Genomic DNA, 115,343 nt, shown 5'->3' on the forward strand with positions numbered 1-115,343 from the left:
GCAATGGCAAAAGCTAGCTTGACTGCGAGAGTGACGGCTCGAGCAGGTACGAAAGTAGGTCATAGTGATCCGGTGGTTCTGAATGGAAGGGCCATCGCTCAACGGATAAAAGGTACTCCGGGGATAACAGGCTGATACCGCCCAAGAGTTCATATCGACGGCGGTGTTTGGCACCTCGATGTCGGCTCATCACATCCTGGGGCTGAAGTAGGTCCCAAGGGTACGGCTGTTCGCCGTTTAAAGTGGTACGCGAGCTGGGTTTAGAACGTCGTGAGACAGTTCGGTCCCTATCTGCCATGGGCGTAGGAAAATTGAGAGGGTTTGCTTCTAGTACGAGAGGACCGAAGTGAACGCACCGCTGGTGTTCGGGTTGTGATGCCAATTGCATTGCCCGGTAGCTACGTGCGGAATAGATAAGTGCTGAAAGCATCTAAGCACGAAACTAGCCTCGAGATGAGTTTTCCCTGAAGAGATTCAGTAAGGTCCGTTTGAGACTAAGACGTAGATAGGTCAGGTGTGTAAGTGTAGTGATACATTGAGCTAACTGATACTAATGAACCGAGAGTCTTAACCTTACAACTCGGAGTTGTTTTGGGTTACGCAGAAGTTATTCCTAGATGAGAAAATCATCGAAAAGAGAATAGAGATTGAAAAAACAGTTTGTTCCGAATTGAGTGATTGTTGTTGATATGAGATAATGGACAGCAATTAAGAAAGAGAGAACAGAATATGTCTGGCGGTAATAGCGCGGTGGTCCCACCTGACCCCATGCCGAACTCAGAAGTGAAACGCCGTAGTGCCGATGGTAGTGTGGGTATTACCCATGTGAGAGTAGGGTGCCGCCAGACTTTTATATATAGAGCCCAGCAGTAATGCTGGGCTTTTTGCTTTCTACAGAAAATTATTTGCAGTGTATTTCTAGTTTATCCGATGTTTATTATACGTTTTAACAAATAGATTTTCACCGATGATATTAGTCGTAATTCATAAAGTTGTAATGATAAGATAGGTTATGATAATGAATGAAGAATGGAAACCTATCTACATATCAGAAAATTACATGCCAGCTCATCTGATTCTCTTATTTATGAAACTATGGGAGAGCCTGAATTACCTGTCACAAGACTGAACAAAAAATCAAAAATATTTAGTCACCTATGGCAATTTCAATATCTTCTCTGAAAATAACACGGTAATAAATATTGATATGCATGGTTTTAGAAAAAAGATGGTAGTTATTGGTAGAATAAATAGCTGGAAACTTGATAATTAGCTAGTGTAAATACCCCAAACTTAGTACACAATTCATGTATAAAATTAAGCTGCCTATTTATATTCAATTGGTGTCATGTTATTTAATGCCTCATGCGGTCTTTCGGTGTTATAAATCGTTAACCATTCTTCGGTTATTCTCCTTGCTTGCGCTAAGTTGTTAAAAAGATATAAATCGAGTACTTCAGTAGGATAGGTACGATTAAATCGTTTAATATAGCCATTTTGATAGGGGGGCTACCAGGCTTTAGTAAGTTTACTGCAATATCAATACCTAACGCCTCACGATTAAAATCATCGATGACATTGAATGTCCTAAAGCGACGTTGATTACGACTACTGTCACTCATAAAATCCATTGACCAACATTCACCTTGTTTATTAGGTACCAATAGCTTTTCTGGTATTCGTGGTGTAACTATCCCCTAAAATAGTACAGCAAAAAAGTAGAAAATTCTCTATGATAAAAGAAAAGGGGATTTAATTATGAAAAAAATGACTGAAGATCAAATTGTCGCTATTTTAAAAGAAGCTGAAGCGGGTATTCCGGTTAAAGAACTGTGCCGTAAATATGGCATGGGTAATTCAACTTTCTATAAATGGCGAGAAAAATACGGTGGAATGGAAACTTCGGATATCAAACGCTTAAAGGAGCTGGAGGCTGAAAACCGCAAGCTTAAGCAGATGTTTGCCGAACTGAGTTTAAAATCCCAGCTGCAGGAAGAAATCATAAAAAAGCTATAAGTGCCCACAAAGGCACGTAAAACGTGGGCACAGCAACTACAACAAAATTATTCGATTACTATTGCTATGAGTTGTGCCATTGTTGGCTTAAGTCGTTGTGCTTACTATTATCAACCTAAGTTACAGGATGATTCGGTGATGGTTTCGGTGTTGAATGCTATCACAGACCGGCATTTACGCTGGGGCTTTCCTAAATGCTTTAATCGTATCAAAAAGCTCAGCTATAAATGGAATCATAAACGGGTATATCGGGTGTATTGTGAATTAAAGCTTCATCTCAGAGTAAAGCGTAAAAAACGCATTCCTCCACGATGCCCAGAAAAGCCATTGGTGCCTAATAAACAAGGTGAATGTTGGTCAATGGATTTTATAAGTGACAGTAGCCGTAATCAGCGTCGCTTTAGGACATTCAATGTCATCGATGACTTTAATCGTGAGGCGTTAGGTATTGATATTGCAGTGAGCTTACCGGCAGGAAGGATTACCCGTTACTTAGATAAACTGGCCGAATATCATGGGTATCCATTAAAAATACGGGTCGATAATGGGCCAGAATTTACAGGAAAAACCTTTATAAACTGGGCTAAATCACATGATATAGCCATTGATTATATAGAATCAAAATGGCTATATTGAACGATTTAATAGTACTGAAGTACTCGATTTATATCTTTTTAACAACTTAGCACAGCAAGGAGAATAACCGAAGAATGGTTAACGATTTATAACACCGAAAGACCGCATGAGGCATTAAATAACATGACACCGATTGAATATAAAATAGGCAGCTTAATTTTATACGTGAGTTGTGTACTAAGTTTGGAGTATTTACAGTGGGGGGATACGTTTTTTACGCTTTACTCTGAGATGAAGCTTTAATTCACAATACACCCGATAAACACGCTTATGGTTCCATTGATAGCCGAGCTTTTTGATACGATTAAAGTATTTAGGAAAGCCCCAGCGTAAATGCTGGTCTGTGATAGCATTCAACACCGAAACCATCACCGAATCATCCTGTAACTTAGGTTGATAATAGTAAGCACAACGGCTTAAGCCAACGATAGCGCAGCTCATAGCAATAGTAACCGAATAATTTTGTTGTAGTTGCTGTGCCCACGTTTTACGTGCCTTTGTGGGCACTTATAGCTTTTTTATGATTTCTTCCTGAAGCTGGGATTTTAAGCTCAGTTCGGCAAACATCTGCTTAAGCTTGCGATTTTCAGCCTCCAACTCTTTTAAGCGTTTGATATCCTAAGTTTCCATACCACCGTATTTTTCCCGCCATTTATAGAAAGTTGAATTACCCATGCCATATTTACGGCACAGTTCCTTGACAGGAATACCAGCTTCAGCTTCTTTTTAAATAGCTACGATTCACAGAAAGTCCGATTGAAGCTTTTTATTCCCTTAACGAGTAAAAATGAATGTTATCAAATCATTAGTTGTACCAAGTTAAAGTTGAAAAGCCCATTGAAGATAAATTAAGACGGCAAGCTAAACGCGATAACAAAACCTATTAGGGTATAAACTTATAGTTTATTCTTTACAAGAATAAAACCGATTTGTCTTCCTTTTCCTTGTTCGGTAACAAATTTGCCAACTGCGCAAATCAGTTGTTCGTTGTAGTAAATCAGAGGGATTCGATTTCGCATCCATGGTGGAATATTATGCTCTTGCCATAGTTTTTTTATTGATCGTGAACCATGACGATTAACAATTCGAAATTTTCCTTGAGCATGGAATCGTACTGTGATTTTTTCATCTGCTTGTGGTAAGCGACAACATAAATCAGTTTGATAATTAACTTGTAATTCTCCAACATTATCTGGAAGTGTTAATGGCAACGCTAAATCCCAGTTTAGGATTTGCTGTTCAATATCTTGATATAATGCTAACAAATAGAGTTGATTTTGATAACGGCAAACTTGTTGATTATTAAAAATAAATTTAGGATTGGCATCTGCTTTTGCTAATGCAACGGTTTGCCAAATTAATGTTATTTGTTGGCGTGTTGGCATATTAATATGATTATGTTTAAACCACATGCGTAAAATTGCATTTCGTTTATACTCGGAATAGTCCATTAATGGCGTAATAGCCAGTTGATTTTGTTCGGTGACAACTTGCTTAAACTCTGCCAATAATAACTCATTGATTAACGTTTCTTGTTGTTGACATAATTCCGCACTGCGTGTAACCATTTGCGAAAAATGTGGCCAGCGTTGATTAAGAATTGGTAAGACTTTTAAGCGTAAAAAATTACGGTCGTAGTGATCATCTTGGTTGCTTTCATCTTCTATCCAATTGAGTTGATGTTTATTCGCATAGGTTTCAATTTGTGATCGTGATATTGTTAATAAAGGTCGAAGATGTTGTTGATTTTCCCTTGGCATTGCGGACAATCCCGCAGGTCCACTACCACGTTTTAATGCCAAGAAGAAAGTTTCACATTGATCATCAAGATGTTGAGCTGTACATAACGTTTCATCATCTTTTATATGGCGATATATAGCTTGGTAACGTGCATTTCTAGCTTGCTCTTCAATATTACCCGCTATGGGATCAAGTCTGACTTTTTCAATAATTATTGGAACTTGCCATGTTTGGCATTGTTGCCTGCAATGCGTTGCCCAGTTGTCAGCATTGCTACTCAAACCATGATGAATATAGATCGCTCTTAGTTCTAAATTTGGTAACAATTGTTTTTTAAGCTTAACAAGCACATGCATTAATACCGTTGAGTCAACACCACCACTATATGCAACCAGTAGCGCTTTGTGGTGTTTTATATTATGAAAAACTGTTTGTTTTATTATTTCGTCACACGTGATTTGGCTATGATTATTCATCTTCTACTTAATTATGCTAAACTAAACATTCGTAATGCATTGGCTTTATATAGATTTATTTTTTATAGCTTGATTCTGTCTAAACCAGTAGCAAGATCGGCAATTAAATCATCGGGATCTTCAAGCCCTATATGAACACGAATTAAAGTTCCTTTAAAATCAATACCAGATACAGGTCTAATTTTTGCTAGTTCTTCGGGTTGATTAGCTAAAATTAATGATTCAAAACCACCCCATGAATAAGCCATTGAGAAATAAGTTAAGTTGTCAATAAAATCAGATAATTGCTCGTCAGTTAATCGATCTTTGAGTACAAAAGAAAATAATCCACTTGCACCTGAAAAATCACGTTTAAAAAATTCATGCCCCTTACAACTTTCTAATGCTGGGTGATTGACGGTAGCAACTTTAGGATGGTGAGCTAACCATTTTGCTACTTTTATGCCATTTTCGTGGTGTTGCTTTAATCGTATAGCTAATGTTCGCAATCCTCGTGCGGCTATATAAGCGGTATCAGCATCGCACATTTGTCCCATTAAGTAAGAACGTTCGCGTAATTTTTCCCAACAACGCTGGTTAGCAACAGCGGTGCCTATCATGGCATCAGAATGACCGATTAGGTATTTAGTACCTGCTTGTATTGAGATATCAATATCATGATCTAATGCTTTAAATAATACCCCGGCGCTCCATGTATTATCGATCATAATAATAATTTCTGGATTGGCGCTGCGAATTGCTTTAACCATTGAAGGAATATCATGAATTTCCATCGTAATGGAACTTGGTGATTCTAAAAATACGACTTTGGTATTGGGTTTAATTTGATTTGTAATATTGTGACCCACTAATGGCGTAAAGTAATCTGTTTCAACACCAAAATTTTTTAAAATTTGCTGACAAAATTCTTGAGTAGGTTCGTAAGCGGCTTCAGACACTAATATATGATCGCCAGCTTGAACAAAAGCTAAAATAGCATTAGCGACGGCAGCTGCGCCACAAGGGTATAGATAGCAACCAGCTCCACCTTCGATTTCAACCATCGCATCTTGTAGCGCAAAATGAGTTAATGTACCACGGCGTCCATAAAATAATGCACCATTAGCACGGTTTTTGGTTGCTTCTTTTTTTGTTTCAATTGAATCAAAAACCAATGATGATGCACGTTGAATAACCGAATTAACAGCGCCTTGTGTATAACGCTTTTTACGTCCTGCATGAACTAATTTTGTTGGTAATGACATAATGATACACCCTTGCTACTATTTATTAAGGTTGATATTTTTATTAATTTTGATAACAGTTAGCATAGCATGCTGTTAGAATAGTAAAAAATAAATTTTATTAATATTTTCTTGCTAATTATGCTAATTATTCAACTTGCTTGCCTTAATGACGCTGACATTAATTTTTCACTGTTGCCTCAAACGCTTCTTGATGAAGCGAATAATTTAAGTGGTCAACGCAAAAAACAGTTTTTAGTTTGCCGTTCAATTTTGGCTCATTTGCTTAAACAATACTGCGATATTCCGATGTTACCTGTTATTAAGGTTGAAGATAATGGTCGTCCCTCTTTCTTAGAGCCACGCTTACCGGATTTTAATATTAGTCATAGCCAAGATTGGGTAGCAGTTGCGATTTCGTTAGTAGGTAAGGTTGGTTTAGATATCGAAGTAGCACGTCCACGAAAAAATTATTTGAAAGTAGCTAAAAATTTTTTTGCCGATGATGAATATCAATGGATGACTAAACAAGATGATACATTAAGAGCCTTTTGGCAACTATGGACATTAAAAGAGTCTGCATTAAAGCTTTATGCTAAAGGAGTTTGGCAAATTAAATCGGTTAACATTGACTTAAAACAGCAGATGATTATGGCGCCTTTTGCACAAGAGTTTTATTATCAATATCGTCAAGTGGACGATATGCACCTGTCGGTGAACTGCAATCAACCAATCTCTAAATTAATTTTGTTGTCTTAATACAATGTTTTTCCATTATTTATTATGGCGCGATAATGGCTTGTTATTTATTAAACCAGATAGATATCTTGAATTTTTTTTCTATTAGTTTTGTTTAATTGATATTCCTGTGATAACCAATTGTCAATTGTACCGTGCCGCATTTTAATTGTATCAAATGCTGCAGTTAGGTACTCTTTTTTGGCGGCAAAAATTAATTTGCGTTTTTCAAACTCATCAGGCGTCATTTTATGTTGATATTGACTTAATAGATTTTCACGATAATCTGACAATAGCTGTTCTGTTAGTAAATAATCTTGCATGACAGTTTCTTCACTAACACCCAAAGCAAACAATGTTAATGCAACGCCAACACCTGTACGATCTTTACCAACAGCACAATGTTGTACCAATGGTCTACCTTGTGAGTTTAGTAGGATTGAGGAAAGTTTTTGATATGCTGCGTTATTAAATGGTAGTAGCTGGTAAAGCTTAATCATAAAATCAAATGGAGCATTTTTTTTAAGTGTTTGGTGAGGATTGCCTAGATCACTTGTTAAACTTGCGGTGATCGTATTGCTCAAAGGGTTAGCTGGCACATTAATATAATGAGTATTTTGCCATAATTTATCTGGATTTCGCTCAATTTCATCAGGATCGCGATAGTCTAAAACGTAGTGCAGATTTAGCTGATTAGCTAAAAAAAATTGCTCTTGTTGTGTAATAAGCGAGAATGCGCCTGAGCGGTATAGTAGGCCCGATCGAATTTGACGTCCATCAATTGTTTTGATTCCACCTAAATCACGAAAATTAATCCCATTTTTTATCGGTACAACTGATGCCATAACCCGTCCTTATTTATTTTTAACTTTACTTGCTATATTAACATATTTCTGATTAGAATTAATTCATTGTTATGTTGTTTATCAATTTTTTGAGGTTTTTACTATGTTGATGTTATCTGTTTTACTAACTGATAAGCCTGCACCAAAACAGTGGGGAAAAGATGCATTTTTGAGTTTTTCTAACGAGGCGATTACTATTCACTATAAACCAGAACATCGTTTAGGGGCGATTCAACGTGCAGGTCGAAAGTTAGATAACCAAGGAATAAATTCGGTTAAATTAAGTGGCGAAAATTGGGATCTCGAAGCTTGTTGGCATTTTTGGTTAGGCTATCGTAATGCCAAAAAAAGTACAAAAGTAACTTGGCCAGAGCTCAACACCAAAGACAAACAAGAATTAAAACATCGTATAGAAATTATTGATTGGTGTCGGGATATTATTAATGAACAAGCCGAAACATTAAGTCCTGTTGAATTAGCCACACGATCAGCTAAGTTAATTAGCACTTACTCATCTGTTGTGACTTACAACATCATTTCAGGTGAAGCTTTAAAAGAGCAAAATTATATGGGTATTTATACGGTTGGAAAAGGTTCGGATCGGCCAGCGGCTTTGCTTGAACTTGATTATAACCCAACTCAAAACCCTAATTTACCGATAACGGCCTGTTTAGTTGGTAAAGGTATTACCTTCGATTCAGGAGGATATAGTTTAAAACCAAGTAATTTTATGGAGTCAATGCGCTCAGATATGGGGGGAGCTGCGTTAGTAACAAGTGCATTAGCATTAGCCATTGCGCGCGGTTTAAATCAACGTATTAAACTTTATCTATGTTGTGCGGATAATTTAGTGAGTGGCAATGCGTTTAAATTAGGCGATATTATTCGTTACCGTAACGGTAAAACGGTTGAAGTTAATAACACTGATGCAGAAGGGCGACTAGTTTTGGCTGATGGTTTAATTTGTGCTGATAATGACCAACCTCATTATATTATTGATTGTGCAACACTGACTGGAGCGGCTAAGATTGCGGTAGGGAATGATTATCAGTCATTACTTTCGTTTGATGATAACTTTGCTAACCAATTGTTAGCTAGTAGCAATACTGAACATGAAGCTTTTTGGCGATTACCATTAGACGAGTTTCACCGTTCGCAATTCCCATCACCATTTGCTGATATAGCAAATTCAGGTATACCTAATACTGCTGGGGCAAGTACTGCTGCGGCTTTCTTATCGCATTTTATTAAAAATTATCAAAAAAATTGGCTACATATTGATTGTTCTGCAACATTCCGTAAAAGTGCCACAGCTTTATGGACAACAGGGGCAACAGGTATTGGGGTGAGGACAATTGCTAATTTACTTAGTCATCTTAAATAAAACAAAAAACCACTTTTAAAAGTGGTTTTTTGTTAGCTAAGTACAATGGTTTAATCATTTTTAATAACAATTGCTTTTTTAATGTAAATAGGTTCAACCGGCACATTTTGATGTGGCCCCACGCGTTTAGTTGGGACACTGACAATTTTATCAACTATATCCATCCCTTTAGTTACTTTACCAAATACAGCATAACCATATTGTTCTGGTGATTTGTAATTAAGGAAATCATTGTTTACTACATTGATAAAAAACTGACTGGTTGCACTGTTTATTTCACTTGTTCTTGCCATTGCAATGGTACCACGATCATTTTTTAAACCATTGTCTGCTTCATTTTTAATTGGCTGGTTATTGTCTTTGAATTTTAGTTGATCATCAGCGCCACCACCTTGAATCATAAATCCAAGAATTACGCGGTGGAAAGTTAAATTTTCATAAAAACCACTATTAACATAATCAAGAAAGTTTTTAGTGGTAATTGGCGCATGTTCGCTGTCTAGTTCAATCTCAATATCGCCCATACTGGTTTGTAATAAGACTTGAGGAGTAGCTGAGGCGACAGTTGAAAAAATTGTTAGCAATAATGTTAAAATTAATAGTTTGATTTTTTTCATATAATAAAACCTCTTTCCATTTGAATTGGTTGATTATACCGAATATTAAGCTAATTTAAATAGCAATTATGCAAAATCGGATAATTTTTTGTGCTGTATATCGTATAACGATTTAATTATATTTAATTAAAAAATTGATTGGTCTATTTTATTGATGTTAACCTGATTTTAAACATTAATAAGATAAGGAGTTATAAAAAATGTTTTTTATAACTCCCTTTTTTATACTAACCGTTTTTATACTGAAACATAGTGTAACCTGAAACTTTTTTACAAAAAAACTGTTAAATTTTATGCGATGTATTTTGTGTGATATGCCTTTATTTCTATCTCATCATGGCATTTGTAGCCAATGTGTTCAAAATATACCTAAATTTAATAAAGTCTGCCATCAATGCTGTTTACCACATTCTTTATCGACTGATATATGTTATCGGTGTCGTGCAAAGAAACCTTATTGGGATGAACTTATTGCTGTTTCTGAGTATGTTAATCCTTTAAAAAAATTGATTCATCATCTAAAGTTCTACAACAAAATTGAATTGAGTACTGCATTGGCAAGATTGATGTTTTTGGCTTGGTATCAACGGCGAGAAATCGATGCGTTAATTAAGCCCGATTTGGTCACTTGTGTGCCATTGCATCATTTTCGTTATTGGTCTCGTGGTTTTAATCAAGCTGAGTTATTGGCAAAACCGATTGCAAGATGGTTAGATTGTGAATTTTATCCTTATTTACTATCTCGAAAGTCAAATATGAAAGATCAAAAAAAACTATCTCTTACAGAGCGAATCGCTAATGTTGAAAAGCTTTTTATGTGCCATCAAAATATTTCACATAAATCAGTAATGCTTATTGATGATATAGTTACAACAGGTAATACGATTAATGCAATTAGTCAGCAACTAAAAAAATGTGGAGCAAAGAGTGTTTATGTTGTTTGTTTATGCCGTACAGTATTGTAAAATCCTAAACAACCCCTATAATAACCAAGAAAGTTAGTCAACTATTATTATTAATATATTATAAATGATGTTAGGTTTGTTTATTACCTAACTACATTAAAGTGAGGGGTTATGTCTATTATCACTATTTCTGAATCAGCTCAACAGCACTTTAAAAAATTGCTTGCTAATCAAGCCGATGGAACACAAATTCGAGTATTTGTTATTAACCCTGGTACTCCAAGTGCGGAATGCGGTGTTTCGTATTGCCCTGCTGATACTATAGAAGATAGCGATATAGAAGAACGGTACGCTGATTTTTCAGTTTATATTGATGAAATTAGTGCGCCATTTTTAGAAGAAGCTGTCATTGATTATGTGACTGATGAATTAGGTTCGCAGTTAACATTAAAAGCACCAAATTCAAAAATGAAAAAAGTAGCTGATGATGCACCTCTTATTGAGCGTGTTAATTACGCAATTCAAGCACAGGTCAATCCGCAATTAGCTAGCCATGGTGGCCATGTTAGTTTAGTGGAGTTGACTGAAGATAATTATGTTGTTTTACAATTTGGTGGGGGGTGTAATGGTTGCTCAATGGTTGATTATACTTTGAAAGAAGGTATTGAGAAACAATTAATGGCAGAGTTTCCTGAACTCGCTGGTGTAAAAGATATTACTGAACACCAAGCTGGAGCTCATTCTTTTTGCTAATAATGGCAGAAAATAATTTTTATTTAAATCTTGCTTATTGCTGGGATTGAGTCATAATCGGATAACGTTTGCCATTTGACATTCTGATGGGGTTTTATGAATCAAGTTAGTATTATTTCAGATCTTATCGTTTGGATTGAAAAAAATTTGGAACAACCATTATCTATTGATCATGTTGCACAAAAATCAGGTTATTCAAAGTGGCATTTACAACGTATGTTTAAAGAGGTAACTGGTCAAGTTCTTGGTACTTATATTCGACATCGTCGTTTAACTTATGCTGCGCTTGCTTTACGCATGACAAGTAAGCCTATTTTAGATATTGCGATGCAATATCGTTTTGATTCTCAACAAACATTTACTCGTTCTTTTAAAAAACAATTCAATGAAACCCCAGCAAGTTACCGACGAGGAGATATTTGGGATCCTACAGGATTAACTCCTGCTATTGAGCTTAATAAAAATCGGTTTTTATTGCCTGAGCCAAAATTTGTTAATATGCCTCAAAAAACGTTTTGGGGTATCACCTTTAAAAATAATTGCAATTTGAGTCAATTATTAGATGAAGAAAATAAACTAAGATCACAATTCTTTTATAATTATATATCTCGCTGTGGCAATACATGTGAAAACTTGCCAGATAAAATTTATGCTTTTAGCCGTATATTGAAAAGCAAAGATAATGCTAATGAACAAGAGCTTTTTTATACAATTGCTTTAGATCAGAATAATAATTTAGAGCATATTGAGCAGATAGTTAATGAAGGAGGATTGTATCTTTGCTTTAGATATATTGGTTCTCCTGATGAGTTTGGCGATTTTATTTCACAAGTGCATTTAGCTGCTATGCCAGCATTAAAGGTACGCTTACGTTGCTCTAGTTGTGTAATTGAGATTCATCATAATCTTCGTGATGACTCTGTCGAATCGTTTAAGGATATTAAGCATATGGAGTGTGATTATTGTGTGCCGGTTGTTGCTGATAGTGACGTCAATATCCAATCAAGTTTATAGTTAATCATAGTTATAATATGATATAAAAATCTGCTATTAGATATTGACTAAATCATTTAATTATCCTAGTTTAATAAAACCTTTTCTAACCACTTTTTAAATTCTGGAGTTGCTTCTTTTAGGCTATTAGATCCTCTTGTTACTGTTGCAATACCAATTTTTAGTTGCTCTTTAAGTTGGCGTTGATTGATTGAACCATCAAGTAATGAATGTACGATTTTAACTCGAGTAATTAAAGCATCTCGCTCATCGGCAGTCATTAGTAATTTTAATATATCCAGTGAATAACCATCGTTAAATGCTTGGTGTAATAATTCAACTGTTTGTTGCCATTCGTTAGTTTTCATTATAATCACCATTAATATTGTTTATTAAATTCATTTGAACTAAGAAAATTGACATTTTTTTGCCCTAAGATTACTTGATAAATATAATCATATACCAATACGTTTTTGACGTAATTACGTGTTTCAGTAAACGGTATACTATCGATAAATGCTACTGCATCAAGTTTTCCGTTACTCTTTTTTAGCCAGCGCTTAACATTATTTGGACCAGCATTATAAGCGGCTGAAGATAATATACGATTTTTATCATTTTGTAGATAAGCAGTGTTTAAATAGGTAGTGCCTAACTGTATATTTGTTTGAGGATCAAACAATTGTGCTGATGAAATATAAGTTAATGAATTAACTTTTTTAGCTGTCTCTTTTGCTGTAGCTGGCATTAATTGCATTAATCCACTGGCGCCGACAGGTGATTTGACAGTAGTATCAAGTGCACTTTCTTGGCGAGAAATAGCTAAAGCATAAGATAAACCAATAGCTTTATCTTTTAATGCATTGTTATATAAATCTTCGTACATAATAGGCAAACGCTCTGTCCAGTTATTCCAGAGTTTGCCTGCAATGGTTGCTTGAATACTAAGATCCCCCCACCCTTTTTGTAAGGCATATTGAGATAATGCTAAATATTCATTCTTATTTTTTTGATTATTTAACATATATCGCCATTCGTAGCTTGATTCTGAAAGCATTCCTAAATAACGTAATTCGTTAATTCTTTTTACATAGGGTTGATTGTCGTATTTGCTTTTTAAGGTTGATATTTCTGATGGTGTAATCTTTGGTGATTGGTTATTGATCGAATAAGGTTGATTAAGAGTTTGTGCACTTATCATGCCATAAAACCCACGTTTGGTTGTGAGTGTTTGTAAAATTTTGTTAGCTTCACTTTTTTTATCATTATTTAATAAAACTCTAGCTTGCCAATATTGCCAGTCTTCTTTTAATTGATCTTCTGGTGATAGTTGTGCTATCCAATAAGCGATGTCTGTGAAGTTATAGTTATCGATAGCAAGGCGGATACGTTTTTCAACTAATGTTGTATCGTGGTATTTTTCAATATAGCTATCACGCCATTTAATTTGTTCATCTGTTGCAGAATTTTTAAAGTAGCTGTTAGCTAAACTCTTTTGTAATGCTACCTGCTCTGCTTTACTTAAAGTTTGCTGTTTAACTAATTTTGGTAATAATGCTGCAGCTAAATTCATATCAGCTTTTACTAAGCGAGGGAATGATGATAAGACAACTTTTTTAGTGAAAGAGCTAGCTTTAATATTTTTTGAAAAATCTTCTAATTTTTTAGGATTATTAAGAACAGCTAGTAAATTGATTTTTGTTGTTTTGTAGTTGTCATCAAGTAAATTAGCTAGGTGTTTGGCTAATTTTAAATTATTTGCATCAATAGCAAGTTCGATACGTAATAGTATTAAATTAGCTGTCCGTTTACCTGCTTGAGCCCAAGCGTCAAGTAATGGATCGCATGCAGAAGGAAGTTCTTTGCCTGTCATCCAAAGAGATTCAACAGAGCTAAAAGCAACCTCGTTATTTCCTTGTTGTAGTAATGCATATTGATAACGACAGTTAGAGAGTATGGAGTTATCTTTTGGGAACGAAACGATTGAATTCCAATCTTGACGATTGCTTAATTCGGTTAAATAAGATTGTGTCAATGAAGCTGTTAGCGGAAAATCATTATATTGATTGACAAAATTGCTTACCATTTGTGGTGAAACGATTTTAATATTACTCTGAAAAAACTGTACAGCAGCATAAGGATATAATGGGTAATCTTTTATGGTAGAGAGCAATGTTTGCTGTTCTTCAAAGTTAAGTGATTGATATGAATTAAGCCATTTTTGATAATTTTCTCGTCCTTTTAGAGAACTATCTGCGTAAATGTTACCTGTGGACAATAGGCTAATTATCAAAAAATAACGTAATAGTAATTTCATCCTTTAACTCCCATGTGAATTTAGTTTATTAGATTAGCATATTAAGCTATGATTCGTCGATAATGAACTGCGGTTTAATTCCTACTAAAACACTCAACTAAATACTTGACTAAATCGAAAGGATATATACAATATGCATACACACATATAAAGGAATGCTCAATGAAACTGACATCAAAAGGGCGATACGCGGTGACAGCAATGCTTGATGTTGCTTTACATGCAGATTCAGGACCGGTATCACTAGCTGATATTTCAGAACGTCAAGAAATTTCACTTTCTTATCTTGAACAATTGTTTGCTCGATTACGAAAAAATGGTTTGGTGCGCAGTGTTAGAGGCCCTGGTGGCGGTTATATACTGAGTCGTTCTATGGATCAAATTGCTATTAGTTCAATTGTTAAAGCTGTCGATGAAACAGTGCATGCGACAAAATGTCACGGGCAAGATGGATGTCAAGGCGGTGTTAGATGTTTAACCCATACACTGTGGAATGATTTAAGTGAACGAATTGAGGACTTTTTAACTAGCATTACATTGAGTGAATTGGTCAATAATAAAGAAGTTAAAGCTGTTGCTAGCCGACAAAGTAATATACAACACGTTCAAATTAATTAATAAAAATAGAATACAGAATTTCTCATTGGGAGTAATTAATGAAACTACCTATTTATATGGATTATGCAGCGACAACGCCTGTAGATCCTAGAGTTGCTGAAAAAATGATGCAGTATTTAACGCCAGACGGTATATTCGGTAACCCAGCATCTCGTTCCCACAAATTTGGCTGGCAAGCTGAAGAAGCCGTTGATATTGCCCGTAATCAAATTGCCGATCTTATTGGTGCTGATTCACGCGAAATTGTCTTTACGTCAGGGGCAACTGAAGCTGATAATTTAGCAATTAAAGGTGCCGCTCATTTTAATCAAGCCAAAGGTAAGCACATTATTACTTGTAAAACTGAGCACAAGGCTGTGCTTGATACTTGCCGCCAGCTTGAGCGAGAAGGTTATGAAGTAACTTATTTAACGCCAGAATCCGATGGGATCCTTGATCTTGATAAACTTGCAACGGCTATGCGTAGTGATACAACCGTTGTATCAATTATGCATGTCAACAATGAAACGGGTGTAATACAAGACATCGAAAAAATTGGTGAGATGTGCCGTGAAAGAGGCATTGTTTTTCATGTTGATGCAACCCAGTCTGTTGGTAAATTACCAATTGATGTAGCTAACTTAAAAGTTGATTTAATGTCATTTTCTGGTCATAAAATTTATGGGCCAAAAGGTATTGGTGGGCTTTATGTAAGGCGTAAACCGCGTGTTCGTATTGAAGCTCAAATGCATGGCGGTGGTCATGAACGAGGTATGCGCTCTGGTACTTTACCTGTGCATCAAATTGTGGGCATGGGTGAAGCGTATCATATAGCTAAACAAGAGATGGTTACTGAAATGCCTCGTTTATTGGCTTTAAAAAATCGTTTATGGGATGGTTTAAAAGACATTGAAGAGGTTTATTTAAATGGTTCTTTGGAGCACAGTGTGCCAAATATCTTAAATGTGAGTTTTGCTTACATTGAAGGTGAATCGTTGATGATGGCTTTAAAAGATTTAGCTGTTTCATCTGGTTCTGCATGCACATCTGCGAGTTTAGAGCCGTCTTATGTATTACGAGCATTAGGGCTTAATGATGAGCTGGCTCATAGTTCAATTCGATTTTCTATTGGTCGTTTTACCACAGAAGAAGAAATTGATTATGTCATTAAATTAATCAGAGAATCTATTGGGAAATTAAGGGATTTATCGCCTCTTTGGGAAATGTTTAAAGATGGCGTTGATTTAACAAAGATTAAATGGTCAGCACATTAAAATTGGGAGTAAATTATGGCATATAGTGAAAAAGTTGTTGATCATTACGAAAACCCACGTAATGTTGGTTCGTTTGATCAAAATGATCCTAATGTTGGTAGTGGTATGGTTGGCGCACCAGCGTGTGGTGATGTGATGCGTCTACAAATCAAAGTGAATGACAATGGTATTATTGAAGATGCTAAGTTTAAAACTTATGGTTGTGGTAGTGCAATTGCATCAAGTTCTTTGGTTACAGAATGGATAAAAGGTAAATCATTAGACGAAGCAGAAGCTATCAAAAATACGGATATTGCTAAAGAACTTGCTTTACCTCCGGTTAAAATTCACTGTTCAATTCTAGCGGAAGATGCAATTAAAGCTGCTATTGATGACTACAAAACCAAAAAAGGACAACGTTAATGGCAATCACATTGACTAATAGTGCAGCTGATCGTGTTCAAGCCTTTTTGGCTAATCGCGGAAAGGGTGTTGGGTTACGATTAGGTGTTAAAACATCTGGTTGTTCTGGTATGGCTTATGTTTTAGAGTTTGCCGATGTGATTAATGATGATGATAGTGTCTTTGAAGATAAACATGTCAAAGTTATCGTGGATAAAAAAAGCTTAGTTTATATTGATGGTACTGAACTTGATTTTGTTAAAGAAGGATTAAATGAAGGTTTCAAGTTTAATAATCCTAATACGAAGCACGAATGTGGCTGTGGCGAAAGCTTTAATGTGTAATCGGACACAATAATTATGGTTAATTACTTCGAGCTATTTAGTTTGCCAGCTCAATTGCCGGTGGATGTCGCTCAACTAACAACTCATTATCAGCAATTGCAAAAGCAATATCATCCAGATAATTTTGCTGTTGTAAACGATATTGATAAAGTGGCAATTGTTCAAAAGTCAGCAATCATTAATGATGGTTATCATACGTTAAAAAATCCAATTAAAGCCGCTGAGTATTTTTTATCTCTACAAGGTTTTGACGTAGCAACTGAACAAAGTATTATTCATGATACTGATTTTTTAATGGAGCAATTTGTTTTACGTGAAAGACTTGATGATATCGAAAGTAAAGATAATTTTGAATTATTAGATGATTTTTATGCTGAGATTGTTGCTCGTCAAAAGATAGTCTATAACGAATTATTACAATTTATTACTAATCAAGATTGGTCAAAAGCACTTAATCAGATCTATAAAATTCGCTATCTTGCCAGATTGATTGAACAAATCGAAAAGTTACAAGAAAAGCAATTTGATTTATAATTTAATATAAGTAACATATCGATAGAGATAGATTAAATGGTATTATTACAGATCAGCGAACCAGGACAAACTCCACTACCACATCATCGCCGCCTTGCTGTAGGAATTGATCTTGGTACAACTAATTCATTAGTAGCAACGGTACGAAGTGGACAAGCAGAGGTATTGCCTGATTTAGAAGGTAATCCGCTATTGCCATCCGTTGTGCATTATGGCGTCGATCATGATGATAACTCTGTTATCACGATTGGAAAAAATGCCAAAGATAATGCTGTGAATGATCCGCAAAATACAGTTAGCTCTATTAAGCGATTAATGGGGCGAAGTTTATCTGATATAGATTTATCACAATTTCCTTATACTTTTTCACAAACTGAAAATGGTGTTCCTTTATTAAATTTGCCTAATGAGCAAGTAAATCCAATACAAGTTTCATCAGAAATTTTGACAGCGTTAGCTGAGCGAGCAAAAGAGAGCTTACAAGGTGAAATTGATGGTGTGGTTATTACTGTGCCAGCTTATTTTGATGATGCACAACGGCAAGCAACAAAAGATGCTGCCAAATTAGCTGGCTTGCATGTATTGCGCCTACTTAATGAACCTACAGCCGCTGCGATTGCGTACGGTTTAGATTCAGGGAAGGAAGGTATAATCGCTGTTTATGATTTAGGTGGCGGTACTTTTGATATTTCTATTTTACGCTTAAATAAAGGTGTTTTTGAGGTTCTAGCAACTAGTGGTGACTCAGCTCTTGGTGGTGATGATTTTGATCGGCTACTTGCTGACTATATAAAAGAGAAATTAGGATTAACTAATAATATAGATCCTTATATTAATCAAAAAATCAGTAGCCAAGCTACCGAAATAAAGATTTTATTAAGTGAGCAAGATTTAGCTGTATTTTCTCTGGATAATCAATCTTTGACTATTACTCGCCAGCAATTTCAACAATTAATTGAGCCATTGGTTAAACGCACTTTAGCTGTTTGTCGCCGTGCATTGAAAGATGCCGAGATTAATGTGGATGAAGTAGTTGAAGTTGTTATGGTTGGCGGCTCTACTCGTGTGCCATTAGTGCGAGAATTAGTAGGGAATTATTTTAAAACTAATCCCTTGATATCTATCGATCCTGATAAAGTAGTTGCTATTGGTGCAGCTATTCAGGCCGATATTTTGGTTGGCAATAAACCCGATTCAGATATGTTATTGCTTGATGTGATCCCATTGTCGTTAGGCATTGAGATCATGGGTGAATTGGTCGAAAAAATTATTCCACGTAATAGTACAATTCCGTGTGCAAGAGCTCAAGAGTTTACAACTTTTAAAGATGGTCAAACCGCGATGATGGTTCATGTTTTACAAGGAGAACGTGAAAGTGTTGCTGATTGTCGATCTTTGGCTCGTTTTACTCTGCAAGGTATTCCAGCAATGCCTGCCGGTGGTGCGCACATTAGGGTGACTTTTCAAGTTGATGCTGATGGTTTATTAAGTGTAACAGCAATGGAAAAATCAACGGGTATTGAAGCTGCTATCCAAGTAAAACCTTCATATGGACTGACTGATAATGAAATTGCCGATATGATTCAAGATTCAATCAGTTACGCACAGCAAGATAAACAGATTCGAATACTTGCTGAACAAAAAGTTGAGGCAGCTAGAGTGCTTGAAAGCTTGCAAAGTGCTTTAGATAAAGATGCTGACTTATTAGATGAAAGTGAACTAAACCATATTTTAATTGCTAAGCATCAATTACAAGCTGTAAGTGAGTCAAATGACAGTTATGCAATTGAAAAACAAATTAAAATTGTTGATAAAGTAACACAAAATTTTGCAGCTAAGCGGATGGATAGGTCAATTCGACATGCGTTAACTGGCCATAACGTTGATGATATTTAACTAACGAGATTATTATGCCAAAAATTACTTTTTTACCGAATGCGGAGCTTTGTCCAGATGGAAAAACTGTCGATGCCCAAGAAGGCGAATCCATTTTAGAAGTGGCATTGCGCAATGATATTGAAATCGAGCATGCTTGTGAAATGTCATGTGCTTGTTCAACATGCCACTGTATTGTGCGTAAGGGATTTGATTCGCTTGAAGCAAGCGATGAACAAGAAGATGATATGTTAGATAAAGCCTGGGGAGTTGAACCGCATAGTCGTTTAAGCTGTCAAGCTCGTGTCACGAATGAAGATTTAGAGGTCGAAATCCCAAGATATAGCCTTAATCATGCTAAAGAAGATCATTAGTAAGTTATCATAATGATTATCCATTATGGGTTAATATAAAAATAATATTAAATCTGGTTATTTGATTGAAATTTGGTAATTGTAAATTAATAACCAGAAAAAGCTTCTCATCTTTAAACCCAAATATCTGTATTTATTTCTTGCCGTTAGTTAACTAACAGAGTATAATCGCCCCACTTTGTTTATTGCCTTTATGTAAACAAATGAGAAAAAGATATAATTGTTATAAAAAATAGCTAATTATATCGACAATACTCCCGATTTGGGGGTTACGAAAAAGAACGGATTACACTCTCCTGTCAATCGAAACAGGGTAAGAGGAGTAGTCTTTTGTTATAACTTTTAAATAATGGAGCTCTGGTCTCATGTCGAACCAAAGAATCCGTATCCGGTTAAAAGCGTTTGATCATCGTTTGATTGATCAATCAACTGCTGAAATTGTAGAAACTGCGAAGCGCACAGGTGCGCAAGTTCGTGGTCCTATTCCATTACCGACACGCAAAGAGCGTTTCACTGTATTGATTTCCCCACACGTTAATAAAGATGCGCGTGATCAGTACGAGATTCGCACTCATAAACGTCTAGTTGATATTGTTGAGCCAACTGAAAAAACAGTTGATGCTTTAATGCGTCTAGACCTTGCTGCCGGTGTTGATGTGCAGATCAGTTTAGGTTAGTCCTAAGCTGAATGATTGAGAGGTCGAAACAATGATTGGTTTAATCGGTCGTAAAGTAGGAATGACGCGTATCTTCACTGAAGATGGTGTTTCTATTCCTGTCACCGTAGTTGAAGTTCAAAGCAACCGCATTACTCAAGTTAAAACACTTGAGAATGATGGTTATCAAGCTATTCAGGTTACTACTGGCAGCAAAAAAGCAAGCCGTGTAAACAAACCTGAAGCAGGTCATTTCGCTAAGGCTGGCGTTGAAGCTGGTCGTGGTCTATGGGAATTCCGTTTTGAAGAAGGTGAATTTTCTGTAGGTCAAAGTATTAACGTTGATATCTTCGCTGACGTTAAGAAAGTTGATGTTACTGGGACATCTAAAGGTAAAGGTTTTGCTGGCGTTACTAAACGTTGGAATTTCCGTACTCAAGATGCTACTCATGGTAACTCTTTGGCACACCGTGGTCATGGTTCTATTGGTCAAAACCAAACTCCAGGTAAAGTGTTTAAAGGTCGTAAAATGGCAGGTCACCTAGGTAATGAACGTGTAACCGTTCAAAACTTAGATATTGTACGTGTTGATGCTGAACGTAATCTTTTATTAATTAAAGGTGCAGTTCCTGGCGCAATCAATAGTGACGTAATTGTTAAACCGGCAATCAAGGCTTAACGTCGAGGAGATAGAGATGGAATTAGTAGTAAAAGACGCGAAAGCGCTTTCTGTTTCCGAAACTACCTTCGGACGTGAGTTTAATGAAGCGTTAGTTCATCAAGTAGTTGTTGCTTATGCATCTGCTGCTCGTCAAGGTTCTCGCGCACAAAAAACTCGTGCAGAAATCGCTGGTTCAGGTAAAAAACCATGGCGTCAAAAAGGTACCGGTCGTGCTCGTTCAGGTTCAATTAAGAGCCCAATCTGGCGCAGTGGTGGTGTAACATTTGCAGCAAAACCACAAGATCATAGCCAAAAAGTTAACCGTAAAATGTATCGTGGTGCATTAAAGAGTATTTTCTCTGAATTAGTGCGTCAAGAACGTTTAGTTGTGGTTGAAACATTTACTGTTGAAGCACCTAAGACTAAATTATTAACTCAGAAATTAAACGATATGAATCTTAATGATGTTCTTATTATCGCTTCTGAAGTTGATGAAAATCTTTTCTTAGCAGCACGTAACTTACATAAAGTTGATGTGCGTGATGTGGCAGGTATTGATCCAGTTAGTTTGATTGCATTTGACAAAGTGGTTATCACAGTTGATGCCGTTAAACAAGTAGAGGAGATGTTAGCATGATTCGTGAAGAGCGTCTGCTTAAAGTCCTGCGAGCACCACATGTTTCTGAAAAAGCATCTATTTCAATGGAAAAAACAAATACATTAGTATTGAAAGTTGCTAAAGATGCTACTAAGAGAGAGATTAAAGCCGCAGTTGAACAACTATTTGAAGTTAAAGTAGATGACGTTAATACACTTGTTGTTAAAGGTAAAGTTAAACGTCGTGGTCAACAAATCGGTCGCCGTAGCGACTGGAAAAAAGCTTACGTTACTTTAGCAGAAGGTCAAAATTTAGACCTTGCTGGCGTCGCTGAGTAATTCGGAGGAGTAAGAACAATGGCAGTTGTTAAGTGTAAACCTACATCTCCGGGTCGTCGCCACGTTGTTAAAGTGGTTAACCCAGAGTTGCATAAAGGTAAACCTTATGCACCGTTGCTTGATTCAAAAAGCAAAACTGGTGGTCGCAATAATAATGGTCGTATCACTACCCGTCACATTGGTGGTGGTCATAAACAACATTATCGTATTGTTGACTTTAAGCGTAATAAAGATGGTATTCCAGCAGTTGTTGAACGTTTGGAATATGATCCAAACCGTAGTGCAAATATTGCATTGGTTTTATATAAAGACGGTGAACGCCGTTATATTTTAGCGCCTAAAGGCTTAAAAGCAGGTGATCAGATCCAATCTGGTGTTGATGCAGCAATTAAAACAGGTAACTGTTTACCAATGCGCAATATCCCAGTCGGTTCTACTGTGCATAATATTGAAATGAAACCAGGTAAAGGCGGACAAATTGCTCGCTCTGCTGGTAGTTATGTTCAAATCGTTGCGCGTGATGGTGCTTATGTAACATTACGTCTACGTTCAGGTGAAATGCGTAAAGTATTATCTGATTGTCGTGCCACTATTGGTGAAGTTGGTAATTCAGAGCATATGCTTCGTGTATTAGGTAAAGCGGGTGCAACGCGTTGGCGTGGTGTTCGTCCTACTGTTCGTGGTACAGCAATGAACCCGGTAGACCATCCACATGGTGGTGGTGAAGGTCGTAACTTTGGTAAACATCCTGTGTCTCCATGGGGTCAAAAAGCCAAAGGATTGAAAACGCGTAGCAACAAACGTACTGATAAGTATATTGTTCGCCGTCGCAATAAGAAATAATTAATATAGAGGATTAGCTATGCCACGTTCTCTCAAGAAGGGTCCTTTTATTGACCTACACTTGCTGAAGAAGGTAGAGAAAGCGGTGGAAAGCGGGGACAAGAAACCAATTCGTACTTGGTCCCGTCGTTCAACGATCTTTCCTAACATGATCGGTTTGACCATCGCTGTCCATAATGGTCGTCAGCACGTTCCAGTTTATGTTTCCGACGAAATGGTTGGTCATAAATTGGGTGAATTCGCGCCGACTCGTACTTATCGCGGCCATGCGGCTGATAAGAAAGCTAAGAAGAAATAAGTAGGAGAAAGAGATGGAAACAATTGCAAAGTACCGCCACGCTCGTTCTTCTGCACAAAAGGTTCGCTTAGTTGCAGATCTTGTTCGCGGTAAGAATGTGTCTCAGGCACTAGATATTTTAACGTACACCAATAAAAAAGCGGCTGTACTTGTTAAAAAAGTATTAGAGTCTGCTATTGCTAATGCAGAGCATAACGATGGTGCTGATATTGATGATCTAAAAGTTGCGAAGATTTTCGTAGATGAAGGCCCAACCATGAAGCGTATTATGCCTCGTGCGAAAGGTCGTGCAGATCGAATTTTGAAGCGTACGAGTCACATCACCGTGATCGTTTCAGATCGCTAGGCTGGAGAATAGCAATGGGTCAAAAAGTAAATCCAAATGGTATCCGATTAGGCATTGTCAAGCCTTGGACATCTACATGGTATTCGGGTACAAAGACATTCGCTGATAATTTAGAAAGTGATTTTAGAGTGCGTGAATTCTTAAATAAAGAATTATCTCAAGCGTCAATCTCTAAGATTGTTATCGACCGTTCAGCAGAAACTAACGTTCGTATTACTATTCACACTGCTCGTCCGGGTATTGTGATAGGTAAAAAAGGCGAGGACGTTGAAAAATTACGTAATGCCGTAGCTTCTATTGTCAATAAATATAAAGACAAAAGAGAAAAACGTGATGTAGCAGTACAAATTAATATTGCTGAAGTTCGTAAACCAGAACTTGATGCTAAATTAGTTGCTGATAGCATTACTTCTCAATTAGAACGCCGCGTTATGTTCCGTCGAGCTATGAAACGTGCGGTTCAAAATGCAATGAAGGCGGGTGCTAAAGGTATCAAAGTCGAAGTAAGTGGTCGTTTAGGCGGTGCTGAAATTGCTCGTAGCGAATGGTATCGTGAAGGTCGTGTACCTTTACATACATTACGGGCTGATATTGACTATGGTTTATCTGAAGCATTAACTACCTATGGTATTATTGGTGTTAAAGTGTGGATCTTCAAAGGTGAGATCCTTGGTGGTATGGCTGCCGTTGAACAAGCAGAAAAACAACCTGCTGCTCAACCGAAAAAGCAGCGAAAAGGCCGAAAACAATAAGGAGCGTCGCTGATGTTACAACCAAAGCGTACAAAATTCCGTAAAGTGCACAAGGGCCGCAATCGTGGTCTTGCTGTAAGTACTGATGTTAGTTTCGGTACATTCGGTCTTAAGGCTGTAGGTCGTGGTCGTTTGACTGCGCGCCAGATCGAAGCAGCACGTCGTGCAATGACTCGTGCAGTTAAGCGTCAAGGTAAAATTTGGATTCGAGTTTTCCCTGATAAACCAATTACCGAAAAACCACTTGCAGTGCGTATGGGTAAAGGTAAGGGTAACGTTGAATACTGGGTTGCTCAGATTCAACCAGGTAAAGTCCTTTATGAAATGGACGGTGTACCGGAAGAAGTTGCTCGTGAAGCATTTGCGTTGGCAGCTGCAAAACTGCCAATTAAAACCACCTTTGTGATTAAGACGGTGATGTAAATGAAAGCAAAAGAGCTACGCGAAAAAAGCGTTGAAGAGTTAAATACTGAACTTCTTAATTTATTACGTGAGCAATTTAACTTACGTATGCAATTAGCTGGAGGTCAGTTAACACAGACTCATATGTTAAAACAAGTGCGTCGTAATATTGCACGAGTTAAAACATTATTAACTGAAAAGGCGGGTGCGTAATATGACTACTGAAGTAAAAATTCGTACTCAGCAAGGTCGTGTTATTAGCGACAAAATGGATAAATCTATTACTGTAGCTATTGAACGTAAAGTGAAGCATCCGTTATATGGTAAGTTCATTAAACGTACGACTAAATTGCATGTACATGATGAAAACAACGAGTGTGGTATTGGTGATACTGTAGAGATTAAAGAGTGTCGTCCATTATCAAAAACCAAATCTTGGACTCTTGTTCGAATCGTTGAAAAAGCAGTTATTTAATCTTTTTTTGATTGAAAACTGTACATAATATAATAAACGGCTGAACGGCCGTTTATTTTATGCTATCCATTTTATTTGAGTGGTGTTATACTATGCGTCCTCACGTAAGTGGGTTTTTGGTTGTCTATTCTTATCCATGGTAGTTGAGATGGATGAAGGTAGATTAGACAATAATTAATTTATACGGAGCATTAAAATGATCCAAGAACAGACTAGGCTAGATGTTGCCGATAACTCTGGCGCACGTAGCGTAATGTGTATCAAGGTTCTCGGTGGATCGCACCGTCGTTATGCAGCAGTAGGCGATATCATCAAAGTTACCATTAAAGAAGCAATTCCTCGTGGTAAAGTTAAAAAAGGTGATGTACTTAAAGCTGTTGTTGTGCGCACTAGAAAAGGTGTTCGTCGCCCTGATGGATCTGTCATTCGTTTCGATCGCAATGCTTGTGTTATTTTAAATAATAACAGTGAGCAACCGATTGGTACGCGTATTTTTGGACCGGTCACTCGTGAACTTCGCTCTGAGAAGTTTATGAAGATCATTTCATTAGCACCAGAAGTACTGTAAGGAGCGGGTAATGGCAACGAAAATCCGTCGAGAAGATGAAGTTATCGTGTTAACTGGCAAAGATAAAGGTAAACGCGGTAAAGTTAAGAGTGTTTTGTCTACAGGCAAAGTGATTGTTGAAGGTATCAATTTGGTGAAAAAACATCAAAAACCAGTACCTGCATTAAATCAAGAAGGTGGAATTGTTGAAAAAGAAGCAGCTATCAATGTTTCTAATGTGGCAATTTTTAATCCAGCTACAGGCAAAGCAGATCGCGTAGGCTTTCGTATTGAAGACGGTAAAAAAGTCCGTTTTTATAAGTCTACTAATGAATTAATCAATTAAGTAATTTGGAGTGTACGATGGCGAAACTGCATGATTACTACAAAGCACAGGTAGTAAATAAACTGCAAGAACAGTTTGGCTACAAATCTGTCATGCAAGTCCCTCGGATCGAAAAGATCACCTTGAATATGGGTGTGGGTGAAGCAATTACTGATAAGAAATTATTAGATAATGCTGTTGCAGATTTAGCTGCAATCAGTGGTCAAAAACCACTAGTCACTAAAGCACGCAAATCAGTTGCTGGTTTTAAAATCCGTCAAGGGTATCCTATTGGTTGTAAAGTCACTTTACGTGGCGAACGTATGTGGGAATTTTTTGAGCGTCTAGTTTATATTGCCCTTCCTCGTACTCGAGATTTTCGTGGTTTAAGCGCAAAATCTTTTGATGGTCGTGGCAACTATAGCATGGGTGTTCGTGAGCAAATCGTTTTCCCTGAAATCGATTATGACAAAGTTGATCGTGTTCGTGGTTTAGATATTACTATCACCACTACTGCACAATCAGATGAAGAAGGCCGAGCTTTATTATCTGCCTTTAACTTCCCATTTCGTAAGTAAGGTAGGGCATAATGGCTAAACAATCAATGATTGAACGCGATAAGAAACGCGTAAAGCTAGCAGAAAAATATTTTGCAAAGCGTCAAGAATTAAAAGCGATTATCTCTGATCTTAATGCATCAGATGAAGATCGTTGGAATGCAGTGCTTAAATTGCAAACGCTTCCTCGTGATTCTAGTCCATCACGTCAACGTCGTCGTTGTCGTCAAACTGGTCGTCCTCATGGCGTCCTTCGTAAGTTTGGTTTAAGCCGTATTAAGGTTCGTGAGTCAGCCATGCGTGGTGAGATTCCTGGTCTTAAAAAGGCAAGTTGGTAATCAGGGGAGTGTTATAGATGAGCATGCAAGATCCTATAGCAGATATGTTGACCCGTATTCGTAATGGTCAATCTGCGAATAAAGTTGCAGTCACCATGCCTTCCTCTAAGCTAAAAGTGGCAATTGCCAATGTGCTAAAAGAAGAAGGTTATATTGGGGACTTTAAAGTTGTTGGTGACACTAAGCCGGAACTGGAAATTACTTTAAAATATTTCCAAGGTAAAGCTGTTGTAGAAAGTATCAAACGTGTTAGCCGTCCAGGTTTACGTATTTATAAACGTAAAGATGAATTGCCGAAAGTTATGGCTGGACTCGGTATCGCAGTTGTTTCTACTTCTAAAGGTGTTATGACTGATCGTGCAGCACGCCAAGCAGGTCTTGGTGGTGAAATTATCTGCTACGTAGCGTAAGGGAGAAAAGAATGTCTCGTGTTGCAAAAGCACCTGTCGTTGTTCCTGCTGGCGTAGAGGTAAAACTCAATGGTCAGGTAATTACGATTAAAGGTAAAAATGGCGAATTATCTCGCACAATAAATAATGCTGTTGTGATTAATCAAGAAGAAGGACAAATTAAATTTGCTCCTCGTGAGGGTTTTGCAGATGCTTGGGCTCAAGCTGGAACTGCGCGTGCTTTGATTAATTCAATGGTTATTGGTGTTACTGAAGGTTTTACTAAAAAACTTCAGCTAGTTGGTGTCGGTTATCGTGCACAAGTGAAAGGTAATACAATTAGTTTGTCTCTAGGATATTCACATCCAATTGAACATCAATTACCTGCAGGTGTAACAGCTGAATGTCCGTCTCAAACTGAAATCGTATTAAAAAGTACTGATAAACAGTTAATCGGGCAAGTAGCTGCTGATATCCGTGCTTATCGTCGTCCTGAACCTTATAAAGGTAAAGGTGTTCGTTACGCAGATGAAGTTGTGCGTACTAAAGAAGCTAAGAAAAAGTAAGGTAACACTATGGATAAGAAATCAGCTCGTATCCGTCGTGCAACTAAAGCGCGTCGCAAGATGCATGAACTACTTGCAACTCGCTTAGTAGTTCACCGCACTCCGCGTCATATTTATGCGCAGATTATCGCACCAAACGGATCAGAAGTACTGGCAGCCGCTTCTACATTAGAAAAAGCTATCAGTGAAAGTTTAAAATACACAGGAAACAAAGACGCTGCTGCAGCAGTTGGTAAAGCAATTGCTGAACGTGCGTTAGCAAAAGATATCAAAGAAGTTTCATTTGATCGTTCAGGTTTCCAATATCATGGTCGAGTTCAGGCGCTAGCAGATGCTGCTCGCGAAGCTGGCCTACAGTTCTAAGGTAGGAGTTAAAGATGTCAAACATCGAAAAACAAGCTGGTGAACTGCAGGAAAAACTAATCGCAGTTAACCGAGTTTCTAAAACCGTAAAAGGTGGTCGTATTTTTAGTTTTTCTGCACTAACAGTTGTTGGTGACGGTAATGGCCGCGTAGGTTTTGGATATGGTAAAGCACGTGAAGTGCCAGCAGCAATCCAAAAAGCAATGGAAAAAGCACGTCGCAATATGATTAATGTTGCTTTAAATAACGATACTTTACAGCATCCTGTTAAAGGTGCTCACACAGGATCTCGTGTTTATATGCAACCAGCATCCGAAGGTACTGGTATTATCGCCGGTGGTGCGATGCGTGCAGTTTTAGAAGTTGCTGGAGTTCGTAACGTTCTAGCTAAAGCATATGGTTCTACTAACCCAATTAATGTGGTTCGTGCAACTATTGATGGCTTAGAAAGTATGAAATCACCAGAAATGGTTGCTGCTAAACGTGGTAAAACCGTCGAAGAAATTTTGGGGTAATTAACCATGGCAAAAACAATTAAAATTACACAAACTCGTAGTTCTATAGGTCGTCTGCCTAAGCATAAAGCGACATTAGTAGGTCTAGGATTACGTCGTATTGGTCATACTGTTGAGCGTGAGGATACTCCTGCAATTCGTGGTATGGTAAACCAAGTTTATTACATGGTTAAAGTAGAGGAGTAATAGTAATGCGTTTAAATACTTTATCTCCTGCTGAAGGTTCAAAGCATGCACCAAAACGTCTGGGTCGAGGAATCGGTTCAGGATTAGGTAAAACTGGTACTCGTGGTATTAAAGGTCAAAAATCTCGTTCAGGTGGTGGCGTTCGTCGCGGCTTTGAAGGTGGTCAAATGCCTTTATATCGTCGTTTACCAAAATTTGGTTTTACCTCACGTAAAGCTCAAGTTACAGCTCAAGTTCGTCTTTCAGATTTGATGAAAGTCGAAGGTGATATTGTTGACCTAAATAGCTTAAAAGTTGCAAATGTGATTAATTCACATATTGAATATGCAAAAATCATGTTATCTGGAGAAGTAACTAAACCAGTAACTGTTCGTGGTATTCGAGTAACTAAAGGTGCTAAAGCTGCAATTGAAGCTGCTGGCGGAAAAATTGAGGAATAATTAGAAAGATGGCAAAGCAACCAGGATTAGATTTTCAAAGTACACGAGGCGGTAGTGGTGAGCTTAAAAGACGCTTGATGTTTGTGCTTTTAGCGCTTATTGTTTTTCGTCTTGGTTCTTATATTCCGGTTCCTGGTATTGATACTAAGGCGTTATCGGACTTACTAACACAAGCATCGTCAAATGGTATTGTGGGTATGTTCAATATGTTCTCTGGTGGTGCTTTAAGCCGTGCTTCAATTTTTGCATTAGGGATAATGCCTTATATTTCCGCATCAATTATTGTGCAGTTATTAACGGCAATTAGCCCTAAGTTAGCAGAATTGAAGAAAGAAGGTGAATCAGGTAGAAAAAAAATTAGTCAGTACACTCGTTATGGCACACTTGCTTTAGCAATAATACAGGCTGTTGGTATTTCAACTGGTTTACCAAATATTCCTGGTTATGAACATGTTGTGATTAATCCAGGATTTTCTTTCTATTTTATCGCATCGGTTAGCTTAGTTACTGGCACTATGTTTCTTATGTGGTTGGGCGAACAAATCACCGAACGAGGTGTAGGTAATGGTATTTCTATCATTATCTTTGCTGGTATCGTGGCAAGTCTTCCTCATGCTATTTATGAAACAATTGAACAAGCTCGCTCTGGTTCATTGCATCCGATTTTATTATTGGTTGTTGCTGCATTAGTGGTTGGTGTAACTTATTTTGTTGTATTTGTTGAACGTGGTCAGCGACGAATTGTTGTTAACTATGCGCAACGACAACAAGGTCGTCGTGTTTACGCAGCACAAAGCACACACTTACCATTAAAGATTAATATGGCGGGAGTTATTCCGGCGATATTTGCCTCGACAATTGCTATGTTACCATCAATGATGGCTTCTTGGTTCCAAGGAGATGGTGAAGGATGGAGATATTTTATTGTACTTATCGGTCAATACTTCAATCATGATCAACCGTTATACATAATCTTTTTTGCGGCGGCGATTATCTTCTTTTGTTTCTTCTATACAGCGTTGGTTTTTAACCCAAGAGAAACAGCAGATCAGCTAAAAAAATCTGGTGCATTTATTCCAGGTATCCGTCCAGGTGAACAAACATCTAAGTATATTGACAAGGTAATGACTCGTTTAACGCTAATTGGCGCAATCTACATTACTTTTGTATGTTTGGTTCCAATGTTTATGACAAGCGCAATGAAAGTTCCAGTTCAATTTGGTGGAACATCGTTATTAATTGTTGTTGTTGTAATCATGGATTTTATGGCACAAGTACAGACTTTAATGATGCCAAATCGTTATGAGTCAGTGTTAAAGAAAGCGAACCTTAAAGGCTATGGCCGATAAGTTAGCCAGAAGTTACGGAGAAAAAAATGAAAGTTCGTGCTTCAGTCAAGAAATTATGCAGGAATTGTAAAATCATTAAACGCAATGGCATCGTTCGTGTTATTTGCGTTGAAGGTAAACACAAACAACGTCAAGGTTAATTTATTTAGCTGGAAAGTTGAGCTTTTGCATATTTTTCTTGCCAAAGTATAGTAAAGCTGGCTAGAATAGCCAGCCTAGATTTATTTGTAAATTCACTGTTTGAGTATCCTGAAAACGGGCTTTTCAGTATAGTGAATTTGCTAAACATTAACAATAAAGGAGTGCATAGTGGCCCGTATAGCAGGCATTAACATTCCTGATCAACAACATGCTGTAATTGCTTTACAAGCGATTTATGGTATCGGAAATACTCGTGCTAAGACAATTTGTGCTGAAGCAGGTATTTCTGAACATGTTAAGATCAGAGAACTATCTGAAGATCAGATTGAAAAGTTACGTGAGCAAGTCGCTAAATTTACCGTTGAAGGCGATTTACGTCGTGAAGTAACTATGAGTATCAAGCGTTTATTAGACCTTGGTTGTTATCGTGGCATGCGTCACCGTCGTGGACTTCCTGTTCGTGGTCAGCGCACAAAGACTAACGCTCGTACCCGTAAGGGACCGCGTAAGCCAATCAAGAAATAATTGAGGTATAATTAAATGGCAAAGACACCTGTTCGTACACGTAAACGTGTAAAAAAGCAAGTTTCTGATGGTATAGCTCATATTCATGCATCATTCAACAATACAATCGTAACTATTACCGATCGTCAAGGTAATGCGTTAGGTTGGGCAACCGCTGGTGGTTCTGGTTTCCGTGGCTCTCGTAAATCAACACCTTTTGCAGCTCAAGTGGCCGCAGAACGTTGTGCTGAAGCCGTCAAAGATTACGGAATTAAGAATCTGGAAGTTATGGTTAAAGGACCTGGTCCTGGTCGTGAGTCAACAATTCGTGCATTAAATGCAGCGGGTTACCGCATCACTAACATTACTGATGTTACTCCGATTCCTCATAACGGTTGTCGTCCACCCAAAAAACGTCGTGTTTAATTTTTTAAACATTGAATGTTTAGGATTATTGGAGAAATAAAATGGCAAGATATTTGGGACCAAAACTCAAATTAAGTCGTCGTGAAGGTACAGATTTATTTCTTAAATCTGGCGTCCGAGCGATTGAGAGTAAATGTAAATTAGAACAAGCTCCTGGACAACATGGTGCGCGTAAACCGCGTTTATCAGATTATGGTGTTCAGTTACGTGAAAAACAAAAAGTTAGACGTATTTATGGAATTTTAGAACGCCAATTCCGTAATTACTACAAAAGCGCTGCTCGAATTAAAGGCAATACTGGTGAAAACCTACTTGGTCTTTTAGAACGTCGCTTAGATAACGTTGTTTATCGCATGGGATTTGGTGCAACTCGTGCTGAAGCCCGTCAATTAGTTAGTCATAAAGCTGTTCTTGTTAATGGTCGTGTTGTGAATATTGCATCTTATCAAGTTTCACCTGAAGATGTGATTAGTGTTCGCGAAAAATCAAAAAAACAAGCACGTATTAAAGCTGCTTTAGAGCTAGCTGAACAACGTGAAAAACCAACATGGTTAGAAGTTGATGCTAGCAAAATGGAAGGTGTATTTAAACGCTTACCAGAACGTTCAGATTTATCTGCTGATATCAACGAACATTTGATCGTCGAACTTTACTCTAAGTAAAGTTTAGCACTTAAGAGAGGACATAATGCAGGGTTCTGTAACAGAGTTTTTAAAACCTCACCTAGTTGATGTTGTTCAATACAGTCAAACACATGCTAAAGTGACTTTAGAGCCACTAGAACGTGGTTTTGGCCATACTTTAGGTAATGCACTACGCCGCATTTTATTATCATCTATGCCGGGATATGCAGTAACCGAAGTTGAAATTGACGGTGTTCTGCATGAGTACAGCACTAAAGAAGGCGTTCAAGAAGATGTACTTGATATTTTGCTTAACTTAAAAAAGTTAGCAGTACGTGTACATACGAAAGATGATGTTATGCTCACTTTAAACAAATCAGGTATTGGTGCAGTAACCGCATCTGATATCACTCATGATGGTGATGTTGAAATTGTTAATCCTGATTTAGTGATTTGTCATCTTACTGATGCCAATGCTTCAATTAGTATGCGTATTCGTGTACAACGAGGACGTGGTTATGTCCCTGCTTCTGCTCGCGTTAAGTCAGAAGATGAAGAACGACCAATCGGTCGTCTGTTAGTTGATGCATGTTATAGCCCTGTAGAGCGTATTGCATATTCTGTTGATGCTGCTCGTGTGGAACAACGTACTGATTTAGATAAACTTGTTATCGATATGGAAACTAATGGTACTATCGATCCTGAAGAATCTATTCGTCGTGCATCAACTATTTTGGCTGAACAACTTGAAGCTTTCGTTGATTTACGAGATGTACATCAACCAGAAGTTAAAGAAGATAAACCGGAATTTGATCCAATCCTTTTACGTCCAGTAGATGATTTGGAGTTAACTGTTCGGTCTGCTAATTGCTTAAAGGCAGAAGCAGTTCATTATATTGGTGATTTAGTACAACGTACCGAAGTTGAGTTACTTAAAACCCCTAATCTTGGTAAGAAATCACTTACTGAAATTAAGGACGTACTCGCATCTCGTGGTTTATCTTTAGGCATGCGTCTTGAGAACTGGCCACCAGCAAGTATTGTTGAAGACTAAGATAAAATTTATATAAGAAGGATAAAGTTATGCGCCATCGTAAAAGTGGTCGTCAACTGAACCGAAATAGCAGCCATCGTCAAGCAATGTTTCGTAACATGACAAGTTCACTTGTTGAACATGAAATCATTAAAACTACATTGCCTAAAGCAAAAGAGTTGCGTCGTGTTGTTGAACCGTTAATTACGTTAGCCAAAAGCGATAGCGTAGCTAATCGCCGTCTGGCTTTCGCTCGTATCCGTGATAAAGATACAGTTAAAAAATTATTTTCAGATTTAGGTCCACGTTTTGCTACCCGCCCTGGCGGTTATGTACGTATTTTAAAATGTGGTTTCCGTGATGGAGATAATGCTCCAATGGCTTATATTGAATTAGTTGATCGTCCTGCAGTAGAAGAAGCAGCATCAGCTGAATAATAATAAATCATTGTGTATTAAAACCGGCTATATGCCGGTTTTTTATTTATGTTTATTATATTTGAAAAACCCAAATTACTAACTTTATTTAAAATTAGTTAAAAACTAAAAGAGATCAAGACAAGATTATTAAATAAATAATTGTTAACAACAGTTATTTACCTCATAAATACAATTAATAGTGAGGTGGTGGTGTTTCTTCAGATAAATTAGCAATATTTGAAGCTTGTGTTGCTTGTAGTTTTTGAGACAATAACGTCAATTGCTCTTTTAATTTGCTAACATCAGCTTGAAGATTAGTTACCATTTGATTGAGTTCTTCAATGGTGATATCTTGAAAAGCTACTTTGGTTTCAAGTAATTCTAATTGCTGGTTCATAAAATAAATTCATATATAGACTAGTTAATTAAATTACATTGTAAGTAAAAATAGCTACGAAATCCATCCATGCTCTGCAAAAGAGACATATTCACCCTTACCTATAACAATATGATCTATGACTCGAATATCAACCAATTCACAAACTTCTTCTATTTTTTGTGTAAGATGGCGATCTGCCTGACTAGGTTTTGCCACACCCGAAGGATGATTATGTGCTAAAATTAATGCGGCAGCATTATATTGCAATGCTCGTCTGACGATCTCTCTTGGATGGACTTCAACGCAATTATAGGTACCGACAAACATATCTTCTGACGTTATGACGCGATTTTGATTATCTAAAAAAATGACCATAAAAATTTCACGATCTTTATTTGCCAATCGGCTAGCTAAATAGTGATATGTTAAAGATGACGATGTTAAAAAATTATCGGTAGTCATTTTAACTTTTAAATATCTATAAGAAAGTTCAACAACAGCTTTCAATTGTGTATATTTAGCTGTTCCCAATCCTTTCTTTTTGCAAAAATCACTATGGCTTGCATTAATTAAATTATAAAAAGAACCAAACTCATTTAACAGCTTTTGTGACAGTTCCAAAACAGGCAAATCTCGAGTACCAGTGCGTAAAAAGAGAGCAAGTAATTCTGCATCGCTGAGTGCTTCAACGCCAAATTTTAAAAGCTTCTCACGTGGCATTAAAACTATTGGTTGTGAAGGCATAGTTGCAGATCCTAATAATCGTAAAATATAGATTATTAAAGGAAAAATTAGCAAAGCAAAATGATAATTTAAAAAATTGGGAGCTGTTTCACAGCTTATTAAGCAAAACACGAAACAGGCGGTAAATAAAAAGCGCTATATAGCGCTTTCATATTGATGACAAACCTCGATATAATTCGGGGTTTATTTTTTTATTTAAATCATAAATAAGATTTTTAATTTGGATTTTATTAAATAAATATAAAAAATAGCCTAAAAAAACGTAACAAAAATAGCTTTATCGCTATTTTCTTGATATTTTGAGCCGTTGCGGTCAATAAACACTGCATTTGAACCTGCGCTCTTCCCCTAAATCGTGCATAGCGATGTCCGTGGTGTTGTTTAGCATCAGCAAAGCTGCGCTCTATGGTCTCTTTTCGCCGAGCATAGACTTTTTTACCCCACTGACTTAAACGAATCTCGTTGGCTTTCTCTTTATCTGCTTCCCAGATATGGCGTGTGATGACTTTCTGTGTATTTTTACTCTGTGTACATTGTGACAATAACGGACAGACTTTGTAGGTTGCTACATCACAATGATAATGACGATAACCCAATACCGGATATATCTGCTCTGCTAGCAGTAAATGGCAAATGGGAGCCGTAAAATAATCCTTTAGGCTTGCCTTCTTGATGCATAAAGCACTGTCCGGATCTGTTGTACTGGCTTTGACATCCTTGTATTTCTCTACCGTCGATGGCTTTAAGGCTTTTTTCCGTCTAATTCTCTTTCTGCGTTGATGGTTTGATTAAGCGCATCAATATATTGACTGGACTCAACAATACGCTGCTCATTACGTGCCTTGCCTTTATGGGTATTTGCTTTCAGGTGAGTACTGTCCGTATATAAAACCCGACCACTTATCAGCCCTTTGGCAATGGTCTGTTCAACAATATTATCAAAAATCTGTTGATAGATTTCACTGTCATTAAACCGACGTGACGATTTTGGCTGAGTGTTGAGGCGTCAATCACTTTTTCGGTTGATCCCATTCCCAGAAACCAGCGGTAAGCTAAATTGACCTGAATTTTCTGAACCAGACGACGTTCACTGGGGATACCGAAAGATACCCCAATAGCATGATTTTAAACAGTCTGACCGGATCTTCTGCCGGACGACCGTTATTAGGGCACTAAAGAGGTGCTACCGCTTCTCGAATAAATTTAAAATCAATGACTTTAGCTATTTTACGAACAAGATGATTTTGAGGGACAAGCGCATCTAGCGAGATTTGCTCTATTTTTTCTGGTGTCGCTGGAGTTGTTTTTTTAACATAGAAGAATTCCTCTTATAATGGACTCCTCTCTATTAGATCAAAGAACTCGCCAAAAAGCGAGTTCTTTGTCATCAATCTTAAGCGCTATATAGAGCTTTTAAAATTTAATTTGAATTAATCAAGGATTAGTGACAACCGCAGCTACCATGACCACCGCCACAGCAACCTGTGTTTTCATCATCTTCGTCTTCATGAGAATGACCACCGCAGCCACAACCGCCATGTCCGTGATCATGCTCACCGTGAATATGCCCGTGAGCAATTTCATCTTCAGTGGCTTCACGAATAGCTAATACTTTAACGTTAAATTGTAAATCTTGTCCAGCTAACATATGGTTTCCATCAATAGTGATGGTATCGCCATCGATAGCGGTGATTTCAACGGGTAAAGGACCATGCTCGGTATCAGCAAAAAATCGCATACCTACTTCAAGTTCATCTACGCCAACAAAAACATCACGGGCAACATTTTGTACAAGTGTATCATTAAAATCCCCGTAAGCATTAATTAGCTCAACGTCAAATTTGTCGCCAATTTGGTGACCATCTAATGCGTTCTCAAGATCTTGTAGTAAGTTACCTGCACCATGTAAATATTCTAATGGTGCTGTCGTAGTTGCTTCATCAACTAAAACACCATCTTTAGTGCGAACCTGGTATGCTAAACTGACTACTGTATTTTTTGCTATTTTCATTTTTTCTCCAACAAACTGTTATCGGCAAATTTTCATAGATTTTAACGGAAAAAATCTAATCTGTATGCTATTTTCTTATTTCTTTAAAAATTTTAAAGCAAATCGGCTGGTTAGATTTATAAACTTAGTTTGAGGCTGTTGCAAATGAGACCATACTAAATAGAATAAGTCCTTTCAAACTGTAAAAGGATTCAGCTTATGGCATTTACTCTTATATTTGTATCGTGATTTACTCAGTCTATTAAATTGTACTTATTGCGATTTTAGAGGAATCAAAACGTTAATAATTAAGTCAGAAAGGAATTATTTATTATTAATAAATTTAAGTGTAGAAAAACGCCGAGTTGTTTATACTTCATGCTAAAAATAACCTTCTGAAAGTTCATAAGGCGTTTTTCCCAAAATGGCTTTATGACGCTTAACCGTAAAAATTAATAAATTGCTTAAGCTTTTGTTGTTTATCTTTTGAATCGCTAAATATTTGCTGATTATGACACATTTCAATTCAAAGTGCGTACATGCTTTCAACTTTCCTATTTGTCTTCGGACAGGCTGGTTATGTAAATTTTTGATTAATACGATGGTTATTACATGTTTTGACAAATTGGTGTTCGCTTCAGCTTTGATATTCACGTCCGTTATCGGAATAAATACATTTAATAGTATAAAGGGCATAGAGCTAACACATCACAGTCAAAATTGTGATGAACTAAATTGAGATTTACCTGGGGTAAATGTCTGCAGCTCATGTGAAAAATTATCAATGCCGACAAATAAATATTCTCCTGGCTGTTGTTTGTTTCATTTTTAAGTAAAGGTAAACGTTTGGTATAGACATGCAATATTTCATCCGGATAGGTTTTGTTATCGCGTTTAGCTTATCGTATTAATTTATCTTCAGGCCTTTTAAGATTTAACCAGACGTTTAATACCATAACTGATGGTTTTATAACGTCCATTCTTACTGGTTAAAGGAACAACAAGCTTAAATTGGGCTTTTTTTACACGTTATAAATGGTTGGGACGTTTAGTCAAATCGGTAACGGTCATTTTTCTTTATGATATAGGCCGCCATATCTCTGGTTTGTGATAGGGCGTTAATTATGTATATTTATTACAATAATTTTTACAATTTAAGGAAATTCTTGTGTTTTGGTATAAACAAACCACGTAGTTTTTGACGAATTTACGGTTTTTACAAAAAACAATTTATTTTATTATATATTGCTTTATCATATTGCTTTTTATGTGAGGATTTTTTATTTTAAATGATGGTTAACTATTTATATCTAATAAAAAAATTAGGAAATATCTACAAGGGGAGGTAAAAACATGATAAAATGTAGCCTTAATTGGGCATCGGACCGAACAATTTGTTAATTGTTTTATATTAATATTTTTGCAAAACGCTTTATGTTTAGCGTTACCTTTTGAATTTAAATCCTTTCACTGTAAATCACACTTTGCTGCCAAAATAACGGTATTGGCCGCTAGCTTAAAACGGAAACTAACTAAACTAACATTATTCTTATTATTGCAATTGGCAATGGTGAATTCAGTCCATGCGATACTCACCGCAATTTCAAGCCACTTTATTGTTGGTAATGCGCCTGAGGTTGTCGCCTTAACCAGTGCAGATAAACAAGGTTTTACGGTGTATGGTATTTTTTATAGCGAAGCCAGCAACAATATAAAATCAGATGAAATTAAAGAATTGATGGTAACTTAACACTAAATGATTTTAAAGTAGCAAGTTATACATCAATAAACTTAGATAGAGTTAAAAACTATCGTGATATAGATGGTGATAATGCCGCTTCACAGCAACCATTTCAAGTCGGATTGACTAATTATTGGTGGTACGACAATAATGGCAAGCGGATAGCTGACGATGATATGAAAAAAGCGATAGGTTGTGGTAGTGGCTTATCAATACCGCTAAAATTGATAGTTCAGACAGAAGTCAAAGCGTATTCGACGTATGGTATTCCGAATGAAAGCAAACAGGTCACCTTAGCCAAAAGTTATCAAATTTCGCCAAAACCAGAATTATGTTATGCCAAACCTGACGCAATTAAAAAATTATCCATATAAACAATGGTTAAGCTTTGATCATGCTAATAAATATGGGCTTTAAAGTGAATCCGATTGAATCAGGCAGCAGAAAGTTTCCCATCACAGCATTTCCTGGCGCTAGATTTCAGTTGATTATGTCTGGTTCACAAACAGATTATCGTTATAGACTAGTCAGTAATCCAGGAGGAGGTGTTTCAATTGATCAAAATGGTATGGTAAAACTTAATAGTAAACCGTCAGGGAATGTCACAGCTAGGGCAATATTGATTCGCGATGAGCGAGTTAAATTTGATTATACCTTTAATCCAACAACGGTCTGGGCAAACCCTGTTAAAGATTTCTTTAATACTAGACGAATAGCTTTGCAGCAATGTGATATCAATAACCTATTGTCTTATAAAGTGTTAACTAATGCTCCCATTACTCATGGTTTAAATCACGGCATGGTTATAAATAATGGTTTTACTCGATCAATTGGAGAGAGACTTTTTCCAGAATGGGGATATACACTTCGTCAGTCTTATCCTGATTTAAACTGGGCTGATAGAGATAATGACCGCTATTGGACAAAAAACTATTATGATCAAAGTGATTATGGTAATGTGATTGATGTAAATGCGGGATATGGTCATGTTGGTGTTGATTGCGATTTGGGTGGCTGTTCATATTTTTTAGTTTGCCAATAATTGCAAGATATTTTTAACTAATAAAATTCATTGATTATGTTTATTATTAAACCTGGATATGAATATTTATGAAACATTAAATTTACAATAACATCATGGAGCTCTGCGTTGTTATTCCTTGATGGATTATTTTACGTGCTTATAACGAATCAACCTATATTTTAACGTAAATATTAGGGGGTAAATTAAAACTAAAATTTTACTGTGTTAAAGGGCTAAAAATAAATGGATTGTAATGTATGTATTTCCCTATGATAAGGTAAGTAAGCAACAGCAAGAAGTGGTGAAAATTGATTTTAACTATCTGCTTGCTGGTCGTTTTAGCATATTAGGTTATGTAAACACTTTCTAATACGAACAGGTAAGATAGACCGACTACTTTTAATTATTGATTAATAATATCCTCCTGCAATGTTGTAGGAGGATATTTTGAGTTTTAAATTATTTAAGTTCTAACTCATTCATCGCAGCGATGCTAAATCCACCGTCAACGTGAATGACTTCACCAGTAATACCTGATGCTAAATCAGAGCATAAAAATGCAGCTGAATTACCCACATCTTCAGTGGTAACAGTGCGACGGATTGGTGTTACTGATTCGCAGTGAGATAACATTTTTTTGAAATCTTTAATACCCGATGCAGCCAGTGTACGAATAGGGCCTGCTGAAATTGCATTAACACGGACACCTTCAGGCCCCATAGCATTTGCCATATAACGCACATTTGCTTCTAGTGAGGCTTTAGCAAGTCCCATTACATTATAGTTAGGGATTGCACGTTCCGCACCAAGATAAGAAAGTGTTACTAACGCTGAATTTGGGTTTAGCATTGAACGGCATGCCTTAGCCATAGCCACAAAGCTATAAGAGCTAATATCATGAGCAATAGCAAAACCTTCACGCGTGACAGCGTTAACATAATCGCCATCTAATTGATCACCTGGTGCAAAAGCAATGGCATGAACAAATCCATCAAACTTATCCCATGTTTTTGCAAGTTCTACAAATAGTTCAGTAATACTTTCATCATGAGCCACGTCGCAAGGTAGAGTGATTTTAGAACCAAAATCAGTGGCGAACTCTTCAACGCGTGTTTTTAATTTATCATTTTGGTAAGTAAAAGCGAGTTCAGCACCCTCACGGTGCATCGCTTGTGCAATACCATAAGCAATAGAACGATTACTTGCAACACCGGTAACCAGTATGCGTTTACCTGCTAAAAATCCCATAAATTATTCCTCTATTATTTTACTATATAGTCTAGGATGACGATGATTATATGTTTATAAGGTTAACTTCGCCACTATAAATTTATTTTTCATGGCTTCGTTTTTGTTTTAGCCTTATAGATAAAATATTGTTTATATCATCAATAATTGACTATAATAGTCAACTATTGATTTACTAAAACAGTGATAAGAAATTGAAAAATTTAATTTGCTACAAAACATTACCCATTTGGAATGTCGATACATTACCCGGATTGTTTCGTCAAAAGCATAATACTCAAGTTGGTACATGGGCTAAGTTAGAAATTTTAAAAGGAAGTATTGGTTTTGAAATGTTAACTGAACAAGGCGAAGTGATCACTAAGCATTGTTTTGATACTCAGCAGCAACCACCATTTATATTGCCACAGCAATGGCATCGTATAGCCGAAATATCAGATGACTTACAGTGCCAGTTAGCTTTTTATTGTTTGCCTGAGGATTATACTCAAAAAAAATACCAAATGACCAAAACCCACTCCGAGGTACTTAGTGCAACAAAGATTATCCAAACAGGACAGGCATTGGATTTAGGTTGTGGTTCAGGTCGTAATTCACTCTACTTGCAGTTACAAGGCTTTGATGTTACCGCCGTTGATAAGTCAGAACTCAGTATTGGAAACTTACAAAAAATCATCAATGATGATAACCTTAAGCACATTAATGCAATGGTTTATAATATCAATCAAGCAAATTTACAGGGCGAATATGATTTTATTCTTTCGACCGTTGTCATGATGTTTTTACAACCAGAAAGAATTCCAGCTATTATTGATAACATGCAAAAAATGACCAAATCAGGGGGATATAATTTAATTGTCAGCGCCATGTCTACGTCTGATTATCCTTGCTCTATTGGGTTTTCATTTACTTTTAAAGAAAACGAGTTGTACCAATATTACCAAAATTGGGAAATACTAAAATATAACGAAGATATTGGACAATTGCATAAAACAGATATACATGGAAACCGAATTAAATTAAGGTTTGCAACCTTATTGGCTAAAAAACGATAGTAATTACAGGATATATCATCCTGTAATTTTATATATTTGGATTAAAGTGTATTTAGTTTTTCGCCAACCGTAAACCAAGCCTTGCGTGAGTTTAACAAATCTTGGGAAGACATCGGTTTTTTCCCAGCAGGTTGTAAAAGTGTCATATTCAATGCGCCGTTGCTAGTTGCAATACAAATGCCATTTTTATTGGCTTGCAAAATTGTGCCAGCAGGCTGTTTTGAATCCATTTTTACCACATGGGCTTGCCATACTTTTACTGGTTCACCGTTAACCTCAAAATAACTCACTGGCCATGGGTTAAAAGCCCGAACGCAACGCTCAAGTTGCACGGCAGGCAAATTCCAATCAAGTTTAGCTTCTTGCTTTGACAGTTTTTCGGCATAGGTTACTTTCGTCTCATCTTGCTTTTCAGGTTGGATTTTTTCTTCAGTGATTAACTCTAATGTATCAAGCAGGCCTTGGGGACCGAGTTTTGCGAGTTTCTCATACAGCGATGCGCTAGTATCGGATTGCTCAATAGGACAGGTAAGCTTATAAAGCATATCACCCGTATCAAGGCCTGCATCCATCTGCATAATGGTAATTCCTGTTTCTTCATCGCCTGCCCAGCAAGCACGCTGAATAGGTGCTGCGCCACGCCAGCGTGGTAGTAATGAACCATGCACATTTAAGCAACCTAATCTAGGTATATCAAGTACAGCTTGTGGCAAAATAAGTCCATAAGCAACAACAACCATAATGTCAGCATTTAATTCAGCAATGATTTTTTGATTTTCTTTGGATTTAAGCGTTGCTGGTTGATAAACAGGAATATTATACTCAACAGCTAATTGTTTAACAGGGCTTGCTGTTAACTTATTACCTCGACCAGCAGGGCGATCTGGTTGCGTAAAAACAGCAATTACATTATGGTGTGAGTTAATCAGAGCTTTTAAATGAGTTGCAGCAAAATCGGGTGTACCAGCAAAAATAATATTTAAAGGTTTAGTTGCATGTGGCATAAGCGTTATGTCCATAATCAAAAAATTATATGAATTATACCCGAAATTTTAGTGAGAATCTTTAATCAAAAAAACTCATAGATATGATAATTATCTTTAGTGGTATTAAATTTGATAATAATATTTATTAAATTAGGTTATGTTGTGTAATTATCCCTCTAATATAATACGATTAAACGGTATAAACGATTTCAGAAAAAACGCTTTATGGCTTTATAGCGAATTATTTTAATCGATGAGATCCTTATCTTGCATCATGTTAGGCATAGTTATATTATGGCTATAATGCAATATTATTTAAGGAATAAATTATGTTAAAATCAATTGATCCAACAACAACTCAATCTTGGAAATCCCTTCAAGCTAGTTACGAAAAAAACCACAATAAAACCATTGCACAAATTTTGAAAGAAGAACCGAAACGTGTTGAAAAGCTTACTATTTCTTTTGAAGAAGAGTTTTTGGTTGATTTATCTAAAAATAGAGTGACACAAGAGACGCTAGAATTGCTTTATAAGTTAGCTGATGAATGCGATCTAATTGGTGCAACTAAAGCCATGTATAGCGGTGAAAAGATTAATCGTACAGAAAATCGGGCTGTATTACATGTTGCATTACGTAATGTATCAAATACACCAATTTATGTTGATGGTAAGAATGTGATGGATGATGTTAACGCTGTCTTAGCTAAGATGGAGTCATTCAGTAAAAAAATCATTAATGGTGAATGGAAAGGATACACTGGTAAAGCCATTACTGATGTGGTCAATATTGGTATTGGTGGATCAGATCTAGGACCAGTAATGATTACCGAAGCACTACGACCTTACAAAAACCACTTGAACATGCATTTCGTATCAAATGTGGATGGCACACATATCATTGAAGCTTTAAAAGGCTTAAATCCTGAAACCACTTTATTTTTGGTTGCATCCAAAACATTTACCACTCAAGAAACTATGACGAATGCACAAACAGCACGGGCATGGTTACTTGATGCTGCTAAAGATGATAAAGCAGTTGCTTTGCACTTTGTTGCACTTTCAACTAATGCTAAAGAAGTTGAAAAATTTGGTATTGATACCGCTAATATGTTTGAATTTTGGGACTGGGTTGGTGGGCGTTATTCATCATGGTCGGCTATTGGCTTATCAATTGTATTATCAATTGGGTTCGATAATTTTAAACAATTTTTAGCTGGTGGTCATGCGATGGATAAACATTTCCAAAGCGCACCAATTGATAAAAATATCCCAACGTTACTGGCATTAATTGGTATTTGGTACAACAATTTTTGTGGTGCCGAAACTGAAGCCATTTTACCATATGATCAGTACATGCACCGTTTTGCAGCTTATTTCCAACAAGGAAATATGGAGTCAAATGGTAAAAGTGTCGATCGCAACGGTAATAAAACACCTTACACAACAGGCCCAATTATTTGGGGCGAACCAGGAACCAATGGTCAACATGCATTTTATCAATTAATTCACCAAGGGACTAAACTTATTCCTTGTGACTTTATTGCACCGGCCATTAGCCATAATCCTGTTAGTGACCATCACGCAAAACTATTGTCAAACTTTTTTGCTCAAACTGAAGCTTTAGCTTTTGGTAAAACAAAAGAGCAGGTCGAGCAAGAATTTATTGCTGCTGGCAAAAAACTTGAAGAAGTGAAGTCTGTGGTACCATTTAAGGTATTTGACGGCAATAAGCCAACTAATTCAATATTAGTGAAAAAAATTACACCTTATGCCCTTGGTGCCTTAGTTGCGATGTATGAGCATAAAATTTTTACTCAAGGAGTTATTCTTAATATATTTAGTTTTGATCAATGGGGTGTTGAACTTGGTAAACAATTAGCTGGACGTATTTTACCTGAATTAGCCGATGATAAACCAGTAAAATCCCATGATGATTCAACAAATAACTTAATCAACCAATACAAAAAATGGCGTTAAGTAGTATTAAAAAAGATAAGTTATAGCATAAAAAAACCTTCAACTAAAACTGAAGGTTTTTTATAATAATGAAAAAAATTATTTTTTCACACGCATTATTGGAGTTTTACCTGCTTCGACAGAGCCCAATAATTTATTTAATTCTATTATGGTTTCCATATTAGAAATAACCACCGGAGTTAATACGGATTTGGCTTTGCTTTCAAGCAGAGGTAAATCAATTTCAATAATGGTATCGCCTACTTTTACCTGCTGACCTTCTTCTGCAACTCGTTTAAAACCTTCACCTTTTAGTTCTACTGTATCAATACCAAAGTGAACAAAAAGCTCAATGCCCTCATCCGATTCTATAGCAAAAGCGTGATTGGTTTCGAAAATTTTGCCTATTTTTCCACTTAATGGAGCGACAATTTTATTACCAGAAGGTTTAATTGCTACTCCGTCACCAACGATTTTTTCAGCAAAAACCACATCTGGTACATCTTCGATTTTGACAATTTCGCCACTTAAGGGAGCAATAATCTCAATGCTGTTTTTATTATCATCGGATACGAATTGCTTAATTTTATCGAATAGACCCATTATTGTCTCCTAACAAATTTGCTTTTCAGCAGTGTAATTTTCAATTAACTCAATGATTTCTTTAGAAGTTGCTTTTTCTAATACAGCATCAGCAAATTTTTTCGCTTCTTCATAGTTAGTATTGCGAATTAATTTTTTGATTTTAGGAATTGATACTGCACTCATACTAAATTCATCAAGTCCCATACCAAGCAATAAGATTGTGGCTCTTTCATCACCAGCAAGCTCTCCACACATACCTGTCCATTTACCTTCTTTATGAGAAGCATCAATAACATTTTTAATCAGCGTTAACACTGAAGGCGAAAACGGATTATAAAGGTGAGAAATTAATTCGTTACCACGGTCAACGGCAAGCGTATATTGTGTTAAGTCATTGGTACCGATACTAAAAAAGTCTACTTCCTTGGCTAAGTGATGTGCAATCACAGCGGCTGCTGGAGTTTCAATCATTACACCGATTTCAATATTTTTATCAAATGCTTTGCCTTCAGCAGTCAATTGTTCTTTAAGAGTATTGATTTCGGATTTTAATGTTCGGATTTCTTCAACAGAAATAATCATTGGGAACATAATGCGTAATTTACCAAATGCTGATGCACGCAAAATTGCGCGTAATTGTGCATGAAGTACTTCTTTACGATCTAAACAGATTCGAATTGCTCGCCAACCTAAGAATGGATTTTCTTCTTTTGGTAAATGCATATAAGGTACATCCTTATCACCACCAATATCCATGGTACGGACAATTACGGATAAACCATTGGTTGATTCAGCTACTTCTTTATATGCTTTAAACTGTTCTTCTTCATCAGGATAAGCTTCGCGATCCATAAATAAGAATTCAGTACGGTATAGACCAACACCTTCATAACCGTTACGTTCAGCACCTGCAATATCGCGTACTGTACCGATGTTACCACAAATCTCTACTTGATGACCATCAAGGGTTACAGCAGGTAGATCTTTCAATTTAGCTAGCTCTTCTTTATCACTAATATATTTAGCTTGAACTTGTTTTAATTTTTCTTGCGTTGTGTGATCTGGATTGATATAAATAGCATTATTTATAGCATCTAAAATAACAAAATCGCCTTGTTTGATTGCTTGAGTTGCATTAGATGTTCCGACGATAGCTGGGATCTCTAAAGAACGAGCCATAATTGAAGTATGCGAGGTGCGTCCACCAGCGTCAGTAATAAAACCTAGCACCATATCCAAGTTTAGCTGAGCTGTTTCAGAAGGTGTTAAATCGGTTGCAACTAAAATACATGGTTGGCTAATAGCACTCAAGTCAACAATTTCAATACCTAAAATATTTTTGAGTAATCGTTTACCAATATCACGAATATCTGCGGCACGTTCTTTTAGATATTCATCATCTAGATTTTCTAATTCTTTAGCTTGAGTTTCAAATACAGATTGAACAGCGGCATCAGCGGTTGAATGTTTACTTTGAATGCGAGAAATAACCTCTTGCTCAAGATCCTCATCTTCAAGAAGCATAATATGCCCTTCAAAAATGGCCGCTTTATCTTCGCCTAATGTAGATTTTGCTCGTTCCATAATTGTATGTAACTGTTTACTTGATTTTTGGCGAGCTTCCTTGAAGCGCTCAATTTCGGCCTCAATCTTGTTATCGAGAATTTGCCTATTACTAATAACAATAGGCTCTTCTTTTAATAATAGCGCTTTAGCAAAAGCGATACCGGGGGAAACAAGTGTACCTGATACCATAACATTTAATCCTTATTCTATTTTAAAACCGTTCATAGCTAATCGGGAGTTATTATTCCAACTCAGGAATTAATTTTACTAAATGAGCAACAGCTTCTTTTTCGTCTTCACCTTCGGCAGAAATGGTAATAGTTGTGCCTTGTGATAAACATAATGTTTGTAACTTAAACAGACTTTTAGCACTCGCACTTTTACCATTAGATGTGACAGTAATTTCTGCATTAAAGTTTTTTGCTTCTTTAACAAATTGTGCAGCAGGGCGGGTATGAAGACCGTTAGATGCAGTAATAGTTACATCTTGTTTATACATATTATTTTACTCCCAAAATATTTTGTTTCACCGACCAATATAAATAAAAACTGCCTGAAAGGCTAGTAAGATTTCATCGATCTTTTATATTAAGTCAGTCGTATTAGCCATCACATTAAGATAGCCGCACTTTATCAGTATCGGTAGATACGAGTGACTTTATCACTACATTTTTTAAATTCTACCTGCCCATGGATTCCATGTTTAATATTCTCAAAAACGATTTCTTCACTACCATCGAGTTGTGATGCACGGATCTCTTCTCTACAGAAAGCCTCGAATCGCTGTAATTCTTGCTCACTATTACCCAATTTATAAGATTTAGGTAAATCTTGACTGGTTACATAGGTATGTATTTTATCTTGCACATCAAGGACAATTACGCCTTTATTCGATAAAAATGAACTACAGGAGGTTAATGATAATGTTAGTCCTGCAAAAAATAACAATTGCAGAGAAAATTTCATGATAAATCCTATAATGTTCAAAATAATTCCTTTATAAGGCAAAGCAATCTGTTTTATGATCTATAATTATATGCAAATTATATACTATTAATTGAAGAAAGTGCAGAGTGCATTTTTCTTGATGTAACAATATTAGGGGAAGTTTATGTCAAATACTATTAATTACGACGAATTTAATCGTCAATTAATTCAAAACAAAATAGGCATTACCGTAGCTGAGTTACATGGTTTTCTTTCTGGCATATTAGCTGGTGGTAACTATGACGAGAGCTGGCGTTCATTAGTTGAGGATATGTTAAATAATGGTCAAAAAATGCCAACGGCATTAGATGAGAAAATTAGTCAACTTTATGCGCTTATCAAACAGCAATTTTTTGAGGAAGATTTCAGCTTTCAGTTATTACTTAGCGACAAAAATTTATATACACAACTGGATGATCTAGTTGGTTGGGTAAATCATTTCTTACTTGGTATTGGGCTTGTGCAAACTAAAATTAACCATGTCAAGGGTGATGTTGGTGAAGCTATTTATGACCTACGTCAAATTGTTAAATTAGGCTATGATGAAAATGAAGATCAACAAGAGCTTGGTTTTGCTTTTGAAGAGATAAAAGAGTATGTTCGCATAACTTCTATGCTATGTTTTGATGAATTTAACGAATTCAATGAGGCAGATACACCCCCAACAATCCATTAATATTAATAACACTACATCTTCAGGGGCATCACGATGATAAATACTGATATCGAAACAGAACTTTTTGCACGTCGAGAAAAATTACTAGCTCAAATGATACCAAATAGTGTCGCACTTTTTTTTGCTGCTCCAGAAATGACGCGGAGTAACGATACCCATTACCCATATCGACAAAATAGCGACTTTTGGTATTTTACACTTTTTTCTGAACCAGAAGCGGTATTGGCAGTAGTTAAACAAAAAGATAATACAACTAAATACATATTATTTAATCGCCCAAAAGATACGCTAGCCGAGACCTGGACTGGTTACCGTTTAGGTCAAGATGCCGCATTAAAGACGGTTTTTGTTGATGAAGCTTATACATTTGATGAGATTGAAAAAGTATTACCTGATTTATTAAATGGCAAAACGGCGGTTTATCATGCTGATCAGCAGTATCAATATGCCGATAGAATCGTAGATCGCACAATGAATACTCTGCGACAAGGGAGTAGATTAAATCTTTATGCACCAAACAGCACGATCGATTGGCGACCGATAGTTCATCAAATGCGCATGTTTAAATCAGATTTTGAAATCAAAATATTGCGCAAGGCTTGCAAAATCAGCGCTCAATCTCACATTCGAGCAATGCAAAAATGTAAACCAAATATGTATGAATATCAACTAGAAGCTGAAATCTTGCATGAATTTGCGTGGCATGGTGCACGAGCACCATCTTATAACACCATTGTTGGTAGTGGTAATAATGGATGTATACTACATTATGAAAATAATAGTCAGCAGTTAAAAGATGGCGATTTAGTTTTAATTGATGCGGGTTGTGAATATCAGTACTATGCAGGCGATATAACTCGCACTTTTCCTATCAATGGCAAATTTAGCCAAGCTCAACTTGAAATTTATAACATCGTTTTAACATCACAATATCAAGCCATTAAATTGTTTAAACCGGGCACTTCAATTATGGAAGTCAATAATCAAGTTGTAAGAACGATGGTAGAAGGTTTAGTAAAACTCGGAATTATGCAAGGTGATGTTGATAGCTTAATTGCCAATAAGGCTTATACACAATATTACATGCACGGTTTAGGCCATTGGTTAGGTATTGATGTGCATGATGTTGGTAGTGGACGAGATCGAATTTTAGAGCCGGGAATGGTATTGACCGTTGAACCAGGTCTTTATATTAATCAAGAATCAGATGTGCCAACACAATATAAAGGTATCGGTATTCGGATCGAAGATAACATTTTAATTACTGACACAGGAAATGAAGTTTTGACAGGTGATGTTCCAAAAGACCCAGCCAAAATTGAAAAATTAATGGAAAATAAATTCACTTATTAATTGTGTCGTTACCGTAATTTTTAAAATAAAAATTACGGTTTTTTATTTTCATCTACCTAATTATTAATCCAACTTAATTGATTTATCACGATTAAAAATAATTCTAATTTTTAGGTCTTTTGCCGGAACTGGCTTGTACTTCCAAGTTTTCATGGCATTTATTACCGAACGATTAAATATATTATTAGGATTTGCTTCAACAATGCGAATATTTTCAACTCGACCATCGCTGTTAACATCAAACATTGCTACCACATAGCCTTCTAAGCGCATATCAAGCGCTCGGCGTGGATACTCAGGTTGATTCCGTCTAATTGGAGAAGGATTACCTGAATATTGGCGATTATCTGAAAGTTTGGGTGCAACAGAAGTATTTGCAAAATTTTCACTAACCACATCTTGCCTAACTTGTTTGTGTGAAGCTTTTTGGACTGGTCGGCGTTTTTTTTTCGGTTTTTTCTCTTTTTTTACTACAACTTCCTTTTGGGATTCAACCATCGATTTATCAGGTATTTCTTCTAAAATAGATTCTGGATTTTCTTCTTTAACCACTTCAGGTTCAACAACGGGAGCAATTGGAGTTTCTTCAATTTGTTTGTTATCGATCAGCTCGCTATTTTCAGCACCTTGAATTTCTGGAGTATTTTCAACTAAAGATTGTTCAGGTGCGGCCAATTGTGATAGATCGACCATAATCGCTTTAATAGCATTATCACCTTCATCAACAGCAATATTTTTAGCAAACAAGGCAGAACTAAAGAGTAGTGCAAATAAGATAAGATGCGACAATACAGAAACTGATGTACATACATAGGTGTTTTTAGGTTTTTTTTTAATTGGACTCAAAGGGGTCTTAGTATCATCGACATCTATATCAAAGTTAATTTTCATAATAATAAGCATATTTAACTTAATGACCGTTATTCTAAATGAAAATGCTTATCATTTGTAGTATTATTTTAAAATAAGATAGATGACACCTTGTTGCATAAAGATATTTATCAGATAATAGAAAATAAATATCTATTATTTGTAGTGGTTAGGCTGATGAATACTCCATCAATGAATCAAATACTCGATCTTGTTAAAAATGATTTAGTCAAAGTAAATGAGGCAATACAGACAGAACTAACTTCTGATGTAGCTTTAATTAATCAATTAGGCAATTACATCATTAGTAGTGGTGGTAAACGTATACGTCCTGTTATCGCATTATTAATAGCCAAAGCACTAAACTATCAAGGTGATAAACATATTATCACTGCTGCTTTTATTGAATTTATTCATACCGCCACCTTATTGCATGATGATGTTGTTGACGAATCCGATTTACGCCGAGGCAAATCAACCGCCAATGCACTTTTTGGTAATGCCGCTAGCGTATTAGTTGGCGATTATATTTATACACGCTCTTTTCAAATGATGGTACGTACAGAATCGTTCAAAGTATTGACGATCATGTCGGCTGCAACCAATGTAATAGCTGAAGGGGAAGTACAACAGTTGATTAATTGTAACGATCCAGATATCACAAAAGAACAATATTTAGATGTAATTTATCGAAAAACGGCACGTCTATTTGAAGCAACATCGCATTCTGCTGCTGTCCTAGCTGGAGCTAGTGAGGAGCAAGAACTCGCCTTACAAGAATATGGAAAATATCTAGGCACAGCCTTTCAAATCATTGATGATCTACTCGATTATAGCGCTAGCAATCAAAAATTAGGTAAAAATTTAGGGGACGATCTTAACGAAGGTAAGCCCACTCTACCGCTTTTACATGCTATGCACCACACAAAAAACGCCCAAGATGCGGCATTAATACGCCAAGCAATAGAGCAAGGTAATGGTCGACAATTATTAGATCGTATTTTAAACATCATGGACGAATGTGGTTCGCTAGATTTTACGTTACAAACCGCCCAAAAAGAAGCACAAAAAGCCTTTGACGTTATCGCAATTTTACCTGATTCGCCTTATAAACAGGCGTTACAAGATCTTGCCTTATTGTCAGTAAAAAGAGAAAGCTAACTAGCCAATAAATCAATTAATCATATGCTTTTTATACTCAAACACATAGTTTCCTGAAACTTTTTTTCATTAGTTTCATATACAATAAATTTAAGGTAATTATTTATGCTTAAAAGGTTTTGGCCTGTTTTGTTAATTTTTATCTCAATGATTTCAGTGCAAGGCAGTGCCTCAATAGCCAAATATTTGTTTCCTGTATTAGGGCCTGAAGGGATGACAGCTTGGCGATTATTTTTTTCGGCAATTATGCTAATTTTAATATTCAAGCCGTGGCGTAAAACACTGACAAAACAAGCACTCAAATACATTTTTTTATATGGTATTTCAATTGGTTGTATGAATTTAGCGTTTTACAACGCAATCGCAAGAATTCCGCTAGGTATTGCAGTTGCCATTGAACTCACGGGGCCAATTATGGTGGCGATGTGCTCCTCGCGTAAAGTACTTGATTTTATTTGGTTAGGTGTTGCTATTATTGGCTTGGCTATGCTTTTACCTATTGAACAAGCTTCAAGCAATTTAGATCCCAAGGGGATTTTATTTGCGCTATTAGCTGGAAGTGGTTGGGCGTGTTATATCTTATTTGGACGCAAAGCCAGCACTATCTATGGCTCAGCCAGTGTAGCGGTTGGATCAGTCATTGCTTCGTGCTTTTTATTTCCTATTGGAATTTGGCAAAGTGGCAGTACCATGTTTTCGTTGGAATTGCTCCCAATGGTTTTTCTGGTCTCATTATTAGCATCAGCAATCCCTTATGGATTAGACATGATTGCACTACCAAAATTACCAGCACAAACATTTAGTACATTAATGAGCTTATCGCCTGTTTTTGCTGCGCTTTCTGGATTCATTGTTTTGCATGAACAACTAACCCACTACCAGTGGTTAGCCATTATTTTTATTATTACCTCATCGATAGGTACAGTGCTAACTATGAGTCGTCCAGTAAAAATAAAATCGAGTAAACCAAAAAATTAAAACCACTATCGCACTATTTATAAGTGTGATAGTGGTTGTACGGTAAATTATAGTTAACAGTTACCAAGTACTCAGTTATAACACATTTAGTTGAAAATTTAGCATTAATGACTTAACGAGGAGGTAATCCCATACCACCGCCCATTAATCCTTTCATTTGGCGCATCATCTTCATCATGCCACCACCTTTCATTTTTTTCATCATCTTTTGCATATCTTCAAACTGTTTTAACAGCTTGTTGACATCTTGAACCTGAGTTCCCGAACCGTTGGCAATACGGCGTTTACGAGAACCTTTAATGATTTCAGGATTAGCACGCTCTTTTAATGTCATTGAACCAATGATTGCTTCCATTTTGATGGTAATTTTATCATCCATCTGTGCTTTAATATGATCAGGAAGTTGACCAACACCTGGCAATTTAGCTAATAAAGCCCCCATTCCGCCCATATTACGCATCTGTTTTAACTGATCTTGGAAATCGTTAAAATCAAATTTATCACCTTTTTTTAGCTTCTTGGCAATTTTTTCAGCTTTTTCGCGATCGACGTTGCTTTGTAATTCTTCAATTAAAGATAGCACATCGCCCATACCTAAAATACGTGAAGCAATGCGATCAGGATAAAATGGTTCTAAAGCGTCTGTCTTTTCACCCATCCCTAAGAATTTAATCGGTTTACCCGTAATGTGGCGAATTGATAACGCTGCACCACCACGAGCATCCCCGTCAACTTTTGTTAAAATTACACCAGTAAGCGGTAATGCATCATTAAACGCTTTAGCGGTATTAGCGGCATCTTGCCCTGTCATAGCATCGACCACAAATAGTGTTTCAACTGGATCGATAGCTTGGTGTAGCGCTTTGATTTCATCCATCATATTGCTATCAACATGCAAACGACCTGCAGTATCGACAATTAACACATCAAAAAATTGCAATTTAGCATGCGAAATAGCTTTATTAACGATACTGACTGGTTTTTCAGTAATATCAGATGGAAAAACTTCAACATCAATAGCTTTAGCTAACGTTTCGAGCTGTTTAATCGCAGCTGGGCGATAAACATCGGCAGAAACAACCAACACTTTCTTTTTATGTTTTTCTTTTAAAAATTTAGCTAGCTTAGCAACGCTCGTTGTTTTACCTGCCCCTTGCAAACCCGCCATTAAAATCACAGCGGGTGGTTGAGTTGCTAAATTGAGCGAACTATTAACCTCACCCATAGCAGTTGTTAATTCAGCCTGAACTATTTTGATAAATTCTTGACCTGGGGTTAGGCTCTTATTGACATCTAATCCAACAGCTTTTTCTTTAACTTGATTAATAAATTCACGAACTACGGGTAGTGCAACATCGGCTTCAAGTAGTGCCATACGAACATCGCGCAATGCATCTTTGATATTATCTTCAGATAATCTTCCTCGACCACTAATATTGCGGAATGTCTGTGATAAACGGTCGGTTAAATTCTCGAACATATTAACTCTCGTAATAAATGAAAAATAGCCATTATCATATCAGAAAATTTCAATAAGTCCCACGATCATAATTTTGCGCTGACTTGACACAAAATTGTGTTCCTGTTGAAATGAGGAAAGAGAAAAAGACGATTCTTAATAATTACAAAACAGAATAGATTAAATTAAAAAGGAGAAAATCGAACATGGCAAAAGTAATTAGTACTGATAAAGCGCCAGCAGCTATTGGGCCTTATGTTCAGGCAGTAGATTTAGGTAATATGTTATTTGCCTCAGGACAAATTCCATTAGATCCAACAACGGGTGAAATGCCAACTTGTGTTAAAGAGCAAGCCAAACAAAGTTTAGCTAATGTTAAAGCGATCATCACTGCGGCTGGCTATCAAGTAAGTAATATCGTTAAAACGACTATTTTCTTAGCCGATATCAATGACTTTGCTACGGTAAATGCAGTATACGAAGCTTTTTTCACTGAAAATAATGCATCTTTCCCAGCACGTTCTTGCGTACAAGTAGCTCGAATCCCCAAAGATGCCAAAGTCGAAATCGAAGTTATTGCCGCTAAATAAATTTGCTTATCAGATTAGCACCAATGGGTGCTAATTTTTGTCAAAAAGTTTCAGGTAACTATGTGTTTCAGTATAAAATTAATATAAAAACATGACTTTTTGGGTTATCTTGTTCTTTAATTCCTCTTATTAAAAAACGGCAATTTTCCAACCAAAAATTAACTTAATTATTTGCTATTAAACTATTATTTAATGATTGATCGCCAATAGAGTTGGTGTAATAATCTACAATTATTTATTATTATTATTTGTACCAATTGGATTGTAAAAATGTTTGAAAAAGTAGAGCCGTACGCAGGGGACCCCATCTTATCACTAGTAACTGAATTTATTAATGATAGTCGAGACAACAAAATAAATTTAAGTATTGGTTATTATTATGATGAAAATAGCATAGTGCCTCAATTACAATGCATTAAAACGGCGCGTGATTATAACTATCATCACAACCAAGGTGCTCAACTGTATTTACCCATGAGTGGCTTGCCAACTTATTGTCAAGCGATCCAATCTTTGTTATTTGGTGAAGATCGTTCAGCCTATAAAGATAAACGTATCGCAACGATACAAACCTTAGGCGGATCGGGGGCTCTTAAAATAGGTGCTGATTTTTTATTTCGCTATTTCCCAAATTCACAAGTATGGGTCAGCGATCCGACTTGGGAAAATCACATTGCCATTTTTAATGGTGCAGGTTTTAAAGTAAACCAGTATCCTTACTTTGATGAACAAACATGTGGCGTAAAATTTGAAGCAATGCTTGAAACATTAAATCAATTACCCGCTAAAAGCATAGTTTTACTACACCCTTGTTGCCATAACCCAACTGGCGCCGATCTAACACAAGCACAGTGGGATAAAGTAATAGCTGTTTTACAAGCACGAGATCTTATTCCATTTATGGATATTGCTTATCAAGGCTTTGGCAAAGGTATTGAACAAGACGTTTATGCGATTCGAAAAATGGCAGATGTAGGATTATGTGGATTTGTTAGTAACTCATTTTCGAAAACATTTTCACTTTATGGTGAACGAGTGGGGGGATTATCCGTTTTATGTGATAACAGCCAGATCGCCAACCGCGTGTTAGGGCAGTTACAAGCAACGGTTCGCCAAAATTATTCAACTCCAGCGGCATATGGCGTGCAGTTAGTGAGTTATGTTTTAAATAATCCAGAACTTAAAGCGCAATGGTTAAAAGAAGTCGACTCTATGAGAACTCGCATCGTAACCATGCGATCAACTCTGGTTGAATTATTAAAAAAAGCGGCACCTGATTGTCATTTTGATTATTTAGTAAAACAGCAGGGCATGTTTAGTTATACCGGTTTTAGTAAAGAGCAAGTTACACAATTAAAAGATAATTTTGCTATTTATTTGGTGGGTAGCGGAAGAATGTGTGTAGCGGGTTTAAATCACCATAATATCGAACGTGTGGCAGAAGCATTTGCTGCACTAAAACAATCATGTTAATAAAGGAGTGTATTTTTATGTTCCATAAAATGTTAATGTTAATATTAGGTATAGCAATGACGACTCTAGTTGTTGGATGTAACACCGTAAAAGGTGTTGGTCAAGATGTCGAATCGGGTGGAAAAGCCATTTCACATACAGCCGAAAAAGTGAGTGATAAAATGTAACTAAGGTTATAGATTGTCTACAAATATCTTAATGTTTTAAATATAATTAGTTAAATGTCACGTATTTTATTTACTGTTACATTATTTTTACTTGTAGGGTGCAGCTCGTTAAACTTTCGAACTGCACCTTTAACTATGGAAAATTGTCAATATTCAAACCTGTCAGGTATTGAATTTTTATTAAACCCACTCCCTTCAAATAAACCAAGCTATCAGCATGTTTATATTAGCCAGAGTCGAGAAGGCAAACATTTGCCCAGTAGTTATGCAGGAATAAAAGGCAAATTAACCGATCAAATTCTTATTCGCAATTATCCCAAACAGACATTTTGGCGAACGCCAAATTTATTCGAAATGGCCTCTTTATATGATGATGGATATGATGACCTTTACATCAGTAAAGCACAAAAAGAGGCGCGTGATCGAAAAGCAAAATTTGTAGTAAGACAAGCTGTGTTACAAAATTGCCAAATTGTTTATATCGCTATTGATTCTTTAGCTAAAGACAGAGATAATCCTTTGCTAATTGAATCTAACGATTTATCGATTATTAGACAGGCACAAAAATGAGTGGCTGAATTACTCATATATAAAAGTCAGAATGAGTCAAAAATACATTTGTTAATGGTTGCCATAGTGAAGTTACTTATAGCGACATAATTAGTTAATTTGTTTTAAGGAAATAAAATGACATCAAATTTAGACAATTCAGTAAATGGAAAAGTAACAAAAGCGGTTATCCCTGTTGCAGGTTTGGGTACTCGTATGTTACCAGCAACTAAAGCTATTCCAAAAGAGATGCTCCCTGTTGTTGACAAGCCACTTATTCAATATGTAGTTAAAGAGTGTATTGCCGCAGGCATAACTGAAATTATATTTGTTACGCACTCATCAAAAAACTCAATTGAAAACCATTTCGATACCAGTTTTGAATTAGAAGCCATGTTAGAGGCGCGTGTTAAACGCCAATTATTACAAGAAGTACAAGGCATTTTACCTAAAAATGTCACCATAACTAGCGTCCGCCAAGGTTTGGCAAAAGGGCTTGGTCATGCGGTATTATGTGCTTATCCTTTAGTTGGTGATGAACCATTTGCTGTTGTTTTACCTGATGTGATTATCGATGAATACGAAAGTGACCTTACCAGCGATAATTTAGCTGCAATGATCAAAAATTACCATGAAACCAAACATAGCCAAATCATGGTAGAGCCCGTGCCAAAAGAATTAGTTTCTTCTTACGGTATTGTTGATTGTCGTGGTCAAGAGCTATCTGCGGGTAATGTTGCACAAATGTACAGCGTAGTTGAAAAACCATCAGTTGAAGAAGCACCATCAAACCAATCCGTTGTTGGACGTTATGTTCTATCTGAAAAAATCTGGCCTTTACTAGCCAAAACGCCATTAGGTGCAGGCGGTGAAATTCAATTGACCGACGCAATTGCTATGTTACTTGAAGAAGATTGTGTTGATGCCTATTGCATAAAAGGTCGTAGCCATGACTGCGGTAATAAACTTGGCTATGTACAAACATTTGTACAATACGCAATGCGACATAAAAGCTTAGGTAGCGATGTTAAAGCTTGGTTAAAAACGCTTTAATTTTTGATTTAGGTTAGCTAGGTTTCGAATGTTTTGACCTTTTGTGGAAATAATTAACATCAGTGACAACATCCGAAACCATTACACTACCCCCTCTAAGCCTGTAATAACCGCCAGGTTTATTCAAAAATAAAAACTTAAATAAAATCAATGGTCTACCTGAGCGATTTTTAGAGCAAAAAACACACTTATAGCACCACAATGCTAATATGCTTGCCTTATCACAGCATCAAAATATACCGATAACGAAATAAAGCTAGCACACCAAACTGGGCTGTTGGGTGTGTTTGTGTTTTAGATGTTATCAGCAATATTAATTATTCCGCAAAAGCCAAAAACTTATAAAACTAACACCCTATTTTAATTAAAAAATTCACCTATCTCTAAAGCTGAACCGTTTTCATATTTACATTTCTTTACAAAAAAGTCCGCCAAAAAAACTAGTCAATCACCCCTTAAACGGCTATACTTTCATCGCTTCAGAAAAATGAGCTTATCAAACAAGCAAATAATTATAAAAAATTCAAATAAAACAAAATATTACTTGACAGGTGAAACGAAATGCAGTACCATTTTAGGCACAAGGCACAAGGCACAAGCACTGGCAAACCTATGTCTTAAATTTATCAAATAATCCTATTCGACAAGTTTTTACTCGAAACTTATTTATATTTTCGAAATTATCTCTCGAATTATTTTCGAAATTATCCACAAAACTATTTTCAAAAATCCCATTGGCATTAACGCCGTTGTTGTTATTGCCGTACTCTTTAGAATCGCAGGCATTATCGGCTACCACATCAAATGCCATTCAAGGCACAGCACCTTATTTAACTATTGATGGCGGTGTTACTAAAGTGACTGAAATAAGGGAATTATTAGGTATTAAGTTATCAGACGGTCGAACATTCACACCGCAAAATAATCCTTCATCATCGACAGCGCTAATCAAGTTACCTAATGTAGGGGATACTTTTGCTGATATTGAAATGATAGTCCCGCCATCAAGCGACTCAATAAATATAAATGACTTAGTAACACAAGGTAAATGGGGCGATGATGATGGGGATGGACAGGGAGCAGGTGAAGTTACTGCATCAGGAAGTATATCGTTAGTAATAAAGGATAAAGATGGCAATACCGTTAATCGTAGTGATACATTAAGTCTATGTAAAGCGCCTTATAAGGTAACCTTAAGTAGTACAGGAGGTAGTTTAACTACACAATATGGTTTGCCAGATAGTAGTACTTTTAGTGGAGGAACAGCGGAGTATTATATCACTCCGCCATCACAGCCCGTTATTTGTGCAGTCAGGCCGAATCTAAATGAAGGTACATACGGCCATGCAGCAGGCCCATCTAATATATGGAGTCCTACTAAGGGTTTTTTAGTTCAGTCAACAACCCCATCATCTTACGGTTTAAATTTTCCAACGACTGGTGCAGATGGCTTGTATTTTGATTTGGATATAGTTGGGGTAGATGCAAGCCAATTGAGTTGGACAGTTACTACGCTTGGTGATATAACGGCAACAGTGAGTTGGACAAGGCCGCTAGGGTCATTCACAGACCCATGGGGAGATACGATGCCAGCTGATAAATGGATTACGGATAAATCCAAGAATGTAACACGGGTAACGTTGCATGGTCCAGAGGCAAGAAGCCAGTGGGAGAATCCTAGTCCTAGTCAAATTACCGTGCCGTCTTTGCCGCAGACATTTGAGTTGGTTGGTAGGGATAGAAGTGGTAATGAGGTGAGGTATGGCTTTGTGTTGAGGCAGTGGTTCGTCAATCGGGGTAGTCAACGGAAAATTTATAGTGACCAGTTAGCATGGTGTAATAGTTTGGGTTATCGCATGCCGAGGGTAAGAGATTTAACCAATTCAAACTATAATAATTTAGGCGCCACACCTAGCTCATCAAGTAATTATTACAAGCGTCACATAGGCGCTGGCTTTTTCACGGAGTGGGGCCGCATGTACGACTACACTGATGCGGGCTTCGTCTACGTCTACTACTGGACGAGCGACGCTACAGGTAGCCACCAGTTCAATGTCCACTCGTACGACGGCTACGTCCTCAGCCTCAGTGCCAGCGACTCCCACTCTGGCCTTTGCACCGCACCTTAGTTTTTAGCGTTTAGTTCTTAATCCTTAGGGTGCGGAAGGGGGTTACGGTGCTTGAGAGGATAATATAACAAAGAATAAAGCCCCCGCGTAAGTTGGGGCGCTGAGCAGGCAAAGTCTGTGAACCTTGCGCTTTAATGGCAGAAAATCAAAATAGCACCCCGACCGATACGACTTAAAAGCTTGCGCTTTTGTTATTAACTGACTGTTATTAACAAGCTGTTATTAATAGCTATTATCAAATAACAAAAGCGCTTTTCTTATTTCTTAAAAAGCCAAATTCAATGTAATAAAAAAATAACCACCCTATAAGTGTTTGATTTCATTTAAAAATAAAAAATTAAATAAAATCAATGGTCTACCTGAGCGATTTTAAAGTAAAAAACAACGCCTAATTCCTTTGCACAAAAAAAATCAGACATTATGTCTGATTTTTTACTTTTTATCACGACAATATTTAAAAATCTAAATTCGCCGCTTTAAGGGCATTTTCTTCAATAAATAGTCGGCGTGGTTCAACTTCATCCCCCATTAATGTGGTAAATAATTGATCCGCTTCAATTGCATCTTTTATGGTGACTTGCAACATGCGACGACTGGTTGGATCCATTGTGGTTTCCCATAACTGTTCTGGGTTCATTTCACCTAGTCCTTTATAACGCTGAATAGTTAATCCACGACGTGATTCTTTAATTAACCAATCAACAGCTTCATCAAAAGATTCTACGGGTTGTTTGCGTTCTCCACGTTGAATAAAGGCGCTGTCTTCAAGTAGATCTTTTAATTGTGCACCAAGGTGGCAAATATTACGGTATTCATTACTATGGATGAAAACTTGGTCTAATGGATAGTGAGTATTTACACCATGAGTTTTTACTTTAATGATTGGCACATATAGTTGTGCTTTTTCATTATATTCAGCTGAATAAAGGTAGCTGCTACCATGTTGTTCTTTATTTGATAGTTTTTCAACAAGGGTTTTTGCCCAATTTTCGGCTTGTTGTTGGTTTTGTAAAATACTTTCGTTTAATACATCATGATAAACCAATTCCGATAACAACGCTTTTGGATAGCGACGTTCCATTTTTGTAATAAGTTTTTCGACTTTTTGATATTCAGCAATTAGTTTTTCTAATGCTTCGCCTGCAAGTGCAGGTGCATGGTCATTGACATGTAACGATGCATCTTCAAGCGCTAAGGCAATTTGAAATTGCGTCATTGCTTCATCATCTTTGATATATTGTTCTTGCTTGCCTTTTTTGACTTTGTATAAAGGTGGCTGTGCAATATAAACATAACCTCGCTCAATGATTTCTGGCATTTGTCGGTAGAAGAATGTTAATAATAACGTTCGAATATGCGAGCCATCAACGTCGGCATCGGTCATGATAATAATGCTATGGTAACGCATTTTGTCTGGGTTATATTCATCACGGCCAATTCCACAACCTAATGCGGTAATTAGTGTTCCGACTTCTTGAGATGAGAGCATTTTGTCAAAACGGGCTTTTTCGACATTTAAAATTTTACCTTTAAGCGGTAAGATTGCTTGATTTTTGCGGTTGCGTCCCTGTTTTGCTGAGCCCCCCGCAGAGTCCCCTTCCACTAAGTATAATTCAGATAAAGCTGGGTCTTTTTCTTGGCAATCAGCAAGTTTACCTGGTAATCCGCCTAAGTCTAAGGCGCCTTTTCGACGTGTCATTTCGCGCGCTTTACGGGCGGCTTCTCGTGCTCTTGCAGCATCGATGATTTTTCCGACAACAATTTTGGCATCACTTGGGTTTTCAAGTAGATATTCTGTTAACTTTTCGCCCATTACGGATTCAACGGCAGATTTTACTTCTGATGATACCAATTTGTCTTTGGTTTGTGATGAGAATTTTGGGTCAGGTACTTTAACTGATACTACCGCAATTAAACCTTCACGAGCATCATCACCTGTGGCGCTGATTTTGGCTTTTTTGCTGTATCCTTCAGCTTCCATATAGTTGTTTAATGTGCGCGTCATTGCTCCACGGAAACCCGCCAAGTGAGTACCGCCATCTCGTTGTGGAATGTTGTTAGTAAAGCAATAGATGTTTTCTTGGTAACCATCGTTCCATTGTAGTGCTACTTCAACACCAATACCGTCTTTTTCTGTGCTGAAGTAAAATATTTTAGGATGAATAGGGTTTTTATTTTTGTTTAAGTATTCAACAAACGCTTGAATGCCACCTTCGTAATGGTAATGTTCATTTTTGCCTGTGCGCTCATCAAGTAATCTTATTGATACGCCTGAGTTTAAGAATGATAATTCTCGTAGTCGTTTTGCTAATATTTCGTAGACAAATTCAATATTGGTAAATGTTTCTGGGCTTGGCCAGAAGCGTACATAGGTGCCAGATTCAGATGTTTCGCCAATTACTTTTAGGGGAGCTTGCGGGACACCTAAGTTATAAACTTGTTGGTGGATTTTTCCATCACGATAAATAACTAATTCTAATTTATCTGATAAGGCGTTAACAACCGAAACACCTACACCATGCAAACCACCAGATACTTTGTAAGAATTATCATCAAATTTACCGCCAGCATGCAATACGGTCATGATAACTTCTGCTGCTGAAATACCTTCTTCTTCATGAATACCTGTTGGAATACCGCGACCATCGTCACGTACAGAAACAGAGTTATCAGGGTGGATTGTTACTTCAATATGGTGACAATATCCAGCTAATGCTTCATCTATGGCATTATCAACAACTTCAAAAACCATATGGTGAAGTCCTGTACCATCATCAGTATCACCAATATACATACCTGGACGTTTACGGACAGCATCAAGCCCTTTGAGTACTTTAATGCTAGAAGAATCATAAGAATTGGACATGGATTTCTCGACTTTTTTGATTGTTTATATCGTTCTGTATATTTACGTAATTATACCAGATTTTATGTGAAAAATCTTATCATTTTCATCGATCATATGGGTAATTTGCGATTGGTTAACTGCAGTTATGAAGACTTGTGAATTAGCTTGTTTTAAACGTTTGGCTAACAATTCGCGTTTATTGTTATCTAATTCAGATGCAAAATCATCAAGTAGGTAGATACAAGCTTGGGTATTTTGCTTGGAGTAATATTCACCTTGAGATAAACGTAATGCGCACATTAATAATTTTAATTGTCCACGTGATAACAGATCTTCAACTGGAATGTTGTCAACACGTAATCGAATATCTGCTTTATGTGGTCCGACTGATGTGTAGTTAAGGAGTTTGTCTCGTTCATACTGTTTGCGTAATATTTCAGCATAATCAGTATCATGCTCCCAACCTTGGTAATATTGGCAATTAAGTTGGTATTCGGGTAAAAAATCATGGCATGTTTGTATAATTTCAGGAAAAATATGTTGTGAGTAGTTTTCTCTAATGTGGCTAATTTTTTCAGCGATGGGTGCAAGTTCTTTGTCCCAAGGTAATAATTGATTATAGCTATGGGATTGCTTTAATAATGCATTGCGTTGTTTAAATAAACGCTTTAAATTGTTCCATAAATGAACAAATTCAGGGTGATGATGAAAACATCCCCAATCAATAAATGCTCGGCGATATTTAGGGCCTCCAGTCAATAAATCAAATCCTTCAGGTGTGATTAGTTGAATGGGTAATAATTTGGCTAAATCGGTTAATCGATAACCTTCATCTCCATCTATTCTGATTTTATTATCATTATTACGCGATTTAGCAAGCCCAATTGAGTGATTTTGTTGATTGGCTGTGTTTAGTTCGCTGAATAATACTAGTTCTGGCTGTTCGTGTTGAATAATTCGATTAGATTGAGTGTGTCTAAATGCACGACCATGACCAAGCATATAAATAGCTTCAAGTAAGCTCGTTTTTCCACTCCCGTTATCGCCAACAATGAAGTTGAAATGTGGCGATAAAGTTAGCTGTGCATAACTAATATTACGAAAATGATGAACTTTGATTTTTGAAAGAGTCATATGCTTTAAATTATTCCGGACGAAGCCGGAATATTAAGTGAGATTGGATTATAAGCGCATTGGCATAACAACATAAGTTGCTGTCTGATTATTGATATCTTCTATTTGTACACTTGATGTTGCATCGGTTAATAACAGTTGTACGCTATCACATTTCAATGTGTTTAATATATCAAGTAGATAGGTTACATTGAAGCCAATTTCAAGCTCTGCTGATTCATATTTTACGTCAATAACTTCTTCTGCTTCTTCTTGTTCTGGGTTGTTTGCTGTAATCTTTATTTGATTGTTATGGACATAAAGTCGAATACCACGGAATTTTTCATTAGATAAGATCGCAACTCTTGATAGGGCGTTTCTGAGTTCTTCGCAAGATACTTCAAGTGGTTTATCTGGGTTGCGTGGTAATACTCGTTTGTAGTCAGGGAATCTTCCATCAATGAGTTTTGATGTGAAAGTGAAATCACCAAGATTAACTCGTAAGTTATTATTACCAATTTGCATATTGATTAATTCTTCGTTATCACTAACCAGTTTTGCAAGCTCTAGTACCCCTTTTCTTGGTAAAATGACAGAATGATTAGTTTTAGTATCTTGTTCAATAGGTTGTGCGCATAAAGCTAATCGATGTCCATCTGTTGCAACTGATTTTAGTAAACCATCTTCAATTTCAAGTAACATGCCATTTAGGTAATATCTTACGTCTTGATTTGCCATTGAAAATTGTACCGCATCAATAAGGCGTTTAATGGTTTTTTGTGGAACTGAAAGTTCAACATCACTTTGCCAATTTTCTAAATTTGGAAAATCGGTAGCTGGTAGTGTTGATAATGAAAATTTACTACGTCCTGATTGAATGATCAATCGGTTATCGTCAACGCTTATCGAAATTTTGGCATCATTAGGTAAGTTTCGGCAGATATCAAGAAACTTTCTTGCTGGCACGGTTGTTGCACCTGGTTCACTCGGTTCAACTAATGGTAGATGAGATATCATCTCTATTTCAAGATCAGTTCCTGTCATCGATAGCGTGTTATCATTCACTTGTAATAATAAATTCCCCAAAATTGGTAGTGTAGGGCGACTACTTAATGGTGCACTTACAAGTTGTAATGGCTTTATTAGTTTTTCACGATCTATAATAAATTTCATAGTATTGATTCTTTTTAAGTTGATAATGTTCGAATTAAATTGGAGTAATCTTCTTTAATGTTATTACTTTCTTCTTTTAACTCTGCAATCTTTCTACATGCATGTAATACAGTCGTGTGATCTCTTCCACCAAAGCCGTCACCGATTTCAGGTAGGCTTTTATTTGTGAGCTCTTTGGCAAGCGCCATTGCTACTTGCCGTGGTCTTGCCACAGAACGAGAACGACGTTTAGAAAGTAAATCTGATACTTTAATTTTATAATATTCGGCAACTGTCTTTTGTATATTTTCAATGGTGACAAGTTTTTCTTGTAAAGCGAGTAAATCTTTTAAGGCATCTTTAACAAAATCAATGGTAATAGCCTTACCAGTAAAATTAGCATTAGCGATAACCCGATTAAGTGCGCCTTCTAATTCACGAACATTAGAGCGTAATCGTTTAGCAATAAAAAAAGCGACTTCTTCAGGTAATTTAATATGATTTTCCTCGGCTTTTTTCATTAAAATTGCAACCCGTGTTTCTAGTTCTGGTGGCTCAATTGCAATGGTTAGTCCCCAACCAAAACGTGATTTTAGTCGGTCTTCAACGCCATTAATTTCTTTAGGATAGCGATCTGACGTTAAAATAATTTGTTGATTACCTTCTAGTAAAGAGTTAAAGGTGTGGAAAAATTCTTCTTGAGATCGCTCTTTATTTGCAAAAAATTGAATGTCATCGATAAGTAAAGCATCAACAGAACGGTAGTAATTTTTAAATTCTTCGATAGCGTTATTTTGTAGTGCTTTGACCATGTCTTGCACAAAGCGCTCGGAATGCATGTAAACAACTTTGGCGTTGGCTTTTTTTGCCATTATTTGATTGCCAACTGCATGTAATAAATGCGTTTTACCTAAACCTGTGGAACCATATAAGAATAGTGGATTATATGCTTTTCCTGGATTTTCAGCCACTTGTTTTGCAGCAGCAACAGCAAGTTGGTTTGATTTACCCTCAACAAAACTATTAAAAGTGTGCTTATGGTTAATACCTGAATGATACACATGATTATTATTGTTTTCTTTTGTTGTTTTCCATGCAGGAACAACTTCTGCTTTCTTTTGGTTACTTTGTTCTTTTTTATCTGCGGATACGGTTGAACCAACTTCAAGAAATAATTTTAGAGAATCGTCATTAATTAGTTTATTTAATAGTTGAGAAATAGTAGTTAAATATTTATTTCTTACCCAATCTAGGACAAATCTATTGGGTGCATAGATATAGAGTTTATTATCAACCATTTCCGCTTGCAACGGGCGAATCCATAAGTTGAATTCTGTTGTGGGGATTTCTTCTTGTAATTGAGAAAGGCAATCTTGCCAAATAGCGGTAGGCACGGCAACTCCTTTAACTTTGCTTACTAACAATATCGTAATGTATTATAATCTTTTTTGTGGATAATTTGTAGATCTAAGGTAATATTTAATTTAGTTGTTAACAATAAAAATAAGAAAAAACCCGGCTTTTAACCGGGTCTTAATGAAGAATCTAAATAACAAAAAATTAATTTGTTTCATTAGTTACTTGAACTTCTTTCTCGTTAAGTGCTTTAACTTCAATTTCAACACGACGATCTGGAGCTAAACAAGCTTTTAAGCTAGCACCACGAAGAGCATTACATTTTGTACCAGTAACTGGTTGAGATTTACCCACACCACGAGCGCTAATTAGGTTAGAAGGAACACCTTTAGCAATTAAATATTTCATTACTGAGTTAGCACGTTGTTCTGATAGTTTTTGGTTATAACTAACTGAACCGATACGGTCAGTATGACCAATTACTACGATAGCGCTTTCAGTTGGGTTAAGTTTAACAAGATTTGTTAGTAAGCTGTCTAATGCTTGGCGTCCTTCCTCTTTTAAGTCAGCTTTCGCATAAGCAAATAGTACATCTTCATTTAATACATAACGGTTTACTTCAGTTTTTAATTCAACTGGTGCTGGAGTAGCTGGCGAACCTAAACGGTAAGTAATACCTAAGCTTACAGTACCTGCATCTGGAGTTGCTTTGCTTTTAGTATGAATATGTTGAACGTATTGATACTCTAGACGAGTAGAGAAGTCTTCGTCTAAACGATAGTCAAGACCTAATGCATACACAGGAGATACATCAGTTTTGGTACCACCATGACCGTGTTCTTCTCTAGTGTCACCACTATTTTTCCATTTAGCAATAGTAACCATACCTCCAGCACGACCATAAATATCTAGATCGCCAATGATAGGGTAGCTTAATTTACCAGTTAATGAAACGCCTTGCGCTGAAAGTTTACTATTACCCGCTTTAGTTTTATCATCAGTCCAAGTTCTTTTATATTTAGCAGAACCTAACCAATCATAACCTAATTCAAATGCTAAATATGGGTTTGCTTGGAAACCAAGGAAAGCACCACCAGCAACATTGCTACGGTTTGAAGTTTTAATACCAACTTCATCTTTATCAAAGCCACGAACTTTATGTGCATCTAATCGATAAAGTTCTGACCAACCTAACTTAGCACCTGTATAAAAAGTGTTGTCTTCGTATGCCGCATTAGCCGCAGTAGCTGTTAAACTTGCAACTGCGATTGCTAGAGCTAGAGTAGTTTTTTTCATTTTATTGCCTCAACTTAAATGTTGTTATAGACGTTGTTTAGTTTCTTTGTTGTTTAAAATTTACTTTAAATAAAAAGAACAATTATTTATTGTTATATAATTATGTTACCCATAATCTGTTGCCTAGTATAGCATAGATAATAGGCAAATCTATAGTTATTGCTGTTACAACAAAAAATATTTAAATAATTTTATCAAATAATTTTGTTAATTGTTATGTAAAAGTCATTAATAGCATTTGCTAATGCATTAGCCATAATAAAGAAGTCGGCTTCTAATTTTTTATCAAATTCATCTGAACCGATATCTTCGTTTTCATCCAAAATAACAGAATCGAACTTAATTCTTTTAAATGTCAGGTCGCTATTAACAATAAAGCTAACACCTCTTTCATCAATAATTTTAATTTTAGTGATCCATTTCCCTGAATCGAAATGGACACGCATTTCATCACTGGTGATTTCTTGATTTTTACAGCTAATAATTCCATTTCCTTCAAGAGGATCTTTAAGTTCGGCTTGATCGCCTAATAAAAATGGTGGGAATTTTAGGTTTTCCTTAGCCCATGTGGTCATAACCTGTTCAAGTGGTTTATCAATCGATAAAGGGGTTAAAGCAAGTGAGCCAAGCTCTTTACGTAAAATCGCTAAGATATCTTCTGATTGTTTAAAGCTACTGCAGTCAACAATAATGCGTTTATTATGCGTATCTAACCATAACCAATAATGATTATATTTACTAAAAGCCCTTGGCATTAGATCAATCATAACTTCATCTTTTAAAGTCGCTTTTTCGTTTTTAGTTAGTTTTCTGCTTAGTGCTTGTTCTTGTCTATCGATTTTTTCTAATAAAGCTTGTTTTATTACGGGGGCTGGTAATATTTTAGTTTCTTTTTTGATCCGTAATAATAAATGCCCTTGCATGTCAACTATAAAATCATCTTGATTATTATCATTATAAGGTGAAACCCAGCCCATCTTTGTGGTATCTAAATTACCACATGGAGTAAAAGGGTGAGACTTTAGCGCTTTTTCTATTGCATCTTTATTAAGTAACGTGTCGCTATTAAGTTGGTAAATTATGGCATTTTTAAACCAAAGCATACTTTTCTATTTCCTGCATTTTTTGTGATAAAGGTTTATCATTGTTTAAATGAGTAACAGCTTATAGAGAATAATAAGCTGTCATTATTTGGTTATTAAATATAAATGTATATTTATCAGAAGTTATAAGATACACCCATATAAATCGAGGTTACCGTGCTATTGTCCACCATTGGACTATCTGCCGCATCACCAGTTAACTTGTCAATATGAACACCACCAAATGTCGCAATATTTTGGGTTAATGAATATTGTGCAGCTATTTCAGCATAAGGTGTCAATGACGCATTAGCATTAAAGTATCGTAATCCTGAACGAGAGGTTTCTTTATGTGAAACACCATAATAATAATCGTTGTGCTTATTATTAGCCCAATTTATACCAATGCTGGGTGCAACAATCAAATTGCTTTGCATATAGGGAACTGTATAATCAGCATTTACTAAAATACTATTACTTTCATTTAATACATCAGTTCCTACACTACTAGAAAAACTTCCCCAATAGGTATCGATGGAATACTCGATTTCTGCAAGTAATGTTGAATGGCGGCTATCAAGTAGCCTTAATTGGTGGTTATCTGAATTATGTGGCTTAAATTCGTTAGATAAATAACGTGTGCTAATAGACACGCTTTGATTGTCTTGATTATAAGCATAAATACCAGCTGACAGGTCATCGATAAAAAATAGACCATTATCATAATCAATATGAGGAATAGGGTAATAATTAGCACTATAACTTTTATACGGTGAATTAGCCCAACCAATACCAACCCCGATAGAGGTAGAATCAGCTAATGCAATTTGGGTAGCTCCTAAAGTTATTATTGATAAAATAGAAAGTGTACAAAATGTTTTTTTCATTTTTCATACCCATATATAAAAGGTGATCACCTGTCGTTATTTATACTAATTTTATATCTTATCGATAGTTAGTTTTATTGTCACACAATCTATACACTAATTGTACATTGTAACAAACAAATTTCCTTAATAATAATGCCACATTTTACCATGTTTGAATATCAATTAGTGAGACAACTTATGAGTAAACCAACTTTAGAAATGATTAATAGTCGCCCTGATGATGCTACTTTGTTAGCAGATGAGGCAAAATATTGTTCTTTCGGTGATACTGTGCATTATGTAGAACCACCAAAAATTTTTGATGGTTGTGAAGGTAGTTATATGTATGACAAAGAAGGCAAAGCTTTCCTTGATCTACAAATGTGGTATTCTGCATGTAACTTCGGTTATGCCAATGAACGTTTAAACAATATTCTTAAAAAGCAAATTGATACCTTACCACAATGTGCTAGCCAATATTTACACCCAACTAAAATTGAATTAGCTAAAACTATTGCTCAAGGTATGGAAAAGCGATTTGGTTATGAAGGGCGAGTACATTTCAATGTAGGTGGTTCACAGTGTATTGAAGACTCTTTAAAAGTTGTGCGTAATGCTACTGGTGGTAAATCATTAATGTTCGCTTTTCAAGGTGGATACCATGGTCGAACTTTAGGTGCTTCATCAATTACATCAAGTTATCGTTATCGTCGTCGCTATGGTCATTTTGGTGATCGTGCGATGTTTGTTCCATTTCCATATCCTTTCCGTCGTCCAAAAGGTATGACAGCAGAAGAATATGGCGAACATTTAGTTGCAGAGTTTGCACGTTTATTTGAAACTGAATACCATGGTGTTTGGGATCCAAAAGTTGGGCAAGCCGAATATGCAGCGTTTTATGCTGAACCTTTACAAGCTACGGGTGGTTATATTGTTCCTCCTCGTAATTACTTTAAAGGTCTTAAAAAAGTTTTAGATCAGTATGGTATTTTATTGGTGGTTGATGAAATTCAAATGGGCTTTTATCGTACTGGTAAACTTTGGTCAATTGAACACTTTGATGTTAAACCTGATGTTGTGGTTTTTGCTAAAGCATTAACTAATGGTCTTAATCCACTAGGTGGTTTATGGGCGCGTGAAGAGTTAATCAATCCACAAGTATTTCCAGTTGGCTCAACTCACTCAACTTTTGCATCAAATCCATTAGGTACAGCTGTTGGTCTTGAAGTATTAAAGATGACTTCTGAAACAGATTACGAAAAAATGGTAATGGATAGTGGTTCTTATTTCCTTGAAGGTTTAAAAACACTTGAGAAGAAACATAAAGAAATTGGTGAAGTTGATGGTTTAGGCTTGGCTCTTCGTGCAGAAATTTGTACAGAGGATGGTTTTACAGCTAATAAAGCCTTAGTTGACAAAATGGTTGATATTGGTATGTCAGGTGATCTTGATTGGAAAGGAACCAAAATGGGCTTAGTGCTTGATATTGGTGGTTACTATAAAAATGTGATTACTTTTGCACCATCATTACACATTTCTCGTCAGGAAATTGATCAAGGTATTGAGCTTCTAGATCAGTTAATTACCCGAGCGAAAAAAGAACTTTAATCATTCACTTTAAATCCCCCGCCAATATCTATTGGCGGGTTTGCGTGTTACAGCCAATCATATATTTGAACTTTATGAAATACATCAATCAGTTAGAACCTAATGAATTAATAGACAATTTTCTAGAGCATCCCCCACAAGATTTTTCAGCCTGGCTTAGTGAAGATGGTGTGCCTGTTTTTTCTGCCAAGTTTGATCTTCTTACTACTGCAGATGATGATTTCAGACATAAAATTCAAAAACTGCCTTTTTACCATAAATGGCAGCGCTATTTACAACCCAATACTTGTTTTGTTGGCGCAACTGTTTCGGAATATGCGTTACTAAATGATAAAGTGGATGCTAATCAATTAGCACAACATCTAAAAACGGCTTATGCGAAGCAATATCCTTTTTTGATTGTTAAAGATATACCTGTCGCATCGCCTTTACTGAGCAAAAAAGAAAATGATTATTCAATGCATCTTATTTCGTCATTAAAAAAACAAGGTTTTATTGAAGTTGAAGGGCAAGCATTGGCTTGGCTACCGATTGATTTTGCTAATATGGATGAAATTTTTTCACGATTTTCTTATAGCCGACGTAAAAATTTTAGACGAAAACTAAAATCACGCGAAAAATTAGTGATTAATATGTTGCATAGTGGTGATGATTGTTTTTTTAATGATACTGTTCTAGATGATTATTATCAATTGTACCTTAATGTTTATCAGCAAAGCGAAATCCATTTTGATTTATTGACTAAACCTTTTTTTACCCAGCTATTACAAAATAAAACCCAAAATGCACATATTTTGACTTATTATCATGATGATAAATTGGTTGGGTATAATATTTGTTTTGTAGTTAATAATATGCTAGTTGATAAATATATTGGCATGGTTTATCCGCAGGCAAGGGAACTTAATCTCTATTTTGTAAGTTGGTTTGTTAACCTTGAATATGCTTTGCAGCAAGGTTTTAGTCACTACATTGCAGGTTGGACTGATCCCGAAGTAAAAGCTTCGTTAGGTGCAAAATTCACTTTTACTAAACATCTTGTCTATATTCGTAACCCATTATTAAGAACCGTATTGCGTAGATTCATTGGTCATTTTGAAAGTGACAAGGAGAAAGTAACATGACATGTCCTATTATTCTCAATTTTGATAAAAGTGTTGGTGAGATTTGTCATGCTAAAACAATTGATTTTACCCAATGGCAAGATGCGATTCGTTTTGGTTGTACTAAGAAAAAATTTAATCAATTTAAAGGCGTGTTACAGCAATTTTTACCCGAAAATCATGGCACGGTATTAATGGGCAGCGGTGATTATCACCATATTTCATTATTATTGATTGAAAATCTAGCTAAACAATACTCTGCCGAGAATCCAATTCAAGTCGTGATTTTTGATAATCATCCAGACAATATGCGATATTTGTTTGGTATTCATTGTGGTTCATGGGTTAGTTATGTGGCAAGTTTGCCTTTTGTTAGTCATGTACATGTACTAGGCATTACGTCTCATGATATTGGGCTTTCTCATTTTTGGGAAAATAGATGGTCAGCGCTTTTTCATAAAAAGTTGACTTATTGGAGCTTGGATGTCAATGTTGCATGGGCCAAAAAAATTGGTTTAGGGCACGCTTTTCGACATTTTGCAACAACAGATGATCTTATTGCGAGCTTTTTATCAGAGCAGTATCACAGTGCACAACCCGTTTACTTATCGATTGATAAAGATGCATTGAGCGAAGATATAATTCATACCAATTGGGATCAAGGTAAGCTACAAACATATCATATTCTTGATACTATATCATCAATAAAACCTAGAATTATTGGTAGTGATATTACTGGGGAGCTATCTATATGGCAACCATCAAGTTGGTTCAAACGTTTACTCAGTTCGCTCGATGAACAACCTACGATATCACCAGATAACCTTATTAATTGGCAACAAGAGCAACATCAGCTTAATTTGACGTTATTAAAGGCATTAGCGGTATAAATTGTGTAAAAAAGTTTCAGGAAAATAGGTGCTTAAGTATAAAAATAACCTACTTCCCTTGCTATGATTGGAACTTAACCTTGAAGATTGTTTGACTCTTATTTAGATAATTTACTTTCTGCTAACGCTAAAAAGAGAATGCCTGAAACAATTAATATTGTGCCAATTAACTTGAATAATGTAATTGGTTCGTGAAATAGCCAAATTGAAACTATCATAACAGTTACAACTTCAAAGTGAGATGCCGCAAAAGCAGGGCCTACAGGGGCTTTTTTTAGTAACGTCATCCAAGTAAAAAAAGTTAAAATATACCCAGCTATTGAGATATAAATCCATGGATTAGTAAACACACGAATTAGCCAATTAACGCTCATTGCTAATGGTTCTGCTTGTATTGCGGTTAATTTAAAACTACACTGCGCAATGGTGTCAAAAAATAGTAATACGGTAAATCCAATTATATAAAATCTCGCCATATTAAGACATTCCTACAAAAATAACGCCTGCGGTGATTAATAGCATGCCAATTAAGCGATAAATGGTTAGTAATTCCTTAAAAATTACTCGACCTACTAGCATGATAGTAATGATATTAAATGAAGCAAGTAATACGCCTTGTGAAAGCGGTACTAAGGTCAAAAAAGCTAACCATAATAAAAATTCAGCAACGTAAGATATAACGCCAACCCAAATCCACTTATTTTTCGATAAATCTAACCAATAATACCAGCCATCACGATTATTGGGTGCGATGGCAGCAAATTTAAAAGCGACTTGCCCCAGTGTATCAAAACAGATATTACTAATCCAAAGTATAATAACTAATGGTGACATTATGCTTTTATTCCTTGTGCGATATTATCAAAGAACGATGCACACTCTTTGATCACTTCACGGCGTTGGCTGTCAATAGTAATTAAATGATAACTATCATTTAAGACCACCAATTTTGTTGAGCCTGATACCGATTTTTCAACCAATTTGGCATTAGTTTCTATATTGGCGATATCATCGTTACCAGAATGCATAATTAAACAGGGTGAAGTCACCTGCGGTAATTGTTTACGCATAGTTTTTGCCAGTAACTGCATTTCGGCAAGTGCAGGGAATGGATTGCCAGCAAGCCCTGCCGTTGCGGCATCACCGCTTAGCATACTTTCAGAAACCACTGCTCGAATACGTTCATCTTTAAGTCCATAAGGTGGTTTTTCTATGAAAACTTTTTTTTGAAAAATACCCAATTTTTTAAAATAGACTAATAAGAAAAAAAGTTTTTTTGCCCAAAATGGCATACTCCAACCATCATAGCAAAATGTGGGTGCTAAAACACCAACCCCTTTTATTTGTTCAGGTCTATCGGCAGCAAGTTTTAGTGCCAGTAGTGCGCCCATTGATAATCCAGCAACAAAAACATTATCTACATGCTGTGCTAAATAATTAGTTCCATCTTGTACGCTTTTATACCAATCTTGCCATGTTGTTTTACACAGATCTTCTTCAGTACCACAATGCCCTGCTAATTGGATTGCATAAACAGTAAATCCAGCTTTATTTAAACCATTAGCTAAAATCCGCATTTCATTAGGTGTACCAGTTAAACCATGAATCAAAAGCACGCCATTTTTGTTACCTGGTAAAAAGTAAGATAAATCTTGAATTGTACTCATTAATATTCCTTATTATTTTACCATCATGACGGGGATAACAGCATGTTGCGCCTGTTTTAATGCCGAGGTTACATCTGCAAAACTAGTAATCTTACAATGTTCAATTTTATTTTTTTCACAATAATTAACTAGCTTGTCTTTGGCAAAAACGAAATCAACATTATGTGATACGCAATAGTCTGATGTACCGTCGCCAACATATAATATCTGCGTAAAGTGCTGTTGTTTTTTTACATGATTACATTTGCAATTTCCACTTTGCTTGATACAGCCTTTATTGGCATAAGGAAACTCAAGGCGCCAACTGCGTGCATTATTATGCATTAATTTATTAGCAAAAATCGGTAAATGTTCAATACCATGACGTTTTAAAATAAACTCAATGGCATAATCTAAACCGTCGCTGACCACATGAACGGGAATATTGTTTTGTTCAGTATAATGAATAAAAGATTTAAAATTCTGGTCTATTTTAATTTGTGATAAGACTTGATTAAGCTCATTTAAGCTTGCATCCATTAATGCAATTTGTTTACTCATACATTCTTGGGAGCCAATTTTGCCATTAACCCACAATTCTTCAAGTTCATCACAACCATTTTGACCAAAGTGGCTTAGTAAAGTATCGGTGACATCTTTAACACTAATCGTACCGTCAAAATCACACAAAATAATTGGCGTGTGATTTTGTGGATAAGATGGATGAAAAAGATGGTTCGCTATTGATGAAAAAGTGTTCATTTCGATAAAAAATAGTCTATTTATAGATATTGGCGTAAATTTTCTCATAGAGTGGTAATAAACTTTGTAGCCTCTTTGTATATATTTTGTAACGGGGAAAGAATTATCTGTATAATGAGGTATCCCCTAGGTACAAGCTACAGTAATTGAGAACAGTTAATGAGTGAACGTATATTAATTATTGAAGATGATCAGCGCTTAGCCAATTTAATTCAAGTTTATCTAATTCGGCAAGGATATCTTGTTGAATGGCATAATAGTGGCGAAGGGGCAGAAGAAAAGATTCAACAACTTAATCCTGATCTGGTTATTTTAGATGTGATGTTACCTGTAAAAACAGGTTTTGATATTTGTCGAGATATTCGTACATGGTTTAGTAATTTTATACTGATCATGACAGCAAGCGAAGATAATATTGATGAAATTGTTGGGCTTGAATTGGGAGCGGATGATTATTTGGCAAAACCTGTTGAACCCAGATTATTACTAGCTAGAATACGAGCTTTATTACGACGGAAACAGATAGAAACCGATAAAGACAATACGAAAGAATTTGTTTTACCACAGAATAATAAAACTTTAATATTTGATAATCTAGTCATAGACGGTGAAAACCGAAAAGTACTTTTGCACGAGCAAGAAATTGATTTAACGACTGCAGAATTCGATCTGCTATGGCTGCTTGCTTATAATGCTGGGACAATTCTTTCTCGAGATGATATTTTTTCTCAAGTAAGAGGGATCGATTTTGATGGTAGTGATCGTTCTATTGATGCTCGTGTTTCAAGACTTCGTCGTAAATTACTTGATGACCCAGATAATCCATCTCGCATCAAAACAGTGCGAGGAAAGGGCTATTTATTTATGCGAGAAGGAGAAAATTATTGAGTCAATTATTAGCCAAGCCGCTATTTTTTAATCGCCGTATTGTATTTTATCTAGTTATTTTACTCTTATTGCAAAGTATTATTGCTTATGGCGCTTTATTGGTTTTTGATTCATTACCTTCATCATTAACCGATATGCCAGATGATCATATTGTGTTTCGTGAATCTCAACGAGGTACGGTAAATCTGATTCGTATGCAAATTAAAGAACATAAAGATCGTCCCCTTCAAGAAGTGGTTAATGAATTGCAACCTTATTTTGGCTACCCTATCGAAGTGTTACCAATTAATACACCGTTACCTAATACTGTACTTAACGAGTTAAAAAAACTTGGTTTTTCTTATGATGGTGATAATGAGATTGTTTATATAGATTTAAAAGATGGTAATTTGCTTCAATTAGGTCCGATTGTAATGCGGGATATTTTGGCATCCAATACCATGTCGTTGACCATCTTTCTTGTTATTTGGGCTTTGTTTAGCGCTATTGTTTTTTTTATTTTAATTTATATGGCTTTTAGTGCTGTATGGAAGGATCTAGTTAATATCAGACAAACCGCCGAGCAGTTAGGACAAGGTAATTTAAAAGCCCGAACCGAAAATGTTAAAGGTTGGTTATTTAAACCGCTAGCGAATGTCTTAAATAATATGGGAACGCATATTGAACATCTAGTTGGTACCAATCAAACCATATCTCATGCGATGGCTCATGAATTACGTACACCATTAGCAAGAATGCGATTTGAACTTAGTATGCTTGAAGAGTCAGCCGATGAAAAAGAAAGGTTATTGCTACAAAAAGGCATGGGTGATGATATTAATGAGCTTGAAACATTAATTAATGCAAGCTTGAATTATTTTAAAATGCAGCAAAGCAATATTGATCTAAACTTCACGAGAGTATCGCTAAAAGAGTGGGGTGAAAAAGTTTGCCAGTCCTTAACATTATTTAAACCCAAAGACTTTGAACTAACTTGTAATAGCCAAGATGTATACGTAATGATTGATACTAATTTAGTTGAAACCATAGTTAAAAATTTGTTACTAAATGCGTTTAAATATGCAGCACATAAAGCAGTTTTGAATATCACAAGACAAGAAAATCGAGTCATCCTTGAAATTGATGATGATGGTGCAGGCATTCCCTTTGATGCACGTGAAAAGATTTTTATGCCTTTTGCCAGACTCGATACGAGTCGAACGCGATCAACCGGTGGTTATGGACTCGGTTTAGCTTACGTAAAATTAATGGCAGAGTTTCATAATGGTAAAGCCTTTGTTGTCACTAGCCCACTAGGTGGAGCAAGATTTGTGGTTTTGTTAAAATCAGGTGATGAATAAAAATAATTAGTTGTATTTTTTAGCAAAAGCTTTTTTGTAGACTGTTTATTTTATTTAATTTTTTATTTTCTATCTTTTTGCGAAAGAATAAGTTTTTTTGTTAAAAACAGCAAGGTTTAGTTAAAGACTAATTTTGTCGATGCGAATCGCTTGTTTTCCATTTCAGAAATAAGAAAAATTTGTTATATTCGTCACATAATAAGCAATAATATAGCAAATATTCTCAATTTGTTATTAATAAAGATATCATCAGAGGTTTTTATGAGCGGTTCATTACCGAGCGAGACAAATAATCGTCCATCTAATTTTATTCGTCAAATTATTGATGCTGATTTAGCAGCAGGAAAATATAAAACAACGCACACACGTTTTCCGCCAGAGCCTAATGGTTATTTACATATTGGTCATGCTAAATCAATATGTTTAAATTTTGGTATTGCACAAGATTATAAGGGTAAATGTAATTTACGTTTTGACGATACCAATCCTGTTAAGGAAGATATAGAGTATGTTGATTCGATTAAAGAAGATGTCCGTTGGTTAGGATTTGAATGGGATGACGAAATTTGTTACTCATCTGACTATTTTGAGCAATTATATGAATATGCTATTGAGCTAATCAATAAAGGACTTGCTTATGTTGACGAACTTTCAGCTGATGAAATCCGTGAATATCGAGGGACACTTACTCAGCCGGGTAAAAATAGCCCTTATCGTGATCGTAGCATCGATGAAAATTTAGCGCTTTTTATCCAAATGAAAGAAGGCAAATTTGCCGAAGGAAAAGCATGTCTACGTGCTAAAATTGACATGGCATCACCATTTATTGTGATGCGTGATCCAGTGTTATATCGTATTAAATTTGCAGAACACCACCAAACAGGCAATAAATGGTGTATTTATCCAATGTACGATTTCACCCACTGTATTTCAGATGCGATCGAAAATATTACCCATTCACTTTGTACGCTTGAATTCCAAGACAATCGTCGTTTATATGATTGGATATTAGATAATATTACAATCGAGGCACGACCTCATCAGTATGAATTTTCAAGATTAAATCTTGAATACGCGATTACTTCAAAACGTAAATTAAATTTATTAGTGTCAGAAAAAATTGTTGATGGCTGGGACGACCCACGCATGCCAACCATATCGGGACTGCGTCGCCGTGGTTACACACCAGCTTCGATCCGTGAATTTTGCCGTCGAATTGGAGTGACAAAACAAGAAAATACCGTAGAAATGAGTACTCTTGAGTTTTGTATTCGCGAAGATCTTAACGAAAATGCGCCTCGTGCTATGGCAGTGCTTGATCCAGTTAAAGTTGTCATTGAAAACTTTTCGGATACTATTGATGAAGTGCTTAGTATGCCAAATCATCCAAATCGTCCTGAGCTGGGTCATCGAGAAGTTACTTTTACTCGTGAAATCTATATTGATCGTGCGGATTTTAGAGAAGAAGCTAACAAAAATTACAAACGTTTAGTATTAGGTAAAGAAGTGCGATTGCGTAATGCTTATGTGATTCGAGCGGATCGAGTAGAAAAAGATGCCGAAGGCAATATTCAAACTATTTATTGTAGCTATGATTCAGCAACCTTAAATAAAAACCCTGAAGATGGTCGTAAAATCAAAGGTGTGATTCATTGGGTTTCAGCGAAATTTGCAAAACCAGCCGAAATTCGCCTATATGATCGTCTATTTAATACGCCAAATCCAGGTGTAGCCGAGGACTTTTTATCAACAATTAATCCTACTTCGTTAGTGATTAAGCAAGGTCTTGTTGAACCAAGTTTACAAAAAGCTAAAGCGGGGCAAGCTTATCAATTTGAACGAGAAGGTTATTTCTGTTTAGATTATAAGTTTGCAACTGAAGATAAGTTAGTGTTTAACCGAACCGTAGGGTTAAGGGATAACTGGAACGAAGCGTAATTTAACATGCTACAATTCACCGACTTAAGTTTAAGTCGGTGAATGAACGACATTTCAATGGCTTATTCCTCATGTTTAAACAATTTTGTTTGCTGATCTAAAAAACTTAGTAAATCAGGTATACGGTATTTGCCCGTCATTAATTTGATGTTTGTTGCTGCTTCTTCTAATGGGGTACCGATTGCCGTAACATATAATGGATGTTTACTTTGACCACGCATCACTTCAATCAAATATTGGCTATTTCCAGCAAACATTTTTTTAGCAACGCCAATAATAGGTACTACTTTGTTTAAAGCATTATAAAGATAGCCACCTAAACCCATCTGTCCTTCTGCTAAGTACACATATCCGTCAATAACAATGGTTGAAATAGTTGATAAATCAATTTTATTTAATAGTGACATAATGCAAGGTAGCTCGCGGCGATAAAACTGACCAGACTGGTAAGGGGCAACATTATTCTGATAATCAGTAATCACCGCATTGATATCTGACTTTGTATCCGTCCAATGTTCAAACAAAATACCGACGGTTTTTGCCTGGTTCTCCATATAGTAAACATCAATTGCAAGTATCATTTATAGCTGTTTCCTTTTATTAAATATTTAATTACATTTGTATTCATTATGTAGCTTATCCATAGCTTCGAACATTATTTTTCAACATTAGTGGTATCGTTTTTTCCAAATCCACTTCTTTGACATATCGTTCCATAAGCATCTTTAAACTTAACAATAATTATTCTAGTCATTTTAGGTGATAAGATTACGGTATGGTGCATTCGATTCTAAATCTAAAGGCATAATTCTAGCCCTGAATTTTCTAGTTCAATGTGATAAGAAAAAAAGTTCATCAATAATAGGACCTGCTTTAATATGTATTTTAGCATTATAAGGTTTGCTTAATGTAGCATTGGGCAAGTTTTGATGTGAAATTTCAATTTTTTGTCTATTACAGCAACTAACAAAGAAGATAACTAAAAGTATGTTAGTTATTAGACTTAATTGATAAGGTGATTTTTTTATATAATTATACTTTAGCCATGCCCACCTTTCTGTTAGTTAGCGCTGTCTAATATTAGGGCGAAGTCCAAAACCTTTTATTGTCACTATCAGCTTTCCTCATTAAGAATTATCAACATTTAAATGTAGTACACTCAATAGAGTAAATTTCTATTAAGTGCTTTTTTCTAGTAATTTTTATATTTTTGCCTTCTTTTTTATGACTTTTTAACTTCGTTAAGTAATTTTAATGCAATAATAATTAATATAATAGCGCCAATAACTAAGCTAACCCAAATTAACCATTTAGGTAAGATTGAATCTCTTATCGGATCAGTATTTACTTGGGATAATACTTTTTGACCTGCTAGTTTAATATTTTCACCAATGAAGGCTTGTGGCACATCAACTATAGATATTGAATCTGAAAGTAGTTCTTTTTCACTTAACGATGCAGACGTTGCTTTTGCTGATCCCCAGGCTAAAATGAAGGGGCCATTATTGGCGCTATTAAATACAATACTCATGCGATTGCGGTAAGCTGTTAGTTGTGGTGCTTCATCAAAGCTTGCGTTGATGGCTTTAATTTTTAATTGTTTAATAATTAATCCTGCACTGATATGTTGGCTATGATCATTGCTATCTATGTTTCGAATAATATAATCATCAAGTTTATGCCATGTTTTATCTTTGTCATCGGTTTTATAATAAATGCTAGTAGGTAAAACCATACGTGGGTTTTGTAGCTTAATTGATAACTCTCTAACTGGTTGAGGTGATGGTAACTGATAAGTTGCTTCTTGACCATCTGATGATGTTAGTTCGAAGTTAATTGGGAAAAGAGCTAATTTTGGTGTTTCTTTTTTTGAAGTAAATTCAATTTTTTTGACGTTAGGAACAGTGGATTGCTCTGACTTTAATAATAAAATCCAATAGCGTGCTTTGTAATTAGTGTTTGTTGGTATATCAATTGTATTTACTCTAAGTGATTGATTACTATTGTTATCAGTCAAAGACATTATTGGAACATTATTGAGTGCAGTTTGCCAATTACTTAAATCTTGGCTATAAAGCAATTTAGCGGTTGCTTGCCAATTTTGATTTTCAGCTACATCAAAATCAATGGATAAACGGCTGATGGCTTGTTCTAACTTAACATCTTCGGGAATTTGCAATAAATACCTTGCGTTATAGCCACCTTGGCTATTTGCTTTATCGAGATAGATTTGAACATCTTTATTGTTGAGATTGATATTATACTGTTCAATCGCCATTTTGTTTTGATCTTCTTCTTCGTTTTGATTTAACGCGTAAATAGCTACTGGAAAAGTTTGATTATTATCACTTTGCTGATAAACATTGACTAATGCATAAGGTAAAGGCTGACCTTTTTGGTTAAAAATGCGAATATCATCTAATGAACTTGATAATGTATGTGTATACACATCATGAGTCAGTTCTATTCGGCTATACATGCTAGTATCGTTGGAGATATTAATCATGGCACCATAGGCATACTGGTTAGTTTTGTCTATCGCTTGGCTAAATCCGCTTATTAATAACAGAGTACTCAATAAAAATTTTTTCATAATTTATTTATCCATAATAATCAATGACATTAACAAATTTTCATTTATTGTTATATTAAACTGAATCATATTATCAGAATGATTTCTTAAAACGTCATTGTTAAACTTAAACCTATTTTTATAATGTGTTTATTGATTAGTATCATCATTTTTTAACTTAGGTGGTAATGGTGCTAGATACCCAATTAACAGCATTAATAACGCAACACCAATAAAGGCAAATGCACGAAGTAATCCATCAAGCTCACGGATATCTACAAATATTAATTTAATAATAACGATCACTTGAATAAATTCACCGCTATACCATATTTTCCGAAGTGAATAACGGTGTCCAATAGTCACCAAGATTACTGCAGTTAACATCCAAAGTAATGATGCAGTCATTTGGACAATATTATTGTGCCATAAAGAATTAGCTGTCCAAGATATGTCAAATATTTGGCTTAAGCAGCGTAAAACGATACTGTTTCCCCAGAAAAAGGTTAAAACAATTAAAGGTACTAGAACCATATTAGGTAATGGTATTTTAAAGCTTGCAAGGTTCATTATCCTGCTATTTAGTTGTAAATGGTTTATTGCAAGTTTTAACCAAACGCTAAACATCATTAAAGCAAAGATTGCACTTTCTTCAAGTGGATTAATGATAGGAAAATAATTCCAATAAATGATTTGACCACTCATACTAAGCCCAACTATTAAATAAAATCCTAAATAGATAACAACAGGTAATAAACCTATCATCCAATAAGATTTAATTAATGATGTTGTGGTCATAATTTGGCGTTTAATCAGTATATAAAATAGTAGAATAATGCTGCTAGCAATAGTTGCTGTTACACTCCATTTTATTACTTCGTATCCCCATGGTAATTGGTTAAGTAAATGAGTAAATTCTCGTGTTATCCAGTATAAAATCATCCAAAATAAACTGATGTGTAATATATCAAATAAACGATAGGTATTTTGTTTATTTATTTTAAAACTACGATTTACAATACTGTTTGTGATAAGTATTTTTTCAGTATGTAAATAATAGTAAGCACTAACAAAGGCTATGACCCAAACCACGCTCCAAATGCCGGAGTTTAATAAATAGCAGGATTCGGCATAACTTTTAAATAAAGCTAGTAATATCATTAGCCATAAGGTTAACCCAGAATAACAGAGTTGATGCCAATTGATTTTTTTTCCAACGATATACCATAGCCATGAAGAAAAAGTGAAGCATAATAAAATTGGTAATACTTTTGAGGTTGTATTGTTAATATGTAAATGAACACTTGATAAAATCCATATTACCCAAAATACAACAGCAACAGCGATAAACATCGTTTTAAGTAAATTATTTGTATTAATTCTACGATCATAGCAATGCCATAAACAGGCATTCACTAGCAAAATGACACTTATAATACCAAGTAGTAGTGTAAGTGAGCTCGGATTTAATTGTTCATATTCGAAAGATATACAAGCGGAAACAATACCAAATAATGTAATTGCGACTCCTAATAAAGCAGTGCGATAATGTTTTTGCGAAAGCATAATCCAACTTAATGCTGTTCCTTCAAATAACCAAATTGTGGCAGTCCAATTGGCACTAAAGGCAAGTGGAATAGCCAACGTACTAAATGATAGACCAATGGCCAAGCCATAAAGCGAGATTTTTTTTGCTGAAGATTTCAATAAGCGCAGAATGAAATAAGAGCCAAAAATATAAAATAGACCAAATGCCAATGATGAAAATGCAGGTCCGAATTCCCACTGATTGGTAATAGAATATTGTAATGCAAAACCGGATAGCGGTGTGCCAAATAGTAAAATTAAATCAATAGCATTTTGATTATGTTCTTTATTAAAACTTCGAACTGAGAATAAAACAGCTAAAATACCATAAATTAACATATTGGCGATGATAAATATTTGGCATTCAATGTAAAACTCAGGACGGAAATTACTCATTCCCCATAGTAGAGATATTACAAAGGTGAATAAAAATCCTAATAAATTAAGTATTCGCCAAGACTGCCAGATACTAACAACTAAAATAGCACTAGAAATCATCAAATAATAACTAAATAAAGCAATATGATTGCCTGAACCATTGGATAGTAAAATCGGTGTCACATAACCGCCGATACTGGCTATAATTGCTAGACTCATAGCTCTTTGAAAAATGGAAAATAAAATGCTTGTTGAGCAAATGATTAACAAAATAGCAAACGTAATTAACATAGGTACAAGTTCGTATAACCTATAGGCGGCAAATATGGTCAGATATAAAATAGCAAAGGCACCGCCTTGTAGTATTAAGGCGTAGATTTCTCGTTTATGTCTTAATTTCCAACCGATTCCTAACAAAACAAAACCTAATACTAAGGTTCCTAAGATCCTGAACTCAGGTGAAATATAATCATGTTCAATACTGTATTTAAATAGATAGGTTAGACCTAAAAATAAGATCACAATAGCAATTTTGGCAATTACATTGCCTTTAATTAACCAATTAAAAAAAATAAATAACGGATTGGGTTCAGTATTTGTAACTGGTCTGTATTGTGGGTTAAATGGATCTGTTGTTTGTGATGCAGTTTCATCAAGATTGATTTTTTCTTGTTCTGGAGTTTCTATCGCCAGAGATTCGCTAGCTAATGTTGGTAACTCTTCTTCCTGACTGAGTTCTTGATATTGAGAATCGGGTTGTTCTACTGTTACTGAATCAAGTTGCATATTTTCTTGTAACAGGGCGGGTTCATTTTGCTCATTAAGTTGCAAAAGTCCATTGTTTAAATGGTTATTATTAGCTGCATAAGGTAAAGAAATTTCGGTTAGAGGCTCTATTTGAACTGCAATATCCTCTTTTTCATCTGAATTTTCTGAATAATTAATTGGCTCAGACGTCGCTTCCTGAATTAAATTGGAATTTTCTTCTAACTTAGCCGAGCTATTTTGCTGATAAAGTTTTTCTTTGAGTGATAAAAGGGTTTCTTGTACCTCTGTTAACTGAATTCTTAACCGGACAATTTGATCTTTCAAACTAGAAAGATTAATAAATGCCACTATAATCATTACAATCGAGAAGAAGAAATAAAAAAGAAATTCCATTCTAATTTTTCCTTATATATTTTATTTCATGATCACTTATTTGTTTTTATAGTTAATTAAATAATTAGTATTTTTCTGATGAATAGTAAATCAGTAATCAATAAATCAATATTTTTGAATAAACTATCATTAGAGCAACTTGCTAACAAGTTATTTTTTATTTAAAAGTTTAGTAAATTGAAATTTATTTGCTAAACTTTAAAAGTTAAAGGAAAAATAAAAGCTCTAGCACTAAATATAAATATTTTATAACTGCTTGATTTTAATAAAAAATTGATTAAAACATGAAGTGCAATTTTAAACACGGTGGAGTGAAGAAAGTAGAAAGGCGATTTATACTAGCACCTTCGCACCACCACAGTTTGGAGATTGCTATGTATTATAATCACCTTTCTAGGAAGGAAAGATACCAGATTTTCGTATTATTACAAGCCGGAAAGAATAAAAAAGAGATAGCCCAGCTACTCAATAGACATCCTTCGACAATAAGTCGAGAGATAAAAAGAAACTCAAAACCTAATCAAACCTATCAAGCACATGAGGCGGTGACACTCGCTCGGAAAAGGCGAAAAAACAGCGGTAATGGTAAGCCAATAGAGTCTTCAGTATGGCGTCAAGTTGAAAAATACCTCATGCTTTATTACAGCCCAGAGCAGATTGCTGCACGTTTAAAGAAAGTCAGCGTCCAATCAATCTATAACTACCTTTATCAAAATAAAACGCGCTATGAACAATTCAAGCCTTATCTAAGGCGAAAAGGCAAAGCTTATCGGCATTGCAAGGCACCGAGTATTAAAGAAGGAGACCGCCGATATAAACGGTCAATTAAACAACGTCCAAGTTATGTAGAAAGTCGGAAAACGCAAGGACATTGGGAGGGCGATACCATAATTAGCCGTAAAGATAAGCAAGCATTGTTGACGTTAGTTGAGCGCAAAACTGGACTCGTACTCATTGGACGCCTTAATCAACGCACCGCCTCCGAAACGAAAGATATGATAATAAAATTGCTAACGCCGTTTAAAAAGATGGTTAAAAGCATCACCTTTGATAATGGGATGGAATTTAATTATCATCATGCGATTGAGCATTATTTAAATACTATCGTATACTTTGCGGAGCCTTATAAAAGCTGGCAAAGAGGTACAAATGAAAACACCAATGGCTTAATACGTCAGTTTATACCAAAGTCAGCGGCCATTTCATTAGTTGACGACGAACAGATAAAGAAAATACAATATCTATTGAACACACGCCCAAGAAAACGGCATAAGTTTAAAAGCCCTGCTGCTTTTTATTCTAAGGAGTTAAGACGAATTGCACTTCATTGTGTAATCTAGAGTACTCAAATAAAAACTTAAATAAAATCAATTTTATATACGAATGATTTTAGAGTGAAAAACATTTTATAACACAGCAAGGTTAATATACCTGCTTTATTCCTGTATCAAAATATCCTAATCCCTCACACTTAATTCATTTCACTTACCAAATAGTTTCTAATTTCAGGCAAAAAAAACAGTCAATTAGACTATTGATTTTAATCTGTTTTTTGAGTTACTTTTTTAGTTAAAAAACAGAATTTTTATCTATCTCTTGATTAACTGTATTTAATATAGCCACATCATTCTCTTTCTTTTATAATATTGTTCTATTTTCCCCCTATTTTTGGCTTAAAAAGAGTAATTTTTATGAAAATTTTAGCTGGCTGCTCTGCGTTATCTGCATTTCGTATTAGTAAAATCTTATCTACTTGCTGTGAAAAATCCATTCCTGTTATTAATATTGAAGCCCAATACCTGCATTTTGTTGATTTGGCAGGCGATTTGACGGCTGAACAACAGTTAACGTTAGATAAATTATTACAATACGGTCCAGAAAGTGCACAAATCAATGTCAACCAAACAGCTAGCAAACAACTCTTTTTAGTGACACCAAGAGCGGGAACGATTTCGCCTTGGTCATCAAAAGCAACCGATATTGCGCATAATTGTGGCTTGTCACAGGTTCGCCGTATTGAGCGAGGAATTGCTTATTATGTGCAAGTGAGTTCGGTATTAACCGATTGCCAAAAAAACGATTTTTTATCCTTAATTCACGATCGCATGATGGAAGCGGTCTTTAGCCATGTTGAGCAAGCCAAGCAGTTATTTCATGTTGAATCACCTGCGCCAGTGACAACTATTGATTTATTAGGTCAAGGTCGTGCGGCATTAGACGAGGCTAATCTTAAATTAGGTTTGGCGTTAGCATCTGATGAGATTGATTATTTAGTTGAGAACTTTAAAAAACTAAATCGTAATCCTATTGATATTGAGCTTTATATGTTTGCACAAGCTAATTCTGAGCATTGTCGTCACAAGATTTTTAATGCCGATTGGGTTATTGATGGGGTAAAGCAGCCTAAATCACTGTTTAAGATGATCAAAAATACTTTTGAACATACTCCTGATTATGTTTCGTCCGCTTATAAAGATAATGCCGCAGTGATGGACGGTTCAATCGTTGGGCGCTTTTTTGCGGATAATGAGAATAAAGCATACTGCTATCATCAAGAATATGCAGATATTTTAATGAAAGTTGAAACACATAATCATCCAACAGCTATATCACCTTGGCCGGGTGCGGCAACGGGGAGTGGTGGTGAAATTCGTGATGAAGGGGCAACTGGTCGAGGTGCTAAACCTAAAGCGGGCTTAGTTGGGTTTTCAGTTTCTAATTTGCGTATTCCTAATTTTGAACAACCTTGGGAGCAAAATTTTGGTAAGCCTGATCGCATTGTGAGCGCCTTTGATATTATGATGGATGGCCCTTTAGGTGGTGCGGCGTTTAATAATGAATTTGGTCGTCCGGCTTTGTTAGGGTATTTCCGTACTTATGAAGAAAAGGTTAATAGCCATAATGGCGAGGAGCTTCGAGGTTATCATAAACCGATTATGTTAGCTGGTGGTATGGGCAATATTCGCCGTGAACATATTCAAAAAGGTGAGTTTCCTGCTGGCTCGAAGCTGATTGTGTTAGGTGGCCCTGCAATGAATATTGGTTTAGGCGGTGGGGCGGCTTCGTCTATGGCGTCGGGTCAGTCTGATGCCGATTTGGATTTTGCTTCTGTTCAGCGTGATAACCCTGAAATGGAGCGCCGTTGTCAGGAAGTTATTGATCGTTGTTGGCAACTTGGTGAAGATAATCCTATCTTATTTATTCATGATGTTGGTGCTGGCGGTTTGTCTAATGCGATGCCTGAGCTTGTTAGCGATGGTGGCTGTGGTGGGCAATTTGAGTTACGAAAAATACTCAACGATGAACCGGGAATGTCACCGCTAGAAATTTGGTGTAACGAATCACAAGAACGTTATGTGCTTGCCATCCACCCCGATAAATTGGCGCTATTTGATGCGCTTTGCCAGCGTGAGCGTGCACCTTATGCGGTGATTGGTGAGGCAACCGCCAATAAAGCGGTTATCTTGCATGATGAGCATTTTAATAATAATCCTATCGATCTGCCATTAGATGTGCTACTTGGTAAAACGCCTAAAATGCAACGTGATGTTAAAACCCACCAAGCGCACGGTGATAGTTTTTCAACCTCTGATATTAATTTATATGATGCAGTTAAGCGAGTTTTACATTTGCCAACGGTTGCCGAAAAGACTTTTTTAATTACCATTGGCGATCGTTCAGTGACGGGTATGGTAGCTCGTGATCAAATGGTCGGACCTTGGCAAGTGCCGGTTGCTGATTGTGCTGTGACTACTGCAAGTTTGGATAGTTATTATGGTGAGGCTATGTCAATCGGTGAGCGTGCGCCAGTTGCGTTACTTAATTTTGCCGCATCAGCAAGGCTTGCAGTTGGTGAGGCAATTACTAATATTGCCGCAACCAATATTGGTAATATCAAACGGATTAAGCTTTCAGCTAACTGGATGGCGGCGGCAGGGCATCCGGGCGAAGATGCTGGTCTTTATGAGGCCGTTAAAGCTATTGGTGAAGAGTTATGCCCAGCTTTAGGACTTGCTATTCCTGTTGGTAAAGATTCGATGTCCATGAAAACGACATGGCAACAAGATGGTGAGCAAAAAACTATGACTTCGCCATTATCATTGGTGATTTCGGCATTTGCGCGTGTTGAAGATGTGCGTAAAATAGTGACACCACAATTGAGTACTGATCAGGATAATACATTATTGTTGGTTGATTTATCGAAAGGTCATCAAGCACTAGGTGCCACCGCACTTGCCCAAGTGTATCGTCATTTAGGCCAAAAAACAGCGGATGTTCATGATCCTAAAGAACTACTTGCTTTTTATAATGCGATTCAGGCTTTAGTAAGCAAAAATGCTTTGCTTGCTTATCATGATCGTTCTGATGGTGGGCTGTTTGTGACATTGGCCGAAATGGCTTTTGCTGGACATTGTGGTGTTGATGTAGACATTACCTCGTTAGGTCATGATGTGATTGCTTCGTTATTTAATGAAGAATTAGGCGCGGTTATTCAAGTAGCTAATAATCGTTTAGATGATGTGATGGCTTGCTTTAAGCAGTTTGGCTTATCTCATGCGGTTCATGTTCTTGGTAATGCTAAAACTGGTCAACAAATTATTGTGCGTGATAACTCAGCTACGGTATACAGTGAATCACGCTTAACCTTGAGAACATGGTGGGCGCAAACGACATGGCAAATGCAACGTTTACGTGATAATCCTGAATGTGCTGATCAAGAACATCAAGCTAAACAAAATGAAGATGATCCAGGATTAAATGTGCACTTAACTTTTGATCTGCAAGCCGATATTGCTGCGTCTTATATTGCTAAAGGAACAAGGCCAAAAGTCGCTGTTTTACGTGAGCAAGGCGTTAACTCACACGTTGAAATGGCGGCAGCATTTGATAGAGCTGGCTTTGAAGCAATCGATGTGCATATGACAGATTTACTTTCTGGTCGAATTACACTTAGTCAATTTAGTACACTGGTTGCTTGTGGTGGCTTCTCTTATGGCGATGTTTTAGGAGCAGGTGAAGGTTGGGCTAAATCTATTTTATTTAATGAAAAAGTGCGTGATGAATTTGAACGATTCTTCCATCGCAAAGATACTTTATCGTTAGGGGTTTGTAACGGTTGTCAGATGATGTCGAATCTTAAAGATCTAATTCCGGGAGCGGATTTGTGGCCTCGTTTTGTTCGTAATTTGTCAGAACGTTTTGAAGCTCGCTTTAGTTTAGTGCAAATTCAATCAAGTCCTTCGTTGCTATTTACTGATATGGCTGGTTCGCATATGCCAATTGCTGTTTCACACGGGGAAGGGCGTGTTGAAGTGGGTAATGATGTTCATCTAAGCCGTTTAGAAGCATCAGAATTAATTGCCGTACGTTATATTGACAATTTTGGCAAAGTAACACAGCAATACCCTGCTAATCCAAATGGTTCGCCAAACGGTATTACTGCAGTGACATCTCAAGATGGGCGGGCAACTATTATGATGCCACATCCAGAACGGGTATTTAGAACGGTAACTAATTCATGGCATCCTGATAACTGGGGTGAAAATAGCCCTTGGATGAGAATATTCCGTAATGCTCGTAAGCAATTAGGTTAAATAAAAGAAAGATCGCCGACAATGGTGTCGGCGATATGTTTATTTGTTGAGTAGTTTAAGCAGTAACTGAGTGCTTTTGTCTTTCGATAAGTGGCTGTGCTAAAACGTGCTCCATTTTTCGTAATAGTGCGTCTGTTTCTTCCCAGTTAATACATGCGTCAGTCACAGATACGCCATATTTAAAGTTTTCTGGTGGTTGTTCGGAAGGCTGATTTCCTTCAAATAAGTTACTTTCAATCATTACGCCAATAATCGAATTATTGCCTTTTTCTATTTGCTCGATAATGGAATTAGCAACAATAGGTTGATTTCGATAATCTTTATTTGAATTCGCATGGCTACAGTCAACCATTAAGTTAGGTAACAATCCTGCCTTTTTCATTTGTGTTTCGCACAATGCGACATTTTCAGCATCATAATTTGGTGTTTTACCGCCACGCAAAATAACATGGCCGTGTGGATTACCTGTTGTTTGTAAAACCGTTACTTGTCCTTGTTGGTTAATTCCTACAAAACGATGAGGCATAGAGGCTGATTTCATGGCATTAATTGCAACATCTAAACTGCCATCAGTTCCATTTTTAAAACCAACAGGCATTGAAAGCCCCGAGGCCATTTCTCGATGCGTTTGTGATTCAGTAGTTCTTGCCCCAATTGCAGACCAACTAATTAAATCGCCAATATATTGTGGTGTGTTGGGATCTAGTGCTTCAGTTGCGATAGGCAAGCCAATTTTAGTAATATCAAGCAGTAATTTACGAGCTTTTTTTAGTCCATGCTCAATATCAAATGAGCTATCCATGTGAGGATCGTTAATCATACCTTTCCAACCAACAGTGGTTCTTGGTTTTTCAAAATAAACACGCATGACGATAAATAAGTGATTCTTAACTTCGTCTGATAGTTTTTTTAATTTATGCGAATACTCAATTGCTGCAACAGGATCATGAATAGAGCAAGGACCACATACAATAAGTAAGCGGTGATCACGTCGATCTAAAATATCCACAACAGTTTGGCGTGATAAGGCAATTTGTTTTTCTAAATCATGAGAAAGAGGGTAAAGCTGTTTGATTTCTTCAGGTGTGATTAACATATGTTCGTCTCGGATTCGAACATTATTTAAAGCATCTTTTAACATTTTATTTTCCTTGTTAAAATCATTTATATTTTCATATGTAAAATAATAATTACACAGACGGTTGTTATGTAAACACAAAATTACATAATAGTAAATGGAATTTTTATTATTTACCCAATCATAATTTGTTTATGATTGTTATTTAATTATAAATTTAGTTTAAAAAGTTAGTGTAATGCCAACCCAAGTTAATATCGTAATAAAATATTTACATTTCAATGGCAAATTTTTAATAGCTATTTTTATGAAATGAACGACATATTATTCTGCTGATGATAAGGCATTATTTGGGCTATGTATATTTATTGGAAGATTTAATGATTACTTTGATATTAAGAGATATAGTTGAAAAATATTTACGCTGGGTTTTCCGAAATGTTTTTATCGTATCCGAAAATTTGCCCATAAATGGAATCATAAACGTGTTTATCGGGTATATTGTGAGCTAAAATTTAACCCCATAATAAACCGTATTCGACTACGAACATCAGAAAAATTTTTGCTTTCCAACAATTCTGATCATTGATTTTATGAGTGATCATATATTCACAAAAGAAAAATTAGTTTTAATGAAGCCTTCGGCAATACTTATTAACGATGCCCGTGAAAAATTGTTGATCAACCAGTGCTGTTTGAAGTACTAAAAATAAAACGAGCAAAGTTGCAGGACTAGATGCATTTGAAGTTGAGCCACTACCTACCAATTCCCCTTTTACGACAAACATTTATAATGTTTTATTATCACCTCAACTCAGCTCTGCAATGGCTGAAATGCGATATGTGAAGGCAAAAATGTGCTGTTGATAATATCACGCAGCATTAAAAGATGAAAAATTCGCCGATAACTAGACCAACCTTGAATCTGGATAACTTGTATTCCATTTTGAATTCACCTATAATGCCCTAATATTGTTTTTAGTTACAATTCACAATTGGGGCTGATTCTGGATTCGACGGGATTTGCGAAACCCAAGGTGCATGCCGAGGTGCGGTAGGCCTCGTAAATAAACCGCAAAAAAATAGTCGCAAACGACGAAAACTACGCACTAGCAGCTTAATAACCTGTATAGAGCCTTCTCTCCCTAGCCTCCGCTCGTAGGACGGGGATAAAGAGGAGTCAAACCCAAACGAGATCGTGTGGAAGCCTTGCTTGGGGTGGAAGCATTAAACTTAATCAAGCTAGTCTATCAGTAGCGTGTTTGTTCGCAGCGGGTAGATGAAATTCAAAAACAAACTACGCATGTAGTGCCGAGGATGTAGAGATTTCGGACGCGGGTTCAACTCCCGCCAGCTCCACCACCATACTGTTCATTAAAATTCACCAACCATCATTAATTCATTATAATTCAAATGCTTTATAGTGTTTTTTATGTCAATGAGCATTATGTTAATTCAGTAATAATATTCCTGCATTTTTATGCTTTTGGCTAACTGTGCTTCCATTTGTCTCAATTTTTGTTTGTCTATTTTATATCTACCTTGCTTTTACTCATTAGAGTTGTTCAAAATAGGCAAATACATAAATTTATTTGTGGGGTTTGTCGAGATCATCAAAATAATGAAAAGAAGACTGAATTACTTAAAAAGAGGGACTAAATTCTAAAAAAGGTTACTTTTTACTCTGCCAGTTAGAAGTAACAAAGTACGGGTTTATCAAAAAACAAGACGAATTCTAAACAATGGCTATTTATGTTATTTTTTGGGTTTTGATTGTGGTTATTTTTAAATGCTTGCTTCATACGTTAAAAAGAGAATAGGTATATCCTCTTTTATTGTTGGAATAAAACTAATTAGCTGTGTCAGAAAACTTAACTACTACATTAGGGAGGGCAAAAATTCCCTCCCAAAAAATCATACTGCTATTTATTTCAACAAATGGCTAAAAAGTTTGCTAACTTCTTCGTAATCATCTTATTTCACAAATTAAAGCGCCCCAACAACACGATGTGGTATGTATTGCTCTTCTAAATATTCAATATCTTCCTCCGATAAAGATACTTTAAGTGATCCAACAGCATCATCGAGATAATTGGTTTTAGTTGCACCAATAATTGGTGAAGTGATTCCCTTAGCAAATTGCCAAGCTAATACTATTTGTGCCATGGTTACTTCATATTTTTGTGCAAGTTCATTAACCCTTTGTACAATGCTGGTATCGGCTTTTTGAGTGCTGTCATATTTAGACTTGGCGACTTGGTCGGTTTGGCTACGTAAGGTGTCGGCTTGCCACTCTAAACGAGCAAGTCTGCCTGCGGCCAAAGGGCTATAGGGTGTTAAAGAGACATTATATTGTTGGCAGATAGGAATAAGCTCACGTTCGTCTTCACGATATAGTAAATTGTAGTGATTTTGCATCGAAACAAAAGGTGTCCGGCCATTTTGTTTGGCGGCAAGTTGCATGTTATGAAATTGGTACCCATACATAGCCGATGCTCCTAACGCACGGACTTTTCCTGCTTTGACTAGGTTGTGTAGTGCTTGCATTGTTTCTTCAATTGGTGTTGTGTAGTCAAAGCGGTGGATAATGTATAAATCGACATAGTCAGTGCCAAGTCGTTTAAGCGACTCATCGATTTCCCTTTCAATTGCGGTTTTTGATAGGTGTCCTTCGTTAAAATAGACTTTTGTTGCTAAGACGACTTTGTCACGGGCGATATTTTTTTTGATGGCTCGACCTAAATACTCTTCGCTAGTTCCTGCTGAATAAGTATTTGCGGTATCAATAAAATTAATGCCTAAATCGAGTGCATGTTTAATGATGGCTTCGCTTTCATCAGCATTAAGGGTCCATGCGTGCATTTTGCTAGCTGGGTCACCAAAACTCATACAGCCTAAACAAAAACGAGATACTTGAATATCAGAATTACCAAGTTGTACATATTCCATAAAACCCTCTCTTTTTTAGAAATTGGTTGAGTAAATGCAACATTTTCATTGTAATACACACTATTTATGGTGCTATTTTAATTGTTGTATTATTTAAGATAAATGCGATATTGCTTTATAGTATCATGAATTAAATTCACAAATAATAAACTTATGCCTAGTTTTAGGGATAAAAGGAAAATATTAAATGGTGATTATGTTGATAATGGTTATGGGGAAAGTGGATTTTATGTGACAGATTTTTTAGTAATAAAATAAAAAAGGTGCGTACAAGCACCTTTTTTATTGTAGCAAGCCGATTACTTGATAACCCTAGCAACAACACCCGCACCAACAGTACGACCACCTTCACGAATCGCAAAACGTAAACCTTCTGCCATCGCGATTGGGTGAATTAATGATACTGTCATTTTGATGTTATCACCAGGCATTACCATTTCTACGCCTTCTGGTAATTCGATAGTACCAGTTACGTCAGTTGTACGGAAGTAGAACTGTGGACGGTAACCTTTGAAGAATGGAGTATGACGACCACCTTCATCTTTGCTTAAGATATACACTTCTGATTCGAAATCTGTATGTGGAGTGATTGAACCAGGTTTTGCAAGTACTTGACCACGTTCGATTTCTTCACGTTTTGTACCACGAAGTAATACACCAACGTTTTCACCCGCACGACCTTCGTCAAGTAATTTACGGAACATTTCAACACCAGTACAAGTTGTTTTTGTAGTTGGTTTGATACCAACGATTTCAACTTCTTCACCAACTTTGATAACACCGCGTTCAACACGACCTGTTACTACTGTACCACGTCCTGAGATTGAGAATACATCTTCGATTGGTAATAAGAATGGTTTATCAATGTCACGCTCTGGCTCTGGGATATAGCTGTCTAACGCTTCTGCTAATTCAACAATTTTGTCTTCCCACTCTGCAACGCCGTTTAACGCTTGTAATGCAGAGCCACGAATTACTGGTGTATCATCACCTGGGAAGTCGTATTGAGATAGAAGTTCACGTACTTCCATTTCAACTAATTCTAATAACTCTTCATCATCAACCATATCACATTTGTTTAAGAATACGATGATGTAAGGAACGCCTACTTGACGACCTAAAAGAATGTGTTCACGAGTTTGTGGCATAGGACCATCTGTTGCTGCTACTACTAAGATAGCACCGTCCATTTGTGCCGCACCAGTGATCATGTTTTTAACATAGTCAGCATGGCCTGGGCAGTCTACGTGGGCATAGTGACGAGTTGGTGTATCGTATTCAACGTGTGACGTGTTGATGGTGATACCACGTGCTTTTTCTTCTGGTGCATTATCGATTTGATCGAATGCACGAGCTTGACCGCCGTATTTTTTAGCAAGTACAGAAGTAATTGCAGCAGTTAAAGTTGTTTTACCGTGGTCAACGTGGCCGATTGTACCAACGTTAACGTGGGGTTTTGTACGTTCAAATTTTTCTTTAGACATCTTAATGTTCCTTTATTAAATCACTTCCCTTAAGTTATTAAGGGAAGTGTTACTTTATTTAGATAAAATTATTTTGCTTTACGAGCTTCAATAATTGCGGTTGCAATATTTGTTGGTGCTTCATTGTACTTCAAGAACTCCATTGAGTAAGAAGCACGACCTTGAGTTTGTGAACGAAGGTCTGTTGCATAACCAAACATTTCTGAAAGCGGAACTTGTGCTTTAACTGTTTTACCAGTTGCAGTATCTTCCATTCCTTCGATCATACCACGACGACGGTTTAAGTCACCGATAACATCACCCATATAATCTTCTGGAGTTTCAACTTCTACTTTCATAATCGGTTCTAAAAGCACAGGTTTAGCTTTCATGAAGCCATCTTTAAATGCCATTGAACCGGCAATTTTAAATGCCATTTCTGATGAGTCAACATCATGGTAAGAACCATCAAAGATTGTGACTTCAACATCAACAATTGGGTAACCAGCAAGAACACCGTTTTTCATTTGTTCTTGACAGCCTTTATCAACTGCTGGGATGTATTCTTTAGGAACCACACCACCAACGATTTCATTGTTGAATTTGTAGCCTTCGCCACCAGCTTCTAATGGTTTTATTTTTAACCATACATGACCGTATTGACCACGACCGCCAGACTGACGAACAAATTTACCTTCTTGTTCTACTTCATTGCGAATTGTTTCACGGTAAGCAACTTGTGGTTTACCAACATTTGCTTCCACTTTAAATTCACGTTTCATACGGTCAACGATGATTTCTAAGTGAAGTTCACCCATACCAGAAATAATAGTTTGACCAGATTCTTCATCAGTATGAACACGGAATGAAGGGTCTTCTTGTGCTAGTCGACCTAAAGCAAGGCCCATTTTTTCTTGGTCAGCTTTAGTTTTTGGTTCAACAGCAACCGAAATTACTGGTTCTGGGAATTCCATTCTTTCAAGAATAATTGGTGCGCTTTCAGCACAAAGAGTATCCCCTGTTGTGACATCTTTAAGACCAATTGCAGCAGCAATATCACCTGCGCGAACTTCTTTGATTTCTTCACGTTTGTTAGCATGCATCTGAACGATACGACCAAAACGTTCTTTCTTATCTTTTACAGAGTTAAGAACAGTATCACCAGAGTTAACAACACCAGAGTAAACACGGAAGAATGTTAAGTTACCAACAAATGGGTCTGTTGCAATTTTGAAAGCTAAAGATGAAAATGGTTCATCATCACTTGAGTGACGTTCAGCAGCTTCACCATTTGGTAATTCACCTTTGATTGCAGGTACATCAGTTGGTGCTGGTAAATATTCAATAACCGCATCAAGCATGAATTGCACGCCTTTGTTTTTAAAGGCACTACCACAAGTTACTAAAATGATTTCGTTGGCAAGTACGCGTTCGCGTAATGCTGCTTTCACTTCTTGCTCAGTTAACTCTTCACCACCAAGGTATTTTTCCATTAACTCTTCGCTTGCTTCAGCTGCAGTTTCTATTAAGAAAGAACGCCATTCTTCAACTTGGTCAACCATATCAGCTGGAACATCTTCATAAGTAAATGTTACGCCTTGATCAGCATCATTCCAGTTAATTGCTTTACGTTTAAGTAAATCAATAACACCAGTAAATCCTTCTTCAGCACCGATTGGTAAAACTAAAGGAACTGGAACTGCTGCTAAACGAGTTTTAATTTGATCAACAACACGTAAGAAGTTAGCTCCCATACGGTCCATTTTGTTGACAAATGCAATACGTGGAACTTTATATTTGTTTGCTTGGCGCCATACAGTTTCTGATTGAGGTTGCACACCGCCAACCGCACAGTAAACCATTACAGCACCATCAAGAACACGCATAGAACGTTCAACTTCGATTGTAAAGTCAACGTGCCCTGGGGTATCGATGATGTTAATACGGTGTGGTTCAAATTGTTGACCCATACCAGACCAGAAAGCTGTTGTTGCCGCAGATGTGATAGTAATACCACGTTCTTGTTCTTGTTCCATCCAGTCCATGGTAGCTGCGCCATCATGAACTTCACCAATTTTGTGACTAACGCCAGTATAAAACAAAATACGTTCAGTCGTTGTTGTTTTACCTGCGTCAATATGTGCACTGATACCGATGTTACGGTAGCGTGCTATAGGGGTTGTACGAGCCATATTAATCCTCTGTTTAGAATCGTTTGCTTAATAAAACATCATTTTGGTAACCGATAGCAAATAAGGCTAGCAGTCCTAATTCAAGTCACTTAATGCAATTATAAGTGTGAATATTACCAACGATAGTGTGCAAACGCTCTATTAGCTTCAGCCATACGATGAACATCTTCGCGTTTTTTCACCGCAGCACCTTTGTTTTCAAAAGCATCCATAAGTTCATTCGCTAGGCGTAAAGCCATTGATTTATCGCCACGTTTACGTGCAGCATCTACAATCCAACGCATTGCAAGTGCATTACGACGAACTGGACGCACCTCAACAGGAACTTGGTATGTAGAACCACCAACGCGACGCGACTTAACTTCTACAGTTGGTCTTACGTTATCTAGTGCAACTTCAAAAGCTGCTAAGTGGTCTTTTCCACTACGCTCAGCTAATTTATCAAGAGCTGAATATACGATTGATTCTGCGATAGATTTTTTACCATCTATCATTAAAATATTTACAAATTTCGCCAGTAACTCTGAACCGAACTTCGGATCAGGAAGAATTTTTCTTTGACCGACAACATGACGACGTGGCATTGGAATACTCCGTTTATATGTTATAAATTTTCAGGTTTACCCAAAACTCAAATGAGTTAAATGGAATTATATAGTTTGGCCTTACTTAACGGAGTTCCATTAAGCTTTAGGTCGTTTAACACCGTATTTAGAACGGCTTTGTTTGCGATCTTTAACACCTGCGCAGTCTAATGCACCGCGAACAGTGTGGTAACGAACACCTGGTAAGTCTTTAACACGACCACCACGGATTAAAATTACACTATGTTCTTGTAGATTGTGACCTTCACCACCGATATAAGAAGTAACTTCAAAACCGTTAGTTAAACGTACACGACATACTTTACGTAATGCTGAGTTTGGTTTTTTCGGTGTAGTTGTGTAAACACGAGTACAAACACCGCGTTTTTGCGGGCATGCTTCAAGGGCAGGAACGTTGCTTTTTGCTTCCTTTAGTGCTCTTGGTTTGCGTACCAGCTGATTAATTGTTGCCATTAATAAGCTCCTGATTAATTAAAATAAATTTAAAATTGCTTTTTAGATACGTAATTAATAACTGTAAGCCAAAACCTATGTATATAAGTTTTGGGTCGCAAGATTTTAGACCCCAGGGGAGATAATGTCAAGTTTTTGCCATCAATAAGTGATTGATCTTGGTATTAATTATTTATAGAAGATAGTCGTTATTTTTATAGAAAGACACTAGTATCTGTTTATTTTTTGTTAAAAGAGCAACAGTCCCTATTGCATAGTGCGTTTTTATTGTTATTAAAAACATTAAAATGTTATTAATTTTACATTTGAATAGTCCATAAATTATAAAACGCAATTCTTCCACATAACTCGGCAACTAAAACAATAATAAAAGCAACAGAGTAAATTATTGTTGATTGCTTAGATCTATAAATATTTACAATAACCAAAACAAGTGCGAGTACTAATAATAGGCATTGAATTAACATCCAACTATATTGTTTTGAGATAAGTTCAGGTGATACTGAGGTCATTAAATTAATATAAGGAATCTTTAATAACAGAATCAATATTACACCAATAAAAAAAGCAATTATGCCAATTCGATATATCCCAAAAACTATTGCAACAATGCCTCCTAACACTAGCATAGAGGTATACATCTGAATGGCTGTGTAATAGGTATTCCACGTTTTAACCGTTGGTAGCATATAAGTAAGAGCAATCATCCAAACAAAAATTAAGCTAAAAAAGATCAACAATAAAGATAATATTTTAGAAAAATTGGGGATTTGATATATACGTTGACAAAGTGAGTTGACCAATAGCCATTTTTTACCATCATTATGATAAAAAAAATAAGTTAGTAATACACATACTAATGTTATTCCAAACAAGAGACCAAAGGAAAAAATCTCATTGCTCATCGGCGAACGACCAATACCCCAAATAACATTAAGAGCCCGAAAAGGATGACCTAAATGTAGCGAAGCAATAAGCATTGCAACAGCCATTACAATCAGAGCCGCCATATTCATTTTATTTATCTTAATTGAACTGTATGAATAATGGCTTAAAGATGATATGCCACCAATCAACACCATCCCTGCAGCTAATTGACCGAGTACCGTGAAAAACACCAATGGTAATTCGTGCATATAACTTATACCTCCTCAGGATTAAGTACTTTACCCACGGTATCGCCAGACGCTTTGGCATGTGCATGTGGTTTTATCACAATATTAGGTTTAGTAAGCTGTGAACTTGGTAATGGTGCAATATTGCATTCATCACCATAGCGGTAACGCAGTTTTTCTATTTCGTCAAAATCTAACGCACGCTGAGGGCAAGATTCAACGCATACTGGTTTTAAACCTTTAGCCACACGTTCATAACAGCCATCACATTTTGACATGACCTTTTTTTGATGATCATATTGCGGTGCTCCATAAGGACAACGCATTTCGCAATATCGACAACCAATACAAACATCTTGATTAACAACCACTAAACCATCTTGCTTTCGTTTATGCATCGCACCTGTTGGGCAACCTTTTACACAGGCTGGTTCTTCACAGTGATTACACGAGATAGATAAATAATAGGTAAAGGTATCGTTTTGCCACATACCATCAACCTGCTGCCAAGTACCTCCACCATATTCATAAACACGGCGAAAATGAACACCTAAAGCATTGTCTTTCTCGTCTTTACAACTGAGTTGGCAGGTTTTGCAACCAGTACATTTTGATGAATCAATATAAAATCCATATTGCATTTTTATTATCCGCTCTTTAATTTACGACGTTAATCCTGCAATCGATAATGGTTTAACTTCAACCAGATTGGTATGCTGTGGATTCGATTTGGCAAGCACCGTTGGGCGCAATGATGTTAAACGATTAATACAACCACCAATATCAACCCCTGCCACATTTGTTTTTGCCCACATTCCTTGTGGAATGGCTATAACACCGGGTAATATCCTTGGTGTAACTTTAGCATGAATATAAAGCCGTCCGCGATCGTTATAAACTTCAACTAGCTGACCATGTTTTATTTGCCGTTGCTCGGCATCAAATGGATTAATCCAAATACTGTTAACGACAGCTTCCCGCAGTTGCGGTAAATTAGTGTAAGTAGAATGGCATTGCCCTTTGGTATGAAACCCGATAAGTTGCAACGGATATTTTTTGCGTTTTGGTTTATCTTCGCTGCCTTCAATTGCTGGCAAATACGCAGGAATCGGGTACAGTCTATCTTCTTCATCAAGTTCCCATTCATTGGCAATGTTAGCCAATGCCTCTGAATAGATTTCTATTTTTCCGGACGGTGTATTTAATGGATTTTTAATCGGATCATCTCTGAAGGCTTTTAAACCAATTTGTGTATCACTATCGGCGAGTTTACGCTCAATTACCCCCATACCATCGGTATCGACAAAAGGAGGTAAATTAGGTTCATGTTTTCGCAATTGCTCATAACAATATTCTATCCATTCATCTTGAGTACGACCTTCCGTAAATTTATCTTTTACACCCAATTTTTCAGAAAGTTCAGTTAATACATCATAAGTTGCACGATTTTCCCAAAGCGGTTTAATTGCGCGTTGCATACGGATTAAATAACTATACGCGCCAGATGAATAAGAGTTATTAATCAAATCATTATTTTCAACTGATGACACATCAGGCAACAATAAATCGGCATATTTGGCTGATGCGGTCATATGCGTATCCCAAACAAGAATAAATTCACATTTAGATTCATCTTGCAAAATTTGGTGAGTACGATTCAGATCTGAATGTTGATTTCCCATTACATTACCAGCATAATTCCAGATAAATTTAATACCTGTATCCAACTTATCTTTACCTTTAAGGTAAGAATTTTTAGCTGTCATATTTTGCCCATCTTCAATCGCCTTAGTCCATAAAAAGAAAGGAATGCTGGTTTTAACAGGATTAGGAAGATTAAAGCTCGGTATAGGATAAATAACGCTCCCCCCCCAAGTCCCAATATTTGTACCGGGTTTACCAAATTGCCCTGTGATAATAGGTAGCGTCATAATTGCACGTGCGGTATGTTCGCCATTTTGCCAACGCTGTACGCCATAACCTTGCGAAATCCAAGCTGCCTTAGCATCAACAATATCTATCGCCAGTTTACGTATTTGTGCCGCAGGAATTCCCGTTTTTTTAGCTGCCCATTCAGGGGTTTTAGGCGTTCGGTCATAACCCAAACCTAAAAGATAAGATTTATAATCACTATAAGATGGTGCACTATCAGGCAAAGAATCAGCACGCCAACCAATACAATATTGATTAAGCATATCTTCATCAATGCGATCTTGCTCAAGTAATGTGTAGCCTATTGCAGCAACTAACGCTGCATCGGTACCGGGAATAATCGGGATCCACTCAGCATTATATGCCACCACACTTTCGCTACGACGAGGATCAATAATAATCACCCGTGCATTACTTTGTTCTAACGCATGAAAAAGTTCGGTAACTTGCCCTCCTCCCGACATTCGGGTCTCGGCAATATTATGCCCAAACATCACAACTAAATCAGAATGCTTTATCTGATCAAGTAAAGAATCCTTAGCATTACCAAAAATATAAGGACGAATAGCCGAAATTTGCCCACTAGAATAATCACCATGATAATTTAAAAAACCACCAATCGTACTTAAAAAACGCTTACACGCATTACGCCCAGAAAGATTAGCACCAGTTGTACCTGATCCATATTGATAATAAATCGCCTCGTTGCCATACTGATTAATGGTATATTTAAGTTTATTGGCAAGTAGGCTAATGGCTTCATCCCATGAAATACGTTTAAATTTACCTTCACCACGTTTGCCAATGCGTAGCATAGGATACTTTAAACGTTCAGGATCATAAGTTCGCCAACGAACAGATCTGCCACGAAGACAAGGGCGAATTTGATGTAAGCCAAAAACAGAGTCATTAATCCCATCTTCTGACGATATTTTAGTAATAATATCGTTTTTGACATGAACTTTTAAAGGGCAACGACTGCCACAATTCACTAAACAAGCACTATAAACAATCTTTTCTGCATCAGTAGGGATAGGATTTGAAATTGCATTATTAGCATCGGTACTCGGCTTTGTATAGGCAAAAGGTAATTGTATATTACTTGTCAGCGTAGCCACACCACCAATAGTTAATGATTTTTGTAAAAAATCACGCCGGCTTATTTTATTTTTAAAATTGATCACATTATTCCCTGATATTATATGGAATCTGTTGATAATAATACTAAAAAATGAATAAACAAACTAAAAACAACAAAAATTGTTATTAACTAACATGATCTCAATAGGAGGATTATCAAATAGATTGGCAATAGGTAATACTAATATTTTTATTCCCCCTTCCAATATTACAGATATTTTGGAATCAAATTTTAAAGAGAATGGAGGAAGAAAAGACTAGCATTGTTGACTTAGAAGAAGTAGCTATCCCAAGTCTCACCATATCTCAGTTACTTCGATTTTTAACGAGCGTTCCTTATACCTTATTGCTCTCCATTCTTATTACCAATATAAAACTGCCAACTATTTTAAATAATAAATGATTGATATTTTACTCATTGATAATCATAAATAATTCCCCATTCGCTAAACAATCCGCCAATCCATCGTGAGTTATTTATGTAGCTAATGCGGCGTTGATAGACATTTTCCTGCCCGGGTACCCCCTGATACCAATAATTACCATTTGCATTGGTATAATCTTGTGCTGCTGGAACAGAATATCTTTGTGAGGATGAAGATAGGGAATTACAAAATGAAACAGCATTATTATAATCCTGACCAGTGTCTCCTAGCTTTACAATAAACCAACGGTCTATTTTAAATTGGTATATTAGTTTTTTTGCTGTATCGTCATAAAGCTCAAATGTTGACGGTTTAAATGCTTTATTTCTTGAATCTTTTGTTGGCTCTTTTAAGGTCACCCGAACAATATTGCCATCTAATTCATTATTCTCGGCCGTTAATAAAAGTGTAATTCCTGTACCTGATACTGGTTTCACAGTATTGCCATTAATCGCAATCATTTTCTTTGCAGTCATACCTGCAAGCATTAACTTAAAATATAAATTATTTGCTACTGTTGTGGGAAAATTCTTCGAGGCATCACTAAGGCTTTGAACTTTAAATCCATTATCAGGATCCCATTGTTCCTTTGGACCTGCATGTCTTCCAGAACCATTGTTTAAATTAGGTTGTACATAACAAACCAAAGGCTCATCAATCTTTGGCTTAATATAATATGAATGGCTAGTTCCATTAAAATAGTTCTTGTTAGGATTGCCATATTTGGTTGATAAAAGCACATCAGTCAAACTCAGGGTTAATTTATAGGGAGCTTCACAAGGGGCTAATACATTATTAGGGTTATCTTTCACTTGCTGGGTAATATCGATATTTTTATAATTTTCCCACTTCACTCTTAATTCACCTGACGCTTTAGCATCACCATCACTGTCTGCCCAATGATGGTAGGGCTCTGCAATTAATGTATCAAGCGCAATTGTTGGATAACTCTTATTGCCTTGTGAAGAAAGAGGAATTAAGTTTTGGATATGACTAAAAGTATCAATACTAGTAGGTAATTCGATTGGATCATAGATCCTTGAACTGTCTTCTTGTACTGAAATCAACAGCCCATTAGATAGTGTAATGTTTAATAGTTCATCTAATGTTTTAATGCGGGTTTCACCACCATCCAGTGTTAAATAAGGCTTATGACCTTGAATCTCTTTTACCTAAGAAATTTACATAAACCATAAACTATTTATTATTAGTAGCAATTTTTAATGTCAAATAAAAATCATAATTAAGGTTGACTTATCGTAACAGGTAAGTAGCTATTTTTAAGATGTTTTATTTTCTTTCCATAATATTTATTTTATTATTAACAATATAAATAACGATGATTAAAGTAAAGTATAAAAGTTTTCCTTATTTAAGTTCGAGATGACTTACTCCACAATTTGATAGTTATATTGAATTTAGCCACTTAACCCAACATATACTACTTTAAGGCGTTACACACGCTGGCATGGCATAATCAGAATAACTGACAGAAATTTGCCCATAAGGCATAATTGTATACTGCTTATCATCATACAGCCCAGATGCCCAATATTCGTAAGAATTCCAATCTCCTAATTCATTCGAAGTAAACGCTCCCCACTCATTAAATAAACCACCTATCCATCTATCATCACTTTTGTAACTGAGTTGTCTCAGACTTTCATTTTTCTGCCCAGGAACCCCCCATATCCAAGAATCATTATCATCATTCGCATTAGTATAGTCACCAACACTAGGGACTCGATAATCATTACCTAAACCATTACAAAATATTTGGGCTTGAGCATAATCTACATTATTATCATTATCATAATCATATAACTGAGTTATATACCAACGACCTATTTTAAAGCTATAAAGCAACTGGTTGTGGTTACTATCGGCATAAAGCTTAAATAACGAGGGACTAAAGCTTTTGTTATCTGAATCTTTACTTGGGCCTTTTAATGTTAATTTTAGTTGCACTTCATCTTCTGATAAACTGTCCGATTTTTCTGCACTCAATAACAGCTTTACCGAGCTATCGCCACTTACCGCTGAAACGATTGTGCCATTAGCATTAATTACTTGTTCTGGTGTGATATCGGCTAACAGTAAATGGAAACTTAGATCATTTGACCCCGTGGTTGGAAAGTTTTCTTCAGGATTATGAATATTCATCACCTGAAAACCATAGCTATGGTTCCAGTATTTACCTGCCGTACCATACATATTTGGTGGTAATGCATAATTAACACGTGCAACTTTACCTAGATTAAAATAATAAGTATAAGATCTCCCTTTATAAGTCGTTTCATTTGGTATGCCATACTGAGTCGATAATTGCACATCCGTTACGTGTAGGCGTAAACTATAGGGCGCAAAGCTGGGATCAAATTTGCTTGTAGGATTATTTTTGACGAAGTCAGTAATATTGTTACCATTTACATCATACCAAGCAAGTTCAAGGCTACCGGTAACATCAATATGACCATCGCCATCATTATCGGCCCAATAATGATTTGCACTGACTATATTTTTTAAATCAATACTAGGATAACTGCTATTACCTGATAATGGCACAAGTGTTTGGACACTATTAAAATCTGCACCACTAGGTAATTCAATTACATCATAATCATCAACTACTGTTGCATTTGGATATAAATTTGATTCTCCGCCTAGAGGAACATATCCACGGCCATCAGATAATCTAATGCCTAATAATACTTCCATATATTTTTCTTCTTTGATTCGGTCATCATCAAAAGTTAAATAAGGTGCATGGCCACGTATTACATTCGTTGTTATGGCTGATAATGCACTAACATAGTGAATATGGCATACCATTAAAAATAGGTTTAATATAAAATAACGTAATACAAGCTTTATTTTATAAAAACGCCATTTGAATAAAGAATAAAAAAGAGGTAGGTTTGAAAAAGAAAATAAAGAGGGAAAAAAACAACAAAACTTTTTTACAACTAAAAATAAAATGATAAAATCCTTATAATTGTGACTGCGTTGCCACGATAGATAAGCGGCTTTTTTTAACATTTTTGATTTCCTTTTCATCTATTTATTTTATTAATAATAAATTGGAATCAACACATTCCGTTAATACCAATAAACAGCTATAAAAAAATAAATTATAAACGTTTTTACCTATTTTAGTGATAAATTTATTTTATTTGTTAATTTGTAGGAAAACGCCGAGTTGTTTACACTTCATGGTTAAAATAATCCTATAAAAACTCATAAGGCGTTTTCCCTGAAATCGCTTTATGCGGTTTAACGGTATTATAAAAATTAATAAAGCGTTTGAGTTTTTGTTTTCTCTCTTTTTAATCGTTAAATATTTGCTGATTATGCCACATCTCAATTCAAAGTTCGTATTACTCGTTCGGCTTTCCCATTTTTTTGTGGACAGGCGGGTTTGGTGAATTTTTGATTAATACGATGGCTATGACACGTTTTAACAAATAGGTGTTCGCTGTTGCCTTGATATTCTCGTCCATTATCGGAATAAATACATGTAGTGGTATAAGGACATTGGGCTAACACATCTTTTTGTAAAAATTGTGCTAAGCTAAATTGGGTTTATCAGGGTAAATACCGGCATAAAGCTCTCGTGAAAAATCATCAATGCCAACAAACAAATATTTTCTAGTTTGCTGTTTTGTTTCATTTTTAAGTAAAGGTAAACGTTTGGTATCAACGTGTAGCATTTCACCCAGATAGGTTTTGTTATAGCGTTTAGCTTGCCGTCTTAATTATCTTCAATAGATTTTTCGACTTTAACCAGACGTTTAATACCATAACGAATGGTTTTATAATGTTCATTCTTACTGGTTAATGGAACAAAAAGCTTCAATCGGGCTTTCTTTAGTATGTTATAAGAGGTAGGACGACAGACCATAAAGTGTTTAGCCAAATCAGTGACCGTTATTTTTTTATGATATAAGCGCCATATCACTTGTCTGCGATAAGGCGTTAGTTTTTTTATGTATATTCATTACCGTAATTTCTCAAACTACTGTAAGCAACGCTAGTAAATCCTACACTTTATGAGTTTTTAACGGGTTATTCTAACCATAAAGTGTAAATAATCCAGTGTTTTCTAAAAGTCACTCATCCAAGTAAAACAAGCAACCCTGTCACTAGAAGGGCGATTGAATTGAAAATCTACATCACCAAATTGAGCGAAAACATTATATCTTTTACCCTGAGATTCATTAATTACCCAATAGTCGCCAAAATCCCAACCTGCATCACGATAATCATAAATAATTCCCCATTCATTAAACAATCCTCCAACCCATTTATTAGAAGAATTCCAATAACTAATTCTGCGTTGATACGTATTGCCTTGTCCTGGCACCCCAAAGTTCCAACCAAAACCATTTGCGTTTGTATAATCTTGTACTTCAGGGACAAAATACGTTTGTGGTGAAGAAAGATTTTTACAAAACGAAAGCGCATTATTGTAATTTTGACCTGTATCCCCTGGTTTTACGATAAACCAACGTTCTATTTTAAATTGATATATCAAGTTTTTTTTTGCTGTATCACTATAAAGTTCAAATCTTGTTGGGCGAAACGTTTTATTCACTGAATTCTGTGTTGGTCCTTTTAAGGTTATCCGAACTATATTACCCTCTAATGCATTATTTTCAGCTGACAATGATAGCGTAATCCCCTTACCTAATACTGGATTTACTTTATTACCATTAATAGCAATCATTTGCCTTGCTGTCATACCTTCAAGTATTAATTTAAAATATAAATTATTTGCTCCGGTTGTAGGGAAATTCTTTGATGCATTGCCAAGGTCTTGTACTTTAAATCCATGATTTTGATCCCATTGTTCCTCTGGACCAGCATATTCGTTCGTACCATAGTTTAAATTAGGTTGAGCATAACACACTAAAGGTTTATCGATATTTGGTTTGATGTAATATGAGTGACTAGCCCCAGTGAATCGACTTTCGTATGGTATACCATACGTTGTCCATAACCTAGTGTTCGTTGCTGTTAATGTTAGTTTATAAGGTGAATTACAAATATTTAATGGCTTATTTGGTTGTTTTTTTACATCATTAGTAATATCTTTACCATTTTTGTCTTGCCATTTAATCGTTAATTGACCAGTTGCACTGATGCTACCATCCCCGTCATCATCTCGACCATAATTATATGGTGCATTAACCAAATTAGTTAACGAAACTTCAGGATAATTTGAAACAGGCACTATGGTTTGAATATCAGCGAAAGTGTCGGTTATATTTGGCATTTCTATTGGGTTATCTGTACTTGAGGTATCCACCTTTGCATTTGGGTAAAGAGCGCTATTTATACCTGATGGTATATAGCTACTATTCGGTAAATTGATGCCTAATAATCCTTCAATACTCGTTACCTTGGTCGCTCCACCATCAAACGTTAAATATGGTGCACTACCCTGTATTACTTTATTGGTCGTTGCTGATAAAGCGATTGAGTTATTAGCAGGTAAAAGAAGATAAATACAAGTAAATAGAGTTAAACGTAAAGAAAAAAATTTTAGAAATGAGAGGAGGCGTTTACATGGAGTATAAAATAGCTGTGCCTGACAATTAAAAAGCAACGATCTTAGAGAAATTAAATTTTTTGTTTGTTGAAAATTATGATTAAACGACATTATACCATTCCCTATTCTATTTTGTGAACTTATGATTATTTAAAAGAATTAAATAGTTGAGTTATTATTGACCATTAATTCATGGTGTTTCTGTAGTATTAATGTATAAAATATCACCCCATAAAGAGGGAGTTGGTTTAATTTTAAACAAAAAATAATATTATTTAAAGATAAAAAACATTCACTTTTATTAATGTTTGTTAAGATTTGTTAAACGTGTTGATTTTATTATAAATTATATTGATAATATGAAACGAAAAATAAATACAACACTTGCTCTAGATATTAAATTATCAACCGTAATTCATAATCAACAATACATTATGAATTTATTTGCACATAGAGATTTTAGGTATAAAAATCAATTAGAGGACAGTGCCAACGATTTACTCTCAAGTTGTCCATCTTAATCATTATGATTAATTTATTATGATAAATACAGTTTAGCATTGCAAATCAAGCCCCCTTCACCATTGACCTTGGTCTTATTGAACAAAGATTGGTATAATAGCCGTCATTTATTCGAATAAATAGAAAAACTATGTCACAATCTACTTATAATGCCGTTGATATTGAAGTCTTAAAAGGGCTTGATCCAGTTCGTCATCGTCCTGGAATGTACACTGACACAAGCCGACCAAACCATTTAGGGCAAGAAGTCATTGATAACAGTGTTGATGAAGCTATCGCAGGTCATGCTCGTAAAGTTAAGGTTACCCTTTTTCAAGATAATTCACTAGAAGTTATCGACGATGGGCGAGGAATGCCGGTTGATATTCATCCTGAAGAAGGTGTACCAGCGATTGAATTATTGCTTTGTCGTTTACATGCTGGCGGAAAGTTCTCGAACAAAAATTACCAATTTTCAGGTGGTTTACACGGTGTAGGTATTTCGGTAGTCAATGCATTATCAAAACGTGTTGAAGTTACAGTTCATCGTGATGGACAAGTGTACGAAATAGCTTTTGAAAACGGTAATAAAGTTGAAGAACTGCATATTACGGACACTTGTGGCCGTCGTAATACAGGTACCAAAGTTCATTTTTGGCCTGACGAAAAATATTTTGATTCACCTAGATTTTCTGTTCCACGCTTATTACATCTACTAAAAGCTAAAGCGGTGCTTTGCCCTGGCCTTGAAATTATTTTTAAAGATGAAATCAATAATACCGAACAACGTTGGTGTTATGAAGATGGCCTAAAAGATTATCTAATGGAATCTGTCAGCGGTTACTCTCTTTTACCTGAAACGCCTTTTACAGGCAATCATACTGGCGAAAAAGAAGCCGTAGAGTGGGCACTGCTTTGGATGCCCGAAGGTGGAGAATTATTAACTGAAAGTTACGTTAACTTAATCCCAACCGTACAAGGTGGCACCCATGTTAATGGTTTGCGCCAAGGATTATTAGACGCAATGCGTGAGTTTTGTGAGTTTCGCAATTTGTTACCACGAGGACTAAAATTAACCGCCGATGATATATGGGAACGCTGTGCCTATGTTATTTCACTTAAAATGCAAGAACCTCAGTTTGCGGGTCAAACTAAAGAACGCTTATCATCGCGCCAAAGTGCGGCATTTGTTTCGGCTATTGTGAAAGATGCATTTAGTCTTTGGTTGAATCAAAATGTACAAATAGCCGAATTACTAGCTGAAATGGTAATTTCAAGTGCACAAAAACGCTTAAAAGCGTCCAGAAAAGTCATTCGAAAGAAATTAACCAGTGGTCCAGCATTACCAGGCAAATTGGCCGATTGCTCATCACAAGACTTAAGTCGTACTGAACTGTTTTTAGTGGAAGGCGATTCTGCAGGAGGTTCGGCTAAACAAGCGCGAGATCGTGAATATCAAGCCATTATGCCTCTTAAAGGCAAAATCTTAAATACATGGGAAGTCTCGTCCGATGAAGTACTAGGCTCACAAGAAATCCATGATATTTCTGTTGCTATCGGTATCGATCCAGATAGCGATGATTTAAGCCAATTACGTTATGGTAAAATCTGTATTTTAGCCGATGCCGACTCAGATGGACTACATATTGCAACATTACTTTGTGCTTTATTTGTTCGGCACTTTCGTACCATGGTTGAACATGGGCATGTCTTTGTTGCTATGCCGCCGCTTTACCGCATCGATTTAGGAAAAGAAGTTCATTACGCCCTAGATGAAGAAGAAAAAGAAGGCATTTTAGAACAGCTTAAACGTAAAAAAGGCAAGCCCAATGTGCAGCGCTTTAAAGGTCTAGGTGAAATGAATCCACTACAACTACGCGAAACAACAATGGATCCCAATACGCGTCGTTTAGTACAGCTTTCGCTTGATGATGCTGAGCAAACGATGGCATTAATGGATATGCTACTTGCTAAAAAACGCTCAGAAGATCGCCGCGAATGGTTACAAGAAAAAGGCGATCAAGTTGAACTTGATGTCTAACAAACAGAATGATTTAGAGGAACAATAATGAGTGAGATAACTCATGACGGAGTAGAAATTCAGTCGTTACGCACTTTTACCGAAAGTGCCTATTTAAACTACTCAATGTATGTCATTATGGATCGTGCCTTGCCATTTATTGGAGATGGCTTAAAACCAGTGCAACGACGCATTGTTTATGCTATGTCTGAATTAGGACTTAACGCACAAGCCAAATTTAAAAAATCTGCGCGTACCGTCGGGGATGTGCTTGGTAAATATCATCCTCATGGCGATAGTGCCTGTTATGAAGCGATGGTGCTCATGGCACAACCATTTTCATATCGCTATCCATTAGTTGATGGGCAAGGTAACTGGGGGGCTCCTGATGATCCTAAATCATTCGCTGCTATGCGCTACACAGAATCACGTTTGTCAAAATATGCCGAACTACTATTAGGTGAACTAGGACAAGGAACGGTTGATTATACGCCTAACTTTGATGGTACTTTACAAGAACCTAAAATGTTACCGGCTAGATTACCTAATATTTTATTAAATGGTACAACAGGTATCGCAGTCGGCATGGCAACAGATATACCGCCTCATAACATTCGTGAAGTAGCAAATGCGGCAATTATGCTTGCCGATAACCCCAATGCGACGCTCAACGAAGTAATGACTTACATACAAGGTCCTGATTTCCCAACAGAAGCTGAAATTATTACTTCACCAGAAGACATAGCGAAAATCTATAAAACGGGTCGTGGTTCAATCCGTATGCGTGCTGTCTGGAAGAAAGAAGAAGGTGATATTGTAATTACCGATCTACCTCATCAAGTTTCGGGTGCTAAAATCTTAGAACAAATAGCTTCTCAGATGCGAGCCAAAAAACTACCTTTAATTGAAGATTTACGCGATGAGTCTGATCACGAAAATCCAATTCGTCTGGTCATTGTGCCACGTTCAAATCGAGTAGATTTAGAGCAAGTTATGAATCATCTATTTGCCACAACCGATCTCGAAAAAAGTTATCGGGTTAATATGAATATGATTGGGCTTGATAATCGCCCATCAGTAAAAGGCTTAGTTGAAATTCTTACTGAATGGCTAGAGTATCGAAAAAATACCGTCACTCGACGTTTAAATTACCGTTTAGATAAAATATTAAAACGACTCCATATTCTCGATGGCTTATTAATTGCTTTTTTAAATATTGATGAAGTCATCGAAATTATTCGTCACGAAGATGAACCTAAACAAGAATTAATTAATCGTTTTGCTTTAACTGAAATTCAAGCCGAAGCGATTTTAGAGTTAAAACTTCGCCATTTAGCCAAACTTGAAGAGATGCGCATTAAAGGCGAACAAAGTGAGCTTGCAAAAGAGCGTGATCATCTGCAAGCTTTGTTAGCTTCGCCTAAAAAATTGAGTAATTTAATTAAAAAAGAGCTAAAAGAGGATGCTGAAAAATATGGTGATGACCGTCGTTCTCCAATTGTTGAGCGCAGTGAAGCTAAAGCTATTAGTGAACAAGAGTTAACACCATCTGAACCTGTTACTGTCGTTTTATCTGAAATGGGTTGGGTAAGAACAGCAAAAGGTCATGATATTGATCCTGCTGGTTTAAGTTATAAATCCGGTGATAGTTTTAAAGCTGCCGCCAAAGGCAAAAGTAATCAACCTGTTATTTTCATCGATTCAACGGGACGTAGTTATGCTATAGAACCAAACACGTTACCATCAGCACGAAGTCAAGGCGAACCATTAACTGGTAAATTAGCACTACCTGCTGGTGCAACAGTTGAACATGTGCTCATGTCTCAAAATGATGATCAAAAATTATTACTTGCTTCAAGTGCTGGTTATGGGTTTATTGGTCAATTTAGTGATTTGATTGCTC

At 36.2% G+C, this 115,343-nt stretch carries 112 protein-coding genes, 2 rRNA genes, 1 other RNA gene and 5 pseudogenes (1 of these 120 running past the window's edge); 71 read left to right on the forward strand and 49 right to left on the reverse strand.

What is annotated here, in order from left to right:
* Together A9G25_RS06830 and rrf are read left to right on the forward strand one after the other, a co-directional pair.
* Positions 1-575: ribosomal RNA gene (locus A9G25_RS06830) — 23S ribosomal RNA — on the forward strand; the annotation flags it as partial.
* Between the two features lie 157 nt (positions 576-732).
* Positions 733-848 (forward strand): 5S ribosomal RNA (rrf, locus tag A9G25_RS06835).
* Positions 849-1,326: 478 nt separating this feature from the next.
* On the opposite strand, the pseudogene A9G25_RS13185 reads toward rrf, so the two are convergent.
* Positions 1,327-1,682, reverse strand: a pseudogene (locus tag A9G25_RS13185) (integrase core domain-containing protein); the annotation flags it as partial.
* A gap of 76 nt (positions 1,683-1,758) precedes the next feature.
* On the opposite strand from A9G25_RS13185, the gene A9G25_RS06845 reads away from it, so the two are divergent.
* The 3 genes and pseudogenes from A9G25_RS06845 to A9G25_RS13375 form a co-directional block, all read left to right on the forward strand.
* A complete protein-coding gene (locus A9G25_RS06845) occupies positions 1,759-2,016 on the forward strand; it encodes a transposase (RefSeq protein WP_065579872.1) in 258 nt (85 codons plus the stop codon).
* Positions 2,017-2,652, forward strand: coding sequence for a DDE-type integrase/transposase/recombinase (locus tag A9G25_RS06850; RefSeq protein ID WP_065626314.1), 636 nt, complete (start codon positions 2,017-2,019; stop codon positions 2,650-2,652).
* A gap of 57 nt (positions 2,653-2,709) precedes the next feature.
* A pseudogene (locus tag A9G25_RS13375) lies at positions 2,710-2,895 on the forward strand (integrase core domain-containing protein); the annotation flags it as partial.
* On the opposite strand, the pseudogene A9G25_RS12595 reads toward A9G25_RS13375, so the two are convergent.
* The 4 genes and pseudogenes from A9G25_RS12595 to metC form a co-directional block, all read right to left on the reverse strand.
* Positions 2,854-3,093: pseudogene (locus tag A9G25_RS12595) on the reverse strand (IS3 family transposase); the annotation flags it as partial. The pseudogenes A9G25_RS13375 and A9G25_RS12595 sit on opposite strands and share 42 nt — an antisense overlap.
* A 101-nt stretch (positions 3,094-3,194) precedes the next feature.
* Positions 3,195-3,378, reverse strand: a pseudogene (locus A9G25_RS13380) (transposase); the annotation flags it as partial.
* Positions 3,379-3,548: 170 nt separating this feature from the next.
* Positions 3,549-4,868: a tRNA lysidine(34) synthetase TilS gene (tilS, locus tag A9G25_RS06860; RefSeq protein ID WP_065626316.1), complete on the reverse strand. Its 1,320-nt coding sequence runs from the start codon at positions 4,866-4,868 to the stop codon at positions 3,549-3,551.
* Positions 4,869-4,930: 62 nt separating this feature from the next.
* The gene (gene metC / locus A9G25_RS06865) at positions 4,931-6,112 is read right to left on the reverse strand and encodes a cystathionine beta-lyase (protein ID WP_065626317.1); all 1,182 of its coding nucleotides are present in this window, start codon (positions 6,110-6,112) and stop codon (positions 4,931-4,933) included.
* Between the two features lie 120 nt (positions 6,113-6,232).
* Here metC and A9G25_RS06870 point away from each other — a divergent pair, with 120 nt between their 5' ends.
* Complete coding sequence (locus A9G25_RS06870) at positions 6,233-6,850, forward strand: 4'-phosphopantetheinyl transferase family protein (RefSeq protein ID WP_065626318.1); 618 nt, start codon at positions 6,233-6,235, stop codon at positions 6,848-6,850.
* A gap of 50 nt (positions 6,851-6,900) precedes the next feature.
* On the opposite strand, the gene A9G25_RS06875 is transcribed toward A9G25_RS06870, so the two are convergent.
* On the reverse strand, positions 6,901-7,674 hold the full coding sequence (locus A9G25_RS06875; protein ID WP_065626319.1) for a tyrosine-protein phosphatase: 774 nt from the start codon (positions 7,672-7,674) through the stop codon (positions 6,901-6,903).
* A 103-nt stretch (positions 7,675-7,777) separates the two neighbouring features.
* Between A9G25_RS06875 and pepB the strand changes: the two genes are divergently transcribed.
* Positions 7,778-9,058 carry an aminopeptidase PepB gene (gene pepB / locus A9G25_RS06880; RefSeq protein WP_065626320.1) on the forward strand — a complete coding sequence of 427 codons (1,281 nt, stop codon included), beginning with the start codon at positions 7,778-7,780 and terminating at the stop codon, positions 9,056-9,058.
* A gap of 50 nt (positions 9,059-9,108) precedes the next feature.
* Here pepB and A9G25_RS06885 read toward each other — a convergent pair whose 3' ends face one another.
* Positions 9,109-9,675 (reverse strand): peptidylprolyl isomerase, encoded by a 567-nt coding sequence (locus A9G25_RS06885; RefSeq protein WP_065626321.1) that lies wholly within the window; start codon positions 9,673-9,675, stop codon positions 9,109-9,111.
* Between the two features lie 314 nt (positions 9,676-9,989).
* Between A9G25_RS06885 and A9G25_RS06890 the strand changes: the two genes are divergently transcribed.
* The 3 genes from A9G25_RS06890 (at position 9,990) to robA (ending at position 12,347) form a co-directional block, all read left to right on the forward strand.
* Positions 9,990-10,640: a phosphoribosyltransferase family protein gene (locus A9G25_RS06890; protein WP_176701092.1), complete on the forward strand. Its 651-nt coding sequence runs from the start codon at positions 9,990-9,992 to the stop codon at positions 10,638-10,640.
* A gap of 117 nt (positions 10,641-10,757) precedes the next feature.
* Positions 10,758-11,333, forward strand: a complete 576-nt coding sequence (nfuA, locus tag A9G25_RS06895; protein ID WP_065626402.1) for a Fe-S biogenesis protein NfuA — start codon at positions 10,758-10,760, stop codon at positions 11,331-11,333.
* A 96-nt stretch (positions 11,334-11,429) separates the two neighbouring features.
* A complete protein-coding gene (robA, locus tag A9G25_RS06900; protein ID WP_065626323.1) occupies positions 11,430-12,347 on the forward strand; it encodes an MDR efflux pump AcrAB transcriptional activator RobA in 918 nt (305 codons plus the stop codon).
* A 65-nt stretch (positions 12,348-12,412) separates the two neighbouring features.
* Here robA and trpR read toward each other — a convergent pair whose 3' ends face one another.
* Both trpR and sltY read right to left on the reverse strand, forming a co-directional pair.
* Complete coding sequence (gene trpR, locus A9G25_RS06905; protein WP_208610500.1) at positions 12,413-12,694, reverse strand: trp operon repressor; 282 nt, start codon at positions 12,692-12,694, stop codon at positions 12,413-12,415.
* An 11-nt stretch (positions 12,695-12,705) separates the two neighbouring features.
* Positions 12,706-14,643, reverse strand: a complete 1,938-nt coding sequence (gene sltY / locus A9G25_RS06910; RefSeq protein ID WP_065626325.1) for a murein transglycosylase — start codon at positions 14,641-14,643, stop codon at positions 12,706-12,708.
* Positions 14,644-14,805: 162 nt separating this feature from the next.
* Between sltY and iscR the strand changes: the two genes are divergently transcribed.
* The 35 genes from iscR to rplQ all read left to right on the forward strand — a co-directional run bounded on the left by iscR (position 14,806) and on the right by rplQ (position 34,130).
* The gene (gene iscR, locus A9G25_RS06915; protein ID WP_065589729.1) at positions 14,806-15,261 is read left to right on the forward strand and encodes a Fe-S cluster assembly transcriptional regulator IscR; all 456 of its coding nucleotides are present in this window, start codon (positions 14,806-14,808) and stop codon (positions 15,259-15,261) included.
* A 38-nt stretch (positions 15,262-15,299) separates the two neighbouring features.
* Positions 15,300-16,514, forward strand: coding sequence for an IscS subfamily cysteine desulfurase (locus A9G25_RS06920; RefSeq protein ID WP_065626326.1), 1,215 nt, complete (start codon positions 15,300-15,302; stop codon positions 16,512-16,514).
* Positions 16,515-16,529: 15 nt separating this feature from the next.
* Positions 16,530-16,916 (forward strand): Fe-S cluster assembly scaffold IscU, encoded by a 387-nt coding sequence (gene iscU / locus A9G25_RS06925; RefSeq protein ID WP_034911174.1) that lies wholly within the window; start codon positions 16,530-16,532, stop codon positions 16,914-16,916.
* Positions 16,916-17,239 (forward strand): iron-sulfur cluster assembly protein IscA, encoded by a 324-nt coding sequence (iscA, locus tag A9G25_RS06930; RefSeq protein WP_065561024.1) that lies wholly within the window; start codon positions 16,916-16,918, stop codon positions 17,237-17,239. Before iscU ends, iscA begins: the two co-directional genes overlap by 1 nt.
* A 15-nt stretch (positions 17,240-17,254) precedes the next feature.
* Positions 17,255-17,773, forward strand: coding sequence for a Fe-S protein assembly co-chaperone HscB (hscB, locus tag A9G25_RS06935; RefSeq protein ID WP_065626327.1), 519 nt, complete (start codon positions 17,255-17,257; stop codon positions 17,771-17,773).
* Between the two features lie 36 nt (positions 17,774-17,809).
* On the forward strand, positions 17,810-19,669 hold the full coding sequence (gene hscA / locus A9G25_RS06940; protein WP_065626328.1) for a Fe-S protein assembly chaperone HscA: 1,860 nt from the start codon (positions 17,810-17,812) through the stop codon (positions 19,667-19,669).
* 14 nt (positions 19,670-19,683) lie between these two features.
* Positions 19,684-20,022, forward strand: a complete 339-nt coding sequence (fdx, locus tag A9G25_RS06945; protein WP_065605936.1) for an ISC system 2Fe-2S type ferredoxin — start codon at positions 19,684-19,686, stop codon at positions 20,020-20,022.
* 365 nt (positions 20,023-20,387) lie between these two features.
* Complete coding sequence (gene rpsJ / locus A9G25_RS06950) at positions 20,388-20,699, forward strand: 30S ribosomal protein S10 (protein WP_006120582.1); 312 nt, start codon at positions 20,388-20,390, stop codon at positions 20,697-20,699.
* A 31-nt stretch (positions 20,700-20,730) separates the two neighbouring features.
* On the forward strand, positions 20,731-21,357 hold the full coding sequence (rplC, locus tag A9G25_RS06955; protein WP_034911162.1) for a 50S ribosomal protein L3: 627 nt from the start codon (positions 20,731-20,733) through the stop codon (positions 21,355-21,357).
* 16 nt (positions 21,358-21,373) lie between these two features.
* Positions 21,374-21,976 (forward strand): 50S ribosomal protein L4, encoded by a 603-nt coding sequence (gene rplD / locus A9G25_RS06960; RefSeq protein ID WP_034911160.1) that lies wholly within the window; start codon positions 21,374-21,376, stop codon positions 21,974-21,976.
* Complete coding sequence (gene rplW, locus A9G25_RS06965) at positions 21,973-22,275, forward strand: 50S ribosomal protein L23 (protein WP_034885052.1); 303 nt, start codon at positions 21,973-21,975, stop codon at positions 22,273-22,275. The genes rplD and rplW overlap by 4 nt, the downstream gene beginning before the upstream one ends.
* 18 nt (positions 22,276-22,293) lie before the next feature.
* Positions 22,294-23,118 carry a 50S ribosomal protein L2 gene (gene rplB, locus A9G25_RS06970; protein WP_034911158.1) on the forward strand — a complete coding sequence of 275 codons (825 nt, stop codon included), beginning with the start codon at positions 22,294-22,296 and terminating at the stop codon, positions 23,116-23,118.
* A 19-nt stretch (positions 23,119-23,137) separates the two neighbouring features.
* Complete coding sequence (gene rpsS / locus A9G25_RS06975) at positions 23,138-23,416, forward strand: 30S ribosomal protein S19 (RefSeq protein ID WP_024496505.1); 279 nt, start codon at positions 23,138-23,140, stop codon at positions 23,414-23,416.
* Positions 23,417-23,429: 13 nt separating this feature from the next.
* A complete protein-coding gene (gene rplV, locus A9G25_RS06980; protein WP_034947997.1) occupies positions 23,430-23,762 on the forward strand; it encodes a 50S ribosomal protein L22 in 333 nt (110 codons plus the stop codon).
* Between the two features lie 14 nt (positions 23,763-23,776).
* On the forward strand, positions 23,777-24,514 hold the full coding sequence (rpsC, locus tag A9G25_RS06985; protein WP_065561018.1) for a 30S ribosomal protein S3: 738 nt from the start codon (positions 23,777-23,779) through the stop codon (positions 24,512-24,514).
* Positions 24,515-24,526: 12 nt separating this feature from the next.
* A complete protein-coding gene (rplP, locus tag A9G25_RS06990) occupies positions 24,527-24,937 on the forward strand; it encodes a 50S ribosomal protein L16 (protein ID WP_034911153.1) in 411 nt (136 codons plus the stop codon).
* Positions 24,938-25,129: a 50S ribosomal protein L29 gene (rpmC, locus tag A9G25_RS06995; RefSeq protein ID WP_034902373.1), complete on the forward strand. Its 192-nt coding sequence runs from the start codon at positions 24,938-24,940 to the stop codon at positions 25,127-25,129. It abuts the gene before it with no gap.
* A gap of 1 nt (position 25,130) precedes the next feature.
* Positions 25,131-25,391: a 30S ribosomal protein S17 gene (gene rpsQ, locus A9G25_RS07000; protein ID WP_034911151.1), complete on the forward strand. Its 261-nt coding sequence runs from the start codon at positions 25,131-25,133 to the stop codon at positions 25,389-25,391.
* A gap of 196 nt (positions 25,392-25,587) precedes the next feature.
* The gene (gene rplN, locus A9G25_RS07005) at positions 25,588-25,959 is read left to right on the forward strand and encodes a 50S ribosomal protein L14 (RefSeq protein WP_025314392.1); all 372 of its coding nucleotides are present in this window, start codon (positions 25,588-25,590) and stop codon (positions 25,957-25,959) included.
* A 10-nt stretch (positions 25,960-25,969) separates the two neighbouring features.
* Positions 25,970-26,284, forward strand: coding sequence for a 50S ribosomal protein L24 (gene rplX / locus A9G25_RS07010; protein WP_065626329.1), 315 nt, complete (start codon positions 25,970-25,972; stop codon positions 26,282-26,284).
* Positions 26,285-26,301: 17 nt separating this feature from the next.
* Positions 26,302-26,841, forward strand: coding sequence for a 50S ribosomal protein L5 (rplE, locus tag A9G25_RS07015; RefSeq protein WP_025314394.1), 540 nt, complete (start codon positions 26,302-26,304; stop codon positions 26,839-26,841).
* A gap of 11 nt (positions 26,842-26,852) precedes the next feature.
* The gene (rpsN, locus tag A9G25_RS07020) at positions 26,853-27,158 is read left to right on the forward strand and encodes a 30S ribosomal protein S14 (protein WP_025314395.1); all 306 of its coding nucleotides are present in this window, start codon (positions 26,853-26,855) and stop codon (positions 27,156-27,158) included.
* 17 nt (positions 27,159-27,175) lie between these two features.
* Positions 27,176-27,568 carry a 30S ribosomal protein S8 gene (rpsH, locus tag A9G25_RS07025; protein WP_034911147.1) on the forward strand — a complete coding sequence of 131 codons (393 nt, stop codon included), beginning with the start codon at positions 27,176-27,178 and terminating at the stop codon, positions 27,566-27,568.
* A gap of 11 nt (positions 27,569-27,579) precedes the next feature.
* Positions 27,580-28,113, forward strand: a complete 534-nt coding sequence (gene rplF / locus A9G25_RS07030) for a 50S ribosomal protein L6 (RefSeq protein ID WP_065626330.1) — start codon at positions 27,580-27,582, stop codon at positions 28,111-28,113.
* 9 nt (positions 28,114-28,122) lie between these two features.
* Positions 28,123-28,476, forward strand: coding sequence for a 50S ribosomal protein L18 (rplR, locus tag A9G25_RS07035; protein ID WP_025314398.1), 354 nt, complete (start codon positions 28,123-28,125; stop codon positions 28,474-28,476).
* A 14-nt stretch (positions 28,477-28,490) separates the two neighbouring features.
* Positions 28,491-28,991 carry a 30S ribosomal protein S5 gene (gene rpsE / locus A9G25_RS07040; RefSeq protein WP_034911141.1) on the forward strand — a complete coding sequence of 167 codons (501 nt, stop codon included), beginning with the start codon at positions 28,491-28,493 and terminating at the stop codon, positions 28,989-28,991.
* A 6-nt stretch (positions 28,992-28,997) separates the two neighbouring features.
* Positions 28,998-29,177: a 50S ribosomal protein L30 gene (rpmD, locus tag A9G25_RS07045; RefSeq protein ID WP_025314400.1), complete on the forward strand. Its 180-nt coding sequence runs from the start codon at positions 28,998-29,000 to the stop codon at positions 29,175-29,177.
* A gap of 5 nt (positions 29,178-29,182) precedes the next feature.
* On the forward strand, positions 29,183-29,617 hold the full coding sequence (rplO, locus tag A9G25_RS07050) for a 50S ribosomal protein L15 (RefSeq protein ID WP_065626331.1): 435 nt from the start codon (positions 29,183-29,185) through the stop codon (positions 29,615-29,617).
* 8 nt (positions 29,618-29,625) lie between these two features.
* Complete coding sequence (secY, locus tag A9G25_RS07055; RefSeq protein ID WP_065626332.1) at positions 29,626-30,966, forward strand: preprotein translocase subunit SecY; 1,341 nt, start codon at positions 29,626-29,628, stop codon at positions 30,964-30,966.
* 26 nt (positions 30,967-30,992) lie between these two features.
* The gene (rpmJ, locus tag A9G25_RS07060; protein ID WP_025314403.1) at positions 30,993-31,106 is read left to right on the forward strand and encodes a 50S ribosomal protein L36; all 114 of its coding nucleotides are present in this window, start codon (positions 30,993-30,995) and stop codon (positions 31,104-31,106) included.
* Positions 31,107-31,275: 169 nt separating this feature from the next.
* Entirely contained in the window at positions 31,276-31,632 is a 357-nt protein-coding gene (gene rpsM / locus A9G25_RS07065) for a 30S ribosomal protein S13 (protein ID WP_065626333.1), read from the forward strand.
* A gap of 15 nt (positions 31,633-31,647) precedes the next feature.
* The gene (gene rpsK, locus A9G25_RS07070) at positions 31,648-32,037 is read left to right on the forward strand and encodes a 30S ribosomal protein S11 (RefSeq protein ID WP_025314405.1); all 390 of its coding nucleotides are present in this window, start codon (positions 31,648-31,650) and stop codon (positions 32,035-32,037) included.
* 41 nt (positions 32,038-32,078) lie between these two features.
* Positions 32,079-32,699 carry a 30S ribosomal protein S4 gene (gene rpsD, locus A9G25_RS07075; RefSeq protein WP_065626334.1) on the forward strand — a complete coding sequence of 207 codons (621 nt, stop codon included), beginning with the start codon at positions 32,079-32,081 and terminating at the stop codon, positions 32,697-32,699.
* Positions 32,700-32,724: 25 nt separating this feature from the next.
* Complete coding sequence (locus A9G25_RS07080; protein WP_065626335.1) at positions 32,725-33,714, forward strand: DNA-directed RNA polymerase subunit alpha; 990 nt, start codon at positions 32,725-32,727, stop codon at positions 33,712-33,714.
* A gap of 29 nt (positions 33,715-33,743) precedes the next feature.
* Complete coding sequence (rplQ, locus tag A9G25_RS07085) at positions 33,744-34,130, forward strand: 50S ribosomal protein L17 (RefSeq protein WP_065589720.1); 387 nt, start codon at positions 33,744-33,746, stop codon at positions 34,128-34,130.
* A gap of 175 nt (positions 34,131-34,305) precedes the next feature.
* On the opposite strand, the gene A9G25_RS07090 is transcribed toward rplQ, so the two are convergent.
* The 4 genes and pseudogenes from A9G25_RS07090 to slyD all read right to left on the reverse strand — a co-directional run bounded on the left by A9G25_RS07090 (position 34,306) and on the right by slyD (position 37,246).
* Positions 34,306-34,509, reverse strand: coding sequence for a SlyX family protein (locus A9G25_RS07090; protein WP_065626336.1), 204 nt, complete (start codon positions 34,507-34,509; stop codon positions 34,306-34,308).
* Between the two features lie 54 nt (positions 34,510-34,563).
* Entirely contained in the window at positions 34,564-35,235 is a 672-nt protein-coding gene (radC, locus tag A9G25_RS07095) for a RadC family protein (RefSeq protein ID WP_065626337.1), read from the reverse strand.
* A gap of 230 nt (positions 35,236-35,465) precedes the next feature.
* Positions 35,466-36,515, reverse strand: a pseudogene (locus A9G25_RS07100) (transposase).
* A gap of 161 nt (positions 36,516-36,676) precedes the next feature.
* Positions 36,677-37,246, reverse strand: coding sequence for a peptidylprolyl isomerase (gene slyD, locus A9G25_RS07105; RefSeq protein WP_065626338.1), 570 nt, complete (start codon positions 37,244-37,246; stop codon positions 36,677-36,679).
* A 1,546-nt stretch (positions 37,247-38,792) separates the two neighbouring features.
* Between slyD and A9G25_RS12605 the strand changes: the two genes are divergently transcribed.
* The 3 genes from A9G25_RS12605 (at position 38,793) to A9G25_RS07125 (ending at position 40,008) form a co-directional block, all read left to right on the forward strand.
* Positions 38,793-38,975: a hypothetical protein gene (locus tag A9G25_RS12605; RefSeq protein WP_141675039.1), complete on the forward strand. Its 183-nt coding sequence runs from the start codon at positions 38,793-38,795 to the stop codon at positions 38,973-38,975.
* Positions 38,976-39,088: 113 nt separating this feature from the next.
* Positions 39,089-39,340 (forward strand): hypothetical protein, encoded by a 252-nt coding sequence (locus tag A9G25_RS07120; RefSeq protein WP_141675040.1) that lies wholly within the window; start codon positions 39,089-39,091, stop codon positions 39,338-39,340.
* A gap of 20 nt (positions 39,341-39,360) precedes the next feature.
* Entirely contained in the window at positions 39,361-40,008 is a 648-nt protein-coding gene (locus A9G25_RS07125; protein WP_141675041.1) for a hypothetical protein, read from the forward strand.
* 441 nt (positions 40,009-40,449) lie between these two features.
* Here A9G25_RS07125 and fabI read toward each other — a convergent pair whose 3' ends face one another.
* The gene (gene fabI, locus A9G25_RS07130; RefSeq protein ID WP_065626343.1) at positions 40,450-41,238 is read right to left on the reverse strand and encodes an enoyl-ACP reductase FabI; all 789 of its coding nucleotides are present in this window, start codon (positions 41,236-41,238) and stop codon (positions 40,450-40,452) included.
* 194 nt (positions 41,239-41,432) lie between these two features.
* Here fabI and tehB point away from each other — a divergent pair, with 194 nt between their 5' ends.
* Positions 41,433-42,293, forward strand: a complete 861-nt coding sequence (gene tehB / locus A9G25_RS07135; RefSeq protein ID WP_065626344.1) for an SAM-dependent methyltransferase TehB — start codon at positions 41,433-41,435, stop codon at positions 42,291-42,293.
* 41 nt (positions 42,294-42,334) lie between these two features.
* Here the strand turns inward: tehB and fmt are convergent, their stop codons facing one another.
* Positions 42,335-43,297, reverse strand: a complete 963-nt coding sequence (fmt, locus tag A9G25_RS07140; protein WP_065626345.1) for a methionyl-tRNA formyltransferase — start codon at positions 43,295-43,297, stop codon at positions 42,335-42,337.
* A 311-nt stretch (positions 43,298-43,608) separates the two neighbouring features.
* On the opposite strand from fmt, the gene pgi reads away from it, so the two are divergent.
* Positions 43,609-45,258, forward strand: coding sequence for a glucose-6-phosphate isomerase (gene pgi / locus A9G25_RS07145; protein WP_065626346.1), 1,650 nt, complete (start codon positions 43,609-43,611; stop codon positions 45,256-45,258).
* Positions 45,259-45,336: 78 nt separating this feature from the next.
* Here pgi and crr read toward each other — a convergent pair whose 3' ends face one another.
* The 4 genes from crr to A9G25_RS07165 form a co-directional block, all read right to left on the reverse strand.
* Positions 45,337-45,840, reverse strand: a complete 504-nt coding sequence (gene crr, locus A9G25_RS07150) for a PTS glucose transporter subunit IIA (RefSeq protein WP_065626347.1) — start codon at positions 45,838-45,840, stop codon at positions 45,337-45,339.
* Between the two features lie 9 nt (positions 45,841-45,849).
* Positions 45,850-47,577 carry a phosphoenolpyruvate-protein phosphotransferase PtsI gene (gene ptsI / locus A9G25_RS07155; protein ID WP_065626348.1) on the reverse strand — a complete coding sequence of 576 codons (1,728 nt, stop codon included), beginning with the start codon at positions 47,575-47,577 and terminating at the stop codon, positions 45,850-45,852.
* A gap of 52 nt (positions 47,578-47,629) precedes the next feature.
* Positions 47,630-47,887 carry a phosphocarrier protein Hpr gene (ptsH, locus tag A9G25_RS07160; protein WP_065626349.1) on the reverse strand — a complete coding sequence of 86 codons (258 nt, stop codon included), beginning with the start codon at positions 47,885-47,887 and terminating at the stop codon, positions 47,630-47,632.
* Between the two features lie 134 nt (positions 47,888-48,021).
* A complete protein-coding gene (locus A9G25_RS07165; RefSeq protein WP_065626350.1) occupies positions 48,022-48,354 on the reverse strand; it encodes a hypothetical protein in 333 nt (110 codons plus the stop codon).
* A gap of 145 nt (positions 48,355-48,499) precedes the next feature.
* Here A9G25_RS07165 and A9G25_RS07170 point away from each other — a divergent pair, with 145 nt between their 5' ends.
* Together A9G25_RS07170 and pepP are read left to right on the forward strand one after the other, a co-directional pair.
* Positions 48,500-49,051, forward strand: a complete 552-nt coding sequence (locus A9G25_RS07170; RefSeq protein WP_065626351.1) for a UPF0149 family protein — start codon at positions 48,500-48,502, stop codon at positions 49,049-49,051.
* 33 nt (positions 49,052-49,084) lie between these two features.
* A complete protein-coding gene (pepP, locus tag A9G25_RS07175; protein WP_065626352.1) occupies positions 49,085-50,404 on the forward strand; it encodes a Xaa-Pro aminopeptidase in 1,320 nt (439 codons plus the stop codon).
* Positions 50,405-50,467: 63 nt separating this feature from the next.
* On the opposite strand, the gene A9G25_RS07180 is transcribed toward pepP, so the two are convergent.
* The gene (locus A9G25_RS07180) at positions 50,468-51,295 is read right to left on the reverse strand and encodes a TonB family protein (RefSeq protein WP_176701093.1); all 828 of its coding nucleotides are present in this window, start codon (positions 51,293-51,295) and stop codon (positions 50,468-50,470) included.
* Positions 51,296-51,451: 156 nt separating this feature from the next.
* Here A9G25_RS07180 and ispB point away from each other — a divergent pair, with 156 nt between their 5' ends.
* Positions 51,452-52,435, forward strand: coding sequence for an octaprenyl diphosphate synthase (gene ispB, locus A9G25_RS07185; RefSeq protein WP_065626354.1), 984 nt, complete (start codon positions 51,452-51,454; stop codon positions 52,433-52,435).
* A gap of 105 nt (positions 52,436-52,540) precedes the next feature.
* Positions 52,541-53,413 (forward strand): EamA family transporter, encoded by an 873-nt coding sequence (locus tag A9G25_RS07190; RefSeq protein ID WP_065626355.1) that lies wholly within the window; start codon positions 52,541-52,543, stop codon positions 53,411-53,413.
* A gap of 112 nt (positions 53,414-53,525) precedes the next feature.
* Here A9G25_RS07190 and ffh read toward each other — a convergent pair whose 3' ends face one another.
* Positions 53,526-54,893, reverse strand: a complete 1,368-nt coding sequence (gene ffh / locus A9G25_RS07195) for a signal recognition particle protein (RefSeq protein WP_065626356.1) — start codon at positions 54,891-54,893, stop codon at positions 53,526-53,528.
* Positions 54,894-55,078: 185 nt separating this feature from the next.
* Between ffh and A9G25_RS07200 the strand changes: the two genes are divergently transcribed.
* The 6 genes from A9G25_RS07200 to A9G25_RS07230 all read left to right on the forward strand — a co-directional run bounded on the left by A9G25_RS07200 (position 55,079) and on the right by A9G25_RS07230 (position 60,833).
* A complete protein-coding gene (locus A9G25_RS07200) occupies positions 55,079-55,462 on the forward strand; it encodes a RidA family protein (protein ID WP_065626357.1) in 384 nt (127 codons plus the stop codon).
* A gap of 270 nt (positions 55,463-55,732) precedes the next feature.
* Positions 55,733-56,935, forward strand: coding sequence for an amino acid aminotransferase (locus A9G25_RS07205; RefSeq protein WP_065626358.1), 1,203 nt, complete (start codon positions 55,733-55,735; stop codon positions 56,933-56,935).
* A 35-nt stretch (positions 56,936-56,970) separates the two neighbouring features.
* A complete protein-coding gene (locus A9G25_RS07210; RefSeq protein ID WP_202112501.1) occupies positions 56,971-57,102 on the forward strand; it encodes an entericidin A/B family lipoprotein in 132 nt (43 codons plus the stop codon).
* Between the two features lie 135 nt (positions 57,103-57,237).
* The gene (locus tag A9G25_RS07215; RefSeq protein ID WP_141675042.1) at positions 57,238-57,672 is read left to right on the forward strand and encodes a hypothetical protein; all 435 of its coding nucleotides are present in this window, start codon (positions 57,238-57,240) and stop codon (positions 57,670-57,672) included.
* A gap of 117 nt (positions 57,673-57,789) precedes the next feature.
* Positions 57,790-58,704 (forward strand): UTP--glucose-1-phosphate uridylyltransferase GalU, encoded by a 915-nt coding sequence (galU, locus tag A9G25_RS07220; RefSeq protein ID WP_065626360.1) that lies wholly within the window; start codon positions 57,790-57,792, stop codon positions 58,702-58,704.
* 734 nt (positions 58,705-59,438) lie between these two features.
* A complete protein-coding gene (locus A9G25_RS07230; protein ID WP_141675043.1) occupies positions 59,439-60,833 on the forward strand; it encodes a hypothetical protein in 1,395 nt (464 codons plus the stop codon).
* A 454-nt stretch (positions 60,834-61,287) separates the two neighbouring features.
* On the opposite strand, the gene gyrB is transcribed toward A9G25_RS07230, so the two are convergent.
* The 7 genes from gyrB to A9G25_RS07265 all read right to left on the reverse strand — a co-directional run bounded on the left by gyrB (position 61,288) and on the right by A9G25_RS07265 (position 70,567).
* A complete protein-coding gene (gene gyrB / locus A9G25_RS07235; protein WP_065626363.1) occupies positions 61,288-63,699 on the reverse strand; it encodes a DNA topoisomerase (ATP-hydrolyzing) subunit B in 2,412 nt (803 codons plus the stop codon).
* A 42-nt stretch (positions 63,700-63,741) separates the two neighbouring features.
* On the reverse strand, positions 63,742-64,815 hold the full coding sequence (gene recF / locus A9G25_RS07240; RefSeq protein WP_065626364.1) for a DNA replication/repair protein RecF: 1,074 nt from the start codon (positions 64,813-64,815) through the stop codon (positions 63,742-63,744).
* A 48-nt stretch (positions 64,816-64,863) separates the two neighbouring features.
* On the reverse strand, positions 64,864-65,967 hold the full coding sequence (dnaN, locus tag A9G25_RS07245; protein WP_065626365.1) for a DNA polymerase III subunit beta: 1,104 nt from the start codon (positions 65,965-65,967) through the stop codon (positions 64,864-64,866).
* Positions 65,968-65,981: 14 nt separating this feature from the next.
* Positions 65,982-67,340, reverse strand: coding sequence for a chromosomal replication initiator protein DnaA (gene dnaA, locus A9G25_RS07250; RefSeq protein WP_065626366.1), 1,359 nt, complete (start codon positions 67,338-67,340; stop codon positions 65,982-65,984).
* A 166-nt stretch (positions 67,341-67,506) separates the two neighbouring features.
* The gene (gene ompA, locus A9G25_RS07255) at positions 67,507-68,598 is read right to left on the reverse strand and encodes a porin OmpA (protein WP_065626367.1); all 1,092 of its coding nucleotides are present in this window, start codon (positions 68,596-68,598) and stop codon (positions 67,507-67,509) included.
* A 194-nt stretch (positions 68,599-68,792) separates the two neighbouring features.
* Positions 68,793-69,701: a recombination-associated protein RdgC gene (locus A9G25_RS07260; protein WP_065626368.1), complete on the reverse strand. Its 909-nt coding sequence runs from the start codon at positions 69,699-69,701 to the stop codon at positions 68,793-68,795.
* A 116-nt stretch (positions 69,702-69,817) separates the two neighbouring features.
* Positions 69,818-70,567, reverse strand: a complete 750-nt coding sequence (locus tag A9G25_RS07265) for a MipA/OmpV family protein (RefSeq protein WP_065626369.1) — start codon at positions 70,565-70,567, stop codon at positions 69,818-69,820.
* Between the two features lie 180 nt (positions 70,568-70,747).
* Here A9G25_RS07265 and A9G25_RS07270 point away from each other — a divergent pair, with 180 nt between their 5' ends.
* The 3 genes from A9G25_RS07270 (at position 70,748) to A9G25_RS07280 (ending at position 74,150) form a co-directional block, all read left to right on the forward strand.
* Positions 70,748-72,157 (forward strand): aspartate aminotransferase family protein, encoded by a 1,410-nt coding sequence (locus A9G25_RS07270; RefSeq protein ID WP_141675044.1) that lies wholly within the window; start codon positions 70,748-70,750, stop codon positions 72,155-72,157.
* Positions 72,158-72,231: 74 nt separating this feature from the next.
* Positions 72,232-73,281 (forward strand): GNAT family N-acetyltransferase, encoded by a 1,050-nt coding sequence (locus tag A9G25_RS07275; RefSeq protein ID WP_065626404.1) that lies wholly within the window; start codon positions 72,232-72,234, stop codon positions 73,279-73,281.
* Complete coding sequence (locus tag A9G25_RS07280; RefSeq protein ID WP_065626370.1) at positions 73,278-74,150, forward strand: arginase family protein; 873 nt, start codon at positions 73,278-73,280, stop codon at positions 74,148-74,150. Before A9G25_RS07275 ends, A9G25_RS07280 begins: the two co-directional genes overlap by 4 nt.
* A 98-nt stretch (positions 74,151-74,248) precedes the next feature.
* On the opposite strand, the gene A9G25_RS07285 is transcribed toward A9G25_RS07280, so the two are convergent.
* From A9G25_RS07285 to A9G25_RS07300, 4 genes are read right to left on the reverse strand one after another with little or no spacing between them, the layout of a single operon-like run.
* Entirely contained in the window at positions 74,249-74,626 is a 378-nt protein-coding gene (locus A9G25_RS07285; protein ID WP_065626371.1) for a DMT family transporter, read from the reverse strand.
* A gap of 1 nt (position 74,627) precedes the next feature.
* Positions 74,628-74,984: an EamA family transporter gene (locus A9G25_RS07290; RefSeq protein ID WP_065626372.1), complete on the reverse strand. Its 357-nt coding sequence runs from the start codon at positions 74,982-74,984 to the stop codon at positions 74,628-74,630.
* Positions 74,984-75,817, reverse strand: a complete 834-nt coding sequence (locus A9G25_RS07295) for an alpha/beta hydrolase (protein WP_065626373.1) — start codon at positions 75,815-75,817, stop codon at positions 74,984-74,986. Before A9G25_RS07295 ends, A9G25_RS07290 begins: the two co-directional genes overlap by 1 nt.
* A 12-nt stretch (positions 75,818-75,829) precedes the next feature.
* Complete coding sequence (locus tag A9G25_RS07300; RefSeq protein ID WP_065626374.1) at positions 75,830-76,558, reverse strand: MtnX-like HAD-IB family phosphatase; 729 nt, start codon at positions 76,556-76,558, stop codon at positions 75,830-75,832.
* A 159-nt stretch (positions 76,559-76,717) separates the two neighbouring features.
* Here A9G25_RS07300 and A9G25_RS07305 point away from each other — a divergent pair, with 159 nt between their 5' ends.
* The 3 genes from A9G25_RS07305 (at position 76,718) to glnS (ending at position 80,724) form a co-directional block, all read left to right on the forward strand.
* Positions 76,718-77,446: a winged helix-turn-helix domain-containing protein gene (locus tag A9G25_RS07305; RefSeq protein WP_065626375.1), complete on the forward strand. Its 729-nt coding sequence runs from the start codon at positions 76,718-76,720 to the stop codon at positions 77,444-77,446.
* Positions 77,443-78,786, forward strand: coding sequence for an ATP-binding protein (locus A9G25_RS07310; protein WP_065626376.1), 1,344 nt, complete (start codon positions 77,443-77,445; stop codon positions 78,784-78,786). The genes A9G25_RS07305 and A9G25_RS07310 overlap by 4 nt, the downstream gene beginning before the upstream one ends.
* 261 nt (positions 78,787-79,047) lie before the next feature.
* Positions 79,048-80,724 (forward strand): glutamine--tRNA ligase, encoded by a 1,677-nt coding sequence (gene glnS, locus A9G25_RS07315; RefSeq protein WP_065626377.1) that lies wholly within the window; start codon positions 79,048-79,050, stop codon positions 80,722-80,724.
* A gap of 62 nt (positions 80,725-80,786) precedes the next feature.
* On the opposite strand, the gene A9G25_RS07320 is transcribed toward glnS, so the two are convergent.
* The 3 genes from A9G25_RS07320 to A9G25_RS07330 form a co-directional block, all read right to left on the reverse strand.
* On the reverse strand, positions 80,787-81,305 hold the full coding sequence (locus A9G25_RS07320; RefSeq protein WP_065626378.1) for an endonuclease V: 519 nt from the start codon (positions 81,303-81,305) through the stop codon (positions 80,787-80,789).
* A gap of 641 nt (positions 81,306-81,946) precedes the next feature.
* Positions 81,947-83,317, reverse strand: coding sequence for a DUF3999 family protein (locus A9G25_RS07325; RefSeq protein WP_065626379.1), 1,371 nt, complete (start codon positions 83,315-83,317; stop codon positions 81,947-81,949).
* A 129-nt stretch (positions 83,318-83,446) separates the two neighbouring features.
* Complete coding sequence (locus A9G25_RS07330; protein WP_081297185.1) at positions 83,447-86,422, reverse strand: DUF2339 domain-containing protein; 2,976 nt, start codon at positions 86,420-86,422, stop codon at positions 83,447-83,449.
* A 374-nt stretch (positions 86,423-86,796) separates the two neighbouring features.
* On the opposite strand from A9G25_RS07330, the gene A9G25_RS07335 reads away from it, so the two are divergent.
* Positions 86,797-87,762: an IS30 family transposase gene (locus A9G25_RS07335; protein ID WP_065626381.1), complete on the forward strand. Its 966-nt coding sequence runs from the start codon at positions 86,797-86,799 to the stop codon at positions 87,760-87,762.
* A 351-nt stretch (positions 87,763-88,113) separates the two neighbouring features.
* Positions 88,114-92,016 carry a phosphoribosylformylglycinamidine synthase gene (purL, locus tag A9G25_RS07340; RefSeq protein WP_065626382.1) on the forward strand — a complete coding sequence of 1,301 codons (3,903 nt, stop codon included), beginning with the start codon at positions 88,114-88,116 and terminating at the stop codon, positions 92,014-92,016.
* A 55-nt stretch (positions 92,017-92,071) separates the two neighbouring features.
* On the opposite strand, the gene A9G25_RS07345 is transcribed toward purL, so the two are convergent.
* The gene (locus A9G25_RS07345; RefSeq protein ID WP_065626383.1) at positions 92,072-93,157 is read right to left on the reverse strand and encodes a 3-deoxy-7-phosphoheptulonate synthase; all 1,086 of its coding nucleotides are present in this window, start codon (positions 93,155-93,157) and stop codon (positions 92,072-92,074) included.
* 934 nt (positions 93,158-94,091) lie between these two features.
* Here A9G25_RS07345 and ssrA point away from each other — a divergent pair.
* Positions 94,092-94,456, forward strand: a transfer-messenger RNA (tmRNA) gene (ssrA, locus tag A9G25_RS07350).
* A gap of 624 nt (positions 94,457-95,080) precedes the next feature.
* Here the strand turns inward: ssrA and A9G25_RS07355 are convergent.
* The 13 genes from A9G25_RS07355 to A9G25_RS07410 all read right to left on the reverse strand — a co-directional run bounded on the left by A9G25_RS07355 (position 95,081) and on the right by A9G25_RS07410 (position 111,030).
* Entirely contained in the window at positions 95,081-96,043 is a 963-nt protein-coding gene (locus tag A9G25_RS07355) for an aldo/keto reductase (protein WP_065626384.1), read from the reverse strand.
* A gap of 299 nt (positions 96,044-96,342) precedes the next feature.
* Positions 96,343-97,527, reverse strand: coding sequence for an elongation factor Tu (gene tuf, locus A9G25_RS07360; RefSeq protein ID WP_065626385.1), 1,185 nt, complete (start codon positions 97,525-97,527; stop codon positions 96,343-96,345).
* 68 nt (positions 97,528-97,595) lie between these two features.
* Positions 97,596-99,698 (reverse strand): elongation factor G, encoded by a 2,103-nt coding sequence (gene fusA, locus A9G25_RS07365; protein ID WP_065626386.1) that lies wholly within the window; start codon positions 99,696-99,698, stop codon positions 97,596-97,598.
* Between the two features lie 113 nt (positions 99,699-99,811).
* Positions 99,812-100,282 (reverse strand): 30S ribosomal protein S7, encoded by a 471-nt coding sequence (rpsG, locus tag A9G25_RS07370; RefSeq protein ID WP_065626387.1) that lies wholly within the window; start codon positions 100,280-100,282, stop codon positions 99,812-99,814.
* A gap of 99 nt (positions 100,283-100,381) precedes the next feature.
* Positions 100,382-100,756, reverse strand: a complete 375-nt coding sequence (rpsL, locus tag A9G25_RS07375) for a 30S ribosomal protein S12 (RefSeq protein ID WP_034883792.1) — start codon at positions 100,754-100,756, stop codon at positions 100,382-100,384.
* Between the two features lie 299 nt (positions 100,757-101,055).
* Positions 101,056-101,892: a dimethyl sulfoxide reductase anchor subunit family protein gene (locus A9G25_RS07380; protein ID WP_065626388.1), complete on the reverse strand. Its 837-nt coding sequence runs from the start codon at positions 101,890-101,892 to the stop codon at positions 101,056-101,058.
* A 5-nt stretch (positions 101,893-101,897) separates the two neighbouring features.
* On the reverse strand, positions 101,898-102,512 hold the full coding sequence (locus A9G25_RS07385; protein WP_065626389.1) for a DMSO/selenate family reductase complex B subunit: 615 nt from the start codon (positions 102,510-102,512) through the stop codon (positions 101,898-101,900).
* A 21-nt stretch (positions 102,513-102,533) separates the two neighbouring features.
* Positions 102,534-104,987 (reverse strand): DMSO/selenate family reductase complex A subunit, encoded by a 2,454-nt coding sequence (locus A9G25_RS07390; protein WP_065626390.1) that lies wholly within the window; start codon positions 104,985-104,987, stop codon positions 102,534-102,536.
* A gap of 371 nt (positions 104,988-105,358) precedes the next feature.
* A complete protein-coding gene (locus A9G25_RS07395; protein ID WP_065626391.1) occupies positions 105,359-106,435 on the reverse strand; it encodes a hypothetical protein in 1,077 nt (358 codons plus the stop codon).
* Positions 106,436-106,814: 379 nt separating this feature from the next.
* On the reverse strand, positions 106,815-108,407 hold the full coding sequence (locus A9G25_RS07400; RefSeq protein ID WP_065626392.1) for a hypothetical protein: 1,593 nt from the start codon (positions 108,405-108,407) through the stop codon (positions 106,815-106,817).
* A gap of 527 nt (positions 108,408-108,934) precedes the next feature.
* Positions 108,935-109,078 carry a hypothetical protein gene (locus A9G25_RS13030; RefSeq protein ID WP_218057563.1) on the reverse strand — a complete coding sequence of 48 codons (144 nt, stop codon included), beginning with the start codon at positions 109,076-109,078 and terminating at the stop codon, positions 108,935-108,937.
* A 41-nt stretch (positions 109,079-109,119) separates the two neighbouring features.
* On the reverse strand, positions 109,120-109,269 hold the full coding sequence (locus tag A9G25_RS13035; RefSeq protein WP_218057564.1) for a hypothetical protein: 150 nt from the start codon (positions 109,267-109,269) through the stop codon (positions 109,120-109,122).
* A gap of 201 nt (positions 109,270-109,470) precedes the next feature.
* The gene (locus A9G25_RS07410) at positions 109,471-111,030 is read right to left on the reverse strand and encodes a hypothetical protein (protein WP_065626393.1); all 1,560 of its coding nucleotides are present in this window, start codon (positions 111,028-111,030) and stop codon (positions 109,471-109,473) included.
* A gap of 541 nt (positions 111,031-111,571) precedes the next feature.
* Between A9G25_RS07410 and parE the strand changes: the two genes are divergently transcribed.
* Together parE and parC are read left to right on the forward strand one after the other, a co-directional pair.
* The gene (gene parE / locus A9G25_RS07415; RefSeq protein WP_065626394.1) at positions 111,572-113,461 is read left to right on the forward strand and encodes a DNA topoisomerase IV subunit B; all 1,890 of its coding nucleotides are present in this window, start codon (positions 111,572-111,574) and stop codon (positions 113,459-113,461) included.
* A 27-nt stretch (positions 113,462-113,488) separates the two neighbouring features.
* Positions 113,489-115,343: the 5' portion of a DNA topoisomerase IV subunit A gene (gene parC / locus A9G25_RS07420; RefSeq protein ID WP_065626395.1), read on the forward strand. It continues 374 nt past the right edge of the window; 1,855 of the gene's 2,229 nt are visible here — the first part of the coding sequence; its start codon is at positions 113,489-113,491; its stop codon lies off the right edge, out of view.

Origin of the sequence: Gilliamella sp. Bif1-4, assembly GCF_001690535.1 — a bacterium.
Taxonomy (GTDB): domain Bacteria; phylum Pseudomonadota; class Gammaproteobacteria; order Enterobacterales; family Orbaceae; genus Gilliamella; species Gilliamella bombi.

What these genes read in the sequence shown, in the direction of transcription:
- rpsL (WP_034883792.1), bottom strand. Translation starts at nt 100,756, where the DNA reads ATGGCAACAATTAATCAGCTGGTACGCAAACCAAGAGCACTAAAGGAA.
- A9G25_RS07170 (WP_065626351.1), top strand. Translation starts at nt 48,500, where the DNA reads ATGTCAAATACTATTAATTACGACGAATTTAATCGTCAATTAATTCAA.
- fdx (WP_065605936.1), top strand. Translation starts at nt 19,684, where the DNA reads ATGCCAAAAATTACTTTTTTACCGAATGCGGAGCTTTGTCCAGATGGA.
- iscA (WP_065561024.1), top strand. Translation starts at nt 16,916, where the DNA reads ATGGCAATCACATTGACTAATAGTGCAGCTGATCGTGTTCAAGCCTTT.
- ispB (WP_065626354.1), top strand. Translation starts at nt 51,452, where the DNA reads ATGAATACTCCATCAATGAATCAAATACTCGATCTTGTTAAAAATGAT.
- rplD (WP_034911160.1), top strand. Translation starts at nt 21,374, where the DNA reads ATGGAATTAGTAGTAAAAGACGCGAAAGCGCTTTCTGTTTCCGAAACT.
- A9G25_RS07290 (WP_065626372.1), bottom strand. Translation starts at nt 74,984, where the DNA reads ATGTCACCATTAGTTATTATACTTTGGATTAGTAATATCTGTTTTGAT.
- rplB (WP_034911158.1), top strand. Translation starts at nt 22,294, where the DNA reads ATGGCAGTTGTTAAGTGTAAACCTACATCTCCGGGTCGTCGCCACGTT.
- tilS (WP_065626316.1), bottom strand. Translation starts at nt 4,868, where the DNA reads ATGAATAATCATAGCCAAATCACGTGTGACGAAATAATAAAACAAACA.
- iscU (WP_034911174.1), top strand. Translation starts at nt 16,530, where the DNA reads ATGGCATATAGTGAAAAAGTTGTTGATCATTACGAAAACCCACGTAAT.
- A9G25_RS07265 (WP_065626369.1), bottom strand. Translation starts at nt 70,567, where the DNA reads ATGAAAAAAACATTTTGTACACTTTCTATTTTATCAATAATAACTTTA.
- A9G25_RS13030 (WP_218057563.1), bottom strand. Translation starts at nt 109,078, where the DNA reads ATGCTACACGTTGATACCAAACGTTTACCTTTACTTAAAAATGAAACA.
- trpR (WP_208610500.1), bottom strand. Translation starts at nt 12,694, where the DNA reads ATGAAAACTAACGAATGGCAACAAACAGTTGAATTATTACACCAAGCA.
- crr (WP_065626347.1), bottom strand. Translation starts at nt 45,840, where the DNA reads ATGGGTCTATTCGATAAAATTAAGCAATTCGTATCCGATGATAATAAA.
- parE (WP_065626394.1), top strand. Translation starts at nt 111,572, where the DNA reads ATGTCACAATCTACTTATAATGCCGTTGATATTGAAGTCTTAAAAGGG.
- A9G25_RS07325 (WP_065626379.1), bottom strand. Translation starts at nt 83,317, where the DNA reads ATGAAAAAATTTTTATTGAGTACTCTGTTATTAATAAGCGGATTTAGC.
- fusA (WP_065626386.1), bottom strand. Translation starts at nt 99,698, where the DNA reads ATGGCTCGTACAACCCCTATAGCACGCTACCGTAACATCGGTATCAGT.
- gyrB (WP_065626363.1), bottom strand. Translation starts at nt 63,699, where the DNA reads ATGTCCAATTCTTATGATTCTTCTAGCATTAAAGTACTCAAAGGGCTT.
- A9G25_RS07300 (WP_065626374.1), bottom strand. Translation starts at nt 76,558, where the DNA reads ATGAACACTTTTTCATCAATAGCGAACCATCTTTTTCATCCATCTTAT.
- A9G25_RS07215 (WP_141675042.1), top strand. Translation starts at nt 57,238, where the DNA reads ATGGAAAATTGTCAATATTCAAACCTGTCAGGTATTGAATTTTTATTA.
- rplO (WP_065626331.1), top strand. Translation starts at nt 29,183, where the DNA reads ATGCGTTTAAATACTTTATCTCCTGCTGAAGGTTCAAAGCATGCACCA.
- hscB (WP_065626327.1), top strand. Translation starts at nt 17,255, where the DNA reads ATGGTTAATTACTTCGAGCTATTTAGTTTGCCAGCTCAATTGCCGGTG.
- A9G25_RS13035 (WP_218057564.1), bottom strand. Translation starts at nt 109,269, where the DNA reads ATGGTCTGTCGTCCTACCTCTTATAACATACTAAAGAAAGCCCGATTG.
- rplQ (WP_065589720.1), top strand. Translation starts at nt 33,744, where the DNA reads ATGCGCCATCGTAAAAGTGGTCGTCAACTGAACCGAAATAGCAGCCAT.
- A9G25_RS07295 (WP_065626373.1), bottom strand. Translation starts at nt 75,817, where the DNA reads ATGAGTACAATTCAAGATTTATCTTACTTTTTACCAGGTAACAAAAAT.
- A9G25_RS07320 (WP_065626378.1), bottom strand. Translation starts at nt 81,305, where the DNA reads ATGATACTTGCAATTGATGTTTACTATATGGAGAACCAGGCAAAAACC.
- rpmJ (WP_025314403.1), top strand. Translation starts at nt 30,993, where the DNA reads ATGAAAGTTCGTGCTTCAGTCAAGAAATTATGCAGGAATTGTAAAATC.
- galU (WP_065626360.1), top strand. Translation starts at nt 57,790, where the DNA reads ATGACATCAAATTTAGACAATTCAGTAAATGGAAAAGTAACAAAAGCG.
- A9G25_RS07205 (WP_065626358.1), top strand. Translation starts at nt 55,733, where the DNA reads ATGTTTGAAAAAGTAGAGCCGTACGCAGGGGACCCCATCTTATCACTA.
- A9G25_RS07380 (WP_065626388.1), bottom strand. Translation starts at nt 101,892, where the DNA reads ATGCACGAATTACCATTGGTGTTTTTCACGGTACTCGGTCAATTAGCT.
- A9G25_RS07190 (WP_065626355.1), top strand. Translation starts at nt 52,541, where the DNA reads ATGCTTAAAAGGTTTTGGCCTGTTTTGTTAATTTTTATCTCAATGATT.
- pgi (WP_065626346.1), top strand. Translation starts at nt 43,609, where the DNA reads ATGTTAAAATCAATTGATCCAACAACAACTCAATCTTGGAAATCCCTT.
- A9G25_RS07345 (WP_065626383.1), bottom strand. Translation starts at nt 93,157, where the DNA reads ATGTTAAAAGATGCTTTAAATAATGTTCGAATCCGAGACGAACATATG.
- radC (WP_065626337.1), bottom strand. Translation starts at nt 35,235, where the DNA reads ATGCCTTCACAACCAATAGTTTTAATGCCACGTGAGAAGCTTTTAAAA.
- A9G25_RS06870 (WP_065626318.1), top strand. Translation starts at nt 6,233, where the DNA reads ATGCTAATTATTCAACTTGCTTGCCTTAATGACGCTGACATTAATTTT.
- rpsC (WP_065561018.1), top strand. Translation starts at nt 23,777, where the DNA reads ATGGGTCAAAAAGTAAATCCAAATGGTATCCGATTAGGCATTGTCAAG.
- A9G25_RS07280 (WP_065626370.1), top strand. Translation starts at nt 73,278, where the DNA reads ATGACATGTCCTATTATTCTCAATTTTGATAAAAGTGTTGGTGAGATT.
- A9G25_RS06845 (WP_065579872.1), top strand. Translation starts at nt 1,759, where the DNA reads ATGAAAAAAATGACTGAAGATCAAATTGTCGCTATTTTAAAAGAAGCT.
- A9G25_RS07400 (WP_065626392.1), bottom strand. Translation starts at nt 108,407, where the DNA reads ATGTTAAAAAAAGCCGCTTATCTATCGTGGCAACGCAGTCACAATTAT.
- purL (WP_065626382.1), top strand. Translation starts at nt 88,114, where the DNA reads ATGAAAATTTTAGCTGGCTGCTCTGCGTTATCTGCATTTCGTATTAGT.
- fabI (WP_065626343.1), bottom strand. Translation starts at nt 41,238, where the DNA reads ATGGGATTTTTAGCAGGTAAACGCATACTGGTTACCGGTGTTGCAAGT.
- A9G25_RS07330 (WP_081297185.1), bottom strand. Translation starts at nt 86,422, where the DNA reads ATGGAATTTCTTTTTTATTTCTTCTTCTCGATTGTAATGATTATAGTG.
- rplF (WP_065626330.1), top strand. Translation starts at nt 27,580, where the DNA reads ATGTCTCGTGTTGCAAAAGCACCTGTCGTTGTTCCTGCTGGCGTAGAG.
- ptsI (WP_065626348.1), bottom strand. Translation starts at nt 47,577, where the DNA reads ATGGTATCAGGTACACTTGTTTCCCCCGGTATCGCTTTTGCTAAAGCG.
- dnaN (WP_065626365.1), bottom strand. Translation starts at nt 65,967, where the DNA reads ATGAAATTTATTATAGATCGTGAAAAACTAATAAAGCCATTACAACTT.
- ompA (WP_065626367.1), bottom strand. Translation starts at nt 68,598, where the DNA reads ATGAAAAAAACTACTCTAGCTCTAGCAATCGCAGTTGCAAGTTTAACA.
- pepB (WP_065626320.1), top strand. Translation starts at nt 7,778, where the DNA reads ATGTTGATGTTATCTGTTTTACTAACTGATAAGCCTGCACCAAAACAG.
- recF (WP_065626364.1), bottom strand. Translation starts at nt 64,815, where the DNA reads ATGACTCTTTCAAAAATCAAAGTTCATCATTTTCGTAATATTAGTTAT.
- A9G25_RS07125 (WP_141675041.1), top strand. Translation starts at nt 39,361, where the DNA reads ATGCTAATAAATATGGGCTTTAAAGTGAATCCGATTGAATCAGGCAGC.
- A9G25_RS07385 (WP_065626389.1), bottom strand. Translation starts at nt 102,512, where the DNA reads ATGCAATATGGATTTTATATTGATTCATCAAAATGTACTGGTTGCAAA.
- rpsJ (WP_006120582.1), top strand. Translation starts at nt 20,388, where the DNA reads ATGTCGAACCAAAGAATCCGTATCCGGTTAAAAGCGTTTGATCATCGT.
- iscR (WP_065589729.1), top strand. Translation starts at nt 14,806, where the DNA reads ATGAAACTGACATCAAAAGGGCGATACGCGGTGACAGCAATGCTTGAT.
- rplC (WP_034911162.1), top strand. Translation starts at nt 20,731, where the DNA reads ATGATTGGTTTAATCGGTCGTAAAGTAGGAATGACGCGTATCTTCACT.
- A9G25_RS07260 (WP_065626368.1), bottom strand. Translation starts at nt 69,701, where the DNA reads ATGCTTTGGTTTAAAAATGCCATAATTTACCAACTTAATAGCGACACG.
- A9G25_RS07210 (WP_202112501.1), top strand. Translation starts at nt 56,971, where the DNA reads ATGTTAATATTAGGTATAGCAATGACGACTCTAGTTGTTGGATGTAAC.
- A9G25_RS07355 (WP_065626384.1), bottom strand. Translation starts at nt 96,043, where the DNA reads ATGGAATATGTACAACTTGGTAATTCTGATATTCAAGTATCTCGTTTT.
- rplE (WP_025314394.1), top strand. Translation starts at nt 26,302, where the DNA reads ATGGCGAAACTGCATGATTACTACAAAGCACAGGTAGTAAATAAACTG.
- rplR (WP_025314398.1), top strand. Translation starts at nt 28,123, where the DNA reads ATGGATAAGAAATCAGCTCGTATCCGTCGTGCAACTAAAGCGCGTCGC.
- A9G25_RS06875 (WP_065626319.1), bottom strand. Translation starts at nt 7,674, where the DNA reads ATGGCATCAGTTGTACCGATAAAAAATGGGATTAATTTTCGTGATTTA.
- rplN (WP_025314392.1), top strand. Translation starts at nt 25,588, where the DNA reads ATGATCCAAGAACAGACTAGGCTAGATGTTGCCGATAACTCTGGCGCA.
- A9G25_RS07200 (WP_065626357.1), top strand. Translation starts at nt 55,079, where the DNA reads ATGGCAAAAGTAATTAGTACTGATAAAGCGCCAGCAGCTATTGGGCCT.
- rpsD (WP_065626334.1), top strand. Translation starts at nt 32,079, where the DNA reads ATGGCAAGATATTTGGGACCAAAACTCAAATTAAGTCGTCGTGAAGGT.
- A9G25_RS07165 (WP_065626350.1), bottom strand. Translation starts at nt 48,354, where the DNA reads ATGAAATTTTCTCTGCAATTGTTATTTTTTGCAGGACTAACATTATCA.
- A9G25_RS07275 (WP_065626404.1), top strand. Translation starts at nt 72,232, where the DNA reads ATGAAATACATCAATCAGTTAGAACCTAATGAATTAATAGACAATTTT.
- pepP (WP_065626352.1), top strand. Translation starts at nt 49,085, where the DNA reads ATGATAAATACTGATATCGAAACAGAACTTTTTGCACGTCGAGAAAAA.
- rpsE (WP_034911141.1), top strand. Translation starts at nt 28,491, where the DNA reads ATGTCAAACATCGAAAAACAAGCTGGTGAACTGCAGGAAAAACTAATC.
- A9G25_RS06885 (WP_065626321.1), bottom strand. Translation starts at nt 9,675, where the DNA reads ATGAAAAAAATCAAACTATTAATTTTAACATTATTGCTAACAATTTTT.
- A9G25_RS07080 (WP_065626335.1), top strand. Translation starts at nt 32,725, where the DNA reads ATGCAGGGTTCTGTAACAGAGTTTTTAAAACCTCACCTAGTTGATGTT.
- sltY (WP_065626325.1), bottom strand. Translation starts at nt 14,643, where the DNA reads ATGAAATTACTATTACGTTATTTTTTGATAATTAGCCTATTGTCCACA.
- rpsK (WP_025314405.1), top strand. Translation starts at nt 31,648, where the DNA reads ATGGCAAAGACACCTGTTCGTACACGTAAACGTGTAAAAAAGCAAGTT.
- A9G25_RS06890 (WP_176701092.1), top strand. Translation starts at nt 9,990, where the DNA reads ATGCCTTTATTTCTATCTCATCATGGCATTTGTAGCCAATGTGTTCAA.
- A9G25_RS07180 (WP_176701093.1), bottom strand. Translation starts at nt 51,295, where the DNA reads ATGAAAATTAACTTTGATATAGATGTCGATGATACTAAGACCCCTTTG.
- slyD (WP_065626338.1), bottom strand. Translation starts at nt 37,246, where the DNA reads ATGAAAATAGCAAAAAATACAGTAGTCAGTTTAGCATACCAGGTTCGC.
- rpsS (WP_024496505.1), top strand. Translation starts at nt 23,138, where the DNA reads ATGCCACGTTCTCTCAAGAAGGGTCCTTTTATTGACCTACACTTGCTG.
- rpsN (WP_025314395.1), top strand. Translation starts at nt 26,853, where the DNA reads ATGGCTAAACAATCAATGATTGAACGCGATAAGAAACGCGTAAAGCTA.
- A9G25_RS07335 (WP_065626381.1), top strand. Translation starts at nt 86,797, where the DNA reads ATGTATTATAATCACCTTTCTAGGAAGGAAAGATACCAGATTTTCGTA.
- A9G25_RS07270 (WP_141675044.1), top strand. Translation starts at nt 70,748, where the DNA reads ATGAGTAAACCAACTTTAGAAATGATTAATAGTCGCCCTGATGATGCT.
- metC (WP_065626317.1), bottom strand. Translation starts at nt 6,112, where the DNA reads ATGTCATTACCAACAAAATTAGTTCATGCAGGACGTAAAAAGCGTTAT.
- rplP (WP_034911153.1), top strand. Translation starts at nt 24,527, where the DNA reads ATGTTACAACCAAAGCGTACAAAATTCCGTAAAGTGCACAAGGGCCGC.
- rplV (WP_034947997.1), top strand. Translation starts at nt 23,430, where the DNA reads ATGGAAACAATTGCAAAGTACCGCCACGCTCGTTCTTCTGCACAAAAG.
- rpmD (WP_025314400.1), top strand. Translation starts at nt 28,998, where the DNA reads ATGGCAAAAACAATTAAAATTACACAAACTCGTAGTTCTATAGGTCGT.
- tuf (WP_065626385.1), bottom strand. Translation starts at nt 97,527, where the DNA reads ATGTCTAAAGAAAAATTTGAACGTACAAAACCCCACGTTAACGTTGGT.
- A9G25_RS07090 (WP_065626336.1), bottom strand. Translation starts at nt 34,509, where the DNA reads ATGAACCAGCAATTAGAATTACTTGAAACCAAAGTAGCTTTTCAAGAT.
- fmt (WP_065626345.1), bottom strand. Translation starts at nt 43,297, where the DNA reads ATGCCACATGCAACTAAACCTTTAAATATTATTTTTGCTGGTACACCC.
- rpsG (WP_065626387.1), bottom strand. Translation starts at nt 100,282, where the DNA reads ATGCCACGTCGTCATGTTGTCGGTCAAAGAAAAATTCTTCCTGATCCG.
- A9G25_RS07305 (WP_065626375.1), top strand. Translation starts at nt 76,718, where the DNA reads ATGAGTGAACGTATATTAATTATTGAAGATGATCAGCGCTTAGCCAAT.
- rpmC (WP_034902373.1), top strand. Translation starts at nt 24,938, where the DNA reads ATGAAAGCAAAAGAGCTACGCGAAAAAAGCGTTGAAGAGTTAAATACT.
- glnS (WP_065626377.1), top strand. Translation starts at nt 79,048, where the DNA reads ATGAGCGGTTCATTACCGAGCGAGACAAATAATCGTCCATCTAATTTT.
- rpsH (WP_034911147.1), top strand. Translation starts at nt 27,176, where the DNA reads ATGAGCATGCAAGATCCTATAGCAGATATGTTGACCCGTATTCGTAAT.
- ptsH (WP_065626349.1), bottom strand. Translation starts at nt 47,887, where the DNA reads ATGTATAAACAAGATGTAACTATTACTGCATCTAACGGTCTTCATACC.
- A9G25_RS06920 (WP_065626326.1), top strand. Translation starts at nt 15,300, where the DNA reads ATGAAACTACCTATTTATATGGATTATGCAGCGACAACGCCTGTAGAT.
- A9G25_RS12605 (WP_141675039.1), top strand. Translation starts at nt 38,793, where the DNA reads ATGGTGAATTCAGTCCATGCGATACTCACCGCAATTTCAAGCCACTTT.
- hscA (WP_065626328.1), top strand. Translation starts at nt 17,810, where the DNA reads ATGGTATTATTACAGATCAGCGAACCAGGACAAACTCCACTACCACAT.
- A9G25_RS07285 (WP_065626371.1), bottom strand. Translation starts at nt 74,626, where the DNA reads ATGGCGAGATTTTATATAATTGGATTTACCGTATTACTATTTTTTGAC.
- secY (WP_065626332.1), top strand. Translation starts at nt 29,626, where the DNA reads ATGGCAAAGCAACCAGGATTAGATTTTCAAAGTACACGAGGCGGTAGT.
- A9G25_RS07410 (WP_065626393.1), bottom strand. Translation starts at nt 111,030, where the DNA reads ATGTCGTTTAATCATAATTTTCAACAAACAAAAAATTTAATTTCTCTA.
- ffh (WP_065626356.1), bottom strand. Translation starts at nt 54,893, where the DNA reads ATGTTCGAGAATTTAACCGACCGTTTATCACAGACATTCCGCAATATT.
- rplW (WP_034885052.1), top strand. Translation starts at nt 21,973, where the DNA reads ATGATTCGTGAAGAGCGTCTGCTTAAAGTCCTGCGAGCACCACATGTT.
- rpsQ (WP_034911151.1), top strand. Translation starts at nt 25,131, where the DNA reads ATGACTACTGAAGTAAAAATTCGTACTCAGCAAGGTCGTGTTATTAGC.
- robA (WP_065626323.1), top strand. Translation starts at nt 11,430, where the DNA reads ATGAATCAAGTTAGTATTATTTCAGATCTTATCGTTTGGATTGAAAAA.
- rplX (WP_065626329.1), top strand. Translation starts at nt 25,970, where the DNA reads ATGGCAACGAAAATCCGTCGAGAAGATGAAGTTATCGTGTTAACTGGC.